The organism is Streptococcus sp. Marseille-P6264 (assembly GCF_902460355.1).
Taxonomy (GTDB): domain Bacteria; phylum Bacillota; class Bacilli; order Lactobacillales; family Streptococcaceae; genus Streptococcus.
In genome coordinates this window covers 518,902-634,244 of record NZ_CABPTO010000001.1, presented here as the reverse complement: position 1 = coordinate 634,244, position 115,343 = coordinate 518,902, and the positions used below count along the sequence as shown (strand labels likewise).

Here is a 115,343-nt window from a genome sequence, read left to right as displayed (position 1 = left end):
TGGGGCATCTGAGCAAGGAAAATAATATCAAGGAATTGGCTCATATGACCATGGTCAATCAACTGGCTCAAGCTGACTTGCCAGTGGGTCATGATTTTCAGGTCTTTGATACTTCTCCTGATACAGCGACGCCTTTGGTAAATATCTAATCATCAGTCGCTCAGAAAGAGGCTGGGATAAAAGTCCTAGCCTCTCAATTGTCTTTGGATTGTCGAGCAAGACGCAATGGTTGAGTGGGGTCTACTACGCTGATTTCATCAGCTTTTACAGCCCTACTCAACTGTGCGGAGGTGGGACGACGAAATCGAATTCTAACGAATTACCGATTTCTGTCCCACTCTCTTTTTAGGATTGACAAGGATTGCTTTTTATGGGAAACTAGTTTTATATTTTTTAGCTTGTTTTTTATACTAGAAAGGAAGCTAAAGAATGACCATGAAAACGTACGTGAGGAAACCAAATGCGCCTGATTTATTTTGTGATCGCCTGTCTATCTTTGTCTTTAGGAGTGCTGGGGATTTTTCTACCCCTTCTTCCTACGACCCCATTTTTGCTTTTATCTATTGCTTGCTTTTCACGCAGCTCCAAGCGGATTGAGAATTGGCTTTATCACACCAAGATGTATCAAATCTATGTCGCAGATTTTCGGGAGACTGGTTCGATTGCCAAAGAGCGTAAGAAAAAGATTATCGTGTCCATCTATATCTTGATGGGAATTTCCATTACTGTCGCGCCCATTATTTGGGTGAAAATTTTCTTGTTCGCCCTGACAATCTTTATTACTTATTACCTTTTCAAGGTCATACCAGATAAATAATAGGCTGGGAATTACGCTAAGAAGACAAGTAAACAAGTGCGTTAGCACTTGTTTTTTGGTATAATGGTAGATAGTTCACAAAGAACATCATTTTAGAAAGGATGGATGGAACTCATGCTCTGCCTTGGCCTAGCATGAAAAAGAAACTATGAAACATTTAAAAGATGCACTGCTGGAGCAGTTTGGGCTGGTGTTTGAAGACAGTAGTCTGCTAGAGACCGCTTTTACTCATACCAGCTATGCAAATGAGCACCGCCTCTTAAAAATTTCACACAATGAACGCCTGGAATTTTTAGGAGACGCTGTTCTGCAGCTGATTATTTCTGAGTATTTATATAAAAAATATCCCCAAAAACCAGAAGGAGATTTATCAAAACTACGCTCCATGATTGTTCGGGAGGAGAGTTTGGCTGGCTTTGCACGGGACTGTCAGTTTGATCAGTTTATCAAGCTGGGTCGCGGTGAGGAGAAGTCAGGAGGCCGCAATCGCGATACCATTCTGGGTGACTTATTTGAGGCCTTTTTGGGTGCCCTCCTTTTGGATAAGGATGTGGAGACTGTCAAGGACTTTATTTATCAAGTCATGATTCCCAAGGTGGAAGCGGGTGACTTTGAGCAGGTGACAGACTATAAGACCAAGTTGCAGGAACTCCTGCAGGTTAATGGCGATGTTGAGATTGTCTATCAGGTTACAGATGAGACGGGACCAGCCCATGCTAAGAACTTTGCTGTGGCTGTGTTGATCAATGGTCAGAAAGCGGGTCAGGGACAAGGTCGTTCTAAGAAACTGGCTGAGCAGGAAGCTGCCAAGGATGCATTTGAAAAGGAAAGTCACTAATGTTTTTAAAGGAAATTGAAATTCAGGGCTTCAAGTCATTTGCAGATAAGACTAAGGTTGTTTTTGACCAAGGGGTGACTGCAGTTGTTGGTCCCAATGGCTCTGGCAAGTCCAACATTACGGAGAGCCTGCGCTGGGCTCTGGGTGAGTCGAGCGTCAAGAGTCTGCGGGGGGGCAAGATGCCCGATGTCATCTTTGCAGGGACGGAGAACCGCAAGCCCCTCAACTATGCTTCGGTCGTTGTGGTTTTGGATAATCAGGACCAGTTTATCAAGCAGGCAGGCAAGGAAATCCGTGTCGAGCGCCATATCTATCGCAGTGGCGATAGCGAGTACAAGATTGACGGTAAAAAGGTTCGGCTGCGGGATGTCCATGACCTTTTCATGGATACAGGGCTAGGACGAGATTCCTTCTCCATCATTTCCCAAGGGAAGGTAGAGGAAATCTTTAACAGCAAGCCAGAGGAGCGTCGGGCTATTTTTGAAGAAGCGGCCGGAGTGCTCAAATATAAGACCCGTCGCAAGGAAACAGAAAGCAAGCTAGCGCAGACTCAAGACAATCTGGATCGATTGGAAGACATTATCTACGAGCTGGATAGTCAAGTCCAGCCACTGGAGAAGCAGGCTGAGACAGCCAAGCGCTTTTTAGAACTGGATCATGAGCGTCAGGAACTCTATTTAGATGTCTTGGTGGCTCAGATTAAGGCGAATAAAACTGATTTGACGGCGGCAGAAGCTGATTTGGAAGCGATCAAGCAGGAGCTGGCGGCCTATTATACGAAACGGGATGAACTGGAACGTGAAAACCAAGAGATTAAGGTTAAACGTCAGGAAGTGAATCAAAAACTGTCTGACGATCAGGCCAGTCTTTTGGAACTGACTCGTTTAATCAGTGATTTGGAGCGCCAGATAGACCTAGCCAAGTTGGAATCGAGTCAGGCAGCTAGCAGCCGTTTGGAAAATGAAGAACGCTTGGCTGGACTGAGAGAAAAAAGCCAGCAGTTGACCGCTGATATTTCCTCCAAGGAAGCTCATCTAGCTGATTTAGCAGTCCAGTTGACAGAAAATCAAGAAGCCATGAGCCAGTTGGAAGCAGAGTTGGCGGACCTTTCAGATGACCCAGATCAGCTGATTGAAAATCTGCGGGATCGTTACGTCAAGCTCATGCAAGAAGAAGCGGACTTGTCCAACGACTTGACCTCGCTAGAAAATCGTCTGGAGAATGAGCGTAGCCAAGCTGCCAGCAAACAGGCAGAGTTTAGCAAACTGCAGGCTGATTTAAAGGCTGGTAGGGCAGAAGAAGCGGCTCGACAGGCAGAATTAGAAGAAGCTCAGACTGCCCTCAGAGCCTTGCTAGATCAGTATCAGAAGCAGCAGGGGCAGGTCGAGAAGTTGGCGACTGCTTATCAAAAGGAGCAAACCAGCATGTTTGCCCTGCTGGATGATTTGAAAAATAAAAAAGCCCGTGCAGCCAGTTTAGAAGCTATCCTTAAAAATCACAGTAATTTTTATGCAGGTGTAAAAAGCGTTCTGCAGGAGGCTGATCGTCTGGGTGGTATTGTCGGGGCGGTCAGCGAAAAATTGAGCTTCGATCCTCATTACCAGACCGCTTTGGAAATTGCACTGGGGGCAAGCAGCCAGCATATCATCGTTGAGGACGAGGGCGCAGCGACCAGAGCCATTGATTTTCTTAAGAAAAATCGAGCTGGTCGGGCTACTTTCCTACCTCTGACGACTATCAAAGCTCGTCAACTTCCCGACCAAAATCAATCCAGAATTGAGGCCAGTCCGGGCTTCCTCGGTATAGCTTCAGAGCTGGTGACCTACGAGCCAGGTTTGGAGAATATTTTCCAAAATCTGCTGGGAACAACCGCTATTTTTGATACGATTGAACATGCGCGTGCGGCTGCCCGTCAGGTTCGTTACCAAGTCAGAATCGTAACGCTGGACGGCACGGAACTGCGCACAGGCGGTTCTTATGCCGGAGGAGCTAATCGCAATAATAACACAATCTTTATCAAGCCTGAATTGGACAGCCTACTTGGAGAAATAGAGCAGCAGTCTCAGAAGCTGAAAGCTCAGGAACAGCAAGTCGAAAGTTTGCAGTCTCAATTATCAGAGGCCAAACAAGCCTTGGAAGTCATCAAGTCTGAGGGTGAGCAAGCCCGTTTGACGGAGCAAAGAGTCAAGCTGGCCTACGAACAGATTGCAGAGCGGGTTGCGGAACTCAGCCAGTTGGAGCAACTGCAGGAGCAAGATTTGGTTAATCAGACTGAAGCAGCGGGCCTTGCTGAAAAGAAAAAAATGGAAGAGCGCCTGTTGGCTATTGAGGCTGCAAAAACAGCCATTACTGCTGAAATCGAGCAAGTCAAGTCGAATAAAAACGCTGTTCAGGATCGTTTCGATCAGCTATCGGCTAACTTGTCAGAACTGAAATTGAAGAGTACGGAGTTGACTTCCAGCCAGCGCTTTGAGAAGAATGATTTGTCACGTTTGCTAGAGGAGAAGGCTGCACTGGACAAGGAAGTTGCTACTTTGCAGCTTTTGATAGAGCAAAAGGAAGAAGCAGTCAGCCAGAAGGTGGATATTTCCGTCTTGGAAGAGCAGCTTAAGACTGCCCAAGAGAAAAAGACAGACTTGGATCAGAGCCTCATCCGACTCAAATTTGAGCTGGACGACTTAGAGGGGCAGTCTGAGGATATTCTAGGGCATTTAGACCAAGCCCGTCAGCAAAACGAAAGTCTGATTCGCCGTCAGGCCAAGGCAGAAGCTGAAAAAGAGAAATTTTCAGATGCCTTGTGTCGTCTGCTGACCAATCTGACGGATAATTACCAAATCAGCTTTGATGAGGCTGCTCAAAGAGCGCGCTCTTTGGAAAATCTTGCAGCTGCAGAAGCTCAAGTCAAAGACTTAGAAAAGGCTATTCGTGCTTTGGGACCAGTCAATCTGGAAGCAGTAGAACAATTTGAAGAAGTCAGCAACCGACTGAATTTCCTCAATAGTCAGCGGGACGATGTCCTCTCGGCTAAAAATCTTCTCTTGGAAACCATTGAAGAGATGAATGATGAAGTCAAGGAACGTTTCCAAACAACCTTTGAAGCTATTCGAGAAAGCTTCAAGCTGACCTTTAGCCAGATGTTTGGCGGCGGTTCAGCTGACCTCATCTTGACAGAAGGCGACCTGCTGACAGCTGGGGTAGAGATTTCAGTTCAGCCTCCAGGCAAGAAAATCCAATCCCTCAATCTCATGAGCGGTGGAGAAAAAGCCCTATCAGCCTTGGCCCTTCTCTTCTCCATCATCCGCGTCAAGACTATTCCTTTTGTCATCTTGGATGAAGTTGAGGCAGCTCTGGATGAGGCCAATGTTAAGCGATTTGGAGATTATCTCAACCGCTTTGACAAAGAAAGCCAATTTATCGTTGTGACCCACCGCAAGGGAACCATGTCTGCAGCAGACTCTATCTATGGAGTAACCATGCAGGAGTCAGGAGTTTCCAAGATTGTGTCGGTCAAGTTAAAAGATTTAGAAAGTTTATAGTATGAGCATAAAATTAGTAGCAACAGATATGGACGGTACTTTTTTAGATGACAAGGGTCAGTTTGATATGGAGCGGCTCAAGCACCTGCTAGCTCAGTTTAGAGAAAAGGGCATCTACTTTGCTGTTGCCAGTGGTCGAGGGATTCTCTCTCTTGAAAAGCTCTTTCATGAAGTTCGAGATGATATTATCTTTATCGCAGAAAATGGCAGCCTAGTAGAGTTTCAAGGAAAAGATTTATACGAAGCAACCATGCCAAGAGAATTTTATCTAAAGGTATTTGACAAGCTTAAGGAGTCTCCTTTTGTCAATATCAATGAGTTGCTTCTGACAGGGAAAAAAGGCTGTTATGTACTAGAGACAGTAGATCCGACTTATCTCTCTTTCAGCGCTAATTATAATGAAAATATCCAAAAGGTAGCTGATTTCAGTGAAATTACAGACGAGATTTTCAAATTCACGACCAATTTCAGTGAAGAAACAGTGGCCGACGGCGAAGCTTGGGTCAATGAAAATGTTGCTGGTGTCAAGGCGATGACAACAGGCTATAAGTCAATTGATATCGTGCTGGACTATGTGGATAAAGGGGTGGCTCTTGTCGAGCTAGCTAAGAAGCTAGGCCTAGAGATGGATCAGGTCATGGCTTTTGGTGATAACCTCAATGACCTACATATGATGCAGGTGGTGGGGCACCCGATTGCACCAGAAAATGCGCGGCCGGAAATTTTGGAACTTGCTAAGGAAGTGATTGGCCACCATGCGGCCCAATCTGTTATGACTTACATGGAGGGCTTGTAATGGCTGATATTAAATTGATCGCTTTGGACTTGGACGGGACGCTTTTGACTACGGATAAAAAGATTTCTCAAGGGAATCTGGCAGCACTCAAAGAGGCTCAGCAGCAGGGTGTCAAAGTTGTATTGACCACAGGTCGTCCGCTGAAAGCTATGGAATTTTTCCTGCATGAATTGGGCACTGATGGTCAGGCAGATGAATACACCATTACCTTTAATGGAGGTCTGATTCAGCGCAATACTGGCGAAATTTTGGATAAAACAGTTTTTGCCTATGATGATGTGGCTAGAATTTATGAAGAGACTGAGAAATTAGGTCTACCTCTGGATGCGATCGATGGTGGCTTAGTTTATCAGATTCAATCAAATCAAGCATCGCTCTATGCGGAGTTTAATCCAGCTCTGAACTTTGAATCCATTGCTTTTGAGGATCTTTCTAGCCAGATTACCTACAATAAGTGCGTCACAGCCTTTGCTCAGGACCCGCTGGACGCAGCCATTCCTCACATTTCTCCAGAACTTTTTGACCAGTATGAAATTTTCAAATCACGGGAAATGCTGCTGGAATGGTCACCGAAAAATGTCCATAAGGCGACTGGTTTGGAGAAACTGATTGCCCACTTGGGAATTGATAAAAGCCAAGTCATGGCCTGCGGTGACGAAGCCAATGATTTGTCAATGATTGCTTGGGCTGGTCTGGGCGTTGCCATGCAAAATGCCGTGCCAGAAGTCAAGGAAGTCGCAGAAGTTGTCACTCCGATGACCAATGATGAAGATGCAGTTGCTTGGGCAATTCGGAAATATGTATTGAAGGAGGATTAAAGAATGGGATTATTTGACCGTCTTTTTGGACGAAAACAGGAAGAAGAACAGGAAGAAAAGCCCCAGTTAGAGGAGCAGGCAGAGGAGAGTTATCAGACTAAAGAGATTGAAGTTTCATCTGAGACAGACTTCCAGCCCCTTGCTGCTTCTAATGAAGAAACAGCGGAAACTCCAGTAGTAGAATCTATGTCAGAAGAGAAAATAGAGTCCGCAGATTCAGCAACTTCTGAGCAGGAATTTTCTCCGACTATTCAGCAAGCTGACTTATCTGAACCAGTGCTTGAAGACGAGGAAAGTCCTGAACAAGTTTTGGCTGAGGCAGAAGAGCAGTCTGAAACTTCAGCAAATCAAGCACTGGACAGCAGTAGCGAATCAGAATCGGCGACTGAAAGCAGAGATTATTACCAAGAATTGCAGGAGCGTTTGGCTGCAGCGAGAGAGCAAATCAGCCATGAACCAGGGCAAGAAGCAAGCACTTCTTCACAAGTAGACTCGACCGAGTATGGAGGAGAGGCAGAGGAAGAACTAACTCAAGCGGAAACAGCTGAGAGTTCTACTGAATACCAAGAAGAGAGCGTCCAAGACAAGTATGACCGCAGTCTCAAAAAGACGCGGACTGGCTTTGGTGCTCGTCTCAATGCCTTCTTTGCAAATTTCCGCTCGGTTGACGAAGAATTCTTTGAAGACTTGGAAGAATTGCTAATTACCAGTGATGTCGGTGTACAGGTAGCTTCCAATCTGACTGAAGATCTGCGCTATGAAGCTCGTCTGGAAAATGCTAAGAAACCAGACGCCTTGCGCCAGCTAATCATTGAAAAATTGGTCGATATCTATGAGAAAGACGGCCGTTTCAACGAAAAAATCAATCTGCAAAAGGATTTGACCGTCATGCTCTTCGTCGGTGTAAATGGAGTAGGGAAGACGACCTCAATCGGTAAATTGGCCTATAAATACAAGCAAGAAGGTAAAAAAGTTATGCTGGTGGCAGCAGACACCTTCCGGGCTGGAGCCGTTGCCCAGCTGGCTGAATGGGGTCGTCGAGTCGATGTGCCTGTCGTGACTGGTCCAGAAAAGAGCGATCCAGCCAGTGTCGTGTTTGACGGTTTAGAAAGAGCCAAGGCTGAAAATGTTGATATTCTCATGATTGATACAGCTGGTCGCTTGCAAAATAAGGACAATCTCATGGCAGAGCTGGAAAAAATCGGTCGCATTATCAAGAGGGTAGATCCAGCAGCGCCACATGAAACCTTCTTGGCTTTGGATGCCTCTACTGGTCAAAATGCACTGGTTCAAGCCAAGGAATTTTCAAAAATTACGCCTGTGACAGGTATTGTCCTGACAAAGATTGATGGAACTGCGCGTGGTGGTGTTGTTCTGGCCATTCGTCAGGAACTGGATATTCCAGTGAAGCTGATTGGTTTCGGCGAGAAAATTGACGACATCGGCGAATTTAATTCTGAGAACTTTATGAGAGGCCTCTTAGAAGGTTTGGTGTAATAGTCTATCAATAAAGCCTAAATTGAAATCAAACTCTTCTATCAAAAAGAGAACCAAAATTGATGAAAAGGTTTGCTTGTTGCAAGCCTTTTTTCTTCTTTTTTGATATAATAAGAAGAATAAATTGAAAGAAGGAAATCCAATCATGGGAAAACTTGAAGTTATCGCTCATCCGCTCATTCAGCATAAATTGTCTATCTTGCGTCGTACAGATACCTCTACTAAAGCTTTTCGTGAATTGGTAGATGAAATCGCAATGCTAATGGGATACGAAGTTTTGCGCGATTTACCACTTGAAGATGTAGAAATTGAAACACCAATTACGAAAACAGTTCAAAAGCAGATTGCAGGGAAAAAATTGGCTATCGTCCCAATCTTGCGGGCTGGTATCGGCATGGTGGATGGTCTCCTGAGCTTGGTTCCTGCCGCTAAAGTCGGCCACATCGGAATGTACCGTGATGAAGAAACCTTGAAGCCAGTTGAATATTTGGTAAAATTGCCAGAAGACATTGATCAACGTCAAATCTTTGTTGTTGATCCAATGTTGGCTACGGGTGGATCTGCTATTTTGGCTGTAGATTCACTTAAAAAACGTGGCGCAAGCAACATCACCTTTGTCTGCTTGGTGTCTGCTCCAGAAGGTGTCAAAGCCTTGCAGGATGCTCATCCTGATGTAGATATTTTCACTGCTGCCCTTGATGATCATCTTAATGAACACGGCTATATCGTTCCAGGTCTCGGAGATGCTGGCGACCGCCTCTTTGGTACAAAATAATAGCTAGAAGTTGCAAAAAGGAAAGTTCTGCCAATCCCGTGGATTTGTGCTTTCCAAACCAAAGATAATCTCAGCGCTGCTTTCTGTCATCCGACAGATAAAGCAAATATTTGACCTTTTTTGACCAAAAAGATATAATAATGAATAGATCGAATGAAGGAGAAAATATTCATGATTCCTGTAGTTATTGAACAAACCAGCCGTGGTGAGCGTTCTTATGACATTTACTCACGCCTTTTAAAAGACCGTATTATCATGCTGACAGGTCCTGTTGAGGACAATATGGCTAATTCTGTTATCGCGCAGTTGCTTTTTCTAGATGCACAAGACAGCACCAAGGACATCTATCTTTATGTCAATACTCCTGGTGGCTCTGTTTCAGCAGGATTGGCGATTGTAGACACCATGAACTTCATCAAGTCTGATGTGCAGACGATCGTCATGGGAATGGCAGCCAGCATGGGAACCATCATTGCCTCTAGCGGTGCTAAGGGCAAACGTTTCATGCTTCCAAATGCAGAGTATATGATTCACCAGCCAATGGGTGGTACTGGTGGCGGTACTCAGCAAACAGATATGGCCATTGCAGCAGAGCATTTGCTTAAGACTCGTAAGACCTTGGAGCAAATTCTTGCCGACAATTCTGGTAAATCGGTTGAGCAAATTCACGCAGATGCCGAACGTGATTACTGGATGAGTGCCCAAGAAACCTTGGAATATGGTTTTATCGATGAAATCATGGCTAATAATAATCTTAGCTAGTCTTCAATTATAACTACGAAAAAATGCCCCATTTGTGGGCTTTTTTTGATATAATCAATAGAGTACAAATGACCAGAGAGGATTGTCATGTTTAAAAAAGAAGAACGAATGGGCTTAATTATTCATCTATACTATAATCGAGATGCAAAGAAGCTGGCCCATGTTGGAGATATTATTTATCATTCTAAGAAGCATCGTTATTTGCAACTTTATGTAGCGAAAGAGCAAGCGGACTCCCTAAAAGAAAGCTTGTCTAAAGAGTCTTATATCAAAAAAATCCAGCTTTGTGAGATTCAAAATCTTGATACAAATTTTGTTGGAAGTTTATTTAGAAACCAAGAAAACGCTATTATTTAAAAAAATGGCTTCTTTGGGTTGACAATTGTCAGATAATTCGGTATATTCTTACTATATCATTTGCAAACATAGCAAAAAACAAAATAGAGGAGATTATTCATGAAGAAAAAATTTGCACTTTCGCTTGTAGCTTTTGCTAGTGCTGCGCTTCTAGCAGCCTGTGGAGAAGTTTCTACAAACAACTCATCTGCTACTGGAACAGAAATCGGTAAAACACTTAAATTCGGTTTCAACTTTGAAGAAACTGGTGCTGTAGCAGCTTACGGTACTGCGGAACAACATGGTGCTCAACTTGCTGTTGATGAAATCAATGCAGCTGGTGGTGTAGACGGCAAGAAAATCGAAGTAACTGATAAAGACAACAAATCAGAAACTGCAGAAGCTGCTACTATTTCTACAAGCTTGGTAACTCAAGACAAAGTTAATACAATCATTGGTCCTGCAACTTCAGGTGCCGTCGCTGCCGCAATTGCAAATGCTGGTAAAGCAGGAGTTCCTTTGGTAACACCAAGTGCAACACAAGATGATTTGACAAATAAACAAGATTATTTGTATCGTGCAACCTTTACTGATAGTTACCAAGGTAAAGTCATCTCTAAATATGTAACAGAAAACTTGAAAGCTAAGAAAGTTGTACTCTATTATGACAACTCAAGCGACTATGCTAAAGGAATGGCCGAAGCCTTCAAGAAAGAATACAAGGGTGAAATCGTTACGACAGAAACCTTTGCTTCTGGTGACTCAGATTTCCAAGCTGCTTTGACAAAGATCAAAGGCAAAGAATTTGATTCACTGGTTGTACTAGGTTACTACACAGAAGCTGGTAAATTGGTGAACCAAGCGCGTGGTTTGGGAATTAACCAAACAATCGTTGGACCTGATGGATTTAGCGATGCCAAATTCGTTGAGCAAGCAACTCCAGCAGCAGCAACTAATGTTTATTATGTATCTGGTTTCTCAACTTCAGGTGACATGACAGATAAAGCGAAGAAATTTGTTGCAGCTTACAAAGCTAAATATAACGAAGAACCTTCAATGTTTGCAGCCCTTTCATATGACGCAGTTTATATGGCAGCAGAAGCATCTAAGGGTGCAAAAACATCTGTAGATATTAAAGATAACCTTGCTAAGTTAAAAGACTTTGAAGGAGTTACTGGATCTATTACTATCGATAAAGATCACAATCCTGTGAAGACAGCCTTGATGATTGGTTTGAAAGATGGTAAAGTAGAAACTGTTGAAACAGTTAAACCTTAATAAAGGGTCTGAGGCTGGGGACAAACCCAGTCTTTGACTTGTTTCTTACTTGCTTATGATGTTTGAGTAGAGACGGCAAGACAAGGCTTCGTCTGAGATTGTTGTTTCTGCTCTTATTTTATATTAGAAAGAGTGGTGTGGAATGCTCGAACAAATTCTTCAGCAGCTAGCCAATGGATTGATTTTGGGGAGTGTCTATGCGCTTCTGGCCTTGGGTTATACCATGGTTTACGGGATTATCAAACTGATCAATTTCGCGCATGGAGACATTTATATGATCGGTGCTTTCATGGGATATTACCTGATTAACACCCTTCACCTGAATTTCTTTGTGGCCCTAATTTTATCTATGATTGGTACAGCAATCCTCGGTGTAGTGATTGAATTCTTAGCCTATCGTCCGCTGCGCAATTCGACACGGATTGCAGCCTTGATTACGGCGATTGGGGTTTCTTTCCTTTTGGAATACGGGATGGTCTTCTTTGTAGGTGCCAATACTCGCTCCTTCCCTCAAGTGATTAAAACAGTACGTTATACGCTTGGGCCAATTTCAATTTCCAATATTCAACTAATGATTTTGGGAATTTCTATTTTACTCATGGTTGGTTTGCAGTTTATTGTGCAAAAAACCAAAATGGGTAAAGCCATGCGGGCTGTTTCCGTGGATAGCGATGCTGCCCAGCTGATGGGGATTAATGTCAATCGTACGATCAGCTTTACTTTTGCTTTGGGTTCAGCCTTGGCAGGAGCAGCAGGGGTGCTGATTGCTCTTTACTACAACTCACTTGAGCCACTGATGGGAATGACCCCAGGTATCAAGTCTTTCGTTGCGGCAGTTTTGGGAGGAATTGGTATCATCCCAGGAGCAGCTTTGGGTGGTTTTGTAATCGGTCTCTTGGAAACTTTTGCAACAGCAGTTGGACTGTCAGATTTCCGTGATGCGATTGTGTATGCGATCTTAATTATCATTCTATTGGTTCGCCCAGCTGGTATTCTAGGTAAAAATGTGAAAGAGAAGGTGTAATGTATGAAAAATAATTTAAAAGTAAATGCGTTATGGCTTGCTCTGATCCTTTTTGGTTACCTATTGCTGACAGTGCTTGCTAGCACAGGTATTCTCAATCCTTTCTATCTGCAAATCTTTGAGCAGATTGGGATTAATATTATCTTGGCTGTTGGCCTCAATCTTATCGTTGGTTTTTCTGGGCAATTCTCGCTTGGGCATGCTGGCTTTATGGCGATTGGTGCCTATGCAGTAGCTATTATGGGCTCTAAATCTCCAAACTATGGTACTTTCTTTATTGCTATGTTGGTTGGCGCTGTGATTGCAGGTGCAGTAGCTCTGCTTGTTGGTATTCCGACCCTGCGCTTAAAGGGAGACTATTTGGCGATTGCGACCCTGGGTGTTTCTGAAATTATCCGGATTCTGATTGTCAATGGAGGTGACCTGACTAATGGTGCGGCAGGTATCTTATCCATTCCTAACTTTACCTCTTGGCAGTTGGTTTATGTCTTTGTTGTAATTACAACTATTTTGACTCTTAACTTCCTCCGCAGTCCTATCGGACGTAGCACCTTGTCTGTTCGCGAGGACGAGATTGCGGCAGAGTCTGTCGGTGTCAATACAACAAAAATTAAAGTCATTGCTTTCGTTTTTGGAGCTATTACGGCTTCTATTGCAGGTTCTTTGCAGGCTGGATTTGTTGGCTCTGTTGTACCAAAAGACTATTCCTTTATCAATACAATCAATGTCTTGATTATCGTCGTTTTTGGCGGCCTTGGATCAATGACTGGAGCAATTGTTGCGGCAGTAGTATTGGGTATCCTCAATATGCTTTTACAAGATATCTCAAGCGTTCGGATGATCGTTTATTCACTTGCCTTAATCTTGGTGATGATTTTCCGTCCAGGCGGCTTGCTTGGTACTTGGGAATTGAGCTTGTCTAAGCTCCTTAAAAAGAATAAGGAGGTCAAAGAATAATGGCGCTTCTTGAAGTAAAAAAATTAACCAAAAATTTCGGAGGACTGACAGCTGTTAGTGATGTAAGTCTGGAATTGAACGAGGGTGAACTGGTCGGTCTTATCGGTCCCAACGGTGCTGGGAAAACAACGCTTTTCAACCTTTTGACAGGGGTCTACGAGCCGAGTGAGGGAACGGTCACTTTGGATGGTCACTTGCTGAATGGCAAGCAACCTTATAAAATTGCGACTCTGGGTCTCAGTCGGACCTTCCAAAATATTCGCCTTTTTAAAGATTTGACTGTGTTGGACAATGTATTGATTGCTTTCGGGAATCACCATAAACCTCACGTGTTGGCTTCTTTCTTCCGCCTTCCAGCATTTTATAAAAATGAAGAAGAATTGAAAGCGAAAGCTTTGGAATTGCTAGCCATCTTTGACTTGGATAAGGAAGCAGAAACCTTGGCTAAAAATTTAGCTTATGGTCAACAGCGTCGTCTGGAGATTGTCCGAGCGCTTGCCACAGAGCCAAAGATTCTCTTCTTGGATGAGCCAGCTGCTGGGATGAATCCACAGGAAACAGCTGAGCTGACTGCCCTGATCCGTCGGATTAAAAATGAATTTAACATTACCATCATGCTGATTGAGCATGATATGAGTCTGGTTATGGAAGTAACTGAGCGCATCTACGTACTAGAGTACGGTCGCTTGATTGCCCACGGCACACCAGATGAGATTAAGAATGACAAACGCGTTATTGAAGCTTATCTAGGAGGTGAAGCCTAATGTCCATGCTCAAAGTTGAAAATCTATCTGTCCACTATGGCATGATTCAGGCTGTCCGTGATGTCAGCTTTGAAGTCAACGAAGGAGAGGTTGTTTCCCTTATCGGTGCCAATGGTGCTGGTAAAACGACTATCCTTCGCACGATCTCTGGTTTGGTTCGCCCAAGTGCTGGGAAGATTGAATTTTTAGGCAATGAAATTCAAAAAGTGCCTGCTCAAAAGATTGTAGCTGCGGGGCTTTCGCAAGTTCCAGAAGGCCGTCATATCTTTCCAGGTTTGACCGTTTTGGAAAATCTTGAAATGGGAGCTTTTCTTAAGAAAAATCGTGAAGAGAACCAAGCCAATCTCAAAAAGGTCTTCTCTCGTTTTCCACGCTTGGAAGAGCGTAAGAACCAAGATGCAGCGACTCTATCTGGTGGTGAGCAGCAGATGCTAGCTATGGGCCGAGCGCTCATGTCTACGCCTAAACTCTTACTCTTGGATGAGCCGTCAATGGGGCTGGCTCCTATCTTCATCCAAGAAATCTTTGACATCATCCAAGATATTCAAAAGCAGGGTACAACTGTGCTTTTGATCGAGCAAAATGCCAACAAGGCACTCTCTATCGCAGACCGTGGTTATGTTCTTGAAACAGGAAAAATTGTTCTATCTGGAACAGGCCAAGAACTTCTCGCTTCTGACGAAGTCCGAAAAGCATATCTAGGTGGCTGAAACAATCCGGTGGATTGTTTCAGGTTGCAGATGGGAGCTCGCGAGAGCGAGTTTTCGTTTATTAATGTCCATTGGACCTTTTTAAGTTGCAGATAAAGAAAACAGAGTTTTCTTCAAAATGTCTGGGAGACATTTTTAGGTTGTTGATAGAAAGTTACGGTAGTAACTTAACATTTAGAAAAGGTCCACTGGACCTTTTTTGTTTTCAAGATAAATTTGTTTATTTGGATGAGCCGATAGCCGTTTTTGGTTACAAGCAAAGAGTTGCAGTGGTAACTGAATGTTTTTAAAAATCCGCTGTTTTTTTAGATTAGACTAGAGTTTCGTGGTATAGTTTTCTTTGATGGAAGTTTCCATTTTTTAAGTGCTGTGGTAGTAAGCAATATAATAGTTTCAAACGGCCTTTTCTCTGAATCGGTTTCTTCATTTTAAGTATCGAGCGAAAATATGGTAAAATATGGGAGAAGAAAAATTGCTCGGGTCGAAATGAAGAATGGAAATTTCGGAAAAAATTGTCAAAGTATAGGATATACGTATTAGCGGTAACTGGTGAGATGGAGAGTCATTTTAGCTTTTGATTTTGAAGTGAAAAAAGATAATGCTTTTTGTTGGCCTCAACACTGTTCTCTTACGCAACTAGAATTCAATAAAGATATGCTTATGAGGGATAGAAAATGGCAGTTAAATTTCTTTGCTTAATGTGCTTGAGCGGGTAATATTGGTTTTTGGAAACATTTAAATGGCTATAGAGGATCAAAGATGAAACTAGTCAGTGACAGGCTTTTGAAAAAGGTTATTATAAATCGATCGCCAGACAGTCATAAAGGTGACTATGGTCGTTTGCTATTGATTGGTGGGACCTATCCTTACGGAGGGGCTATTATCATGGCTGCTTTGGCCGCAGTAAGGAGCGGAGCTGGTTTGGTGACTGTTGCAACTGAACGGGAAAATATTCCCGCCCTCCATGCTCATTTGCCAGAGGCTATGGCCTTTGATTTGTGGGAGCAAGAGCGGCTGATGGAGCAGATCCGCAAGGCTACTGTTATTTTAATCGGACCGGGTTTGGCTGAAAATTCTTTAGGGAAATCGGTGCTGCAGTTGGTTTTACAGCTTGTAAACAAGCAACAAATCTTGATTATGGATGGGGGCGCTACCTCGCTTTTTGCCAAGCAAGCTCTGCCTTTTCCAAACTCCCAGACAATTTTTACCCCTCACCAGAAAGAATGGGAAAGCTTGTCTGGCTTGCCCATCGAGTCACAGGACGAGAAATCTAGTCAAAAGGCTGTTGACCAATTTCCTAAGGGGACTCTAGTTGTACAGAAAAGGAACGGAACGCGAGTTTTTCAGAGTGGGGAAAAGGATGTTTATCAACTGCAGGTTGGTGGCCCCTATCAAGCAACTGGCGGTATGGGAGATACCTTGGCAGGAATGATTGCCGGCTTTGCCGGTCAATTTGAGCAGGTTTCACTTTTTGAAAGAGTAACAGCTGCGACCTACTTGCATTCAGCCATTGCGGATGAGTTAGCCAAAGAAGTTTATGTGGTGTTACCGACAGAATTGAGTCAACAAATTTCAACTTGGATGAAAAATTTTAGTCAATAAATCTTGGGAGGCTTGGAAAAATCCGAGTCTCTTTTTGTGATTTTGGGAATCTTGTCCCGACTGGGAAAAACTAGGATTTTTCTTCTTTTTCACATGATCTATTTTTTAAATATATATTAAAAAAGTTAATACGATAGAAAACTTTTTTGTGCTATAATAAAAACAAAGTATGAGAGTTAAAAGTATAAAAACTAGTAGAAAAGGATAAGTGCGGAAAGTGCCATGTCAGAGCTAAAAGTAGCAATTGGGAAAAAAATTCGAGAACTGCGGGAACAACGTAAAATGACAAGGGAATTGCTGTGTGAAGATGAGACTCGTTTGACGGTCAGACAGCTAGCTCGTATTGAGGCGGGCGATTCGATTCCTAGTTTACTAACCTTAGAATTCATTGCGCAACAGTTGCGCATTGAAATGTATCAAATTATTAAGGAAAGTACAAAATCTTAGTGATTTTTATCATGAAAATTGGGAACTTGGAAGCACTGACTTCCTCCATTTTTTGGTATAATAAAAGTTACGGCAAATACTAGAAAATAGAAAGGGAGCGACATGCCAGATTATTTATCGGTTTCTACTTTGACCCGTTATCTGAAGATGAAGTTTGACCGAGATCCTTATTTGGAGCGGGTTTATCTGACAGGTCAGGTCTCCAATTTTCGCAAGCGCCCCAATCACCAGTATTTTTCCCTTAAGGATGAGAAGGCAGTGATTCAGGCGACTATCTGGTCAGGTGTTTATAAAAAGCTTGGTTTTGAACTAGAAGAGGGCATGAAGGTCAATGTCATTGGTCGCGTGCAGCTCTATGAGCCAAGTGGTTCCTATTCGATTGTCATTGAAAAGGCTGAGCCAGACGGCATTGGCGCCTTGGCTGTTCAGTTCGAGCAGCTCAAAAAAAAGCTGGGAGAAGAAGGTCTTTTCCAAGATAAGTTTAAACAGCCCTTACCTCAATTTCCTAAGAAAATTGGGGTGGTGACCAGTCCTAGCGGGGCTGTCATCCGAGATATCATCACGACAGTCAGCCGCCGTTTTCCAGGCGTGGATATCCTGCTTTATCCGACCAAGGTTCAGGGCGAAGGAGCGGCCACCGAGGTAGCTACTAATATCAGTCGAGCCAATGAGCGAGAAGATTTGGATGTTTTGATTATTGGTCGGGGCGGCGGGTCCATCGAGGATCTTTGGGCTTTTAATGAGGAAGTGGTGGTGCGAGCCATATTTGAGTCTCGGATTCCGATCATTTCCAGCGTGGGGCACGAAACAGACACGACTCTGGCTGACTTTGTGGCAGACCGACGTGCAGCAACCCCCACAGCAGCAGCGGAATTGGCCACGCCAGTCACCAAGCTGGATCTTCTGGGGCATTTGAGCCAGCAGCAGAATCGCCTGTCCAATGCAGTTTCAAATCGACTGGCTTACCAGCGGGAACGATTGCACAAGCTGGCTTCCTCTGTTATTTTTCGGCAGCCAGAGCGACTTTATGATGGCTATCTGCAAAAGATAGACCAGCTTAATCTGCGTTTAAAGCAAAAAATTCGCGAATATTATAGTGAAGAAGTCCAGCAGGTCAAGATTCTCCAGCATCGCTTGGAATCTTTGTCACCTCTGCGGCAGGTGCAGCGCTATCAGGAGCAGGTTCAGCAGCAAGAGCGCTTGTTGCGTAGCAATATGGCAGTGATCTATGATCATAAGGTGGCTGAAGCCAAACGGCTGTCAGATGCGCTACTCATGCTGGATACCAGTCGCATTGTGGCGCGGGGCTATGCTATTATTCAAAAAAATGAAACAGTAATCGAGTCCAGTCAGGATATCAAGGAGAAGGACCAGCTGACCATTCTCATGCGGGATGGTCAAGTCCAAGTTGAGGTAAAAGATGTCAAAAGACAAAAAATTTGAAGAAAACTTAGCTGATTTGGAAGCTATTGTCCAGAAGTTGGAAAATGGAGACGTGGCCTTGGAAGAGGCCATCGCTGAATTCCAGAAGGGCATGCAGCTGTCTAAAGACTTGCAAAAGACGCTAGATCAGGCAGAGAAGACCTTGGTCAAGGTCATGCAGGCGGATGGCACGGAAACGGATATGGAATGACAAGAGAGCATAAAATCAGGCAAATTGGCCTGATGATTCAAGATTTTTATCAGAGCAAGGAAGTGTCATCGGATTTGACTGAGACCATTCTCTATTCTGTCGAGGCTGGTGGCAAGCGGATCCGCCCTCTCTTGCTTTTGGAGTTGCTGGAGGGATTTGGTCTGGAATTAACTCCCGCTCACTTTCAGGTGGCAGCAGCTCTGGAGATGATTCACACTGGTAGCCTGATCCATGATGATTTGCCAGCTATGGATAATGATGACTACCGCCGAGGCCGTCTGACCAGCCACAAGAAATTTGGGGAGGATATGGCCATTTTGGCGGGAGATTCTCTCTTTTTGGATCCTTATGGTTTGGTGGCAATGACAGAGCTCCCTAGTCAGGTCAAGGTGGATCTGATAGCAGAGCTGTCTTTGGCGGCTGGTTCCTTTGGTATGGTGGCTGGGCAGGTTTTGGATATGCAGGGAGAAGGTCGCAAGTTGACCATGGACCAGCTCCAGTCCATCCATGCCAATAAGACAGGCAAGCTCTTGGCCTATCCTTTTGTAGCAGCGGGGATCATTGCTCAGACTGGTCAATCAGTCCTAGGGAAGCTCCGTCAAGCGGGAGAGCTCTTGGGTTTGGCTTTTCAGGTGCGGGATGATATTTTAGATGTGACAGCCAGTTTTGAGCAGATTGGTAAGACACCGCAGAAGGACCTGGCGGCTGAGAAATCAACTTATCCAGCCTTACTAGGTTTGGATGGAGCTAGAGCTTTTTTCGATGAAACGCTGGAACAAGCGAAAAGTCTACTGGGGCAACTAGAAAAAGAAAGTGATTTTTCAGCTAAAGAAATTCAAAAAATAATAGAAAGTTTGAGACTGGATGGCTAAGGAGAGAGTGGATGTACTGGCCTATCGACAAGGACTCTTTGAGACTCGAGAACAGGCCAAGCGTGGAGTGATGGCTGGTCTGGTCGTGTCACTTGCGAATGGAGAGCGCTTTGATAAGCCGGGTGAAAAAATCGATGATGGAACAGAGCTCAAGCTCAAGGGAGAAAAACTTAAGTATGTCAGTCGGGGCGGCCTAAAATTAGAAAAGGCTTTGCAAGTGTTTGGCCTTTCGGTGGCAGACCGAGTGGCCTTGGATATCGGAGCTTCGACCGGTGGCTTTACCGATGTTATGTTGCAGAATGGAGCTAAGCTGGTCTATGCTGTTGATGTTGGGACTAACCAGTTGGCATGGAAACTTCGCCAAGATGAACGGGTTATCAGCATGGAGCAGTTCAATTTTCGCTATGCCGAGCCAGCTGATTTTGACTTTCAGCCCAGCTTTGCCAGCATTGACGTCAGCTTTATCTCGCTCAGCTTGATTTTGCCGGCCCTCTATCAGATTTTAGATGAGGGAGGTCAGGTCGTGGCCTTGATTAAGCCTCAGTTCGAGGCTGGTCGCGAGCAGATTGGCAAGAAGGGGATTATCAAGGACAAGAAAGTTCATTTGGCGGTACTGGAAACCGTGACAGCCTTTATGGTAGAAGCAGGTTTTTCAGTCAAAGGTTTAGATTTTTCTCCGATTCAAGGCGGGCATGGCAATGTTGAATTTCTAGCCTTTCTGGAGAAAAGCGAGCAGCCGAAAAATGACTTGGAGCAAGACTTAGTCGCTGTCGTAGAGGCAGCCCACAAGGAATTTAAAGATGAAGAAGAAGGATAGATTAGAGAAAATCAGACGATTTGTCAGCGAATTTGAGATTGGCACCCAAGAGGAAATTGTGGAACATCTCAGGGAGTCTGGTATTACAGCGACACAGGCAACGGTTTCACGAGACATCAAGGAGCTAGGGATTGTAAAAATCCCTTTTAAAGATAATACCTATATCTATGAGCTTCCTAAAACAGCGACCAATAGTCTGAAGTTAGCAGAAAATAATATTTTGGCCTGTCAGAATCTAGGAAATATGCTCAATCTCAATCTGGTGCCAGGGAGTGCAGCGGTGGTCAAACGCCACCTGAGTAAAGAATTTTCTGAGGAAATTTTCAGCATCATTGCGGATAATGACAGTATCTTAGTCGTTGCAGTGAGTGAAAGTGCAGCCCAAAAAGTCACGGCTGAAATCAATAATTGGTAGGAAAGTCTATGTTATTAGAAATTTCGATTAAAAATTTTGCCATTATTGAGGAGATTTCCCTTAATTTTGAGCAAGGTATGACGGTTTTGACCGGGGAAACCGGAGCCGGTAAGTCTATTATTATTGACGCGATGAACATGATGCTGGGCAGCCGTGCTACGACGGATGTTATTCGTCATGGAGCCCCCAAGGCTGAGATAGAGGGACTTTTTTCGCTGGAAAATAGCCGAGCTTTGCGAGAGATTTTTGAGGAGCAGGGCTGGGAGCTGACCGATGAGCTGATTATCCGTCGGGAAATCCTGCAAAACGGCCGCAGTGTCAGCCGTATCAATGGCCAGATGGTTAATCTGTCTGTTCTAAAGGCTGTCGGCCAGCATTTGGTGGATATCCATGGTCAGCATGATCAGGAAGAACTGATGAGACCTCAGCTTCATATTGCTATGTTAGACGAGTTTGGAACAGCAGACTTTTTAAATCTCAAAGGCTGCTATCAGGAATCCTTTGACCGCTATCGAAGCCTGCGTAAGAAAGTCCTGACTTTGCAGAAAAATCAGCAGGAGCATAAGGCCAGGATTGAGATGCTGGAGTTTCAGATGGCGGAGATTGAGAGCGCAGCCCTCAAAAGCGGTGAAGATACTGCCCTGCATCAGGAGCGGGACCGCTTGCTCAACCACAAATTCATTGCCGATACGCTGACGAACGCCTATACCATGCTGGATAATGAAGATTTTTCCAGTCTGACCAATGTCCGATCAGCTATGAATGACCTTGAGTCTATCGAGGATTACGATCCAGCCTACAAGGAACTGTCTGGCAGCTTGTCAGAGACTTATTATGTCTTGGAAGATGTCAGCAAGCGCCTAGAGGATATTTTGGATGGACTGGATTTTGACGGAGATCGTTTGCTGCAGGTCGAGAGTCGCCTAGACTTGATTAACAGCATCACACGTAAATACGGTGGCCAAGTAGATGATGTGCTGGAATACTTTGCTCAGATTTCCAAAGAATACAGCCTTTTAACTGGAAGTAACTTGTCCTCAGAGGATATGGACCAAGAGCTGAAGGCCTTGGAGAGAGAGCTGGTAGAGCTGGCCCAGGAGCTGAGTCAAGCTCGTCACGGCCTAGCAGCCCAGCTGGAAGCAGAAATCAAGCAGGAGCTGCAGGATCTCTACATGGAAAAGGCACGCTTTAAAGTGCAGTTCAGTAAGGGCAAGTTCAACCGTGAAGGCAATGAGCAAGTAGAATTCTACATCTCGGCAAATCCGGGCGAGGATTTCAAACCTTTGGTGAAGGTTGCGTCTGGTGGGGAGCTCTCCCGTCTCATGTTGGCTATCAAGTCAGCTTTTTCTCGTAAGGAAGGCAAGACCAGCATTGTCTTTGACGAAGTGGATACGGGCGTTTCTGGCCGTGTGGCTCAAGCCATCGCTCAGAAGATTTACAAGATTGGCTCCAACGGTCAAGTCTTGGCAATTTCCCATCTGCCGCAGGTCATTGCGATTGCCGATTATCAATTCTTTATTGAGAAGATTTCGGATGAGAATTCGACCGTCTCAACGGTTCGGCTGCTGACGGCTGACGAGCGTGTTCAGGAAGTTGCTAAGATGCTGGCTGGCGAAGATGTAACGGATGCTGCTTTGACTCAAGCCAGAGAATTATTAAAAAAATAAACAAGCGAGGCTGAGACACTAGTGTTTCGGTCTCCTTTAGAAAGTGACGACTATGACAGAATATTTTGCAATTGGTGATGTCCATGGTAAGGCAGGCATGCTTGATGAGTTGCTCCAACACTGGGATGGTCGCAGCCAACTAGTTTTTCTAGGGGACTTGATCGATCGTGGCGAAGACAGCCGAGCAGTTTTGGAGCGGGTCAAGGATTTAGTGGAGCAGAAAGGAGCTATCTGTCTTTCTGGCAATCATGAGTATATGTTTCTGACCTGGCTGGACAATCCTGAAAAATCTTATGACCATTACCGACGCAATGGCGGAGATACGACGATTAATTCGCTTTTGGGCCGGCCTCTCAATGCTCCTGTAGATGGAGTAGCGGATGCAGAACGTGTCAAGACGGAGACGGCCGATTTAGTAGATTTTATTCGTCAGATGCCTTTCCTATTGGAGACGGAGCAGTACATTTTTGTCCATGCTGGCCTAGATTTGGAACTGAAAGACTGGCGAGAGACCAGTGATTATCAAAAAGTTTGGATTCGTGCGCCTTTTCATGAAGGCAGCAATCAGACTGGCAAAAGGATCGTCTTTGGTCATACGCCGACATTTTACCTCTTGCATGAGGCGCCAGGAACAGATCAACTATGGATGACTGAGGATGGCAAGATTGGCATGGATGGCGGAGCTGTTTATGGCGGAGTCCTCCACGGTATTCTTTTCGGTGAGAATGGCATCATAGAGCACTATGCGATTAGAAATGATGGTTTTGCAGCAGAGGACAAATAGAATATTTGCCTGCTAGCGTCTTGATAGAGAAATCAAGAAGATTGAAGAAGCCCTTTTAGTGTTTTTTCAATCTTTTTTTGTACCTAACAGAAAGTAAATGAAGATAGAAGTATAGTCAATACCTATTTTTACTTATGATGATTATTTATTTCATAGGAAACCAAAAACGTGAAGAATAGGCTCTCCTAATATGCAATTATCGCTATTTATGCTATAATAGTTGCCAAGAAAGTAAAAGAGGAGGAAAGGATGTCTTTTCAGGATAGAAAGATAAAATATTCGATCCGCAAATTATCAGTTGCTACTGTGTCCCTTGCGATTGGATTTTTGTTTGCACCCACTGCGATTGGAGTGGACCAAACAGTTCACGCAGATGAGCTCGAATCTACAGCACAAGTGGGGAATAAGTCAGATAATCAAGCCTCAGAAAGAGCGTCTGAAGCAACAAAAATAGAGAATCAAGTGACAACTTCAGCGATGGCTTCTGCGTCAGTACAAGCAGAGACTAAAGAAGACAATCAAGCCATCATAAAATCTGCTACCCCTACTGTGACAGAGACGAGTCAAGTGACAGATTCAACTGCTCTTAGAAATTCTCAACCAGCTGCTGAAACGGTTCAGCCATCCACAGGAGGAGCTGCACAGTCGCCCTCTGCAAACGTTAGTCTGAAGAAGAGTGCTTTAGAAAACTATCTCAAAGAGTTGCGCAACAAGGATTTTTCAAGGAAAACAGATGAGAGTTTAGAAATCCTTAATGATTTGATGACAGCGGCTGATAGCGTGCTTCAAACTGCGACAAAGCAAGAAGAAATTGATAAAGTTTACCGAAATCTGGTAACCTTCGTTAATTCGGGACTTCGTAGTAAAAATTCAAAAGTCATCTTGGGAAAGGATAAAATTCCTTCAAGAGAAGCAGAGTCTGGAGATACTTCCTCTAAAGGAAAATTGCCTGAGGATTCTGCAAAACAGACTGATACTACCTACAGAGTAGAATATAAATTTAAGAACTCAACTCCGATCTATCCTCTGCCCAATAAAATTCGCTCATTGCTTCCAGCTGCTAGTGAATTTGTAGCTCAAGCGGACGATTACAAAGATGTGATTCAACTTGAGCCAACTACAGTAAGTGTTCCAACTGGTACTTGGACTTTCAATGGTTTTGATACAGCTAAATATGGAAAAGCTATTGCAGGAACGAAAGTCAAAACCATAACTGGAACGTGGAGCTTTGAGCCAAATGGTGTTGACTATGAGTTCCAGTCAACCAATCCTGATATTGCATTACCAGATCATATCGCCAAGCTGACTCCGAAAAATCCAACTGATTATAAGATGGGCGGCCTGTTTCTTACAGAAGTAGATGCTGAGCAACCAAGTGAAACGACTTATGTTGATAGAGCAAATAAGGTAACTTGGAGATTCGAAGGATACGATAAAGAAAAAGTCATTATTGGAGTAGGAAGACGAACTTTTGTTGGAAGATGGGCCCCCACTCCTAATCCAGAATATGTATTCAAATCATCTAAAGCAGGTGTTCCATTGCCACAAAGTATCTTGGACATGCTTCCGAAAGATGAGACCTCTTACAAGGTTGGTGACACAATTGTAGCTAAACAACCGGCTAAAGAATCAGTAGAAGAAGCTGAAAAAGATTACATATGGACCTTCAAGGGATATGATCACAAGAATGCGACTTATGATGGCAAGCGCGTGATATATACTGGTATATGGGAAGTAACGCCTAGACCCCACCATGTAAGCTATCGTTTTGAAAGTGGGACGACTGGACTTTCTTTACCTGACTTTATCCAGAAGAAAACACCAAAAGACACCTCAACTTACTACAATAAACAAAAAGTTCTACCAGAAGAGCTAACTACAACGACGCATACAGATGATGTGAACGACGGTATCTGGACTTTTGTTGGTTACGATGCTAAGAGTAAGACTGTGAAAAAGGCTGATCTAGCTTTCGTTGGTAAGTGGGAGTTTAAGGCGAATCAGTATCAAGTAGCTTACCGATTCGAAAGTGCGACCGCAGGTAAAGATCTCCCAGCAGCTATCACTGCCTTATCTCTAAATGATAGTACAACTTATGTGAATGGCGCAGCAGTTTCAGCTAAACAACCCGCTCAAACGACTTACACAGATACCGTGAATGACGGTACATGGACGTTTAAGGGTTACGGCGCAGATAGCACCGTTGTCAACAAAGCTAATGTGGATTTTGTAGGCAAATGGGAATTTAAGGAAAACCAGTATCGAGCAGGTTACCGCTTCGAAAGTGCGACTGCTGGGAAGAATCTTCCAGTAGCTATTACAGCCTTGACTCCAAGCGACAGTGCGACCTATCTGAATGGTGTTGCAGTTTCTGCTAAGCAGCCAATCCAAACTACCTACATAGACGTAGTGAACGATGGTATCTGGACCTTTAAGAGGTATATTCCAGCTGGCGCAGTGGTCAATAAGGCAGATGTTACCTTTGTTGGTCAGTGGGAATTTAGAGCCAATAAGTACCAAGCAAGTTACCGCTTCGAAGGTGCAACATCAGGCAAAGCTCTTCCGTCAGCCATCACTGTCTTGACTCCAAGCGACAGTGCAACTTATGTGAATGGCGCAGCAGTTTCAGCTAAACAACCCGCTCAAATGACATACACAGACACTGTCAACGACGGTACATGGACGTTTAAGGGTTACAACGCAGACAATGCAGTCGTGAACAAGGCTAATGTTGAGTTTGTAGGTAAATGGACCTTTGAAGCCAATAAGTACCAAGCTACTTATCGCTTCGAGAGCGCAACAGCAGATAAAACTCTTCCGTCAGCCATCTCAGCATTGACCCCAAGCGACAGTGCAACCTATGTGAATGGTGCCTCTGTTTCAGCTCAACAACCATCCCAAACCACATACACAGATACTGTGAACGACGGTACATGGACCTTCAAGGGCTATGACGCAGCCAATGCAGTCGTGAACAAGGCTAATGTTGAGTTTGTAGGTAAGTGGGTCTTTGAAGCTAACAAGTACCAAGCAAGTTACCGCTTCGAGAGTGAGACAGCAGGTAAGGCTCTTCCAGCGGCTATCACATCCTTGATTCCAAGCGACAGTGCAAAATATGTGAATGGTGCTTCTGTTTCAGCTCAACAACCATCCCAAACCACTTACACAGATACAGTGAATGATGGCACCTGGACCTTCAAGGGTTATGACGCAGCTAGCGCCGTTGTCAACAAGGCTGATGTAGAGTTTGTAGGTAAATGGACCTTCGAAGCTAAGAAGTACCAAGCTACTTATCGCTTCGAGAGCGCAACATCAGATAAAGCTCTTCCAGCAGCCATCACCGCATTGACCCCAAGCGACAGTGTAACTTATGTGAATGGCGCCTCTGTTTCAGCTCAACAACCATCCCAAACCACTTACACAGATAGTGTGAACGACGGTACATGGACCTTCAAGGGCTATGACGCAGCCAATGCAGTCGTGAACAAGTCCAACGTAGTCTTCGCCGGTAAGTGGGAATTCAAGGCAAATCCGAAAAATGCTGAAATTTATACGCCTCGGGTAACGGAAGAAATCATCAAGGTTGGAGACAAACCAAACTTGATCGATAATGTGACGAACTTGTCAAGCCTTCCAGCTGGCACTAAGGTAGTTGATATCACACCTGTGGGTCAAATCGATACTACAAAACCAGGAACTTATAGCGGTACAGTTCGTGTTGATTATCCAGATGGTTCTTCTACTGAATTTTCTGTACCAGTTAATGTTCTGCCTGCACCGGTAACTGAAACCTATAAAGTAACCTACCGCTTCGAAGGTGCTACGGCAGACAATAACTTGCCAACAGAAGTATTGAGTCTACTTCCACAAAGTGGAACATATACTACAAGTAGTTCTGCAGCGATTGCTTTTGTTCCAGAAGCACCGATGCCTGTAGAAGTTGCTGTTGCAAGTGGTACTTGGAAATTCGTGGGTTACGAAAAAGTGGAAGAGGAAACAAGTTTAACCTTCATCGGTAAATGGGCCTTTGAAGCTAAGCAAGCTCCTAGTCCGCAACCGCAGCCACAACCGGAACCAGCGCCGCAACCGGTTCCGAAGCCACAACCACAGCCAAGTCCGGTTCCACCAGTGACTCCAGAAGTGAAGCCAGATCAAGAGACTGATTCAGCAGATAAAGCTCAAACGGATCAGCTAGTGAAGCCTGAAAGCAAACCTGTTTCAAATGATAAGCCAGCTGTCCCAACTCCAGCAGGAGATAAGGCTAAACAAGCGACCTTACCAAATACAGGTAGCACTGCTCCAGTTTCAATCGAGGGAGCAACGACAAGTGCTCTTCTTGCGAGTCTAGGATTTATGATTCTTGGTCGCAAGCGCAAAGATGATGAGGCATAAAAGGGCATCTCCTTGATGCAAGTTTTGGCTAGTGCTTCAATCAACTAGTTAAGAGTCTTCTAAGTAGCATTTTACTTAGAAGGCTCTTATTTTTCTGGGATTTATGGATTAAGCTAAGATTGATTCACAAAAATTAGGATTTTTTGGTATAATAGAGTCAATAACAGGATAAAAGTAGGGAAAATATGACAAAAATTAAAATTGTGACAGACTCTTCAATTACGATTGAGCCTGAATTAGCAAAAGATTTGAATATTACAATAGTTCCTTTGACAGTCATGATTGACGGTGTGGTCTACTCGGATGCAAATTTGAAAGAGGGAGAATTCCTTCAGTTGATGAAGTCTAGTAAAAATCTGCCTAAGACCAGCCAGCCACCAGTTGGAGTATTTGCCGAGGTTTTCGAAGATTTGTCAGCAGAAGATGTCCAAATCATCTCTATTCACATGTCTCATGCTTTATCTGGCACCGTAGAGGCAGCTCGTCAGGGTGCTACCTTGGCCAAGGCAGATGTAACAGTTGTAGACAGTTCTTTTACGGACCAAGCTATGAAATTCCAAGTCGTTGAGGCTGCTAAAATGGCAAAAGCTGGAGCGACTTTGGAGGAGATTTTAGAAAAACTTGAGGAAGTCAAAGCCAAGACAGAGCTATACATCGGCGTATCAACTTTAGAAAATTTGGTCAAAGGTGGCCGTATCGGTCGTGTGACAGGTCTGATTAGCTCGCTCTTAAATATTCGTGTCGTCATGCAGATGACAAATCATACCTTGACTCCTGTTGTCAAAGGACGGGGCGCTAAAACCTTTAAGAAATGGCTGGATGACTTGAAAGAGTCTCTGAAAGAAAAGGAAATTGAAGAAATCGGAATTTCCTATGCGGGTGGACCAGAATTTGCTAATCAAATGAAGGAAGAGCTGCAGGAGTTTGTTGAACAACCAATCCCTGTCTTAGAAACAGGTTCCATCATCCAAACTCACACTGGAGAAAATGCATGGGCTGTTCTAGTTCGCTATAAATAAGGTAAATTATTTGTAAAATATCTGCTTAAGACTTGACCTAGACGCTTTTTTTAGATATGATAATATCTGTTAGGGTTATTAACCCAGAAAAAAATTGGAGGATTTGTTAAATGGCTAACAAACAAGATTTGATCGCAAAAGTGGCAGAAGCTACAGAATTGACTAAAAAAGATTCAGCAGCAGCAGTTGACGCTGTATTTGCAGCAGTTACAGAATACCTTTCAAAAGGTGAAAAAGTTCAATTGATCGGTTTTGGTAACTTTGAAGTTCGTGAGCGTGCAGCACGTAAAGGTCGCAACCCACAAACTGGTAAAGAAATCACAATCGCAGCTTCTAAAGTTCCAGCTTTCAAAGCAGGTAAAGCTCTTAAGGACGCTGTTAAATAAGACAAAAATCAAAAGCCTACTGTATCAAGCTTTCTAGCTTGTGCAGTAGGTTTTTTCTTATGTTTTGGCATAACATCAATCATCGTAACTATTTTTCTCAGCTTTCTAGAAGACACAATATTTGTTTGTTAGAGAAAACAGCAAAAATCAGGATGCTCCTCCTGCTCAACTTAAAATATGATATAATGTAGCTAAGAAATGGAGGTACTATGTATTTTAAAAAAGTAATAATCTTTTTAACCATGCTTGCAGCTGTCATGGCTTTGACAGCTTGCTATTATCCAAGGAAAAGGGTTCCTAGGTCTGAAGCCTCTTCTGTCCAAAAGGTGAAAATACCAAAGAAATCAGAATCGACGAAGGCTACAAGCTCTAGTCAGCAAGAAAGATCAAAGAGCAGCCAGACCTCATCATCTAGTGCTCCAGCTTCTGAGAGTAAGGCTACAAGTTCGCTAGATGAAGTAACGGATGGCTTGCCTCAAGATGCACAGTCTGCCAATAAAGACAAGATCTATGCAACAGGTAATGCCAAGGTGTATTATCGTTCTTTTGAAGGAGGATTTAGTGCTCAAACGCCTGATTTCAAAGGCTATACGGAGGAGCAAGTCAAAAAGGTTCTTGGCGAGCCAGAGGCCGTCATAAAGGATCCGAACTACATTAAGGACACTTTTAAAGCTCAGGAGTTAGAAAATATAAAAGAGCTCTATCGAGGTCAGTATGTGACGGAAGAGCAGGCAAAAGCTTTCTATGTAACAGCAGCGGATATTGCTCAGGCAGCTAGCTTGAACCAAGACTATCAGTTGGAGAGTGATTATATTTTATATAGCTACAAGCAACATAAAATTAATCTGATTTTCTCTAAAGGAGAGTTGTATTATATGACTCCCAATCCTGATTATCTTTATTTTAAATAATCTTGGAAAGTTCTTGCGCTAGTTTACTAGGCTTGCTATAATAGCTAAAACGAAATGAGAAGGAGCAAGGATGAAAGCTTATACAAATGTCAATCTGGTGACCTGTGACAGCGCATTTCATGTTCATCGGGAAGGCTTGTTGGTCGTGGAAGATGAACGCATTGCCTACTGTGGTCCCCATGACAAGGCTTGGTTAGAACAATGCAGCGAGCTAGTGGATTATGAAGGAGCTTGGCTCATGCCGGGGCTGGTCAACTGCCATACGCACTCGGCCATGACCTTGCTACGTGGGATTCGTGACGACAGCAATCTGCACGAATGGTTGGAGGACTATATTTGGCCAGCAGAAAGCCAGTTCACAACGGAACTAACGACCCAGGCTGTCCAGCTGGCTTTAGCTGAAATGCTCCAATCGGGAACAACGACTTTTAACGACATGTATAATCCTCAGGGAGTGGAGATTGACCGAATTTATCAGGCTGTGCGGCAGTCTGGTATGCGTTGCTATTTCTCACCAACACTCTTTAGCTCAGTGGCGGAAACAGCCGAAGAGACTCTGGCTCGTACTCGGGCCATTATTGAGAAAATTCGCTCCTATGACGATGAAGATTTTCAGGTCATGGTGGCGCCTCATTCGCCTTATGCCTGTGATAAGGCTCTACTTAAGGGCAGTCTTGAGTTAGCGCGTGAGCTGGATTTGAAGCTTCATATCCACGTGGCAGAGACTCAGGAAGAAAATAAAATTATCCTGGAGCGCTATGGTAAAAGACCTCTCGCTTTTTTAAAAGAATTGGGCTACTTGGAGCAGCCAGCCATTTTTGCACATGGAGTTGAGCTGAATCCGTCAGAGATTGCAGATTTAGCAGCATCTCCAGTCAGCATCGCCCATAATCCTATCAGCAACCTCAAGCTGGCTTCTGGAGTAGCCCCGGTGACAGACTTAGTAGCCGCTGGGGTGACCGTTGGCTTAGCGACGGACTCTGTCGCTTCCAATAATAATCTGGACATGTTTGAAGAAGGTCGGACAGCAGCCCTCCTTCAGAAGATGCGAGCAGGTGATGCAACCCAGTTTACGATCGAGCAGGCCTTGAAAGCTTTGACCATCGAAGGAGCCAAAGCGCTGGGTTTGGAGAAGAAAATCGGCAGTCTGGAAACGGGAAAGCAAGCCGATTTCATTGTCATTCAACCTAAGGGACGACTTCACCTCTATCCGTTGGAAAATATGCTGTCACACCTAGTATACGCAGTCAAAGGCAGCGATGTTCAGGATGTCTACATTGCTGGGCAGCAGGTTGTCCGAGATGGTCAGATACTGACCGTTGATTTAGAATCGTTCCGCTAAACATAAAAGCCGAGTTTGTCTCGGCTTTTATGCTAGTCAGGAGAGCTCTTTTCAATTTTTGCTGGCTAATAGTTTCTTTGTCAAAGAAAAACTCTGGGTTACCCCAGAGTTAGTAATAGTTTTAAGCTTTCTTTGATTTAGAAATATAGAATAATTGTAGAACGATACCAAGGAGTGCCATACCAATAACGATGTAGAAGGCCATTGAATAGTCTCCCTTGTTTGCTTGAGCAAGTCGAGCTCCCAACTGTGGTCCAGCAATAGCTGCAACACCATAGGCTGTGAACATCCAGCCGTAGTTTGTACCGACATTTGCTACGCCCCAATTTTCAGCTGTAATACCTGGGAAAGATCCAAGGAAGCCACCGAAAGACAGGGCGACAAGCATGACGCCTAAGATTGCAAGGATGCTTCCTTCCCCTTTAAAGAGAGCGGTCAGCGCCAAGCCACCAGCTACAGCAGCAAACATAGCGATTACGGTCGGATAGCGGCCGATTTTGTCCGATACAGCTCCCCAGAAGATCCGTCCAAAAGTATTGGCAATAGAAACTAGCATAACGAATAGAGTCGCTTCTCCAACTAGTTTATATTGGTCGGAGATAGACGCTGCTGAACCGATAATCATCATACCACCAGTAGCACCTAAAATGTAGATGAGCCACAGCAACCAGAAGTTGCCTTCGCGTAGCATTTCTTTGTGAGTTTTTCCTGTCGGTGCAGAACTTCCTGCTGCAGGAGCAGCTACAGGAGCTTTTTCCATGACAAGAGAAGAGCAGCAGATAACGACAAGCAGGGCAATACCCAGAACTTTAAATGTAGAATAGACGCCCATTGAAGCGATGAGAGTTTTGGCAAGTGGTCCGATGATTAGTGGCCCAAGTCCAAAGCCCGCTGCGGTTAAACCACCCGCGAGACCTTTTTTATCAGGGAACCATTTGGTAGCGACAGAAGTTGAAGCGCCATAGGCTGATCCGATACCGAGACCAAGGATAACCCCGTAGGTCAAGTAGAGTACAGGAAGAGAAGTTGCAAATCCTGTAGCAAACATACCCGCACCAAAGAGAATTCCTCCTAGAAAGACAAATTTCTTAGGGCCTAATGAATCGACTTTAGGTCCGAAAATAATCATGCCGATTGGCACCATTGCAAAAGAGATACTGAAGGCTAGAGAGGTTTGAGCTTGTACCCATCCTTGGCTAGCATTGGCTTCCAGCAACGCTTTTTGAAAAACAGACCAGGCGTATCCAGCACCTAAAGAAAGGTTGGTTAAGATAGCTGCTGCTAAAATTAACCAGCGATTTGGTGTTTTTTTCATAATGATATCCTCATTTATATAATTTTTTTCTAAAAAGTGATAGAAAACCAGCTGTACCCAAATACTTGTCCTGCATGTTTCCTGCAAGGCAGGTAAAATAGCAGAAGTATGGCTACAGAATTTGTTACTATAAAGCTGACATGTCAAATAATTTAAGCGCTTACATATTTGTTGACATCTCTATCATATCGTGCTTTGAGGCAAAAATCTACTTAATTAAAATGAATAGGTCTATTAGGTGGGTTAATAATTTTCCTTATTTACAATCATTCTTAATAGAAAATCTATGTTTGTCATGATATAATGGAAATAAGCTAGAAATGAATGTAGATGGAGTATAGAGAAGATGAATGAAGAGTATGAAAAGAATTACCAGGAAGTAATTGAACATCTGAGGCTGAAAGGTGTTCGAATCACAGAGACGAGAAAGGCTGTGATTGCTTTTATCATCAGCAGTCATGACCATCCTAGTGCAGAGATGATTTACCAAGCCCTCTTGCCTGAATTTCCCAATATGAGCTTGGCGACTGTTTATAATAATTTAAAAGTATTGATTGATGAAGGCTTTGTCTCAGAGCTCAAGGTTCGTAATGACACGACGACCTATTATGATTTTATGGGGCATCAGCACCTCAATGTCATTTGTGAAAAATGTGGTCGAATTGCAGATATGGACTTGGATTTGCCAGATGTTCAGCAGGAAGCGGCAGAGCAGACTGGCTATCAAATTACCAAGAGTCAGATGGTCGTTTATGGCATTTGTCCAGAGTGCGCCCAGCAAGAACAAGTGGCTAGCTAGAGGTCTTGAATGAGAATTCATTTTCTCAAAAGTCTAATCAAGTGGAAAATTTCACAAATATCTCACTGAGACTAGATTTTTGAGAGAAAATTTTGTAAAATAGAATAGATAAACGGGGCAAACCCCGGAAAATAAAAGGAGAATCCATCTAATGGTAAAATTGGTTTTTGCTCGCCATGGTGAGTCTGAATGGAACAAAGCTAACCTTTTCACTGGTTGGGCTGATGTAGATCTTTCTGAAAAAGGTACACAACAAGCGATTGACGCTGGTAAATTGATCAAAGAAGCAGGTATCGAATTTGACCAAGCTTATACTTCAGTATTGAAACGTGCGATTAAAACAACAAACTTGGCGCTTGAAGCTGCTGACCAACTCTGGGTTCCAGTTGAAAAATCATGGCGCTTGAACGAACGTCACTACGGTGGTTTGACTGGTAAAAACAAGGCTGAAGCAGCTGAGCAATTTGGTGATGAGCAAGTTCACATCTGGCGTCGTTCATACGATGTGTTGCCTCCGGCAATGGACCGTGATGATGAGCACTCAGCTCACACTGACCGTCGTTACGCTTCACTTGACGATTCAGTTATTCCAGATGCTGAAAACTTGAAAGTAACTTTGGAACGTGCCCTTCCATTCTGGGAAGATAAAATTGCTCCAGCACTTAAAGATGGTAAAAATGTATTCGTAGGAGCTCACGGTAACTCAATCCGTGCCCTTGTAAAACACATCAAACAATTGTCAGATGACGAAATCATGGATGTGGAAATCCCTAACTTCCCACCATTGGTATTCGAATTCGACGAAAAATTGAACGTAGTTGCTGAATACTATCTTGGAAAATAATTGGTGATAAAGCTCTGCCTAGCAGGGCTTTTTCTCATTGTTGGAGAAAAATTCTTTTTCGATCCTTTTAGATTTCCATGCTTCATTGCTGGGGAAATGTGGTAAAATAAAAGATAGATTTTTACGAGGATGAGAGAAGAAATGTCTAAGAGAAAATTTGATAGTCATTCTATCACAGGCCGACTCTACCTTCTATTTGGAATTGTCGGAGCCTTATTTTTGGTGCTGATCGCTCGTCTGGGCTACATGCAGGTCGTCAATCAAGAATTTTATACAGATAAATTAGCTAAAGCAAGTAAAACGAAGATTAAATCGAGTTCGGTTCGTGGGCAAATCTATGACGCTTCGGGCAAGCCCCTGGTGGAGAATACAACCAAGCAAGTGGTGACCTTTACGCGAGACAATAAACTGACAGCAGAAGAAATCCGTGAAACAGCACAAAAGTTACTGCAATATGTGTCGGTGTCGGATCTAAAAGTGACCGAGCGCCAAGAAGTTGACTATTATCTGGCGGATAATAGGGTCTACCGAGAAGTGGTTGAAAAATTACCCAAGGAAGATAAATTTGATACAGATGGCAATCGTCTACCTGAATCCAAAATTTATAAAGCGGCGGTAGAGAGTATTGATCCAAGCCAACTAGGCTATACAGATGAGGAAAAGAGGACCATCGCTTTATTTAGCCAGATGAATGCTGTACCAAACTTTTCAACAGGGACGATTCAGACGGATGACTTGACGACGGAGCAAGTCGCTACGATTGCTTCAAATGGCAAAGAACTTCCGGGTATTAGTATTTCAACCAGCTGGAACCGAAAAGTCTTGGAAACATCGTTGGCTTCGATTGTTGGTCATATCTCGACCGAAAAAACGGGTCTGCCAGCCGAGGAAGCAGATGACTATGTCAAGAAGGGCTATTCTCTGAATGACCGAGTGGGAATTTCTTATCTGGAAAAAGAGTATGAGTCTGTTTTGCAAGGAAAACGAGCGGAAAAAGAAATTCGGCTGGACAAAAATGGCAACATGGAGAGCGTTGAGACCATTTCCGAGGGCAGCAAAGGGAACAACCTGAAGCTAACGGTGGATCTGAGCTTTCAGCAGGGAGTTGAGGATATTCTCAGAAATGCCTTTAATCTAGAGCTGGCAAAGGGCAATGCCACCTATTCAGAAGGTGTCTATGCTGTGGCCATGGATCCTAATACGGGGTCAATCTTGGCCCTGGCTGGTGTCAAGCACGACCTGGAAACAGGCGATATCTCGGCGGATGCGCTGGGTACTATTACCAATGTTTTTGTTCCTGGTTCTGTCGTTAAAGCGGCTACCTTGACCGCTGGTTGGCAGTACGGGGCCATTTCAGGAAATCAATCCTTGGTTGATCAGCCGATTCTTTTCGCGGGTTCTGCTCCCATCAATTCTTGGTTTACGGCCTATGGCTCACGCTCTATTACGGCAGTGGAAGCCTTGGAGTATTCGTCTAATACCTATATGGTTCAGGTAGCCCTAAATATGCTTGGGACTCCGTATAGCCCAAATATGGCTTTAGGAACCAACAATGTCGATGCTTCAATGAAAAAACTCCGTTCGACTTTTGCAGAATACGGTCTGGGAACTGGAACAGGTATTGATTTGCCAACAGAATCAACAGGCTACATTCCCAAAAACTTCACAGTTAGTAATTACATTACCAATGCTTTTGGGCAGTTTGATAACTACACTCCACTTCAGTTAGCTCAATATGCGGCGACGGTAGCCAATAACGGCAAACGGGTAGCTCCGCATCTGGTCGAAGGCATTTATGCCAACAATGACCAAGGCGGCCTAGGAGACTTGATTGAGAAGAAGGAAACCAAAGAGCTAAATCAGGTCAATATTTCTGAGGAAGATATGGCTCTTATAAAACAAGGTTCCTATCAGGTGGTCAATGGATGGAGTGGCTTGACAACTGGACGGACGATTGCGCAAGGCGCCATGGTCTCCATCAGCGCAAAAACAGGGACTGCCGAAACTTTTGTCAACGGTGGCACATCTGCTATCAATACCAATGTAGTATCCTATGCACCAAGCGATCGACCTAAAATAGCTGTGGCCGTAGTCTTTCCACACAATACTGACCTCTCTTCAACAGTCAGCCACAGTATCACCCGTGATATTATCAATCTTTATAACCAACAGCACCCTATGAATTAGAAAGGAAAAGCAGTAGAATCGGATCGAGATTTTATTGCTCAACTATTACTATTATGCTTTATCCAACTCCTATCGCCAAATTGATTGATAGCTTTTCCAAGCTGCCGGGTATCGGCATCAAGACAGCTACTCGCCTGGCCTTTTATACCATCGGGATGAGTGACGATGATGTCAATGAATTCGCCAAAAATCTACTAGCTGCCAAGCGTGAGCTGACCTACTGCTCTATCTGTGGCAATCTGACGGACGATGATCCTTGTGCCATCTGTACGGATCAAACGCGCGATCAGACTGTGATCTTGATCGTTGAGGATAGCCGCGACGTGTCTGCCATGGAAAATATCCAAGAATACCACGGCCTTTATCATGTACTTCACGGCCTCATTTCCCCTATGAACGGTGTAGGACCAGATGACATCAACCTCAAGAGCCTCTTGACTCGCTTGATGGACAGCCAAGTAATGGAAGTGATTGTGGCCACCAATGCAACGGCTGACGGAGAAGCAACTTCTATGTATATTTCGCGGGTGCTCAAGCCTGCAGGTATCAAGGTGACTCGACTGGCCCGCGGATTGGCTGTCGGCGCTGATATCGAATATGCAGACGAAGTGACCTTGCTCCGAGCCATTGAAAATCGGACAGAATTGTAAGATGAAAGAAAGATTTCCTGCTGAAAAACAGCTTTGGGAGTCTTTTTTCTATTCAAAAATGCTGGGAAATATGATATACTGAAACAGTCTAAAAAGAAGATGGGACAACCCCAAATGAACTTATAGCTAGAAATGTTAGGATAAGATAATGGTCAAACAAACCTTGATTTTACTATACGGTGGCCGCAGTGCGGAGCGAGAAGTTTCAGTCTTGTCGGCTGAGAGTGTCATGCGAGCTGTCAACTATGACAAATTTTCTGTCAAAACTTATTTCATCACAAAAGCTGGCGATTTTATCAAGACGCAGGAATTTACAGAAAAGCCGGCTGCAGATGAAAAGCTTATGACCAATGCAACGGTTGATATTTCACGGCAAGTCAAACCGAGTGATATTTATGAGGAAAATGCAGTTGTCTTTCCTGTTCTTCATGGACCGATGGGCGAGGATGGCTCTATTCAAGGCTTTCTTGAAGTGCTGCGACTTCCTTATGTGGGCTGTAATATCTTGTCGTCCAGTGTTGCCATGGACAAAATCACTACTAAGCGTATTCTGGAGTCTGCTGGAATTCCGCAGGTGCCTTATGTAGCGGTGATTGAGGGTGAAAATCTTGAAGAAAAAATTGTCGAAATCGAAGAAAAATTGACGTATCCGATTTTTACCAAACCGTCTAATATGGGTTCTAGTGTCGGTATTTCCAAGTCTGAGAATCAAGAGGAGCTGCGGGCGGCATTGGATTTGGCCTTCAAGTACGATAGCCGTGTCTTGGTTGAGCAGGGAGTCAATGCGCGTGAGATTGAGGTTGGTCTCTTAGGAAATTATGACGTTAGGAGCACCTTGCCGGGCGAAGTGGTCAAGGATGTGGCTTTCTACGACTATGAAGCCAAGTATATTGACAATAAGATTACCATGGATATTCCTGCGAAAATCTCAGACGAGGTTATTTCAGTCATGCGTATCAATGCTGAGACAGCCTTTCGTGCCTTGGGAGGACAGGGATTGGCCCGCTGTGATTTCTTCTACACAGAAGAGGGCGATATTTTCCTCAATGAGCTCAATACCATGCCAGGCTTTACTCAATGGTCTATGTATCCCTTGCTTTGGGAAAATATGGGACTGTCTTATTCCGATTTGATTGAGAACTTGGTGAGTCTAGCTGAAGAGGCTTTTGCTAAGAGAGAAGCGCATCTTTTATAAATATGATATAATAGAGGGACTGAGCTGACAGACTGAATGTTCAACATTGAGTTTGGCCTCACTCCCTTCTTTTTTGGGAAAAAGCGGAAAAATGAGTTAAAAATATGAAATTAGATTTATATGAAATAGCAGAAGTCTTGGCTGCCAAAAATGATGTCAGTCAGTTTGAAAATGTGACTTTTAGAAATGCTGAATTTGACAGCCGTTTGATTGAGACGGGGGATCTTTTTATCCCGCTTAAGGGCGCGCGTGACGGACATGACTTTATCGCGACAGCCTTTGCTCAGGGAGCTGCGGCTACCTTGTCTGAGCGTCCGGTAGCAGAAGGACCCTATATTTTGGTCGATGATGTGCTCGCGGCCTTTCAAGCTTTGGCTCAATACTATCTGGAAAAGACAGGCGTAGATGTGCTCGCTGTGACGGGATCCAATGGGAAGACTACAACCAAGGATATGCTGGCTCAGCTACTGGCTACTAGCTACAAAACCTATAAAACCCAGGGCAACTATAATAATGAAATCGGCCTGCCCTACACGGTGCTCCACATGCCAGACGACACAGAAAAGCTAGTTTTGGAAATGGGACAGGATCATTTGGGAGATATCCATCTTCTGTCTGAAATTGCTAAGCCTAAAACGGGCATTGTGACCTTGGTTGGCGAAGCTCACTTAGAATTTTTCGGAAGCCGTACGGAAATTGCCAAAGGAAAGATGCAAATTGCAGATGGCATGAAGAAAGGCGGTCTGCTCTTGGCTCCAGCTGATAAGATCGTTAATGATTTTCTGCCAGACCAGCAAAAAGTGATTCGCTTTGGTCCCGATGCAGATATTTGTCTGACTCGTCTAGAAGAGCGCAAAGACAGCTTGACCTTTGAAGCGAATTTTCTGGAGCAGGCGATTGACTTGCCCGTGACTGGCAAATACAATGCGACCAACGCTATGATCGCCTCTTACGTAGCCTTGCAGGAGGGTGTCAGTGAGTCGGCAATTCGTCAGGCCTTTGCCCAGCTGGAATTGACCCGCAATCGAACCGAGTGGAAGAAGGCGGCTAATGGGGCCGATATCCTGTCAGATGTTTACAATGCCAATCCAACAGCTATGCGCTTGATTCTTGAAACCTTCTCAGCTATTCCAGCTAGTCAGGGCGGCCGCAAGGCTGCAGTCTTGGCTGATATGAAGGAGCTGGGAGCTGACTCCAAGCTGATGCACGGAGCCATGATTACCAGTCTCAATCCAGAGATTATCACCGATCTTTTTCTCTATGGAGAGGATATGGAAGCCCTCTACATCTATGCTCGGGAAATCTACCCATCAAATCGAGTACATTATTTTGTCAAAAATAGTGACAAGGATCAGTTTGAAGATTTGATCAAGACCGTTAAGACTTGGTTGCAATCAGCCGACCAAATCTTGCTCAAGGGCAGTAATTCGATGAAGTTGGATAAACTAGTGGAGGCCTTGGAGCATGGGGACAAGTGATACAGCTTTAATTCTGCAACGACTGCTGGCTATAACGGATACAGGTTTGTCTTTTGCTGCCAGTGACTTTGATCGAGAACGCTATGCGGATATCAGAGAAAATCTGAATCAGTTGCTCAGCGAGACCGGTCATCTGGAACCGGATGAGCTGTCTGACTTGCTCCGACCGACAGATTTTTATGCGACTCCTTTGGTCGATGTCCGAGCTTTTATCGTTCAGCAGGGCAAGATTTGTCTAGTACGAGGACAGCAAGAGGAGACATGGGCTCTGCCGGGTGGTTTCTGCGAAGTAGGCTTATCTCCCAAAGAAAATATTGTAAAAGAAATTCAGGAAGAAACGGGATTTCAAGCTAGCGTAGTACGCTTGCTGGCTGTCTTTGATAGCAATAAATTTCAGCCACAAAGTAAGCAGTACGTCAAGCTCGTGTTTGAATGTCAGCTGAAAGAGGGAGATTTTCAGCCCAATTTAGAAATCGCTGAGTTGAGTTTCTTTGATCAACAGGATTTGCCTCTTCTATCCGAGAAAAGGATAACAAAAGAGCAGATGCAACTTCTCTGGGATATTTATCAGAATCAGCAAGAACAATATATAGACTAGATTGAAGTTGATGCTGATTGGATGCTTATATCCAATAGACCAGATAATCTAGCTCAATCTGTCCAGAGTTATAAGGGCCAGAAGCTATTACCTCTAGAAAGTTGAAAAACTTTTTGAGAAAAATTAAGGACTTTGCTAGGAAGAGCAAGCCCGTGTCCTTAAAAATTATTTATTAGGATGAAAATTTGAAAGATGAATTTACTAGATTTTTTTACTAGTCACAAAACAGAACCGCCTGTGATGACGCCTTTTGCTTATATTCTGCTCTTGATGAGCCTAGTGTCTGTCATCTATGTTGCCAGTCGTTTTTTTGAGCGAAAGAAAGTACAGACTTTTTTTAGAGTTGCCCAAATCGTGCAATTAGTCTCTTTGTATGGCTGGTACTTGGTTATTCAGGAGCCTTTGTCGGAGAGTCTCCCCTTGTACCATTGCCGAGTCGCTATGTTTGCTGTCTTGCTACTGCCAGATAAAGTAGCTTATAAGCAATATTTCGCCTTATTGGGAGTATTTGGACCGATTTGCGCTATTGTCTATCCGATTTTAGATCCCTATTCATTTCCGCATATAACCCTATTTTCGTTTTTCATCGGTCATTTGGCCCTGTTAGGCAATTCGATTATCTACCTGATGAAGCATTATGATAGACTTAATTTGTCCTATCGCCGTATCGTAGAAATTACCTTTGGCTTAGACTTCCTCATCTTGCTTGGAAATATTGCATTCGGGGGCAACTACGGTTTCTTAAAGGATCCGCCTCTGGTAGGAGATCATGGTATGCTTGGGAATTATATGATTGTGTCTGTGGTCTTAGCGACGGCCTTGCTTCTATTTTCTTACTTGTTCAAAGAAATGAAGGAAAGACAGGCAGAGCGATTGATCCAATAAAGATTGGAAGAGGAAATGATTTCTCTGGTAACTAGAAAAATTCTGCCTAGATTTTCAAGCTGACTGCGAGTTTGAACATACAGATTTTAAAAGTAGAAAGGAAACTGGATGCATCATTTTTTGACTACCAACCAAACTGAACCGCCCTTTGTTTCAGCTTTGGCCTACTCTTTGATGATGGCATTGCTTTTGCTGTCTGTCTACGCATCGATAAAATACCATAAGAATCCTAGCTTTGTAAAAAGCATGAAAATTCTTCAGTTGTGCCAACTGGCAGTTCTTTATAGCTGGTATGTGGGTTTTCAGCTCCCTCTGGCAAATAGTCTGCCTTTGTACCATTGCCGCTTGGCCATGTTTGCGGTGGTCTTTCTGCCAGATAAATGGCCCAGCAAGCAGTATTTCGCTCTTTTAGGAGCCAGCGGAGCAGTCTTCGCCCTCGGCTATCCAGTCTTTGATCCTTATGATTTCCCGCATATTACCATCTTCTCTTTCCTGATTGGTCACTATGCCCTCTTGGTTAATTCCCTGATTTATCTGATGAATCACTACGATAAGACCCAGCTCAAGAAATACATGATTGTTCTCTATACTTTTGTGCTCGATGCCTTTCTTGTCGCTGTCAATCAAGTGACGGGTGGGAATTACGGTCTGCTAAAAAGTCCGCCTTTTATCAGTCAGCATAATCTTTTAGTAAAATATTTAGCTGTGTCGATTATTTTGTCCGCTACCTTGCTTCTTTTTGATGAAATATTTAAGAAACGCTGGAAAAAGCAGCTAGAAATTGTTTAATATTGCATTTTATAGCTCCTGTCAAGTTTATTTGGCAGGACTTTTCTTAAATCTGATTTTAATCTTAATCTTTGTAATTTTCCTTTTTAGTAGTGTCATTGTCAGATCTTAAGATAAGTTAGCCAAATATAAAGAATAGAATCGCTGGCAAGGGCGATTTTTATCTTTCTTATATAATTGAAAAAAAGCGCTAAATCCGCTATAATAGGTAGGTTGAAAGGATTAGAATATTCCAATGTAAAAAATAAAAATACTGACATTCACCATTATCCAAAAGGAAAAGAAAGAGAAGAAGATGACTTTACAAGAAGAAATTAAGAAACGACGTACCTTTGCCATTATCTCCCACCCGGACGCGGGGAAAACAACTATTACTGAGCAGTTGCTCTACTTTGGAGGCGAGATTCGTGAGGCTGGTACAGTCAAGGGGAAAAAGACGGGTAACTTTGCTAAGTCTGACTGGATGGATATCGAGAAACAACGTGGGATTTCGGTCACTTCATCTGTTATGCAATTTGACTACGACGGCAAACGCGTCAATATCCTAGACACACCAGGGCACGAGGACTTCTCAGAAGATACCTATCGGACCTTGATGGCGGTGGATGCTGCGGTCATGGTCGTGGACTCTGCCAAGGGTATCGAGGCCCAAACCAAGAAATTGTTTGAAGTTGTGAAACACCGTGGAATCCCTGTCTTTACCTTTATGAACAAGCTAGACCGTGATGGTCGTGAGCCACTGGACCTCTTGCAAGAATTGGAAGAAGTTTTGGGCATTGCCAGCTATCCCATGAACTGGCCAATCGGGATGGGGAAGGCCTTTGAGGGCTTATATGACCTCTATAACCAACGCTTGGAGCTCTATAAAGGGGATGAGCGTTTTGCTAGTCTGGAAGATGGGGACAAACTTTTTGCCAGCAATCCTTTCTATGAGCAAGTCAAGGATGACATTGAGCTCCTGAAGGAAGCAGGAAATGAGTTCTCAGAGGAAGCTATTTTAGCTGGTGAGCTAACTCCGGTCTTCTTTGGTTCAGCTCTTACTAACTTTGGTGTGCAGACCTTCCTTGAAACTTTCTTGAAATTTGCTCCAGAACCACACGGACACAAGAAAACAGATGGTGAAATTGTGGATCCTTATGATAAGGATTTCTCAGGATTCGTCTTTAAAATCCAAGCCAACATGGATCCTCGTCACCGAGACCGTATCGCTTTTGTCCGTATCGTATCGGGTGAATTTGAGCGAGGCATGAGTGTCAACCTGCCTCGTACTGGTAAGGCTGCCAAACTGTCGAATGTTACTCAGTTTATGGCGGAAAGTCGTGAGAATGTAACCAATGCCGTAGCAGGAGATATTATCGGAGTTTACGATACCGGTACTTATCAAGTTGGGGACACCTTGACGGTTGGAAAAAATAAGTTTGAATTTGAACCACTGCCCACCTTTACACCTGAGATTTTCATGAAAGTTTCTGCTAAGAACGTCATGAAGCAAAAATCCTTCCACAAGGGGATTGAGCAGTTGGTTCAAGAGGGAGCCATTCAGCTTTATAAGAATTACCAAACAGGCGAGTACATGCTGGGCGCCGTCGGCCAACTCCAGTTTGAAGTTTTCAAGCACCGTATGGAAGGGGAGTACAACGCTGAAGTTGTCATGACTCCAATGGGTAAAAAGACAGTTCGTTGGATCAAGCCAGAGGACTTGGATGAACGGATGTCCTCAAGCCGCAATATCTTGGCCAAGGACCGTTTCGACCAACCAGTCTTCCTCTTTGAAAATGACTTTGCCCTCCGCTGGTTTGCGGATAAGTATCCAGATGTAGAGTTAGAAGAGAAGATGTAAATCGTTACAAATAACTAGCAACAGAGAGTTGCTGTCATTTGACGGTAACCGCTATGGCGGCTTACCTAAACGCTTCACTAGTAAAGTTATACGAATAGTATCGATTCGTAAAACTTTACGTCGTCGCAGTCAAGCTATCTAACTACATTTGGCAAATGAAATCGATTTGCCAAACTCCGTGTCGTGGTGTAAAAATCGGTAACCGCTATGGCGGTTTACCTAAACACTTCACTAGGAAATAAGCGCAGTGCCTACCTACCTCACTAACTCATCGGTGAACAATAATCGTTTTCGCCTCTTCGTGTCGTAGCTAGTGACTTGATTTAGCTAACTTCCTTACAGCTATATTTAAAAGACGATATTGATTTGCTGGCTTTCTTGCCAGGACATAGGAGTTTTGGCTATGAGGCTAAGTGTGGACATTAGGCGTGAGCTATTAGACAATCATTCTAGATCCCAGAAAGGAGTTCTATGTTTCTGGAAAGAAAACTAAAAGACCAATCTATCTGGATCAACATTGACTCAGATGATGTTAAAAAGAATGGACAGATTTATCAGGATTATAATATCGACCTTGAAACTATCGAGTATGCGCTGGATAAAAACGAGCGAGCTCACATGGACTACAATCGTGAGAATGGAACGGTTCTTTTCATCTATAATGTGCTGAATTTAGCGACAGAGAAGGACTACTATGAGACCATTCCGATGACTTTCGTGGTACAGCAGGACCGTCTCATCACGATCAGCAATCAAGACAATGCCTATGTGGTCGATATAATGAAAGCCTACACGGAGAATCATGAGCCTGTGTCGGTCTATAAGTTTCTTTTTGCCAGTCTGGAGTTGATTTCCAATTCCTACTATCCGGTCATTGAGCAGATGGACAAGCGCAAGGATGAGATTAACCGACTTTTGCGTCAGAAAACGACTAAAAAGCACTTGTTTGCCCTCTCCGACTTGGAAACCTCCATGGTCTATCTGGTGGCGGCATCCAAGCAAAATACTATACTTCTGGAGCACATCAAGAGACATGCTGTTTATCGTGGCTTTGATGAACTAGAAACCGAGCAGTTTGAAGATGCCATGATTGAGGCACGTCAGCTGGTGTCAATGACGGATTTGATTGCTCAGGTTCTTAGCCAGCTTTCGGGCTCCTACAATAATATCCTGAACAACAATCTGAATGATAATTTGACTGTCTTGACCATTATTTCGGTTCTTCTGGCAGTTCTAGCAGTCATCACTGGCTTCTTTGGTATGAATGTCCCCCTGCCTTGGGCAACGGACAAGAATGCTTGGCTTTACATTGTCACCATCAGTATTGTTCTTTGGGTTCTTCTGACCAAGCTCCTCAACTGGGTGGTCAATAAAGAGCGATGAATAAAATACATTAAACGAATGAGGTTTTCGAGCCTCATTTTTTTGTGGTGCTAGCTCGAGTGAGTTTCATATTCTATTTATGAAAAATAGAGAGAAAATTTCTTGTATGGTGAGACAAAAAGATGAAAAACTGCTTTCAAAGTAGTATAATAATCTTAGTATCATAACAGGAGGTTTCATATGCTGCATGTAGAAAAACTAGAAAAAAGTTTTGGGCAAAAGCAAGTGTTGTTCGGTATTGATTTTGAAGCCAAGCCGGGGCATATCCTTGGTTTGATTGGGAAAAACGGTGCTGGGAAAACAACGATTTTTCACAGTATTTTGCGCTTCCTAGACTATAGTGGAGAGATTCGTTTCGAAGGGCAGGCTATCAAGCAGGAGACCTATAATAGGATTGGCTATCTGCCTGAGGAAAGAAGCCTGATGCCCAAGCTGACGGTCTTTGAGCAAGTGCGCTATCTGGCAAATCTAAAGGGTGTGCCGACAGCTGTTGTCAAAGAAAAACTGCCCCAGTGGATGGAAAAGCTCCAGGTCAAGGGGAAATTAACCGACAAAATCAAGAGTTTGTCCAAGGGGAACCAGCAAAAGGTTCAGCTGATTATCACGCTCTTGCATGAGCCAGACTTGATCATCTTAGATGAGCCCTTCAGCGGTCTGGATCCTGTCAATACTGAAATCCTGAAGGAAGTCATTGTTGAGGAGAAAAAGCGCGGAGCGACGATTATCTTCTCGGATCATGTCATGACAAATGTGGAAGAGCTGTGCGATGATGTCCTGATGATTCGTGACGGGCAAGTGGTTCTCAATGGCGATGTACAGGCAGTCCGCAACCAATATGGCAAGACTCGTCTTTTCGTCTCAAGTGACCTGTCTCAGGCTGAATTAGAAGCCCTGCCTCATGTTGTCAAGGCGACGCAGACCAAGCAAGGAATCTGGAAATTGATTTTGGACGACGAAACAGCGGGTCCTGAATTGTTTGATCGCTTGACTCAGGGAAGCTATGTGGCAACTTTTGACCAGCAGGCACCGACAATTGATGAAATTTTCAAATTAGAATCAGGGGTGGTAGTATGAAACAAATGTTAATCGTCATCAAAGAAACCTACCTTCGTCATGTCAAGTCTTGGAGTTTTGTCTTTATGGTCTTGTCTCCTTTCCTCTTTCTTGGGCTGAGCTTGGGGATTGGTTATCTGCAGGGAAGCTCTATGGCTTCCTCTCAAAAGGTAGCAGTTCTGACCCAGCTTGATTCTGTCAGGGAAGTTTTAAGAGCTGAAGATCAGCTGAGTTTTCAGTACAAAGATGAAACTGCAGCCAAGCAGGCTGTAAAAGATAAGAAAATCGCGGGCTATCTGACGATTGAGGAAAGAGATGGACAGCTTTCTGCCACCTACTACGCAGAAACCAGCATGAATGCTGCAACGAAAATGGCTCTGTCCAATTCCCTCATCCAAGTCCAGCAGGCTTTAAACTTGGCTCAGGCCGATTTGTCAGATGAGCAGAGTCAAATTCTTGCACGGACAGTCCAGTTTGAAGAGAAAATTGATGAAAATAAAGAAAGTAAGAAGATGGTTCAGACCTTTGCTGCAATAGGGCTGGGCTTCCTGCTCTATATGATTTTGATTACTTATGCCAGCGTTACTGCCCAAGATGTGGCCAGTGAAAAGGGCACAAAAATCATGGAAGTCATCTTCTCCAGTATTAAGGCGACCGATTATTTCTATGCCCGTATGATTGGAATTTTTGCAGTGATTCTTAGCCATCTGGGTATTTATGTGCTTGGTGGACTGGCAGCCTTTCTCTTTGCGGACAGCATTCCTCTTGTATCCCAAGTCTTGAAGAGCAATCCAGCCATTCAGCAGTATATCGGAGAAGCTGTGTCTTTGAATACTCTAGCTTTTGTAGCAGTTAGTATCTTTATGTATGTTGTCTTGTCAGCCTTTCTTGGTTCAATGGTGGCACGAGCAGAAGATACAGGAAAAGTCCTTTCGCCAGTTATCATGCTGATTTTAGTCGGCTTTATGGGAGTTTCAGCTTTGGGGGCAGCAGGAGATAATGTGATTTTGAAGGTTGGTTCTTATCTTCCTTTCATCTCAACCTTTTTCATGCCCTTCCGAGCTATCAATGGTTATGCAACCAGCTTGGAAGCTTGGCTTTCTCTAGGAATTACAGCTGCTTTTGCGATTATCATGACAGTCTTCATCGCGCGTATTTACTCCAGCCTTGTCCTGCAGACGGATGATTTGGGAGCTTGGAAGACCTTCAAACGTGCTTTAAAATATAAATAAATCGCAACTTCACTGGAGTCATCTGGTGGAGTTTTCTTTTTGTATTTTAATTTAATATTTTGAATAATAGGGCTAGGTAAAAAGTGGAATTTATGGTAAAATAGTACAGATAAAACAAGGAGTGGAAAAATGGTAGAACCTAAATATAAGCGTATTTTGATTAAACTATCTGGAGAAGCTTTGGCTGGCGAAAAAGGTGTGGGCATCAATATCGCCACTGTTCAAAAAATGGCTGAAGAAATCAAGGAAGTCCATGAACTGGGCATTCAAATTGCCTTGGTTATCGGTGGTGGTAATCTTTGGCGAGGCGAGCCAGCAGCAGAAGCAGGTATGGATCGCGTTCAAGCGGACTATACTGGCATGTTGGGAACAGTCATGAATGCACTTGTAATGGCAGATTCTTTGCAACAAGTGGGCGTTGACACCCGCGTTCAGACAGCAATTGCCATGCAGCAGGTAGCTGAACCTTATATTCGTGGACGTGCTCTTCGTCATTTGGAAAAAGGTCGGATTGTTATTTTCGGTGCTGGTATTGGTTCACCATATTTTTCAACAGATACGACAGCTGCCCTGCGGGCTGCGGAAATTGAGGCAGACGCTATCCTCATGGCTAAAAATGGTGTGGATGGGGTCTACAATGCCGATCCAAACAAGGATAAAACAGCTGTGAAGTTTGATGAATTGACCCACCGCGACGTTATTAACAAAGGCTTGCGTATCATGGACTCGACTGCTTCTACCCTTTCTATGGACAATGACATTGACCTAGTCGTCTTCAATATGAATGAACCTGGCAATATCAAACGAGTGGTCTTTGGTGAGCAAATCGGGACAACTGTCTCAAATAATTTATAAAATCAGGGAGAAAAGAAAATGGCAAATGTAATTGTAGAAAAAGCAAAAGAAAGAATGACCCACTCGCACCAAAGCTTGGCGCGTGAATTTGGTAGCATCCGTGCAGGCCGCGCTAATGCTAGCCTTTTGGATCGTATCCATGTGGAATACTATGGAGTAGAGACACCGCTTAACCAACTCTCTTCTATCACAATTCCAGAAGCGCGTGTGCTTTTGGTGACACCTTTTGACAAGTCTTCTATCAAGGATATCGAGCGTGCGATCAATGCCTCTGACTTAGGTATCACACCATCTAGCGACGGATCTGTCATTCGATTGGTTATTCCAGCTCTGACAGAGGAAACTCGTCGTGAATTGGCTAAAGAAGTGAAAAAAGTCGGTGAAAATGCTAAGATTGCGATTCGTAACATCCGCCGCGACGCGATGGACGAAGCTAAGAAACAGGAAAAGGCTAAAGAAATCACTGAAGATGAATTGAAGGTTCTTGAAAAGGATATCCAAAAAGTCACTGATGATGCAGTGAAGCATATCGATGATATGACAGCGACTAAAGAAAAAGAACTTCTAGAAGTTTAATATTTTAGCAGAATCAAAACTCAGTTGGCCTTGGCTGACTGAGTTGTTTTAACATAAAAATCCTTGCGATTAGAAGAGGCAAGGTAGAAGTAGGACTATATGAACACAAATCTTGCTAGCTTCATCGTGGGGATTATCACAGATGAAAACGATCGTTTTTACTTTGTCCAGAAGGATGGACAAACCTATGCCCTTTCTAAGGAAGAAGGGCAACATGAGCTCGGTCAGTCTGTCAAGGGCTTTGCTTATAGCGATATGAAGCAGAAGCTTCGTCTGACGACTCTTGAAGTCACAGCGACCCAGGAGCAGTTTGGCTGGGGAACAGTGACGGAGGTTCGCAAGGATCTGGGGGTCTTTGTCGATACGGGTCTGCCAGATAAGCAAATCGTGGTGTCACTGGACATTTTGCCAGAAATCAAGGAACTTTGGCCTAAGAAGGGCGACCGTCTCTATATTCGTCTCAGTGTGGACAAGAAAGACCGCATCTGGGGACAGCTGGCCTATCAGGAGGATTTCCAGCGCTTGGCTCGTCCTGCCTACAATAACATGCAGAACCAAAATTGGCCAGCCATCGTTTATCGCCTCAAGCTTTCTGGCACCTTCGTCTATCTGCCAGAGAATAATATGCTGGGCTTTATCCATCCGAGCGAGCGCTATGCAGAGCCACGTCTGGGGCAGGTCTTGGACGCACGGGTGATTGGCTTCCGTGAAGTAGACCGCACCCTTAACCTCTCCCTCAAGCCTCGCTCCTTTGAAATGCTGGAAAACGATGCTCAGATGATCTTGACCTATCTGGAGAGCAATGGCGGCTTCATGACCTTGAACGACAAATCTTCACCAGACGACATCAAGGCCACTTTTGGCATTTCCAAAGGTCAGTTTAAAAAAGCCCTGGGCGGTCTCATGAAAGCTGGTAAAATCAAGCAAGATCCGACTGGAACGGAGTTGATTTAAATGAGAAAATCTTTTTACAGTTGGCTGATGACGGAGCGTAATCCCAAAAGTAATAAGCCAAAGGCTATTTTGGCGGACTTGGCATTTCAGGATACGGTCTTTCCCAAGCACACGGATGATTTTGACGAGGTCAGCCGCTTTCTAGAGGAGCATGCAAATTTTTCCTTTAACTTGGGGGAGTTTGATGCGATATGGGAAGAATATCAGGCCCATTGAGTGGACAGTGGCTAGGGATAGTCATTTTCTGCTTGCTTTGATATAATAAATGTAATACATTCAAAAAATTAAAATAGAGAGGTTCTTTGTTTGCAGGAACATTCAGTAGAATTAAAACTGGGTCATCCAGATGATGCCTTTCATCTCTTTGGCTCTAATGAACGTCATCTGCGCTTGATGGAGCAGGAATTAAAGGTAACCATTCATGCCCGAACCGAGATTGTGCAGATTTTGGGTACGGAGGCTGCCTGCGAGGAGAGTCGACAGGTCATTCAGGCTCTCTTGGTCTTGGTCAATCGTGGCATGACAGTCGGTACGCCCGATGTGGTGACAGCCATTACCATGGTCAAAAATGATGAAATTGATAAGTTTGTAGCTCTTTACGAAGAAGAGATTATCAAGGATAGCTATGGCAAGCCAATTCGGGTCAAGACACTTGGTCAAAAAATCTATGTGGACAGTGTTAAAAATCATGATATTGTCTTTGGGATCGGACCAGCTGGAACAGGGAAGACCTTTCTAGCGGTGACCTTAGCGGTGACGGCTCTCAAGCGTGGGCAAGTCAAACGAATCATCTTGACGCGACCAGCAGTAGAAGCTGGTGAGAGTCTAGGCTTTCTGCCTGGTGACCTTAAGGAAAAGGTGGATCCTTATCTGCGTCCAGTCTATGATGCCTTGTATCAGATTTTGGGTAAGGACCAGACGACGCGTCTGATGGAGCGAGAAATCATTGAGATTGCTCCCCTAGCCTATATGCGGGGGCGGACGCTGGATGATGCTTTTGTCATTCTGGATGAAGCGCAGAATACCACCATCATGCAGATGAAGATGTTTCTGACACGTCTGGGTTTCCAGTCCAAGATGATTGTCAATGGTGACATCAGTCAGATTGATCTGCCTCGCAATGTCAAATCTGGTCTCATCGACGCTCAAGAGAAATTGAAAAATATCTCCCAGATTGATTTTGTGCATTTCTCAGCCAAGGATGTGGTTCGCCATCCAGTAGTGGCACAGATTATCCGTGCCTATGAACCGCCAGCTCCTAAGAAAGAGGATAGCGAAATAGCTGATGACGAAAGCGCTAGCTGATAAAAAACGACTAACTTGATGAGCAAGTTAGTCGTTTTCTAGTGTCTGCAAATTATTTGCTTAAACCGTAGTTGTAGTCATCATCTTGCATGGCTTCAACTTCACCAAGAAGGTAACCATTTCCGACTTGAGAGAAGAAGTCGTGGTTGGATGTTCCTGTTGAGATTCCGTTCATGACGATAGGATTGACATCATCCGCTGAATCCGGGAAGAGTGGATCTTGTCCTAGGTTCATAAGGGCCTTATTGGCATTGTAGCGAAGGAAGGTTTTAACTTCTTCGGTCCAACCAACACCGTCATAGAGACTTTCTGTATAGCCCTCTTCGTTCTCATAGAGGGTATAGAGCAGGTCGTACATCCATTCTTTAAGTTTTTCTTGCTCTTCTTCAGGCAATTCGTTGAAACCGAGTTGGAATTTGTAACCAATGTAAGTTCCGTGAACAGATTCATCACGGATGATCAGTTTGATGATTTCCGCAACGTTAGCCAGTTTGTTGTTACCGAGATAGTAGAGTGGCGTAAAGAAACCAGAGTAGAAGAGGAAGGTTTCAAGGAAGACGCTAGCAACTTTCTTTTCAAGTGGGCTACCATTGAGGTAGATTTCATTGATAATTTCAGCTTTTCTTTGTAGGTAGGGGTTAGTGTTAGTCCATTCAAAGATTTCTTCGATTTCAGCCTTGGTATTCAAGGTAGAAAAGATAGAAGAATAAGATTTTGCGTGGACAGATTCCATAAATTGGATGTTATTGAAAACAGCTTCCTCATGCGGTGTACGGATGTCTGAACGAAGAGCTTGTACACCAGTTTCAGATTGCATGGTATCAAGAAGGGTCAACCCACCAAAGACTTTTCCTACCAAGTCTTTTTCTTTGTTTGAAAGTTTTCTCCAGTCGTCTAGGTCATTTGACAGAGGGATACGAGTATCGAGCCAGAATTGCTCCGTCAGCTTTTCCCAAGTTGATTTGTCGATGACATCTTCGATGGCATTCCAGTTTATGGCTTTATAGTAAGTTTCCATGATAATCTCGCTTTTAATTTTTAATACTTGCTTATGCCGTGAAGGAAACGATTTCCTTCAGCAACATTGCGATAGGCTTTTTCAAAAATTGCTTATTTGCTTGAACTAAGTGACCTAGTTTGGCAATTCGGTGCTTACTAGATCACACAGCTTTCACATTGGTTAGCGCCTACTTCGCCGCCATCATCAGTGAAGGTGCGGACGTAGTAGATGGACTTGATTCCCTTGTTGAAGGCATAGTTACGCAGGATAGAAAGGTCGCGGGTTGTCTGCTTGCTTTCTTTTTTCCACTCGTAGAGGCCTTTAGGAATATCGCTGCGCATGAAGAGTGTCAGTGAAAGTCCTTGGTCCACGTGCTCGGTTGCAGCTGCGTAGACATCGATCACCTTGCGCATGTCCATGTCGTAGGCAGAAGTATAGTAAGGAATGGTTTCAGTTGACAAACCTGCCGCAGGATAGTAAATCTTACCGATTTTCTTTTCCTGACGTTCTTCGATCCGCTGGGTAATTGGGTGAATTGAAGCAGAAACATCGTTGATGTAGCTGATAGAGCCATTTGGCGCAACAGCTAGGCGGTTTTGGTGGTAGAGGCCATCAGCCTTGACCTTGTCGCGCAACTCTGCCCAATCTTCTGCAGACGGGATAAAGATGCCTGCGAAGAGTTCTTTCACACGGTCAGACTTAGGTACAAATTCACCTGTCAGGTATTTGTCAAAGTAAGTGCCGTTGGCATAGTCAGATTTTTCAAAATTATGGAAGGTCACGCCACGCTCGCGAGCGATATTGTTAGACTCAACCAAGGTCCAGTAGTTCATGAGCATGAAGTAGATGCTGGTAAACTCGACAGCCTCCGCTGATCCATAGTCAATCAACTGCTGAGCCAAATAGCTGTGCAAGCCCATAGCTCCCAGACCAAAGGTATGGGCCAAACTGTTACCATGGTCAATCGAAGGAACAGCTGTGATGTGCGAGCTGTCTGTAACAAAGGTCAGGGCGCGTGTCATAGTCCGGATGGATTTTCCAAAGTCAGGCGAAGTCATCATGTTGACAACGTTGGTAGAGCCCAAGTTACATGATACATCTGTTCCCAAGTGGAGATACTCTTGAGCATCATTCAAGAGGCTAGGCTCTTGCACCTGCAGGATTTCAGAGCAAAGGTTACTCATGATGATTTTGCCATCGATTGGATTAGAACGGTTGGCAGTATCGATATTCACGACATAAGGGTAGCCAGATTCTTGTTGCAATTTAGAAATCTCTGTTTCCAAATCACGGGCCTTGATCTTAGTCTTGGTGATCTTAGGATTGGCAACTAGCTCATCGTATTTTTCAGTGATGTCAAGGTAGGCAAATGGTACGCTGTATTCACGTTCGATTGAGTAGGGGCTGAAGAGGTACATATCTTCATTCTTACGTGCCAATTCGTAGAACTTATCCGGAATCACAACACCGAGCGAGAGGGTTTTAACCCGAACTTTTTCGTCGGCATTTTCTTTTTTAGTAGAAAGGAAAGCGATGATATCTGGGTGGAAGACGTTGAGGTAGACGACCCCTGCTCCCTGACGTTGCCCAAGTTGGTTTGAGTAAGAGAAGCTGTCTTCAAAGAGCTTCATAACAGGCACAACGCCAGACGCAGCTCCTTCATAACCCTTGATAGGGGCGCCAGCTTCCCGCAGATTGCTGAGGGAAATACCGACCCCGCCTCCGATACGAGACAATTGCAGGGCAGAGTTGATGGAGCGACCAATAGAGTTCATATCATCTGTTACTTGGATGAGGAAGCAGGAAACCAATTCGCCACGACGAGCCCGACCTGCGTTGAGGAAGCTTGGTGTCGCTGGTTGGTAGCGTTGGTGGATGATTTCATTGGCAATATCCTTGGCAATAGCTTCGTCTCCGTTGGCAAAGTAGAGGGCGTTGAAGAGTACCCGATCTTCCATGCTTTCCAGATAGTATTCACCATCATTTGTCTTCAGCGCATACTGGTTGTAGAATTTGTAGGCTGCCATGAAAGATTTGAACTTGAAATCTTGAGCATGGATAAAAGCAGCTAACTCTTCAATATATTCAGGAGAATAGAGTTGGATAAATTCTTTTTCCAAGTAGTTTTCTTCAATTAAATACTGAATTTTTTCCGTAATAGAAGCAAACTTCATCGTGTTTGGTTCAACATTTTCTTTAAAGAAGGCATCCAAGGCTTCTTTGTCTTTGTGAAGCATGATTTGCCCATTGACTGGACGGTTGATTTCGTTATTTAGACGGAAGTAAGTCACATCTTCTAAGTGTTTGAGTCCCATAATTTTCCTTTTTCTAAAATGTCTTTTGCTTTTACAAAATAAACGGCTCCTACGAATGATAGGAGCGGCAACAAAGCTCTAAATACTGGTGAGATTATGATAATTTTTTAAGTTTACCAGGCTGGAAACCAGAGAATGCTTCAGTTGGCGTTTGAATAACAGGCGCTGCATTGAAACCGAGGCTTTTAACATGGTCGATGTATTCTGGTTGCTCATCAAGGTTGATTTCGCGATATTCCACATTGTTGGTATCAAGAAAACGTTTGGTCATCTTGCATTGAACACAATCGTTTTTAGAGTAAATAGTTACCATTAGATGATTCCTCTATACTTTCATTTTCTTAAATTTAAATCTGAAACTAGTATATCTAAAAGCGAATTCGATGTCAACAGTTTTGAACTAAATATTGTATGATATTTTCTTATAGCAACTATTGAGATACAATATATAGTGTGTAAAACATCAAAACAAAGAGAAATAACCACAAGGAGTCACAGCGCTTACTGTACTTTAAGCGAAGCTAGACCAAGAAGAATTCATTATAGGGAAGAAAGCCTTGAAACTATTTCGGAAAGAGAGGGAGTTGACTATCTAATCTACTATATTTAAAACAGAATTCATTTTCAAAGTCTAACGAAATATTTTGTAAGCGGGCTATAAAATTCTTGAAAAAGATTTCAAAAAGTGATATAATATCAACTTGTAAGGGTTATCACTTTAACTCAAAAAGAATTATTTTAAAGGAGAGTCTAACTATGGCTTCTAAAGATTTCCACATTGTGGCAGAAACAGGTATTCACGCGCGTCCAGCAACATTGTTGGTACAAACAGCTAGCAAATTTGCTTCAGATATCACTCTTGAGTACAAAGGTAAATCAGTAAACCTTAAATCAATCATGGGTGTTATGAGTCTTGGTGTTGGCCAAGGTGCTGACGTTACAATCTCAGCTGAAGGTGCAGACGCGGATGATGCTATCGCTGCTATCTCAGAAACAATGGAAAAAGAAGGATTGGCATAAGAAAATGACAGAAATGCTTAAAGGAATTGCAGCATCTGACGGTGTTGCCGTTGCTAAGGCATATCTATTAGTTCAACCGGATTTGTCATTTGAGACTGTTTCAGTCGATGATACGAATGCAGAAGAGGCTCGTTTGGATGCAGCTCTTGAAGCTTCACAGAACGAGCTTTCTGTTATCCGTGAGAAAGCAGTAGATAGCCTTGGTGAGGAAGCGGCTCAAGTATTTGACGCTCACTTAATGGTACTCGCTGACCCTGAAATGGTTGGTCAAATCAAAGAAACGATCCGTACTAAGAAAGTAAATGCGGAAGCTGGTCTGAAAGAAGTTACAGACATGTTTATCGCTATTTTTGAAGGTATGGAAGACAATCCATACATGCAAGAACGCGCGGCAGATATTCGTGACGTAACGAAGCGTGTTTTGGCAAACCTTTTGGGCAAGAAATTACCAAATCCAGCTTCTATCAATGAAGAATCAGTTGTCATTGCACATGACTTGACTCCTTCTGATACAGCTCAATTAGACAAGAAATTTGTTAAAGCGTTTGTAACCAATATCGGTGGACGAACAAGCCACTCTGCGATTATGGCGCGTACGCTTGAAATCGCAGCCGTATTGGGGACCAATAATATTACTGAACTCGTTAAAGACGGCGATATCATTGCAGCAAATGGTATCACTGGTGAAGTTATCATTAACCCAACTGAAGAGCAGGCAGCAGCATTCAAGGCAGCTGGTGAAGCTTATGCGAAGCAAAAAGCTGAATGGGCTCTCTTGAAAGATGCTCAAACAGTGACTGCTGATGGCAAACACTTTGAACTCGCTGCTAATATCGGTACACCAAAAGACGTTGAAGGTGTCAATGCGAATGGTGCTGAAGCCGTAGGTCTTTACCGTACAGAATTCCTTTATATGGATTCACAAGACTTCCCAACAGAAGATGAGCAATACGAAGCTTACAAGGCTGTCTTGGAAGGCATGAATGGAAAACCAGTGGTTGTCCGTACGATGGACATCGGTGGAGATAAGGAGCTTCCTTACTTCGATATGCCGCATGAAATGAACCCGTTCCTTGGTTTCCGTGCATTGCGTATCTCTATCTCTGAAACTGGTGACGCTATGTTCCGTACACAAATCCGCGCTCTCTTGCGTGCTTCTGTACATGGACAATTGCGTATCATGTTCCCAATGGTTGCTCTCTTGACAGAATTCCGCAAGGCTAAAGCAGTTTACGAAGAAGAAAAAGCGAAATTGCAAGCGGAAGGAGTTGCTGTAGCGGATAATATCCAAGTGGGTATCATGATTGAAATTCCAGCAGCAGCAATGCTAGCTGATCAATTTGCCAAAGAAGTTGATTTCTTCTCTATCGGTACTAACGACTTGATCCAATATACAATGGCTGCCGACCGCATGAACGAACAAGTTTCATACCTCTACCAACCATACAACCCATCAATCCTTCGCTTGATCAACAACGTTATCAAGGCTGCTCACGCTGAAGGCAAATGGGCAGGTATGTGTGGGGAAATGGCCGGTGACCAAACAGCTGTGCCGCTTCTTGTCGGAATGGGCTTGGATGAATTCTCTATGAGTGCCACTTCTGTCCTTCGGACTCGTAGCCTTATGAAGAAATTGGATACGAAGAAGATGGAAGAACTTGCACAACGCGCATTGACTGAATGTGCAACGATGGAAGAAGTTCTTGAACTTGAAAAAGAATATCTTGACTTTGATTAATCTGAAAATTAAGATCAGGAAATTTTCCTGGTCTTTTTTTGTTTTCTTCAGCGCCATAGTAGACCTAGTGTAGAAAGTGAGACTCGATGAAAAATCGAGAAATATGGAGAGTTCATATAAACAAAAGAAAATGATTTGTGAAATTTGTGAAAAATTTCTTTAAATTTATAAAATTTAGTTGAAATTTTCAGAAAATTTGATAAAATGATACTTAATAAGATTTTGGAGGGGACACGTGACACAATATAAGAACTATATAAATGGAGAGTGGAGAGCTTCTGAAAATGAAATCACCATCTCATCTCCTATCAATAATGAGATTTTAGGAACTGTTCCTGCGATGAGTCAGTCAGAGGTTGATTATGCGATGGCGAGCGCTCGTGCGGCTTTGCCAGCTTGGCGCGACCTTTCAGCAGTCGAACGTGCAGCTTATCTGCATAAGGCTGCGGATATTTTGGAGCGCGATCAGGAGAAGATTGGTGAAATCCTTGCAAAGGAAGTTGCCAAGGGTATCAAAGCGGCAGTCGGAGAGGTAGTCCGGACAGCAGACTTGATTCGCTATGCAGCTGAAGAGGGCATCCGTATTCATGGCCAGGTTATGGAAGGTGGAGGCTTTGAAGCAGCCAGCAAGAAAAAACTGGCTGTGGTCCGTCGTGAGCCTGTAGGAGTTGTACTGGCCATTGCGCCATTTAACTACCCAGTTAATCTGTCAGCTTCGAAAATTGCTCCTGCCCTTATCGGCGGAAATGTTGTGATGTTTAAGCCACCTACTCAAGGTTCAATCTCTGGTTTGCTCTTGGCTCAGGCTTTTTCTGAGGCTGGTCTGCCTGCTGGTGTTTTCAATACTATCACTGGCCGCGGTTCAGAAATCGGGGACTACATCATTGAGCATAAGGAAGTGAACTACATTAACTTTACCGGCTCTACTCCAATCGGTGAACGCATCGGTAAGTTGGCTGGTATGCGTCCCATTATGTTAGAATTGGGTGGTAAGGATGCTGCAGTTGTGCTGGAAGATGCCGACTTGGAGCATGCAGCTAAGCAGATTGTTGGCGGGGCATACAGTTATTCAGGCCAGCGCTGTACGGCTATTAAACGTGTCATTGTCATGGAGAGCGTAGCAGATAAATTAGCGGCGCTGATTAAGGCAGAGGTAGAGAAACTGACGGTTGGTGATCCCTTTGATAATGCGGATATCACACCAGTCATTGATCATGCATCAGCAGATTTCATCTGGGGCTTGATTGAAGATGCTCAAGAAAAGGGAGCGTCAGCCCTGACAGAAATCAAACGTGAAGCAAATCTCATCTGGCCTGCCTTGTTTGACCATGTGACACTGGATATGAAATTAGCTTGGGAAGAGCCATTTGGTCCTGTTCTTCCGATTATTCGTGTGACTTCCGTTGAAGAGGCTATTCAGATCTGTAACCAGTCAGAGTTTGGTCTTCAATCTTCAGTCTTTACAAATGATTTCCCTAAAGCATTTGAAATTGCTGAGAAACTGGAAGTAGGTACTGTACACATCAATAATAAGACCCAACGTGGTCCAGATAACTTCCCATTCCTTGGTGTTAAGGGATCTGGAGCCGGAGTGCAAGGGATTCGTTACAGTATCGAAGCGATGACACAAGTGAAATCCATCGTGTTTGATGTGAAATAATGAGAAAGGCGGCTTTGTGCGGCCTTTTTTCTTACCTTTATGAACTTGTAATTCTAACAAGTGTTCGAATAATATAAAAATAAGCAGGCGTTGATATTTTTGATTGCTTATCATTTTAAAATGTAAATTTACATATTGGTCTAGATAAATTATTTTAGGAATCCTAGTACAGGGATTGATTTTTAAGTACAGATATTAGCCTCAAACTCTTTGAAATCAGTATTTTATCAGATATTTTCCACAAAAACCTTGATATAGCAACTCATTCTTGTAAAGAAATTGGGCTTTTGAAATTTTTGAGATAGTTTTTGGAAATTTACTTGAAAAATATAAGAAAATGGGGTAAAATAGAAACATAGAAAACGCTTACAAATAGAAAGGTGACTAAATGGATAAAAAAGAAGCATTAAGAACCTTTACAACAGGTGAAAACTTTCATTTGCAGCATTATTTGGGAGTGCATCAGGATGTGGTGGATGGCAAGGTTGGCTACACCTTTAGAGTTTGGGCCCCAAATGCGCAGAATGTGCATCTGATTGGAGATTTCACCAATTGGTATGGAGAGCAGATTCCTATGACTCGCAATGAAGGCGGTGTCTGGGAAGTCTTCACGGATTTGCCTAAGGAAGGAGATATTTACAAGTACAATATCAAACGCAGTAGTGGTCAGGAAATCTTGAAAATTGATCCGCTGGCTATCTATTTGGAAGAGCGCCCAGGTACGGGAGCCATTGTTCGGACTATTCCAGAGAAGAAGTGGCAAGATGGACTTTGGCTGGCTCGGAGAAAGCGTTGGGGCTTTTTCTCAAGACCGGTCAATATCTATGAAGTACACGCTGGATCTTGGAAACGTAATCCTGACGGCAGTCCATATTCTATGGCTCAGCTTAAGGAGGAATTGATTCCTTATCTGGTAGAAATGAACTATACACACGTTGAGTTCATGCCACTCATGGCGCATCCTTTGGGACTCAGCTGGGGCTACCAGCTCATGGGTTATTTTGCCTTTGAGCATACTTACGGAACGCCAGAGGAATTTCAGGACTTCGTCGAAGAATGTCACTTGAATAATATTGGTGTCATTGTGGACTGGGTTCCAGGTCACTTTACCATCAATGATGATGCCTTGGCCTACTATGATGGAACACCAACCTTTGAGTACCAGGATCATGACCGAGCTCATAACTATGGCTGGGGTGCCTTGAATTTTGACCTAGGAAAAAATGAAGTGCAATCCTTCTTGATTTCTAGCATCAAGTTCTGGATTGATTTCTACCATCTAGATGGGGTTCGTGTGGATGCGGTTAGCAACATGCTCTATCTAGACTACGATAGTGGTCCTTGGCAGCCAAACAGGGACGGCGGTAATCGTAACTATGAAGGCTATTATTTCTTGCAACGCTTGAACACAGTTATCAAGCTATTTCATCCAGATGTTATGATGATTGCCGAAGAAAGTTCGTCCGAAACCAAGATTACGGGTATGAGAGAGATGGGCGGTTTGGGCTTTGACTTCAAGTGGAATATGGGTTGGATGAACGATATTCTCCGTTTCTACGAAGAAGACCCGATTTACCGTAAGTACGATTTCAATCTGGTGACCTTCAGCTTTATGTATGCATTTTCTGAAAACTTCCTCTTGCCTTTCTCTCACGACGAAGTCGTTCACGGTAAGAAGAGCATGATGCATAAGATGTGGGGTGACCGCTATAATCAATTTGCTGGTCTACGAAACCTCTTGACCTATCAAATCTGCCATCCAGGCAAGAAATTGCTCTTTATGGGTTCAGAATTTGGTCAATTCCTAGAGTGGAAGTCAGAAGAGCAGTTGGAATGGTCAAATCTGGACGATCATATGAATAAGAAGATGCAAACCTTCACTTCTGAGCTCAATGCCTTCTATAAAGACAATCGTCCGCTTTGGGAGATTGATTTGAGCTATGATGGCATCGAAATCATTGATGCCGACAATACCGATCAGAGCGTCCTTTCCTTTATCCGTAAGACGGAAAAAGGGGATATGCTAGTCTGTGTATTCAATATGGTGCCAGTAGAGCGCAAAAACTTTACCATTGGTGTGCCAGTGGCAGCCGTTTATGAAGAAGTATGGAATACTGAATTAGAGAAATGGGGAGGTGTTTGGAAAGAACACAACGAAACAGTTCAGTCTCAAGAGGGACTATGGAAAGATTATCCGCAGACCTTGACCTTTACGCTACCAGCTTTGGGAGCAAGTATTTGGAAAATCAAGCGTCGTGTGAATGTTCGTAAAAATGCTAAAAAAGATTCCACAAAGGAGTAGGATATGAAGAATGAAATGCTAGCTTTGATTCTTGCCGGTGGGCAAGGAACTCGTCTTGGAAAGCTCACACAAAGTATTGCGAAACCAGCAGTACAGTTTGGTGGTCGTTATCGCATTATTGATTTCGCGCTGTCAAACTGTGCCAACTCTGGGATTAACAATGTCGGTGTGATTACACAGTACCAACCACTTGCTTTGAACAGCCACATCGGGAACGGTTCAAGCTGGGGCTTGGATGGTATCAATACAGGTGTATCCATTCTTCAGCCATACTCCGCCAGTGAAGGAAATCGTTGGTTTGAGGGTACTAGCCACGCTATTTTCCAAAATATTGACTATATCGATAGTATCAATCCTGAATATGTTTTAATCTTATCTGGAGACCATATCTACAAGATGGACTATGATGACATGCTCCAATCCCACAAGGATAATAGCGCTAGTTTGACGGTTGCTGTCTTGGATGTACCTCTCAAGGAAGCTAGCCGTTTTGGTATCATGAATACCGATGCTAACAATCGGATCGTTGAATTTGAAGAAAAACCAGAAAATCCTAAATCTACCAAGGCTTCTATGGGAATCTATATCTTTGACTGGCAACGTCTCCGCAATATGCTGATTGCTGCTGAAAAGAGCAATGTAGATATGTCCGACTTTGGTAAAAATGTTATCCCTAACTATCTTGAATCTGGCGAAAGCGTTTATGCTTATGAATTTAGTGGCTACTGGAAAGACGTTGGTACGATTGAGTCACTTTGGGAAGCTAACATGGAATACATTAGTCCAGAAAATGCTTTAGACAGTCGTGATCGTCAGTGGAAAATTTACTCACGCAACTTGATTTCACCACCAAACTACCTTGGTGCGAATGCTCATGTTGAAGATTCTTTGGTAGTTGATGGCTGTTTCGTAGATGGAACTGTTAAGCATTCTATCCTCTCAACAGGTGCTCAAGTTCGTGAAGGCGCGGAAGTCACTGATTCTGTCATTATGAGTGGCGCTATTATCGGGCAGGGAGCTAAGATTAAACGTGCAATCATTGGTGAGGGCGCTGTTATTTCTGATGGTGTAGAGATTGACGGAACAGATGAAGTGCAAGTAGTCGGATATAATGAAAAAGTGGGGGTACCAACAGATGAAGATTGATAAATATTCAGCGATTTTAGGAAATACGGTCGGTTTCCACGACATGTCAACCTTAACAGAGCATCGTCCAGTTGCCAGTTTGCCATTTGGTGGGAAATACCGTTTGATTGACTTCCCCCTTTCTAGCCTTGCTAATGCTGGTGTTCGTAGCGTCTTTGGTATCTTTCAGCAAGACAATATCAGCTCTGTATTTGACCATATTCGTTCAGGTCGTGAGTGGGGCTTGTCCACACTTTTGAGCCACTACTATCTAGGCATTTACAATACTCGTGTAGAAAGCAGCACAGTTGGTAAGGAATATTATGAACAGTTATTGACTTACTTGAAGCGTTCAGGCTCTAACCAAACTGTAGCCCTCAACTGTGATGTGTTGATCAACATTGACCTTAATCAAGTCTTCCACTTGCATAATACAACCAAACAACCGATGACGGTGGTTTACAAGAAATTGCCATCTAAAGATATTTCAGATGTCAATGCAGTTCTGCAAGTCAGTGAAACAGACCATGTCCTAGGACATAAGCTGCATAGTGATAGAGACGAGGGCGAGCTTTTCAATATGTCTACAGATATTTTTGTAGTAGATACGCCGTGGTTAATTGAAAAATTGGAAGAAGAAGCCCAAAAAGAATTCCCACAAAAGCTACGCTATGTTCTTCGGGACTTGGCAGCTGAAGTTGGAGCTTTTGCTTACGAGTACACAGGCTATCTGGCAAATATCCACTCTGTTGGTTCCTACTATAAAGCTAACATAGACATGCTTGAACGGCAGAAATTCTATTCTCTCTTCTCACCAAATCAAAAGGTTTATACCAAGGTGAAAAACGAAGAGCCGACTTACTATGCTACAGGATCAAAAGTAAATCGCTCTCAGTTTGCATCAGGTAGTATCGTAGAAGGTGAAGTTGAAAACTCTGTTATTTCGCGGAATACAAGAATTTTAGCAGGCAGCAGTGTCAAAGACAGTCTCCTCTTCCCACGTGTTGTCGTTGGAAAAAATGCAGTGCTAGAATATGCAATTGCGGACAAGGGCGTTGAGATTGCTGAAGGAGTAGTCGTTCGAGGTACAGCTGAACATCCAGTTGTACTGAAGAAAGGTCAAAAAGTTACAGAGGACATCGTTTCATGAAAATTTTATTTGTAGCAGCAGAAGGGGCACCTTTTTCCAAGACGGGTGGTTTGGGGGACGTTATCGGCGCCCTCCCCAAATCCTTGGTCAAAGCTGGCCATGAAGTTGGAGTCATTCTGCCATACTATGACATGACGGATGCTAAATTTGGTGATCAAGTTGAAGACCTCTTCTTCTTTGAAGTTAGTGTCGGCTGGCGTCGGGAGTATGTCGGTGTCAAAAAGATTGAGTTAGAAGGTGTGAACTTCTACTTTATTGACAATCAGCATTATTTCTTCCGTGGGCATGTCTATGGCGATTTTGATGACGGCGAACGTTTTGCTTACTTCCAATTAGCAGCAATCGAACTGATGGAGCGCATTGACTTTATTCCAGATGTTCTCCATGCGCACGACTACCATACGGCCATGATTCCTTTCTTGGTCAAGGAAAAATATCGCTGGATTCAGGCCTATAATAATATCAAGACAGTGCTGACGATTCACAACTTAGAGTTTCAGGGACAGTTTTCGGACAGCATGCTCTGGGAACTCTTTGGTGTCGGCTATGAACGTTATGCGGACGGAACTCTCCGCTGGAACGACTGCCTCAACTGGATGAAGGCGGGCATTCTCTATGCGGATCGCGTGACGACTGTTTCACCAAGCTATGCCAACGAAATTCGGACGGCTGAGTTTGGTTGTGGTCTGGATCAGATTCTTCGGATGGAGTCAGGTAAGCTAGTCGGTATTGTCAATGGTATCGATACAGATATCTACAATCCAGAAACCGATAAATTGCTGGCTTACCACTTTAATAAAGATGATTTGACTGGAAAATTAGAAAACAAACGGGCTCTCCAAGCGAAAGTAGGCTTGCCAGTTCGGGATGATGTTCCTGTTGTTGGTATCGTCTCTCGTTTGACACGTCAAAAAGGCTTTGATTTGGTGGTGGAAGAGTTGCATAATCTGCTTCAGGAAGATGTGCAAATTGTGCTACTTGGAACAGGTGACCCAGCATTTGAACGTGCCTTCGCTTGGTTTGGCCAGGCTTATCCTGAAAAACTATCCGCTAATATCCTTTTTGATGTTACTTTGGCTCAGGAAATCTATGCGGCTAGTGATATTTTCCTCATGCCGAGTCGCTTTGAACCTTGCGGTCTGTCTCAGATGATGTCCATGCGTTACGGTACACTGCCATTGGTTCACGAGGTTGGTGGCCTGCGTGATACGGTTGAACCTTACAACGTTTATAGCGGACAGGGAACAGGTTTTAGCTTCAACAACTTCTCTGGTTATTGGCTAACATGGACTTTCAAAGAAGCCCTCAATCTTTACTGGCATGACCGAGAAGCTTGGCATAGTCTGCAAATACAGGCGATGGAAAGAGATTTCTCTTGGGATACAGCTAGTCGAGCATACAGTGATTTATATGAGTCACTACTCTAGTATGTTGCATTAGAACAACAATCCTCTCTTGTTTCTGACAAGAGAGGATTTGTCGGGTAAGTGGTCTTTCTCATGTTGACATCTTATCCAGGCGGATGCTTTTCCCCAAAAGAAAGGAAGTTGATTCGTAAGAATGGAAATCTGAAACTTGGAGAAATAATACTCTTCAGAAAACATGAACAATAAGAGATTGGGGCTTGGGTCTCAGTCTCTTTTGCTATCTATCTACCATCTTGTCTAGAAATATGCTATAGTAGAGAAAGTATGAGAATTCGACTTTTTGAAAAACAGGGAAAGCAAGTATGAAAGACTACAAGATTTTTTACCAACAATTAACAGCTCCTTTTCGCAGTTGCCCTAGGCTAGTGAAAGGGATGGGCTATTTTAATAGGGGGATGACTGTTTTTATGCCTCTGGTGTATGGATTGGTCTTGATTGATGCCCTTCTGACAGAGGGTTGGAAAGGGCTGCTTGCTTTTTTTCTCCTTCCAACTATCGGATTTGGTCTCTTGTCAGCGATTCGTAAACGGCTGAATCAAGCACGCCCCTACGAGAAATGGGCTATTCAACCCTTGCTGGCCAAGAATACATCAGGCAAGTCCATGCCCAGCCGCCATGTTTTTTCGGCGACAGTGATTTCTATGTGCCTGCTCTACTTTTTCTGGCTGCCGGGGTTTATCTGCCTCTTGCTTTCTGCAGGGCTGGCTCTAGTGCGCGTGATTGGCGGAGTGCACTATCCAAAGGATGTAGTGATAGGATACCTTTGCGGCATTTGCTGGGGAAGTCTTCTCTTTTTATTATAAAGGTCTGGCCAGAGCCAGATTTTTCTTTGTAAAGTAAGTTGAGGAGTAGACAAAGTGCCCGAGTCTATATTATAATGTAAGCAGTACCAAACTTTTATCATCAAGGAATGCCTGATTTTGGAAGATGAAAAATATGTAAGGAGACTATTATGTCAGAACCGTTATTTCTAGAGTCTGTGATGCAGGAGAAAATTTGGGGTGGCACCAAGCTGCATGATGTCTTTGGCTATGAAATTCCCAGCGACCATGTGGGCGAGTGTTGGGCGATTTCGGCTCATCCCAACGGTGTCTCAACCGTCAAGAATGGCCGTTTTGCAGGTCAGAAGCTAGATGCGCTCTATGCCGAGCACCGTGAGCTCTTTGGCAATCGTTCTGAGCCTGTCTTTCCGCTTTTGACCAAGATTTTAGATGCCAATGACTGGCTCAGTGTTCAGGTCCATCCAGATGATGCCTATGGACTAGAGCACGAAGGCGAACTTGGCAAGACTGAGTGCTGGTATGTTATCGCTGCAGACGAAGGAGCAGAGATTATCTACGGTCACAATGCCCAGAGCAAGGAAGAGCTACGCCAGCAAATCGAGAGCAAGGACTGGGATCATCTTTTGACCAAAATTCCGGTCAAGGCTGGAGACTTCTTCTATGTGCCAAGTGGCACTATGCATGCTATTGGCTCAGGGATTCTGATTTTGGAGACTCAGCAATCTAGCGATACCACTTATCGGGTCTATGACTTTGATCGTAAGGACGATGCTGGCAATCTTCGTGAGCTACATCTGGAGCAGTCTATTGATGTTCTGACTATCGGTGAGCCAGCCAATAGCCGTCCCGTTACCATTCAGGCAGATGATTTGACTTCTACTCTTTTGGTAGCCAATGACTTCTTTGCTGTTTACAAGTGGGACATTGCTGGTTCTGTTGAATTTAAAAAGACAGCAGACTACAGTCTGTTTAGCGTTTTGGAAGGTAGTGGCGAGTTGACGGTGGATGGACTAGTTTATCCAATCGAAAAAGGCTCTCATTTCATCCTGCTGAGCGATGTCACAGAGTGGACCTTGTCTGGAGACTTACAGCTGATTGTCAGTCATCCATAGTGAGAAAAATAAATGAGAGTGGGACAGAAATCGGTAATTCGTTAGAATTCGATTTCGTCGTCCCACCTCCGCACAGTTGAGTAGGGTTGTAAAAGCTGATGAAATCAGCGTAGTAAAGCTCACTCAACCACTGCGTCTTGCTCGACAATCCAGAGACAATTGAGAGGCTGGGACAAAAGTCCCAGCCTCATTTTTCTTTATTTCAGCAGAATGGATAGAGAAAACAGGACCTTAACTGCAGTCGGTGAAAAAGTCCAATAAATAAGGCATTTCATCATGGTTGCTTGAAGATATTTTTTCTGAAAAATGTTACAATGAAATGGAATATCCAAAGGAGTCGAATATGGAACACAAAGAAAAAGATTTTAGTTTATCCTGGTTTTTTAGATGGTTCTTGGATAACAAGGCTATTACCGTATTTTTGGTGACCTTGCTCATCGGTTTGAACATTTTTATTCTTAGCAAAATTAGCTTTATTTTTACACCGGTGATTGAGTTTATTGGTGTCATTATGTTGCCAGTGATTTTGGCTGGGCTGCTTTACTATCTGCTCAATCCCATTGTAGACTGGATGGAAAAGCGCAAGATTAACCGTGTGGCTGGGATTACAATTGTCTTTGTCTTGATTGGTGTTTTGATTGTGTGGGGCTTGGCGGTTGCAATTCCTAACTTGCAGCATCAGATAGTGAGTTTTTCAAAAAATGTTCCCGCCTATCTCAAGCAAGCCAATAAAATGATTGATGATGTTTTGACCAATCATATTTCAGATGATTTGAAGCCACAAATTGAGCAAGTTACGAATAAGCTTTCGACTCAGATCACTTCATGGGCCAGCAATTTTTCATCTAAGGCAGTCAATTGGGCCAGCAATTTGATTAGTACGGCTTCACAAATCATTGTGGCTATTATCATCATGCCTTTTATTCTTTTCTATTTGCTGCGCGACGGGAAAAATCTCAAAGGATATGTGGTTCAGTTCTTGCCAACGAAATTCCGCGAGTCATTTGGTCAGGTCATGACAGATGTGAATACCCAGTTGGCCAATTATGTTCGTGGTCAGGTGACTGTAGCGATTATTGTGGCCTTTATGTTTATGATTCTTTTCAAGATTATCGGCTTGCGGTACGGTGTGACTCTAGCCGTTGTGGCAGGAGTTTTGAACTTGGTGCCTTATCTGGGAAGCTTCCTTGCGATGTTGCCGGCTTTGGTTCTTGGATTGATTGCTGGTCCGATCATGCTGTTGAAAGTCATTATCGTCTTTATCGTGGAGCAGACCATTGAGGGGCGCTTCGTGTCTCCATTGATCTTGGGAAGCCAATTAAGCATCCATCCGATTACGATTTTATTTGTTTTGCTGACTTCAGGAACCATGTTTGGTATCTGGGGCGTCTTGCTGGGAATTCCAGCTTATGCATCAGCTAAGGTTGCTATCACAGCGCTCTTTAAGTGGTACAAGAAGGTTAGCGGTTTGTATGAAGAAAGTGTTCAAGAATTAGGAGAAGGCAGTGAATAAGAGTGAACAAATGTTAACAGCCCTGCAAAATCAAGATTTAGGGCAGGCTGAAAAGTATTTTGAAGAGGCTTTGAGCCAAGATACCGATCAAGAGTTATTAGAATTAGCCGATTACTTAGAAAGTATCGGCTTTTTCCCTCAAGCCAAGCGAATTTATGAAAAATTGGCTCCGCTTTTCCCTGAATCCTATATCAGTCTGGCAACGATTGCTGCTGACGATGGTGATTTGGAGGAAGCTTTTGCCTATTTAGAGGAAATTAACTCGGAAAGTGAATGGTATGTGGCCGCTCTCCTGGCAAAAGCTGACCTTTATCAGCTAGAGGGATTGCCCGATGTGGCAAGGGAGAAATTGCTGGAAGCTGCCAAACTGTCGGACGAACCTTTGGTGACTTTTGGTTTGGCAGAAATTGAGTTTGAATTGGAAAATTTTGCCCAGGCCATCAAGGAATATGCTCAGCTAGATAATCGCTCTATCTACGAGCAGACAGGAGTGTCCACTTATCAGCGTATTGGCCTTTGCTATGCCAGTCTGGGGAAAATCGAAGCAGCCATTGAATTTTTGGAAAAGGCTGTGGAGCTGGAGTACGACGAAGAGACGGTCTATGAATTAGCAGCTATCTTGTATGAGCAAGAGGAGTACCAAAAAGCTAATTTGTACTTCAAGCAGCTGGATACGATTTCGCCGGATTTTGAAGGCTATGAGTATGCCTATGCGCAGTCTCTCCACGCGGAGCATAAGACGGAGGAAGCCTTGGAAATGGCTGAGCAAGGCTTGACCAAGAATCCTTTCGAGACTCGCCTTCTGCTCCTTGCTTCCCAACTATCTTATGAACTGCATGATGTGGAAAAATCTGAAAACTACTTGCTAGCAGCTCAGGAAAATGCAGATGATTTAGAGGAGATTGCTCTGCGCCTGACCAATCTCTATCTGGAGCAGGAACGCTACGATGAGGTCTTAGCTTTTGAGGAACAAGAGCTAGACAATGTCTTAACTCGCTGGAATCTGGCGCGTGCTTATCAGGCCTTGGAAAATCTGGAGAAAGCTGGGGAGCTTTATCAGGAACTGGCAGTTGACTTGCAGGAAAATCCTGAATTTCTGGAAGAATACGTTTATCTCTTGCGCGAATTAGGGTGTGTGGAAGAAGCGAAAATACAGGCTGGTAAGTACCTGCGTTTGGTTCCAGATGATACTGCTATGGCAGATTTGTACGAAAGTTTGTAGAATTTTATTGAGAAAGCTCTTTTGTACTGTCTTTCGGGTATATTAGGAAGAAGATTTTCTTGCTGACACGATAGTTTGATTAGAGAAGGAGTAGAGATATTGTCCCAATTGAAACGAATCCAAGAAATGGAAGAGTATTTAAATAAATACGCTCAGACGCTGGCTGCAGCTCAATCAGCTTTGGCTGAGCTGGAGGCCAGCCAGAAGAATTATATCCAGCTCCGAGATTATTACACCAGCCAAGTTTTCTTTGATGATTTGGAATTTTCCAATCGACCAGACTTTCCTGAGGATGTGGCCTGTGGCGTTCTGAGCGAAGATGCTGTTTATGACCTGATGGGGGAACACTTTGAGACAGCGCTGCAGCTGCTAGACCTATCCAGTGCCATGCTGAAAGAAAGGTAAAGGCCTAGGAGGATTTTTGAAATAAAATGGCTTCTGTCGAAAAGATAAAGCATGGATAACGTCAACGAAAGGATAGGAAATGTGGGAAATCTAAAACAAAGGCCGACCAATCATTGACATTATTAAAGGAACACAAGATTTGCAGAAAGGCGGACCAGCATGCGCGACAATCATCTTCATACCTATTTTTCCTATGATTCTGAGGCGGATTTTTCTGACTATCTGGACCATTACGAGGGCGAGATTGTCACCACCGAGCACTATGATTTGTCCAATCCCTACCCTTACCAAGCTGCCTCGCCCCATGATGATGTACCTGACTATGCGGCTTATTCAGCAAAAATAGCAGAGCTAAACCAGCAATATGGCAACCGCATCAAAAAGGGGATTGAAATTGGTTACTATGCTCCGCGTAAGGCCGATATTTTAGCTTTCCTAGCCGACAAGGAATACGACCTCAAGCTCCTGTCTGTCCACCACAATGGCAGTTTTGACTATCTGGAAGAGCCTGTCTTGCAGCTGGACAAGATGGAGTTAATTCCCCGCTACCTGAGAGAATTAGAAGAGGCCATCGAGGCTGTTCCGGCGGATGTCCTAGCCCACTTTGACTATGGCTTTCGGAAATTCGACCTTACCGTGGAGGAGTTAAAAACTTTTGAACCGCAGCTGCGACAGCTTTTTCAAAAGATGATTGATCATGATCTGGCCTTTGAACTCAACTGCAAGTCTATGTATCTCTACGGTCATGAAGATCTCTATATCTACGCTCTTGGTCTTGTCAAGGAGCTTGGTGGTCAGCGCTTTTCAGTGGGATCAGACGGCCACAAGCTGGAACATTTTCGCTTGAAGTTTGACCAAGTGGCTCAAATCCTCGCTGATGTCGGTATTGAGGAAAGCCAGCTGATTTAAGGCATCCCGTGCGGATTCTCATTGTCCATTAAACGCTTTTTTTGAATTTTGACCAGAATATGATATACTTAATTATCTTAGAAAATACAGAAATTTGTTGATATAGGAGAAAAAATGGCAGAGCCAGTGAAATTATTTCAGTATAATACCCTAGGAGCTTTGATGGCTGGACTTTATGGTGGGAGCATGACGATTGGGGAGCTCCTGAAATACGGCGATTTAGGGATTGGTACACTGGATTCCATTGATGGGGAATTGATTGTTCTTGATGGTAAGGCCTATCAGGCTAAGGGATCTGGCAATGTGCCTGAAGTTGTAGAAGTTTCGGATGATGTAACAGTGCCTTACGCTGCGGTTGTTCCCCACCAAGCGGAGGTCATTTTCCGCCAACGTTTCGAAATGACAGATGAAGAGCTGGAAAAGCGAATTGAATCCTATTACGATGGGGAAAATCTATTCCGCTCCATCAAGATTCATGGAGAATTTTCCCACATGCATGTGCGAATGATTCCAAAATCAACCTCAGAGAAAAAGTTTGCTGAGGTGGCCGTGAGTCAGCCTGAGTACCATGCGGACAATGTTTCTGGAACTATTGTTGGCTTTTGGACACCCGAAATTTTCCACGGTGTCAGTGTAGCCGGCTATCATCTTCACTTTATTTCAGACGACCATACCTTTGGTGGTCACGTTATGGACTTTGTTATCAAGGAAGGGGTTGTGGAGCTAGGTGCTGTCGATCAGTTGGATCAACGTTTCCCAGTTCAAGACCGTAAGTTCCTCTTTGCAAAATTCAATGTCGATGAAGTAAGATCGGACATGGACAAGGTTGAGTAGCCAATTGCTGTGATAATTGTCTACTTCTGATAAAAAAGAGGCTAGGAATCTGCTGTCCCAACCTCTGAAAGATAACTAGATTTTTAAATTCAGTAAGTTTGAGGAGCCGAGGCTCCTCTTTTGTTTTTTAATATCCGCCAAATCCATATTTTAGAAACTGATTAGTTTACATTTTCATGCTTTTAATCTTTTCTTCATCAGGTGTGACGCGCAGGGTTTTCTGGCCTGTATAGGTGACAAATCCGGGCTTGCCGCCAGTTGGTTTGTTGAGTTTTCTGACTTCAATCATGTCCACTTGGACCAGATTAGAGAGTCTGGCCTTGGAGAAGTAGGCCGCTAGCTCGGCAGCGTCTGTCTTTACCTCATCGCTAGGCTGAAGATTGCCTGTAATGACCACATGGCTACCCGGAATATCCTTGGCGTGGAACCAAAGCTCGTCCTTCTTAGCCATCTTAAAAGTCAGTTCGTCATTTTGTAGGTTGTTACGGCCGACTAGGATAATAGTTTGACCGTCAGTTGCCAAATATTTCTCCGGTTTCTGCCTTTTCTGGATTTTCTCTCTTTGGCGTCGGCGGATAAAGCCAGTTTGGATCAGTTCTTCTCGAATTTCCGCAATTTCAGTTAAGCTGGCCTGAGCAAGGGCGGTTTCCACGCTCTCTAGGTAGAGAATGGTAGCCCGAGTCTCCTCAATCAAACTGGTCAGATGTTTGACGGCTTCCTTGAGCTTCTGGTAGCGTTTAAAATAGCGCTGGGCATTTTGGTTTGGGGTCAGGGCCTTGTCAAGCGAGATGCTAATCTTCTCACCTGTGTAGTAATTGTCCAGCTCTACCTGATCTTGGTCGTTGGGCACCTGATGGAGAAAGGTGGTCAAGAGTTCCCCTTTTTGGCGGAATTCTTCTGCATTCTCCGTTGCTAGGAGCTCTTCCTCTTGCTTACCCAGTTTTTTCCGGTTCTTTTCCAACTCATTTTCTACCCTGCGGATGAGTTCGCTGGCCTGCTGGTTGACCCGATCGCGCTCAGCCTTGTCCTTATAGAAAGTATCTAAAAGCTCGGATAACGTGGACATTTGGGTCTTACTGTCGGAAAATAGCAGAGCAGAGAAGGATTTTTCGGTCAGGCTTGGCTGAGTCGGACTGGCAAAAAATGCTCGGAAAGTTTTGAGCTTGTCAACTGTTAGACGGCAACTGAGCTCAGTTGCCGTATCCCGACCCAAGCCCTGAAAAATCTGCTGCAGGCGTTTGGGCTCGATATCCTCTGTCTGTAGGATTTGGAAGAGCTTTTCATCACCCACAGTGAAAGGGTTGAGACTGCCAGTCTGAGGCGGTGCGACATAGGTTGAGCCCGGCAGGATGGTCCGATAGCTATTCTGAGAAAATCCGACGTGTTTAATGGCTTCAATAATCTTACCGCTAGCCTTGTCCAAGAGAATGATATTGCTGTGCTTGCCCATGATTTCGATGACCAGGGTCACAGCCACGCTATCGCCGATTTCGTTCTTATTGGAGACACTGATTTCCAAAATCCGGTCATTGTCCACCTGCTGGATTGCTTCAATAACAGCGCCCTGCAGGTATTTGCGCATAACCATGATAAAGGTATTGGGAACAGCTGGATTTTCAAACGTGGTATCTGTCAGCTGGACGCGCCCAAAGACCGAGTGGGCTGATAGGAGCAGCTTGTGGCTTTTGCGATTGCTGCGAATCTGTAAAACCAGCTCCTGTTCAAAAGGTTGATTAATCTTTTGGATGCGGCCGCCCAGCAATTCGCGGCGGAGCTCCTCTGTCATGTGGTGTAAAAAAAATCCGTCGAAAGACATGCTTTTCTCCTTGAAAGTTGCTAAAGAAGATTATAACAAAAAACCAAGCCAAAAGCTTCTAAAGTCTCATCAAAAAGAAATTTATTTTTTTTCAATGATTATCGACATAAACAAAAACCGAACATTTTATAAAAATTTTCAAAAAAGCCTTGACATCTATTTAGGAAAAATTTACAATATAGGAAATTAGAAAAGTAGTAGATGCATTTGTTTTTAGCGAGCTTGTGGTTGGTGGAAACGAGCAGCAAATCTTTACGAAATTGGGCTAATTGATAACTATGAATTTGAAACAATAAGAATTCGGTGTGCACACCTTACAGTGCAGCTTGTTTGATGACAAGACAGAGATATGGGGAATATTAGCTATTTTTCCATAATTGAGGTGGCACCGCGATTTACGCCCTCACACAGAATACCTGTGTGAGGTTTTTTGTTGCTTATTATAAAAAAATAAGGAGAATTGCCCATGTTTAAACGATGGCGTCCCTAGGGATTGAATAGAAAAAATGAAATAAAGAAATGGAGAAAAAATATGAAAAATAAACGTTTAATGACTATTTTGGGCCTCTTGGCTATTTTGGTAATCGGTGGGATGGCTTATTCCAGCTTGAGTGGAAAGAGCAACGGATCTAAGACTGGCGACGATAGTAAAACAGTCAAGGTTGGTGTCTTGCAGTATGTCAGCCACCCTTCGCTTGATTTGATTTACAAGGGGATTCAGGACGGTCTAGCTGAGGAAGGCTACAAGGGCGACAAGATTAAGATTGACTTTATGAATGCCGAGGGAGATCAGAGCAAAGTCTCTACCATGAGTAAGCAACTGGTGTCCAATGACAATGATGTGCTGATTGGGATTGCGACTCCGTCTGCGCAAGGCTTGGCTGCGGCTACTAAGGACAAGCCTATCGTCATGGGAGCTATCACAGATCCAGTCGGAGCAAACTTAGTGAAAAATCTGGATAAGCCAGGTAGTAATATCACAGGTGTTTCTGACCACAATCCAGCTAAGCAACAACTAGAGTTGATTAAAAAATTAACGCCAAATGTGAAAACAATCGGTGCCCTTTATTCTAGCAGTGAAGACAACTCTAAAGCTCAGGTAGAAGAGTTTAAAAAATTGGCCGAAGAGGCAGGCTTCAAGGTAGAGGAATACTCTGTTCCTTCAACCAATGAGATTGCTTCAACCATGAATGTCATGACTGGTAAGGTTGATGCTATCTGGATTCCAATTGATAATACCATTGCGTCAGCGTTTGCGACAGTTGTGTCCAGCAATAAAGAAGCTAAGAAACCGATTTATCCAAGTGCGACAGCCATGGTTGAAGAAGGCGGTCTTGCCTCTGTCGTTGTAGACCAGTACGATCTCGGTGTTGCGACAGGTAAAATGGCTGCTAAAGTCCTTAAAGGTGCCAAGCCTGCTGATACTGCAGTAGATATTTTCGATACAGGTAAATCTGTTATCAATACTAAAAATGCCAAAGAACTCGGTATCACTGTACCAGAAGATGTCCTCAAAGAAGCTGGCCAGGTTATCAAATAAAAAGAAAGAAGTCTGTTGCTTGACAGGCTTCTTTTTCTGCTTGTAAAATCTTTAACTGAGCTTGCGAAATGTTTAGAAATTTGTTAGAATGAATTATAATTGAATAGCAATCCGCAAGACCAGTAACCTAGGGGAGGTTTGACAGGGAGGGGAGCCAGCGACTGAGAGCTCTCTAGATGAAAGCTAGGCGAATTCACTTGCTTTAGGATTGGTAATTAAGGTCTGGCTTGCCAGATAAAAAACGGATGGTACCGCGTGTCAACGCTCCGCTTCGGTGTGAGTAAGACCGCGGTTTTTATTTTGGAGGAACTATGTCAACAATTGAAGAACGATTGCAGAGTCTGCGTGAGGAAACTTTAGCCCAATTGCAGACCATTACTCTGGAAAATGCTAAGGATATGCAGGAGCTGAAAGTATCTGTCCTAGGGAAAAAAGGGAGTCTTACTGAGATTCTCAAAGGGATGAAGGATGTTTCTGCTGAGATGCGCCCAATTATCGGGAAGCACGTCAATGAAGCACGAGATGTGCTGAATGCAGCCTTTGAAGAAGCAGCTCAAATCTTGGAAGAACAGAAAGTCGCAGCCCAGCTGGCCAATGACGCCTTGGATGTAACCCTACCAGGACGTAAGATTCCGGCTGGAAATCGCCATATCTTGACCCAAACGAGTGAAGAAATCGAAGATATCTTTATCGGCATGGGCTATCAGGTTGTGGATGGTTTCGAAGTTGAGTCAGACTACTACAACTTTGAGCGGATGAACCTGCCTAAAGACCACCCTGCGCGGGATATGCAGGATACCTTCTACATCACAGAAGAGATCCTCTTGCGTACTCACACATCTCCTGTTCAGGCTCGTGCGATGGATGCCCATGACTTTAGCCAAGGACCGCTCAAGATGATCTCTCCGGGACGTGTTTTCCGTCGTGATACAGACGATGCGACTCACTCACACCAGTTTCACCAGATTGAAGGTCTGGTCGTAGGGGAAAATATCTCTATGGCTGACTTGCAAGGAACCTTGCAGCTGATTATTCAAAAAATGTTTGGTGCGGATCGTAAGATTCGTCTGCGCCCATCTTACTTCCCATTCACAGAGCCATCTGTCGAAGTGGACGTCTCTTGCTTTAAGTGTGGTGGTGCCGGCTGTAATGTCTGCAAGAAGACTGGCTGGATCGAAATCATGGGAGCTGGAATGGTGCATCCAAGTGTCTTGGAAATGAGTGGCATTGATTCAGAGAAATATTCTGGCTTTGCCTTTGGTCTCGGTCAGGAGCGGGTAGCTATGCTTCGCTACGGTATCAACGATATTCGTGGCTTTTACCAAGGCGATGTACGTTTTTCAGAGCAATTTAAGTAAGAAGCTTAGAAATAGGATTTGATTTGAACAATCCCATCACAACAAGACTGATTAACAATGTTTGCGAGTTTGAAATGCGTGGAAATGGTGTTCATCAGTTTAGCTGCCTATAAGATAATTTTAGATGGGAATATCGATCACAGCTGCTTCTGAGAAAGGAGTGCCCTATGTTAGTTAGAGTTCGGCCAGAGGATCTGGATATTTTGCGGGACTTGGAAGTGCAGACCTACCAAGAAACTTTTGGTCCTTTCATCAAGCAGGAAGATTTAGAGCATTATTTTTCCCACGAGCTGGTGCGTGAAAGGCTGGAGCAGGAGCTGGCCAATCCTGAGTCTGAGCATTATTTTGTACTGGACAAGGAGCAAAAAATCGCTGGTTTTCTCAAGTGTAACTGGGGTCAGGCTCAGACAGAGCAGGAGTTGGAAGATTCCTTTGAAATTCAACGAATTTATGTGCTTGCCTCCCATCAGGGCCTCGGATTGGGCAAGGAAATGTTTGAATTTGCCCTAGCAGAAGCTGAGAAACGTGGCTTTAGCTGGGCTTGGCTAGGTGTTTGGGAAAGAAATTTCAAGGCGCAGAACTTTTACTTTAAATATGGCTTTGAAAGGTTTAGCCAGCATGAATATATCACTGGTGATACGGTTGATATTGACTGGCTTTTAAGGAAGAAATTAAACTAAAAAGACGATAACATCGCTGTTTATTGGGCTTTTAGTGAAAACAGAAATTTATAGAGAGGAATCAAATACGACCGAAAAGACGAATGGACTGGCTTTGTCTATGAAGTCAGAGTTAGGTCTGGTCGGTCGTAAAATCATAAATATGTTAGTTAGTTATAAATGGTTAAAAGAACTGGTTGATTTGGATGTGACGAGCGCCGAGCTGGCGGAGAAAATGTCCACAACTGGTATTGAAGTAGAAGGAGTCAGCTCGCCAGCTGAAGGCCTTTCGAAAATTGTTGTCGGAGAAGTTCTGAGCTGTGAGGATGTTCCAGATACCCACCTGCACCTCTGTCAAGTCAATGTTGGTGAAGACGAGCCTCGTCAGATTGTCTGTGGTGCACCGAATGTTCGCGCTGGGATCAAAGTTATGGTGGCTGTACCAGGCGCTCGCATTGCAGATAATTATAAGATTAAAAAAGGAAAAATCCGTGGCTTGGAGTCACTGGGAATGATTTGCTCTCTCGGTGAGCTGGGCATTTCTGATTCTGTCGTGCCAAAGGAATTTGCGGATGGCATTCAAATTTTGCCAGATAGTGCTGTACCAGGAGATGAGGTTTTTCCTTATCTGGACTTGGATGATGAAATTATCGAGCTTTCTATCACGCCAAACCGGGCTGACGCTTTGTCTATGCGCGGAGTGGCACACGAAGTAGCAGCTATCTACGATAAGCCTGTTCATTTCAAAGAATTTCTTTTGACTGAAGGGGATAAAGAGGCTGCGGCTAGCTTGTCTGTTGTCATTGATAGCGAAAAAGTACCGTTTTATGCAGCTCGTATTTTGGACAATGTTACTATTGCTCCGAGTCCTCAGTGGCTGCAAAATCTCCTCATGAACGAAGGAATCCGTCCGATTAACAACGTAGTGGACGTGACTAACTACATCTTGCTCTACTTTGGTCAGCCCATGCATGCCTTTGATCTGGACACATTTGAGGGGGATCAGATTGTCGTCCGGGAAGCGCGTGCTGGTGAGAAATTAGTGACGCTGGACGGCGAAGAGCGTGAGCTGGAAGTCGGTGATTTAGTTATCACTGTGGCAGATAAGCCAGTGGCTTTGGCTGGTGTCATGGGCGGAGCAGCCACCGAAATCTCTGACAAGTCGACTCGTGTCGTTCTGGAAGCAGCTGTCTTTGATGGCAAGTCAATCCGTAAGACAAGCAGTCGTCTGGGCTTACGTTCGGAGTCTTCTTCACGCTTTGAAAAAGGGATTAACCTTGCAACAGTAACCGAAGCTCTAGATGCTGCTGCTAGCATGATTGCTGACTTAGCAGGTGCAACTGTTCATGCTGGTATTGTCCAAGCAGGACAGTTAGATACGACTGACAAGCAGGTTTCGACTAGCCTTTCTGATGTCAACCGAGTTCTGGGAACAGATTTGACTTATGCGGATATTGAAGATATTTTCCGTCGTCTAGGCTTTGGTCTTAGCGGATCTGCGGACTTCTTCACAGTCAGCGTACCTGCTCGTCGTTGGGATATTAGTATTCCAGCAGATCTTTACGAGGAAATTGCTCGTATTTATGGCTATGACCGCTTGCCAGTTTCCCTACCTCAAGATGCTGGAACAGCTGGTGAATTGACGGCCACTCAGAAGCTACGTCGCAAGGTTCGGACGGTGGCTGAAGGAGCAGGGCTGACAGAGATTATTTCCTATGCCTTGACTACGCCAGAAAAAGCTGTCGAATTTACGCTTAATCCTACAAATCTAACGGAGCTTATGTGGCCTATGACAAGGGAGCGCAGTGTTCTCCGCCAAAATATGCTCTCAGGCATGTTGGATACTGTCAGCTACAATGTTGCTCGTAAAAATAAGGATTTGGCCCTTTATGAAATTGGGAAAATCTTTGAACAAACGGGTAATCCGAAGGAAGAATTACCTAATGAAATCAATAGCTTTGCCTTTGCCCTAACTGGCTTGGTAAGTGAGAAAGATTTCCAAACGCCAGCGACTCCTGTGGACTTCTTCTATGCTAAGGGTGTGGTTGAAGCGCTCTTTGACCGCCTAGGATTAGCAGCTGATTATCAAGCAACTGACCAGCTCAAGAGCCTGCACCCGGGTCGGACAGCGCTGATTTCGATCAAGGGTCAACCAGTGGGCTATGTTGGGCAGGTTCATCCAGTGACGGCCAAGGCTTATGATATCCCAGAAACCTATGTGGCAGAGCTTAATCTGACGGCTATTGAGGCGAGTCTTGAGCCAGAACAGCCTTTTGTAGAAATCACCAAATTCCCAGCTGTTACCCGCGATGTGGCCTTGTTGCTCAAAGCAGAGATCAGCCACAGACAGGTTGTTGAAGCGATTCAAGCTGCCGGAGTGAAACGTTTGACGGATATCAAGCTCTTTGATATCTTCTCGGGTGAAAAGCTGGGTGTTGGTCTCAAGTCTATGGCCTACACACTGACCTTCCAAAATCCAGAAGACAGCCTAACCGATGATGAAGTGGCTAAATACATGGAAAAAATCCAAAAATCCTTGGAAGAAAATGTCGGCGCAGAAGTGCGCTAGTATATACAAAGAGAAGCAGTCCTTGAGGGCTGCTTTTATCTAATAGTAGGACTTTATAAAAAACTTGATTTATGGTATCCTAGTCCCAATAAAGATTTTACAGAAAGAATATTTTAATGGGATATAAAAGAAGTTATGTAGCTGAAATTGTAGCTATTATTATTGTTATTATTGGAACCTTCATATTCATTGGGGTAATGCAATCACCAAATAGTAGTGGTGGGAACAACAGTGATAGCTTAGAACAGCTAGAATCTAAACGAAAAGAAGCAAGGTTGAATGAAAGCCCAATGACTATTGAAAAAGCCAAAACCTTAGTTAATTCGGATTTTGCACCTGAGAATGAAACACCAGAAGAAGAGCAAAAAAGACTGCAAGCTTTTGTAGAGACCTATAATAAACAATTAGAGTCCGAACAAGCTTCTATCCAAAGAGAAAAGGATGCTGAACAAGAAATTATCAATCAAAATAATGAATATGCGGGTCCAATTCTAATTGGTGCAGGTATTATAGTTACTATTTTAGGTGTTTCGGCTTATAAGAAAGCTCATGAGCCTGCAGCTTTTACTATTTCTGATGATAAGATTGATGTTAAACCCTCTGTTTTCCAAGATATAAATCACATTAATTTAACAAATATTAAGCAAATCGAGTATGAAATTAGACGTGCTTATTCTAAAAATTCGAGATCAACTTATCGCATACTTTATTTTAAAGACGAAGAAGGAAAAACACTGGAAGAGATTGACTTGAATGATCTTGTTGATGCTGATTTCAATACCATTTATAAAGAAATCAGTAAACGCGCTCCGCATATTGAATGGATTTTTCCGGAATAAAAGGAAAGATTATAGGAAAAGTAATCATGGAAAATTCAAACCAAATATCCCAATGTCAGACTCTTTGGGCTAGAAATAAATATCTGGTTCTCAGTCATTCCAGTAAGATTTATCTGGAAATCCGCCAATATCTGAAAAGTGACTCGGTGGAAGCAGCACATGTTCAAGACTTAATTGACCAGGCGATATCCCTGCCAGAAAACCGAGGTCAGGTCTGTAATGCTTTTCAGCATGTTTGGGGCTATTTTAAGAAAAAAGCCCTCCCAGCTGAAAAAGAAAACTTTATGCTGCTTTTAGAACGATACCAAGTAGGTCAGGTGGAGCAGGAGGTTTTGGGAGAAGCTGTGAAAGATTTGCTTAGAAAGTACCCCAATCCCTATCTGCAACAGTCAACCTTGATATTTGGGGATGATGCAGAAGGCTCGTCCATTAAGGATGACTAGCTTTGATCCTCTAGAAGAAGCAATAGATTTTACATCTCCAGTCAAGTTAGGCTGGAGAATTTTCTATTTTTAGATAAAAAAATGCTATATGATTGACAAACAAAACAGACAATTGTAGAATATAATTATAAACTACAAATGTAGAAAAAGGAGAAAGCAATATGACTATTTTAAAAAAGGCTTTTATCGGCATTCTATCTCTGACAGCAGCAGTTTCACTGGCTGCTTGTTCAAGCAATGCTAATCAGAGAGGAAATGCTAACTCATCACAAAATACCCAAAGCCAAACATCACAGCCTGCGCAAGAACAGACTTCTTCATCCAATGCAGGTCAGACCAGCAATCTAAACGGACGCTACCAAGCAACTGACCATGATGGAGACCAGCATGTCCTAGAAATCAACGGTAGCTCTGGTACTTGGACTGAGACTGAGGTCGATGGCAGTAAGGAAATCAAACAGGTACAAGTAGATGCAGCGAGCCAAAGACTAATTGTCGGTGACGATGTCAAAAGCTATCGTCAAAATGGTAATCAGCTGATTGTGGACGAACTAGATGATGATCCAGACACTCTGACCTTTACCAAGCAATAAGCCGATTTTCAATCTGCTCAGAAAATGAGTGTGCGAAGCGTAAAGAAAAAGAAACAAGAACGGTTTCAGTATATGAACTGAAGCCCTTTTTTCTTTTTATTCTATGAATTTCTTTCAAGGAATGTTTCTGACTTAGGGAATCGCTATACGACTTGGTGATTTTCGTGTGAATCTGGTTACCATTAGTCTCATATGTTTTTCTAGCTTGCTTCTTTATGATATAATGATCTTTAATAACTCAAAGGAGGACAGCTTTGTTTTTAGCTTTTAAAGAGATTATCTACAGCCGTGGACGCTATCGTTTAGTGGTTGCTGTGGTCTTTCTCATTACCTATATGGTTTTCTTTTTGTCTAGTCTTTCTGTCGGTTTGGCTAGGCTCAATCGCTTGGCTCTGGACCAATGGCAGGCTGAGTCAATCGTCTTGTCAGAGTATGCCAATAAGAATCTGGTTGCTTCGACTCTCAAGGAAGAGGAGTATAATAGCCTGCTTCAAGGGGACTCAATTGCGGCTTTGGGACAGACGGCAGCAGTGGCCAATTATGAAGATGGGACGGATAAACTCAACGCTCAGGTTTTCGGTCTCTCTTGGGATAGTTTTCTAGCGCCTGACATTATTGAGGGGCGTCCTGCCGAGAATGCTTATGAAGTTATTGCGGATAAGCGTCTCCAGCAAAAAGGTGTCAAACTAGGCGACCAGCTTCAGCTCAATGGCAGTGAGCGCCTCTATCAGGTTGTTGGTTTCACAGAGGATAATAGCTTCTTTACGCAACCTGTAATTTTTATGGATCTAGATGATTTCAGGGAATTAAAGTACGGCTCTAGTCAGGTTAAGAATATCAGCGCACTTGTGGTCAAAGATAGTCAAAAGATTGAAGAAACTGGGCTTAGTCAGCTCTCTATGAGTGATTTTATAGAAAATATCCCTGGTTATCAGCCTCAGGTTCTGACTTTTTCCTTTATGATTGGGGCCATGGTTCTGATTACATTTTTAGTATTGGGGATTTTCATGTACATTATCACCATTCAGAAGACCCAACTTTACGGTATTATGCGTGCCCAAGGGATTGCCAGCGGGAAGATTATTGCTTCTATTTTCTGGCAGATTTTCATCCTATCCACTCTGGGAATCAGCTTAGCTGTCTTGGCTCTTTTGGGAACCCAGCTAGTCTTGCCGGCCTCTATGCCGTTTTACAGTGATTGGAGGGCTTATGCTGGCTTGATTGTCCTGATTGTTTTCATGTCGCTGGCTGGTGGCCTCTTGTCCATTCACCGGGTTCTGAAAATTGACCCTATCACAGCGATCGGAGGTGAGTAAATGTCAATAATAGAACTAAAAGGAGTTACAAAAGAATATGGCCAGGGGCATACGCTGGTCCAAGCCCTGAAACCAACTGATTTCCGATTGGAAGCGGGGCAGTTTGTAGCTATTATTGGGCCATCAGGCTCGGGTAAAACAACCTTTCTGACCCTGCTGGGCCATTTGCAAACTCCCTCAAAAGGACAGATTCTGCTGCATGGGAAGGATACTTCCCAGCTCAAGGAAAAGGAAAGGGCTGCTCTACGCTTCAATGATTTCGGCTTTATTTTGCAGGCTTCCAATCTCATTCCTTTTTTGAAAATCGAAGACCAGTTCCAGCTGATTGACCGCTTATCTAAAAAGGAAAGGACGGATCTAGACAGTCTGATTGAGTTGCTAGATTTAAAAGGAACTCTCAAGCAGTATCCGAAAGAATTGTCCGGCGGAGAACGGCAGCGGGCTGCTATCGCCAGAGCGCTTTACAATAGCCCAGATATTATCTTGGCTGATGAGCCGACAGCTAGTCTGGATACGGAGCGGGCTAGGCGCGTGGTCCATCTGCTCAAAGAAGTGACTCAAAAATTCAACAAGAGCGTAGTCATGATTACCCATGATACTCGCCTACTGGACGAGGTTGACAAGGTCTATGAAATGCAAGACGGAGTGCTGACTCAAGTCCGATGAAGATGTAGCCAAACAAAAAATAGTTTGGGACAAGGAGAATGCCGCAATTCATGATCAGGCAAAGCATCAGCTTGATTGAATAGACAAACACGGTTCTATTTTTCAAGAACCGTGTTTCGTTTTCTTCATTTTTTGGTGATTTTCAGGATTTATTTTGGTGGTGCGGGCTTTGTGGAGGAGAACCTCCAGCCAGCTACGTTTTTGGATGCGCTCTCTGACTTGTCCATTCGTTCGACTTTCTAGGTATTCGCCTAGATTTTTTGCTTTGATAAACTCTGTGATTCCCATATTATTTTCCTAGGCAGAATTGGCTGAAGAGCTGGGTGATGAGCTCGTCTGGTGCAGCGTCACCAGTGATTTCGCCAAGGATTTCCCAAGTACGAGTCAGATCGACTTGGAGGAGATCCACAGGCATGCCTAGTTCCAGTCCCTGATTGACGGCTTGCAGGCTTTCGACAGCCTTTTCGATGAGAGAGATGTGACGGGCATTGGACAGATAGGTGGCGTCTTGCTCGACAATTCCAGCATTCTCAAAGAAGAGCTGATTGATGCGATCCTCGATTTTATCAATATTTTGATTGTGAAGGACAGAAATCTTGATAGCATCTGACGGAAGCTGGTCTAGTTCAATCTTCTCTTCAAGATCAGTTTTGTTAAGCAGGACGATGCGATTGCTGTCTTGACTGATTTCAAGTAATTGGCGGTCTTGCTCTGTCAGAGGCTCGCTGGCATTGAGAACCAAGAGAACCAAGTCGGCTTCCTGCAAGGCTTTTTTAGAGCGCTCAACGCCAATCTGCTCCACAAGATCATCCGTTTCTCGAATCCCTGCGGTATCGATGAGCTTGAGCGGTACGCCGTTGATATTGACATACTCCTCGATCACATCACGAGTCGTCCCCTCGATATCGGTCACAATGGCCTTGTCCTCACGCAAAAGATTGTTGAGGAGGCTGGATTTGCCAACATTAGGTCGACCGATGATAGCGGTAGAAATACCTTCTCGCAGAATCTTGCCGCGTCGAGCAGTTTTGAGAAGATGGGTCAGAAGTTGCTCAAATTCAAGTGTTTTTTCACGAATGATTTCCGTCGTTGCTTCCTCAACATCGTCGTACTCAGGATAGTCGATGTTGACCTCGACCTGAGCCAGTGTGTTGAGGATTTCCTGACGGGTGCTATTGATAAGGTCGGAAAGAGAGCCGCCCAACTGCTTGACAGCATTGTTCATGGCTTTATCGGTCTTGGCCCGGATGATGTCCATGACAGCCTCAGCCTGAGTCAAATCCACGCGCCCATTGAGAAAGGCCCGCTTGGTAAACTCACCAGGTTCTGCCAGTCTAGCCCCCTCGCGGATAGCCAGCTGCAGGATTTCATTGGTGACCGCAATTCCGCCGTGGGTGTTGATTTCGATGATGTCCTCACGGGTGAAAGTCTTAGGAGAGCGCATAGCGCCGACCATGACCTCATCCAGAATCTCCTGATTTTGAGGGTCGATGATATGACCGTAGTTGAGTGTGTGGCTGGCAACTTTGTCTAGGTCCTTGCCTTTAAAGATTTTTTTGGCAATAGCAAAGCTGTCAGTCCCGCTTAGTCTGACGATACCGATGGCTCCTTCCCCAAGAGGGGTCGAAGTGGCAGCGATGGTATCAAATTCTCGTGTTATCATGTATATCCTTTCTGAAAATCTATTTTGCAAGCCTCTGCCCAAAATCATTCAAGACTTTTTGAGACTTTTACATTAATTGATAGGTATAGTGGGAAAGTGGTAGTTAAATCCTTGTGCCTTAGTAAAATGCGATTGATGGCTAGAGTTTCTTCCTTGATTTTACCAATATTCATAAAAGAAAAACAGCTGTCGGGTAGGGAATTTAGTTTATTCTAAACCTGTTCCTATCTTGCTAGTCAGTAGGAAAGAACCGTCTTCGTTTTTTGAAAAAGTTAGGATGACGGCTTGATATTTGCTTCCTCCTGGTAAGTAGGTGATGGTTTTTAATTCAGAGCCGCTGACAGTGGAAGTGGTTTCGTCAGTTGGTTTGCCGTGGTCGCGAATGACGTCGTCGTATTTTGTTCCGCCTGCACCTTTTTTCAAAATATCGCCCTCTTTGAGTGCATCAAATTCTGCTTTTGTCCATGTAAACTTGGTCTTTTCCTCTTTTTCCTTTTCCTTTTCTTCTTCTCTTTCAGAAGAATCAATATAGGAACGATAAGAGCTCGAAAGGGTATCAAACCTTTTTCCCATTTCATTGAACATACGGGAATAGAATGATAGAGTGACCAGTGCTATAATTAAGGAGAAAAAGGAAATGACAGAGCCAATAATGGCCAAAGTTTTCTGTTTCTTTTGGTTAATAATGAGACCGATAATAGCAAGGATAAGAGCAATAGTACCGATAAAAAAAGATAGATAGTTGATGATTGGAATCCAGGAGCCAAGTAAAGCGATTGCTCCAAAGACAATGGCTAAAATACCTAAAACTTTATTTTCTTGCTGCATCATAACAACCTCCTCAGATTTTCTATAGCTTACTACTTGAAATATGTATTTCTTTTAGTAATTTGCCTATTTTCATTGTAGCGTAAAATAGAACTAGGAGCAAGATTTTAAGGAGATTTTCGTAAAATGAAGCACTGTTAAAATGCGATGAACCGTTTAAAGAGCTGAAAACACTTTCAAATTTCAAAGAATTGTGATATACTAAACATAGTTGATTTGAGGAGGTGCTATGGAAACTCTAAAGAAACTAGCAGGCATCAAGGCTGCTGAATTTGTCGAAGACGGGATGGTGGTCGGTCTGGGAACAGGTTCGACTGCTTACTATTTTGTCGAGGAAATTGGTCGACGTATCAAAGAGGAAGGCCTGCAGATTACTGCAGTCACGACCTCTAGCGTGACTAGCAAGCAAGCAGAAGGCTTGGGAATTCCGCTGAAATCCATTGATGAAGTGGATCAGGTCGATGTGACCGTTGATGGAGCTGATGAAGTGGATCCTCAGTTCAACGGCATCAAAGGCGGAGGCGGAGCCCTGCTCATGGAGAAAGTTGTCGCGACACCTACCAAGGACTATATCTGGGTGGTTGATGAAAGCAAATTGGTTCAAAAGCTAGGTGCTTTCAAGCTGCCAGTCGAAGTGGTGCAATATGGTGCGGACCAAGTTTTCCGTCGCTTTGCTGAGGCAGGCTACAAGCCAAGTTTCCGTGAAAAAAATGGCCAACGTTTTATCACGGATATGCAGAACTTCATTATTGATCTAGATTTAGGTGTAATCGAAAATCCAGTCGAATTTGGCCGAGAATTAGATCATATCGTGGGCGTTGTTGAGCACGGCCTTTTCACCCAAATGGTCAACAAGGTGATCGTCGCTGGTCAAGGTGGCGTAAACATTTTAGAAACAGACAACTAGAAAAGAGGTTTTCATGTCAAAATTTAATCGTATTCACTTAGTCGTTATGGACTCAGTCGGCATTGGGGCAGCACCAGATGCTAACAATTTTGTTAATGCAGGGGTGCCAGATGGAGCTTCTGATACGCTGGGACACATTTCCAAAGCAGTCGGTCTAGATGTGCCAAATATGGCCAAGCTAGGTCTGGGTAATATCGAGCGTGAGCAAGCGCTAAAAACTGTACCAGCTGAGGAAAATCCAAGTGGTTACTATACTAAATTAGAAGAAGTTTCTTTAGGTAAAGACACGATGACAGGCCACTGGGAAATCATGGGTCTGAACATTACTGAGCCTTTTGATACTTTCTGGAACGGCTTCCCAGAGGAAATCTTGACTAAAATTGAAGAATTTTCTGGCCGCAAAGTTATTCGTGAGGCGAACAAACCTTATTCTGGCACGGCAGTTATTGACGACTTCGGGCCTCGTCAGATGGAAACTGGCGAATTGATTATCTATACTTCTGCAGATCCAGTATTGCAAATTGCGGCACACGAAGAAGTGATTCCTTTGGACGAGCTCTATCGGATTTGTGAATACGCTCGCTCAATTACCTTGGAACGCCCTGCACTTCTAGGCCGTATCATCGCTCGCCCTTATGTGGGGGAGCCAGGCAACTTCACTCGCACAGCCAACCGTCACGACTATGCAGTTTCTCCATTTGAGCCAACTGTTTTGGATAAGCTCAATGAAGCTGGTATTGATACATATTCAGTTGGTAAGATTAACGACATCTTCAACGGTGCAGGTATCAACCACGACATGGGGCATAACCAGTCCAATAATCATGGTGTAGATAATTTGGTTAAGGCTATCCAGTCTGAGGACTTCAAGTATGGCTTCTCATTTACCAACTTGGTAGACTTCGATGCTCTTTATGGTCACCGTCGTGACCCGCATGGCTACCGTGATTGTCTGCAGGAATTTGACGCTCGCTTGCCAGAAATCCTTGAAAACATGCGGGAAGACGATTTGCTCATGATTACCGCTGACCACGGTAACGATCCAACCTATGCTGGAACTGACCACACGCGTGAGTACATTCCACTCTTGGTTTTTGGTAAATCCCTCAAGGGGAATGGTCACTTGCCTGTCGGACATTTTGCGGACATTTCAGCAACCATTGCTGAAAACTTCGGTGTCGACAAGGCCATGATTGGTGAAAGCTTCTTGGACAAATTGGTATAAGCGTGATAAGAGAGTGAGGAAAATACTTTATGACAACATTATCTGAGAAAATCAAAGCAACGGCAGCCTTTCTGAAAGAAAAAGGCATGGCAGAACCTGAGTTTGGCTTGATCCTGGGATCTGGTTTGGGAGAATTGGCTTCTGAAATTGAAAATGCTGTTAGTCTTGACTATGCGGATATTCCAAACTGGGGCCGCTCAACTGTCGTTGGTCACGCTGGAAAATTAGTCTATGGAGACTTGGCAGGCCGCAAAGTCTTGGCACTGCAAGGCCGTTTCCACTTCTACGAGGGAAATCCTCTGGAAGTCGTTACTTTCCCAGTGCGTGTGATGAAGGCTCTCGGTGCGACAGGTGTTATTGTGACCAATGCTGCCGGTGGTATCGGCTATGGTCCTGGTACACTGATGGCCATCACTGACCATATCAATATGACTGGTCAAAATCCTTTGATCGGTGAAAACTTGGATGAATTTGGTCCACGTTTCCCTGATATGTCTAAATCTTATACACCAGAATACCGTGCAACTGCTCATCAAGTCGCTGATAAGCTTGGCATTAAGCTGGATGACGGTGTCTATATCGGTGTTACCGGTCCAACTTACGAAACGCCAGCAGAAATCCGTGCTTATAAGACGCTCGGAGCGGATGCGGTCGGCATGTCTACTGTTCCCGAAGTGATCGTGGCTGCCCATTCAGGATTGAAAGTCCTTGGAATTTCATGCATTACAAACTTTGCTGCTGGTTTCCAAGAAGAGCTTAATCACGAGGAAGTGGTTGAAGTAACAGAGCGTGTCAAAGGTGATTTCAAACGACTACTTAAAGCCATTCTTGCTGAATTGTAAGAAAATAAAATATTAAACGAAGGAAAGGTAGAGCGCGTGTTTTGATTTGAACACGAGCGGAAAACTATCTTTCAAAAAAATACAGAAAGGAAGGGCGTCCGAGGTTAAATTGAACTCGGGCTAGAGGCGGTGCAAAAAAGATAAATCTACCTAGATGCAGTCGCATCTTCGTTCGATTTCCTATTTTTGCTTTGCCTCTTTTAAGCCCTTAGTATCTTATATTATGTCTATCCATATTGCTGCTAAGCAGGGCGAAATTGCTGATAAAATTCTTCTTCCGGGGGATCCTCTTCGTGCTAAGTTTATTGCGGAGAATTTCCTAGAAGATGCCGTTTGCTTTAACGAAGTGCGGAACATGTTTGGTTACACTGGTACTTACAAGGGTCAGCGGGTTTCTGTCATGGGAACGGGCATGGGAATGCCGTCTATTTCCATCTATGCGCGTGAGCTGATTGTGGACTACGGAGTAAAAAAGCTGATTCGTGTGGGAACGGCTGGTTCTTTGAATGCGGATGTGCACGTTCGTGAATTGGTTTTGGCTCAAGCGGCTGCGACCAACTCAAATATTATCCGCAATGACTGGCCTCAGTATGATTTTCCGCAGATTGCTAGCTTTGACTTGCTGGACAAGGCTTATCATATTTCCAAAGACTTGGGCATGACGACCCATGTCGGAAATGTTTTGTCGTCAGATGTTTTCTATTCGAACTATTTTGAGAAAAATATCGAGCTAGGCAAATGGGGTGTGAAAGCGGTCGAAATGGAAGCTGCAGCCCTTTACTATCTGGCTGCCCAGCACCAAGTAGATGCGCTTGCCATCATGACTATTTCTGATAGCTTGGTCAATCCAGACGAGGATACGACGGCTGAGGAACGGCAAAATACCTTCACCGATATGATGAAGGTTGGTTTGGAAACCTTGATTGATTAAGCATGAATCTAGATTTAAAAGAGGAGATTCTCTTTGCGATTTCCCGTTATGACTATGCTTATGCCTATAAACTGGCGCAGAAGTTGATGGGAAGTTCCTCGATTGTAACTAGCCTGTTGCATATTCTGGTAGAGTGCAGAGAGCTCAATATTCTGCCAGCCATGGATGAAGAGTTGAAGACTGCCTTGCAGACGCAAAGCGGTTTTCAGCTTTTTTGTCATACCGATTTGGCTGACGAGCAACTGGCCAACTATCTCTATGATTTGGAAGCCAAGCTGCGCAATGAGCAGATTATTGATTTCGTTCGAGCGGTCAGTCCAGCGATTTATCGGATTTTTATGCGCTTGATCAAGCTGGAAATCCCTGATATTGACCACTTTATCCATAATTCTCGTGAGGCCAGCTATGACCGCTGGAAGTTTGAGCGGATGCGGGAGTCGGATTATGCTTCCTTACAAGTCTTTCATGCGGAAAGCACGGTCAATTCGTCCAGTCTGACAGAGCTGATTTTGCATTTGGATCTGCCTGAGTCTGTCAAGGAAGAGGTCAGACAGCTGCGGGAGTTGGAGAAATCAGTCCGAAATCCGCTGGCTCATTTGATTAAGCCCTTTGATGAGGCGGAATTGTATCGGACAACGGGCTTTTCATCCCAGCATTTTATGGAGATTTTAGTGGATTTGGCGCGCTTTACAGGGATTGTCTACGATCGGGACCATTTTTATTTTGATCAGGCAAACCGCTTGGTTAGAGCTTTATTGATAGGAGAGGAAAATGGATAAAATACAGCAGTTGCAAGACATGATTGACCAAAGTCAGAATATCGTCTTTTTCGGTGGGGCGGGTGTCTCGACCGAGTCTAATATCCCTGACTTTCGTAGTTCGGATGGGATTTACAGTGTCAAGCTGGGGCGGCATTTCACGGCAGAGCAGCTGGTGTCTCACACCATGTTTGAGCGCTATCCACAGGAGTTTTTCGACTTTTACAAGAAGTACCTGCTCTATCCAGATGCCAAGCCCAATGCGGCTCATGCCTATCTGGCTCATCTGGAGAAGACCGGCAAGCTCAAGGCTGTGGTGACGCAAAATATTGACAGCCTGCACGAAATGGCTGGTTCAAAAAATGTTCTCAAGTTGCACGGCAGTGCGGATAGGAATTTCTGTCTAAACTGTCAGCGATTTTACGATTTGGAGGCTTTTCTTGCTCTGCCTGGGACGGTGCCTTACTGCCCTGACTGTGGCGACATGATCAAACCCGATGTGACCCTCTATGAAGAGCCCTTAGATATGGAGACTTTCCAGCAAGCTGCGCAGGCCATTCATCAAGCCGATCTGCTGATCATCGGAGGTACCTCCTTGGTCGTCTATCCCGCAGCCAGTCTCATCCAATACTTTGCTGGCAAGCATCTAGTCGTTATCAACAAGACCAGCATTCCGCAGGACAAGCAAGCTGACCTCGTCATCGAAGGCAAGATTGGGGAAATTTTGGGCAAATTACGACAATAAAAGAACACCTGATGTGAGCATTGGATGCTTGTTTCAGGTGTTTTACTTTACTTATCAAACTGCACTTCCTCAATCAGATACTCGATAAAGCGCTCGCCCATCTTGGATAGGCTGGCTTTTTCGTGCTGGATATAGACCAGTTCGATCGGATCATCGATATCCAGAGGGATGGAGACGATATTATCACCGTTGAGGTTGCTGTTGAGAATACCGGTCGCAATCGTGTAGCCATCCAGACCGATCAAAAGGTTAAACAGTGTTGCACGATCGCTGACGACGATGGACTTTTTGTGGTGCTCTTGAGAGAGAATTTCCTCAGAAAAGTAGAAGGAGTTGTGAGTACCTTGGTCATAGCTGAGATAAGGGAAATCTTCCAAGTCTGACAGTTGTACCAGCTTTTTCTTGGCCAGCGGATTGGACTTGCTGACAAAGATATGTGGCTGAGCTGTGAAGAGGTGGGTCGCAATCAGATGGCTATCATCCAGCATTTTAGAAAGAACATCGCGGTTGTAGCTATTGAGAAAGAGGACGCCAATCTCGCTGCGGAAGTTCTTCACATCATCAATGATTTCCCAAGTCCGAGTTTCCCGCAGAAAGAGCTCGTATTTCTCCATGTCGCTTTTTTTAAGCAGGGAGACGAAGGCATTGACCACAAAGGCATAGTGCTGGGCAGAGACGCTAAAAAGCTCGCGGTGGGCGACAGGATTTTTGTATCGCTCTTCTAAAAGCTGAGTCTGCTCCACCACTTGGCGGGCATAGGAAAGAAACTCCATGCCGTCTTTGGTCAAGGTAATTCCTTTGGGATTGCGAATGAAAATCTCGATGCCCATTTCATTTTCCAAATCCCGCACGGCGTTGGATAGACTAGGCTGGGTGATAAAAAGTTGCTTGGCAGCCTCATTCATGCTTCCGGTCTCGACGATTTTGATAATGTAGTGTAATTGTTGAATTCTCATAGGTCTATTTTATCACAAATTGGGGATTTTTTCTTGATAAATCAGAAGTTTAGAAAATGTTTGCTTGCTAAAGTTTCCTATGCTAAAATGAAGGAAATAAGGAGGGCGATATGGCCAAAGAGGATGACTATAAAAATCGTTCGGTAGTTGGACCAATTACTATTTTTATAGTCTTTATGACAGTTTGTATCATGCTTCCACTTGGGAAACTAATGCTTATGTGGGGAGCTCACGCTGTTTATAAGGATTTGGAGCGAAAGAGTATGTCCTCGTCTATTTATCAAAAGTCACTAGAGGAGCTTAAGCTAGAAGAGAAAGTTTTAGAGAGAGGAAAGTCTCGTTTTAAATGGACAACGGATGACATCATCAATCTGCAAATAAAGGACGCCGCTGCTGGTCAAAACGGAGCTTCTCTGGACCAAGTCCTTGAAAAACACGGCAAGGCTTCAAGCTTTTTTTATACTGAGAGCAATGGGAATATTGAATTAAGCTATGTCAGTGAGGGTATTCAAGGCCGTCATAGTCATTTAAGGTTGACATTTGAAAAAGATGGAGCAGGCTATCATCTAATTAGAAAGAGCGCGAATATTCTTGATGAGGCCTATCCAACTTTGCCTCAGGGAGATAGTCCCCATCTCTGGACCAAGGCTGATATTGCTGCTTTACAAGTTCGTGACGAGAGCACAGGCAATCCTGGTATGTCCTACGAAGAAATCATTCAATTATTTGGCCTACCTAGAGAATCAGAAGTGTTTATTTCGCGCTTGGACGCAGCAGATAGCCAGCATATTGGCTTGGAACTCCAATACTTAACTTCAGATGAAAGATATAATAATGAATGGGTTCATTTAATCTTTCATCGTCAAGAAGATGGCGTCTTTCGGTTGACGACAGTTACTAGTCATATCGATAGAAGAGAAAGATAGGAGGACTTATTGCCTCCTTAGGCAGCCAAAGCAAGCAGAAAAGACGGGGAATTGTGCTTTCTTCTGTATAAACAGACTGAAGTACATTTTGCAATCTCGATCTATTCGTGATATGATGAGTTTTTAGACTGATAAGGAGCAGTGATGAAGAGACAAGAAGATTCGTTTGAAGATATTGCTTTTGAATTAGAAAAGCAAACCTATAAGTCCAAGTTTTTACCAGTCATGGTAGTAGCTATTGTTGTATTTTCTCTCATTGGAACAGCTTTTTTAACACTTTCTCTGTCAGGAAAAAGCAAAGTTAAGCAGGCGCCAATTTCGTCTAGCCAGATTAGTTCATCATCAAATAGTTTGGAAGATGAGAAAGCTGAAGCAGAACAATTGGCTAAAAGTCTTATCGTTTCTCCAGAAAAAAGCGGTCCCTTTCTTTGGACAGTTGAAAAGGCAGTCGCGCTTCCCATAAACAGATACAAGGGCGGAGCCGTCTTGGAAGATGTTTTAAAGGAATTTGGGAAACCAGTTCAAGGTGGGGCCTGGATTGATTTTTTGCCAAATCATAAAGTTCAAAAACATATTCGCCTTATCTGGAAATCGAAAAATGGTAGTACGGGCTATATAGCCTTAACCTTTGCTGAATTTGATGGTGTCTATAAGGTTATTTCAAAATACCACTTTAGCCTTTCAAGTGATAAAATTCATGTGGATAACAATCCTAAAAGATCCTTTTTATGGACGCAAGCATACATCGATAGTCTTGTTATTGGTGCTAGAGAAGGAACAGCTAAAGGTACACCATATGATGAGATTGTTTTAAAAGTCGGCTTACCTCTATATCAGACGATTTCTGGAGACGACAATCAACTGAAGATGCGGGTTGATTATGTTAATCCAGATTCTTGGCAAAATCCAGAACAATTGAAAAGAGTTCATTTAGAATTCTACAAGCAAGAAGATGGTAGATGGCGTTTGGTGTCTAAAGAAAGTGAGTAAACTAAATCGATAAGAAAGAGGAGGAAAATGAGGAGAAGTAGCAAGAAAAAACGTGATCTTCATTCGTTTAGAGAGATCAAAAGAGACCTTTATCGGCAACAAAAGCTAAAACGAGAAGAGCTCAGAATGATGACGATGAAGGAGGAGAAAAAAAGAATTAGCTTGGCTTTTACCCTTCTTTGTTTGGCAATCTCTTTTGCTTTGTTCTTTGGCTTCTATTATTTATCGCAACAAGTTCCTAATAAAGCTGAACTGAAGTACAAATATGACGATAAATCCTCGTCAGTTAGTGGAGACAGCTCGGCTAGTCAGCAAAATGATGATGAATCAAAATTGACCCAAGAACAAAAGGACTGAAAAAGAAAATTGTTGAGGAAGATGAAGAGAAGTTTGCTTTTAATTGGACATTGGATAATTTTGTAGAGCTCAAGGTGGAAAATGGGGGGACTAATAGCCCAACTTTAGAAGAAGTCATTGCGAAATATGGTAAGGGTTCAGCTGTGAGTTTTGCTACAAAAGGATTGACACTAACTTATAAGACAAGAATTATAGATGTTCCTAGATATGGCTCATCGGGACATCCTCAGGAGATTCGTTTGAGCTTTTATGATCCTGATTCAAATGGAAAGACCTACTATTTGATAAATAAAAGTGCAGTATATTTAGATGACAGTAGATATCCTTCAGCGACGAAAGATGAATTTGTCTTTAAGTGGAAGCAAGAAGATATGGATACATTAAAAATAGGTGATAGCCAGCATGGCAAAGGCGGGATGACTTATCAAGAGGTTGTTGAGCGTTTTGGACTTCCTTCAGAACTTAATATTTATGGAAGTGGCATGAGCGATAGCCCCTTATCACTACAGGCCAATTATAGAAACTTTCGAAATATAGAACGAAAATATGATTCAGTAACCTTGACTTTCAAGAGGCAGGAAGATGGCCGTTTTTATCTGGCAAATGCAAATAGTGAATTTGACAAGAGCTGGTAAGACTGTGATTCCTTGGAGAAAATTTGAAAGTTCTAATGTTTTTTCTATCTTGACAATCCTTATCGCTAACGATATAATGTTTACAATTTAACCTTTAATCAAGTCCAGTGAGGCTGCAAGGTAGGAAAAACGGTATAAGGGGCAATTTGACTGCCTTGTTTTTTGCGAAACCTTGCTGCGGCGAGGTTTTTTCTTGTAGAAAGTGAGGATGTCATGGTTAGTGACAGTTGTAAAAAGAGATTTGGCAAGATTATGCTGGAGCAGATGGAGCTGCTGGAGCAAGTAGAAATTGCGCCTCAGATTTTTTCGATGCGCCTGAAAGGCCAGATGGTGAGCCAGATGCAGGTCGGGCAATTCCTGCATATTCGAGTGCCAGATGATAGCAAGCTGCTGCGGCGTCCGATTTCTATATCGGAGATTGACCGAGAGCAACGTATCTGCCGGATTATCTATCGGGTCGAAGGTGGCGGGACGGCTATTTTTTCTCAACTTCCAGTTGGGTCTTTTCTTGATGTTATGGGGCCTCAGGGAAATGGCTTTGATTTGTCTCCGGTAGCAAAGGGCGACAAGGTCTTGATTATTGGTGGTGGTATCGGTGTACCTCCTCTCTTGCAAACGGCGAAAGAACTCCATGCTAAGGGTGCCCACGTTACAGCAGTATTAGGCTTTGCCAATCAATCTGCGGTTATTTTGGAAGAAGAATTTCGTGAGTGTAGTCAGTTGTTTATCACTACAGATGATGGCAGTTACGGACGAAAAGGCTATGTATCAACCATTGTCGATGAGCTGACTGAGGATTTTGCTGCGGTCTATTCTTGTGGCGCACCCGGTATGCTCCAGTATGTGGATCGGAAATTTCATGATCATCCCCATGCCTATCTATCAATGGAGTCTCGGATGGCTTGTGGCATGGGCGCCTGCTATGCCTGCGTCGTTCATGTAGCAGGTCAGGATGAAGCGGTTAATAAGCGGGTCTGCGAAGACGGACCAGTTTTTGAGACTGGAAGCATCGTGCTGTAGGAGGATAAAGAAATGACTGAAAATCGTTTAAAAATTTCTCTGCCAGGATTAGAGCTGAAAAATCCAATCATTCCAGCTTCAGGTTGTTTTGGTTTTGGTCAGGAGTATGCCAAATACTATGACTTGGATCTATTGGGCTCTATCATGATCAAGGCGACGACGCAACATCCCCGCTTTGGCAATCCAACGCCCCGTGTGGCCGAAACGCCAGCTGGTATGCTCAATGCTATCGGCCTCCAAAATCCAGGTGTAGATGCAGTTTTGGCCGGAAAACTTCCTTGGCTGGCTCAGCACTATCCAGACTTGCCTATTATTGCCAATGTGGCCGGTTTTTCCAATGAAGAATATGCTTATGTATCTGGAAAAATCTCCCAAGCTCCCAATGTCAAAGCGATTGAGCTCAATATTTCCTGCCCCAATGTAGACCACGGCAATGCGGGGCTTTTAATCGGGCAAGTCCCTGAGCTAGCCTATGAAGCAGTAAAGGCAGCAGTTGCTGTCTCCCAAGTCCCAGTCTATGTCAAATTGACCCCCAGCGTGGCAGATATTACCCAAGTGGCCAAAGCAGCAGAAGAGGCGGGCGCGAGTGGCCTGACCATGATCAATACCTTGGTAGGAATGCGTTTCGATTTGAAAACGAAGCGGCCAATCATTGCCAATGGAACGGGTGGTATGTCTGGTCCTGCTGTCTTTCCTGTGGCGCTCAAGCTGATTCGTCAGGTTGCTCAGTTCACCAAACTGCCAATCATTGGCATGGGCGGAGTTGACTCAGCAGAGGCGGCGCTGGAGATGTTTATCGCCGGTGCGTCAGCTATCGGCGTTGGAACGGCGAATTTTACCGATCCGTATGCCTGCCCCAACATTATAGAAAAGCTTCCGCAAGTTATGGATAAATATGGCATTGAAAGCCTAGAAAGCTTGAGAAAAGAAGTCAGAGAAAATTTACTTTAAGCTCGATTTTCTCTTGACAAACTTCCCAGTAAATTATAGAATGTTTAAGATAAAACCTTTAAAGAAGTCCAGAGAGGCTCTAAGGCGCATACGTTTAAAATGGCAGATTCTGCCACATTTTCGTGTAACCTTGCTCTCGGGCAAGGTTTTTTCTATGGTTGTAATCATTTTTATAGTAAGTAAAAAGCAAGGAGAAGAACTGCATGCGTGAAGAACGTCCTATTATCGCCCTAGACTTTCCATCTTTTGACGATGTCAAGAACTTTCTGGAGCATTTCCCTGAAGATGAAAAACTGTATGTCAAAATCGGCATGGAATTCTTTTATGCCATTGGTCCAGAAATTGTGCATTATCTGAAAGGCTTGGGACATAGTATTTTCCTCGATTTGAAATTGCACGACATCCCTAATACCGTGCGTTCAGCTATGTCTGTTTTGGGAACATTCGGCATTGATATGGTGACAGTTCATGCGGCTGGTGGCGTTGAGATGATGCGAGAGGCCAAGAAAGTTCTCGGCGACAATGCTAAGCTGGTAGCGGTGACCCAGTTGACTTCGACCAGTGAAGAAGATATGCGCGACTGCCAAAATATCCAAACAACCGTGCAAGAATCCGTTGTCAATTATGCCCGCAAGGCCAAGGAAGCTGGGCTGGATGGGGTTGTTTGTTCAGCCTTGGAAGTTGAGCTCATCAAGGAAGCTACGGCGGACGATTTTCTTTGCGTGACGCCAGGTATCCGGCCAGCAGGTGCTGAAATCGGTGACCAAAAACGGGTCATGACGCCGCAGGAAGCTCATCAGATTGGCAGCAATTATATTGTAGTTGGTCGCCCGATCATTCAGGCTGAGAATCCTTGGGATGCCTATCACGAGATTAAGAAACAGTGGAATAGCTAAATAAGAATTTTAAATGAAACGAATAACAGATTTATAAGGAGTGAAAAATGACTTTAGCCAACGATATTGCACGCGACTTGTTGAAAATCAAAGCGGTTTACTTGAAACCAGAGGAGCCTTTTACTTGGGCTTCTGGGATTAAATCACCGATTTATACGGATAACCGAGTGACTTTGGCCTACCCAGAGACTCGGACTTTGATTGAAAATGGCTTTGTTGAAAAAATTCGCGCGGAATTTCCTGATGTGGAAGTGATCGCGGGTACAGCAACGGCAGGTATTCCTCACGGTGCTATCATTGCCGACAAGATGAATCTTCCTTTTGCTTATATCCGCAGCAAACCAAAAGATCACGGGGCGGGTAATCAGATTGAAGGTCGAGTGGCTCCTGGTCAAAAGATGGTTGTGATTGAAGATTTGATTTCCACTGGCGGCTCTGTTTTGGATGCTATTGCGGCAGCCAAGCGTGAAGGAGCAGATGTGATTGGTGCTGCAGCTATCTTCACCTACGAATTACCAAAAGCAGATAAGAACTTTGCGGATGCAGGTGTGAAATTGGTGACCTTGTCTAACTACACAGAGCTTATCCACCTGGCTGAGCAAGAAGGCTACATCAATGCAGAAGGATTGGCTTTGCTGAAGAAGTTCAAAGACGATCAAGAAAACTGGCAAAATTAAGAAGTTACGAGGAGGCGGGATGAGGAGAATCCTGTCTCCTTTTTAGGATTTACGTGGCCTCTGCTCACTTTTTAAAATAGCAAAAAGTGCCTGATTTTGTTATAATAAAGCCATGTCTAAGATTTATCATATCACTTTTTTGATTCTGCAAAAAATCATGCTGGTATTGAGTCTTCATTGGCTGTTTACAGCTATTTTTCATGTGTCTCAGTTGAGTAGTTTGGCTCTGATTTTGTTTGGAGTCTTGGCCTTTCTAGCGGATCGCTATCGGCTTCAGCTCAAGGAGTCTTATCATTTTCTAATGAGGCATAAGTTGGCGATTGTCTTGGCAGCTCTTATTTTTCAGCTCATCATGCTCTTATCGGCTGAGCTTTTGATTCGACGGGACGCAGCGGTGGTTTTCACAGGAGCTTTCAAGTACCTGAAGGAGTTATCCATTTCTAGCTACTTGACGCGCAATCCCAATAATCTGCCCCTCTTTCTCTATGAGCGTTTCTTCTTTAACCTTTTTGGTGAAGCAGCTCTTTGGATTATGCAGGGACTCAATCTTTTTTACGTCAATATTGCGTCTTGGATCCTCTACAAAGGCTGTCAGCGATACTTTTCGCAGGCTACAGCAGATGCAGTTTTTAGCCTTTATATGGCCTTGGTCGGATTTTCGCCTTACTACATGTCCATGTACACGGACATTCCCCCCTTACCTTTGATTAGTCTACAGATTTTTCTAGCTCTGAGCTTGTTGGAAAATAAGGGAGATAGGCGCCAAATCATTTCTAGAAGCCTTATATTAGGGCTTCTGACTAGTCTTGCCTTTCTGATTCGTCCGACAGTGATGATTTTGCTGGTTGCTGTTTTTGGAGTTCTGTTCTTGAGACAAAACTGGAAAAAGTTTTTCTTAACTGCGGCGATCTTTGGTCTAAGCTTTTCAGCAGGTTATCTTCCGCTTCATTATGGCTTAGCCCACCAGACAGAAGTGCCGATCATCCAAGGCCAAGGACTGGCCAAAGGGCCACTTCTTTTCATCAATCTGGGGCTAACCAATATCGGTCACGATCAGGAGGACATGAAGGAAGGACTGTTGCAATACGTTGAGCCTGACAAGCGAGCTGACTACAATAACGGCATGTTTGCCAGGGAAAATGTCATCAAAGAAATCAAACGCCGCTTGAAAGAATACACTCCGCTGACCTTTCTACAGCACCTGTATTATAAACACTCTTTGACAGTTGCTGAAGGAAATTTGGGTTGGCTCTATCGCAGTGTTGAAAATGAAAAGACGCCTTATATTTCACCACTTTATGAGTTTACAAAGGACAATGCATTCGCCCAGTTTATCCGAGATTTCTTCCTCAATTCTGATAAGGATAGTTTTCGATTTTATTCGCTGATCAAGCAAGCGGTTTGGATTGTCATGGCTTTGGGGCTGGTCTTTGCCCTTTGGAAATATCGACCAAACGATTCCTTGAATTTCTTAAGCTTGGCAGTCTTTGGTGGCCTGCTCTTTCTGCAGATTTTCGAGGGAGGCAAGACCCGTTATCTGATTCAGTTTTTGCCCCAGATTTTGATTTTATCTGCTGTGGGTCTAGCTCAGTATCCTCAAGGTTTAGACAACATTCGCTTTTGGAGTAGAAAGAAGGAGTCTTTAGAATGAAAAGACCTGTACCTATCTACGAACCGCTTTATAGCTTGAAACCTATCGCTGAGAATATCTGGATTGTCGACGGTGATTTGATTGAGATGGATGCAGTGGTGACAAAGTTGCCTTTTTCAACCCGCATGACTGTCATCAAGTTAGCAAATGGTCATCTCTGGTGTCATTCACCAATCCAGCCAAATCAAGCCTTGTTTGACCAGTTGGACTCTTTGGGACCAGTTTCGCATCTTGTTTCTCCAAATAAGATTCACTATGCATATATAGCTGACTGGAAGAAGCGCTATCCTGAGGCAATTGCTTGGTCTAGCCCAGGAGTTGAGGAGAGAGCGGCCAAGCAGAAAATTCTAGTCACTTTTGATGAAAAACTGACGAATGAAGCTCCAGAAACTTGGGGAGGTCAGATAGATCAGTTGGTTTTCAAAGGAAGTGCTTATATTGAGGAAGCTATTTTTTTCACAAGGACAGTCAAACCTTGATTTTGACGGATTTAATTGAGAATTTTGAAACAGAGCATTTTCCAAATCCGTTTCGCAGCAAGGTTTATAAGTTAGTTCGTGTTGCAGCTCCGGATGGCCAGACGCCTATTGACTACCGTATGACCTTTATCGGTCATCAAAAAGAAGCTAAGGAGTGTTTGAAGCGAATGCTGGCTTGGCAACCGGAGAAAATCATCCTAGCTCACGGTTCTTGTTTTCTGGAAAATGGCAGAGCAGAACTCAAAAGAGCACTTAGGTGGATAAGATAGGAAAGGAAAATACTTGTTGCCTTGTTCCAAGGAGGCTATCTCTAAAATATTATGATAAAGAGAAGTTTATTTTTAAATTTTATATATAAAACTGTCTTTCTTCTACTTCTGATTTTGCTGACCGTTTTTGCTTTTTCCTATTTGAATTATACAGGAAGTGGATTTGTATGGGAAGAAGCAAGTAAGATCGATAGAAAAATCGCTTATATGGGACTTGTTGGTGGAATTTTTATTTCTGGTTACGCTTTTGCTCGCTTTCTTGAATTAACTGAGCATATCAGCAGGCATAGAAAATATCTTAAAAGAATGACGGAGGAATTATCTCCAACTCCTGATTTTGAAACAATAGAAGAAGAGGCTGACTTTCATGACAAAGAATTAAAGCTTTTGATTTATAAGAATTGCCTCATCACTTATCATAACTATTTCTGTTTTAGGAAGATGGATTCTCAAATTTGGCAGATTTTCGTGAATAAATATCAGAAATATAATCGAAACAAGGGCAAGAAAACCAAGTCTCTTTTGCCGCCGAAGTTCTTCCTTATTGTCAGAAATCAAGACTATAGAGAACAGTTTATGCCACTTAGGTACAAAGAGAAAAATTGGAGTCGCTTTAGTTCTTATCTAGCCGACCATTATCCGGCCATAGAGCTAGATGAACAAGTTCGTGAAATTGAGACGACGTAAGGAGACATATATGCAGCATTCAGCTTGGCACGCTTTGATTAAGGAGCAGCTGCCGGAAGGTTATTTTGCAAAAATCAATCATTTTTTAGACGAAGTGTACGCTTCTGGGACCATTTACCCACCTCGGGACAAGGTTTTTAATGCGATTCAGACGACAGATTTAGCAGATGTTAAGGTGGTTATTTTAGGGCAGGATCCCTACCACGGACCGAGACAGGCACAAGGCTTAAGTTTTTCGGTACCTGATGATATTCCAGCTCCGCCTTCTTTGCAGAATATTCTCAAAGAACTGGCTGATGATATCGGAGTGAAAGAGTCGCATGATTTGACTTCCTGGGCTCAGCAAGGGGTTCTTTTGCTCAATGCTGGGCTGACAGTGCCTGCTGGTCAGGCCAATGCGCATGCCGGCTTAATCTGGGAGCCTTTTACAGATGCTATTATTAAGGTCGTTAATGCAAAGTCAGATCCAGTTGTCTTTATACTATGGGGTTCTTACGCCCGCAAGAAAAAAGCCTTGATTAGCAATTCCCAGCATTTGATTATCGAGTCAGCTCACCCAAGTCCGCTGTCCGCCTACCGTGGCTTCTTTGGCAGCAAACCTTTTTCACGTACCAATGATTTCTTAGTGGCTAAGGGCTTGGAGCCAATTGATTGGTTAGCATAGGAGGTAGTATGGTTCAGTTAGCAACGATTTGTTATATCGATAATGGTCGGGAGTTTCTCATGCTGCACCGCAACAAAAAGCCCAACGATGTTCATGCTGGGAAATGGATTGGTGTCGGTGGTAAGCTAGAGCGAGGAGAAACCCCGCAGGAATGCGCAGCACGTGAGATTCTAGAGGAAACAGGTCTAAAGGCCAAGCCTGTCCTCAAAGGCATCATCACTTTTCCAGAATTCACTCCCGACTTGGACTGGTACACCTATGTTTTCAAGGTGACGGAGTTTGAGGGAGAGTTGATTGATTGCAATGAAGGGACTCTGGAATGGGTGCCTTACGATCAGGTGCTTTCAAAGCCGACTTGGGAAGGAGATCATACCTTTGTTGAATGGCTGCTGGAGGATAAGCCCTTCTTTTCGGCTAAATTTGTTTATGATGGTGATAAACTACTCGACACGCAGGTCGATTTTTACGAATAAAGGAGATACAAAATGCTACTAATCAAGAATGGCCGTGTAATGGATCCTAAGTCTGGTCTGGATCAAGTGTGCGATGTGCTGGTGGAGGGCAAGAAAATTGTCAAAATCGGCCAAAATCTGGAAGCGACTGATGCCCAGGTCTTAGATGCCAGTGGTTTGGTTGTGGCTCCTGGTTTGGTGGATATACATGTTCATTTTAGAGAGCCGGGCCAGACTCATAAGGAAGATATTCATACGGGGGCCTTGGCAGCAGCAGCAGGTGGTTTTACGACCGTTGTAATGATGGCCAATACCAATCCGACCATTTCTACAGTTGAAACTCTGAAGGAAGTGCTGGACTCGGCTAGTCGTGAAAATATCCATATCAAGTCGGTCGCGACAATCACAGAGAATTTTGATGGACAGCATCTGACAGATTTCCAAGGTCTCTTGGCAGCTGGTGCAGTAGGTTTTTCTGATGACGGTATTCCACTGACCAACGCTGGCATTGTCCGTCAAGCCCTCGTAGAAGCACGCAAAAACAATACTTTTATCAGCTTGCATGAGGAAGATCCCAACCTCAACGGCATCCTCGGTTTCAATGAGCATATCGCTAAAGAGCATTTTCATATCTGTGGCGCGACAGGTGTGGCCGAATACAGTATGATTGCCCGCGATGTTATGATTGCCCACGATGCTAAAGCTCATGTGCATATCCAGCATTTGTCCAAGGCTGAGAGTGTCAAGGTTGTCGAGTTTGCCCAAAAGCTAGGAGCACAGGTAACAGCTGAAGCAGCACCTCAGCACTTCTCGAAGACAGAAGCTCTGCTATTGACCAAGGGCAGCAATGCTAAGATGAATCCGCCTCTGCGCTTAGAATCGGACCGTCTGGCCGTTATCGAAGGGCTCAAGTCTGGTGTTATTTCTGTCATTGCAACGGACCATGCTCCACATCACGCTGATGAGAAAAATGTTGAAGACATCACTAAAGCACCTTCTGGCATGACTGGCCTTGAGACTTCGCTTTCTCTGGGGCTGACCTACTTGGTAGAGGCAGGGCATCTTAGCCTCATGGAGCTCTTGGAGAAAATGACAGTCAATCCAGCTAGTCTCTACGATTTTAATGCTGGTTTTCTAGCCGAAGAAGGCCCAGCTGACATCACTATTTTCGATCCTAAGGCTGACCGTTTGGTCTCCGATCATTTTGCCTCCAAGGCAGCCAATTCACCTTTTGTTGGCGAAGAGCTGAAAGGCCAAGTCAAATATACCATCTGCGATGGAGAAATCGTCTTCCAAGACTAGTAGATATTCATAGAAAGTCAACGTTCCATGTCATTTTGGAACGTTTTTCGTATTAAGAAGAAGGATTCTTTGAAAAGGCATTCCCTTTTTACAATAAAAACAGTATAATAGTAGAAAAAACATAGACTGGAGCTTTTATTTATGAAAAAGAAGCATCTTATTTTACCTGTTTTGTCCACGGTTCTGTTGGCGCCTGCCTTTTTGGACCATCAAGTTGTTGCGGATGAGGTTCAGCCAGCAACTGCTGTGGCAAATGTGAACGAACCAGCTCAAAAACCGGCTGAAACGGATTTGGCGCAAGCAGGTGGAGTTTCTGCCGATGAAGCTAGTGTTAATGCGGCCATCGCAGCTAATGCTCAAGATGTATCAGGAGCGTCTGATGCAAGCTTGCCTGAAGCTACCATTCTTCATACAAACGATGTGCATGGTCGTATCGTCGAAGAAAAAGGTGTTATCGGAGATGCCAAACTTGCAACGGTTATCAAGGAAGAACGTGCGAAAAATCCTCAAACGTTGGTCGTAGATGCAGGAGATGCTTTCCAAGGCCTACCAATTTCTAATAGCTCCAAAGGGGAAGAACGCGCGAAGATCCTCAATGAAATCGGCTATGATGCTATGGCGGTCGGCAACCATGAATTTGACTTTGGTTTGGATGAGGCTAAAAAATATAAAGAAATCCTTAATTTCCCACTTCTCAGTGCTAATACCTATGCCAACAATGCCCGTGTGTTCCAAGCATCAACCATTGTGGACAAGGATAAGAATGTAGAAGGTGATGAGTTTGTCGTGATCGGGGTGACCACTCCTGAGACAGCTACAAAAACTCACCCAAAAAATATTCAAGGTGTGACTTTCGCGGATCCAATCACAGAGGTTAACCGCGTGATTGACGAAGTTGAAGCACGTGCAGCAGCTGAAGGCAAGACTTACAAAAACTATGTCGTTCTGGCTCACTTGGGTGTGGATACTACGACCCCAGTTGAATGGCGCGGTTCTACCTTGGCTGAAGCCCTTTCTAAAAATGCCAAGCTGAAGGGCAAGCGCGTTACAGTGATTGACGGCCATTCTCACACAGTAGAGTCCACTACTTACGGTGAAAATGTGACCTACAACCAGACTGGTAGTTATTTGCACAATATCGGTAAAGTTACTTTTAAGGCCAACCAACTTCTGGGCGATCCTCAGCAAATCCCAGCTGCAACAGCTAAAAAAGCTAGTCCAGATCCAGTTGTAGCAGAGATGGTTAAGAAAATTAAGGAAAAATACGATGCAGAAAATGCCAAGGTAATTGTAGCCAAGAGTCCTGTGGAGCTTAACGGGGACCGTGAAAATGTCCGCGTTCGAGAAACTAATCTGGGGAATGTGGTAGCCGATGCCCTCTACAAATATGGCCAAACAGGCTTTGCCAACAAAACAGACTTGGCTGTGACCAACGGTGGCGGCCTACGGGAAACCATTGCCAAAGACAAGCCCATCACAAAGGGAAGTGTCATCGCTGTATTGCCTTTTGGAAATACCATTTCACAAATCAAGGTAACTGGTCAGAATATCGCAGATATGTTTGCCAAATCTTTGGGTTCCATTCTGCAAGAAAAAGATGGGAAACCTGTCTTGGATGAAAACGGCCAACCATTGCTAGAGCCAAGCGGCGGTTTCTTGCAAGTCTCTGGTGCCAAAGTTTACTATGACACAACTCTGCCAGCAGAGAAACGGATTCTTCGCATTGAAATCAAAAACAAAGAAACAGGTACTTATGAAGCCCTTGACTTGGCTAAGACCTATTACCTGACAACCAATGACTTCCTAGCAGCAGGTGGTGATGGTTATACCATGCTAGGTGGTGCGCGTGAGGAAGGTCCATCTATGGACGTGGCCTTTGCAGAATATCTGGAAAGTGCAGATTTGACAGCCTATGCAGCAATTAATCCAAATTCTCGCACGATTTCTATGTCTGCTAGCAAGGATACAGATGGAGATGGTTACACAGATATCGAGGAAATCCAGCAGGGTACTGATCCAAAAGATGCCGCTTCTAAGCCTGGACAAAGCAACCCAGCAAATCCTACCAATCCAACAAACCCAACTAATCCAACAAATCCAATCAATCCAACAGTTCCAACAAGACCAAGCAATCCAGTGGTTCCAAGCCAACCTAATCATCCAGTTGTGCCTGAGACAAAACCACAAGAACAACCTTCTGTTGAGAAGCCAAATACAGCTCAGCCAGCAGCAAATAAGGCAACTTATCAAGCTCCAGCACAGGTTCGTCCGGCAGAACTAGCAAGCAAACAAGGTACTCTTCCGAAAACAGGAAACAAGAATCCTGTTCTTCTTTCCCTCTTCGGACTGGTTCTGGGAACCTTAGGCGTATCAAGCCTGAAAAAAACTCAAAAAGATTAAAAAAATGAGGCTGGGACAAAAGTCCTAGCCTCTCAATTGTTTTTTTTTGATTGTCGAGCAAGACGCAGTGGTTGAGTGGGCTCTACTACGCTGATTTCATCAGCATTTACAGCCCTACTCAACTGTGCGGAAGTGGGACGACGAAATCGAATTCTAACGAATTACCGATTTCCGTCCCACTCTCATTTTTTTGGATTTTGCTTGGTCAGGTTGATGCCCCAAGGGATTAGGTTTTCAGTTTTATTTCGAATCCGCTGGATATTGTCGCGATGACGAAGGATGATAATAGTCGCTAAGAGAATGATAATCAGGGTAAAGAGGAAATCATAGCTAGGTAGGATAAAGCCTAAAGCAGGAAAAATCAAGACAGACAGGATAGCCACGCTTGCAGAAACCACGCTGGCTAGAGAAATCATACTTCCCAGATAGAGAGTCGTCACAAAGACCAATATCAGATAGATAAAGAAAGCTGGTGAGAAGCCCAGAACGGCTCCAGCACTAGTCGCCACGGCTTTGCCGCCCTTGAAGCCAGCAAAGATTGGGAAGGTATGGCCAATCACGGCCAAGAGACCAAAAATCAGTGGTGAAATCCCTTCAATATGCAGGAAAAGCGGCAGCAGCGTCGCTAGTGTACCTTTGAAAAAGTCAATGGCAAAGGTGGCAGTGCCGGCCGTCTTTCCTAGGATACGAAAAGTATTGGTCGTGCCAGTATTGCCACTGCCGTATTCTCGCAGGTTCTTTTTAAAGAAAATCTGTCCAATCCACAAACCTGTCGGAATGGAGCCCAGTAAATATGCTAGTAATAATCCAATTATCGTGTTCATCATGATTTTATTATACCATGATTTGGAACTTGGACAAAGGACTATGATAAGAATATTTTAAGTGAATTGTCTAGTCTGATGCTTGCAGCTAGGCTGCCTTTCTCCAAAATCACTTGAAATCCAGATTCTATCAGCCTTTAAGGGGTATTTTGTAGAAAAAAACTTTGCAAAATTTATCAAAAACTTGTAAGATAATAAGGATGACTATCATGCAGGAGGTTCCTTGTGGCAAAAAAGGAAATCAATATTAACAATTACAATGACGATGCCATTCAGGTATTAGAAGGGTTGGATGCGGTCCGCAAACGTCCAGGGATGTATATCGGATCGACCGACGGAGCGGGACTTCACCATCTGGTCTGGGAGATTGTGGACAATGCAGTCGATGAAGCCTTGTCAGGCTTCGGTGACCGAATCGAGGTCACCATCAATAAAGACGGCAGTCTGACCGTCGCAGACCACGGACGCGGGATGCCAGTCGGCAAGCACGCTATGGGGATTCCCACAGTTGAGGTCATCTTCACCGTTCTTCACGCTGGTGGTAAGTTCGGTCAAGGAGGATATAAGACCTCAGGCGGTCTCCACGGTGTAGGCTCCTCTGTCGTCAATGCCCTGTCCAGCTGGCTGGAAGTTGAAATCACGCGGGATGGGACTGTTTATAAGCAGCGCTTTGAAAATGGCGGAAAACCAGTTACTACGCTCAAGAAAATCGGTACTGCACCTAAGTCCAAGTCTGGGACCAAAGTGACCTTCATGCCGGACGATACGATTTTTTCAACGACAGACTTCAAGTACAACACTATTGCGGAGCGGCTGAAGGAATCAGCCTTCCTGCTCAAGAATGTCCGCCTGTCGCTGACCGATGCTCGCACTGGCGAAGAAGTGGAATTTCACTATGAAAACGGGGTTGAAGACTTTGTCAGCTACCTCAATGAAGATAAGGAAACCCTGACTCCTGTCCTCTATTTCGAGGGCGAGGAGAGCGGCTTCCAAGTTCAGGTGGCCCTTCAGTACAACGACGGCTACTCGGATAATATCCTGTCCTTTGTCAATAACGTTCGCACCAAGGACGGTGGGACCCATGAGACGGGGCTCAAGTCTGCCATTACCAAGGCCATGAACGACTATGCCAGAAAGACAGGCCTGCTCAAGGAAAAGGACAAGAATCTAGAAGGCTCGGACTACCGCGAGGGTCTAGCTGCTGTCCTGTCCATCCTGGTTCCAGAAGAACACCTCCAGTTTGAAGGCCAGACCAAGGACAAGCTGGGCAGTCCTTTGGCTCGTCCTGCCGTGGACTCCATCGTCTCTGACAAGCTGACTTTCTTCCTCTTGGAAAATGGCGAGCTGGCGTCCAATCTCATCCGCAAGGCTATCAAGGCCAGAGATGCCAGGGAAGCGGCTCGCAAGGCGCGTGACGAAAGCCGGAACGGCAAGAAAAATAAAAAAGACAAGGGCTTGCTCTCTGGTAAGCTAACCCCAGCCCAGTCCAAGAACCCAGCCAAGAACGAACTCTATCTGGTCGAGGGAGATTCTGCCGGCGGCTCTGCCAAGCAAGGCCGTGACCGTAAGTTCCAAGCCATCCTGCCCCTGCGCGGTAAGGTTATCAATACTGCCAAGGCTAAGATGGCCGACATTCTCAAGAACGAAGAAATCAACACCATGATTTACACGATAGGAGCTGGTGTCGGGACAGACTTCACCCTTGAGGATGCCAACTATGACAAGATTATCATCATGACTGATGCGGACACCGACGGTGCCCATATCCAGACCTTGCTGCTGACCTTTTTCTATCGCTATATGCGACCGCTGGTCGAGGCTGGCCGTGTCTATATTGCCCTGCCGCCTCTCTACAAGATGTCCAAGGGCAAGGGCAAGAGCGAAGTTGTCGAGTATGCCTGGACCGATGGTGAGCTGGATGACTTGCGCCGCAAGTTTGGCAAGGGTGCCATGCTTCAGCGCTACAAGGGGCTCGGTGAAATGAACGCCGACCAACTCTGGGAGACCACCATGAATCCCGAAACCCGCACCCTCATCCGTGTCACCATCGAAGACCTGGCCCGCGCCGAACGCCGCGTTAATGTCCTTATGGGCGACAAGGTCGAACCACGCCGCAAGTGGATTGAGGATAATGTCAAGTTTACGCTTGAGGAGAGTGGAGTGTTTTAGAGTATGAGAGAATTTAAATAGTTTAAAGGAGAAATAGACAAATGGAAGGTATTATTAAAAATTATAATGAACAACGTGGTTTTGGTTTTATAAAAACTAATCAAGGGAAGGATGTTTTTTTCCACATAACGAATTGGCAAAGCGAGGAGTTACCACAGTCAAATATGCTGGTTTCATATTCAGTAGAGGAATCCGAAGGAAAAACGTTTGCAGTTAATGTTAAACTTATGCGTAAAAAGCAAGGCGTAATTGTCCTAGGAAACAATAGAATTAAAATTTCTAATATTAAGTCTTACGGTATAGATTATGAACCAATTCTTCATCAACGGATCCATAAAAGTTTTGATGAAATATGTGAGGATAATGAGAATGCAGATTGGGTAGTAATTTCAGATCAAGGAAATTATATAGATTCAACTCAGCGACTTCTTAAGTCTAGAGAATATTTCAACGATCCAGATTTAATATATAAAAGTGGTGTGAAATATTATGATGATAAAGGGAATATCTGTAAATATATACCCTCATTAATTGAAATAATTTTTAATTCAGTAAAAAATAAAAATTTGATTAATTACAATATAAAAAAAGATTTTCAATTTTTAGAAGTTCCATGTTTATATATAACCACATATCAAGGGGATAACTATCGTTATAATCAGTTAGATTGTAATTTTGATGTGTTTGAGAAGGTTAAAGAAATTGATTCAAATATGTAATCAATGTGTCCGCTTTACAGACATGTCCTCTACAGAATCTAAAGTTTTCACTGAAAAGGCAGGTATTCCCATGAGAACTGAACCCGAAATGCTAGATTTAATTTTGCAAACCGCAAAAGCGCTACAGGTCGAGGCTGTTGCTATGTCCGGCTCGCGGACAAACCCAAATGCTACCAAGGACGAGTTCCAAGACTATGATGTGGTCTATATTGTGGAGAATTTTGATAGTCTGATAGCTGACCTTGCTTGGTTGGAAAGGTTTGGCAAGCGCATGATCGAGCAGCATGTCCTACTAGGCCATCGCCGCCTCTATCTCATGCTCTTTGAAGATGGCAATAGGATAGATTTGACCCTCTGTCCCAAGGAGCACATCAAAGAGTGGGTAGATAGCGAAGCGGATTTCACAGTGCTGGATGACCCGCAGGGGCTGTTTGCTCCTTATGCACCGACACCCAAGCGCTATTGGACGGCACCAGCCAGTGAGACTGATTTTGATAAATCCTGCAATGAATTTTGGTGGGTGTCAGCCTATGTGGTCAAGGGCATTCATCGAAATCACCTGATATATGCGACGGATCATCTGTATGGAATCTGCCAACAAGAATTGCTCAAGCTTTTAGCTTGGCAAGTAGCGGCAGAAAAGGGGGCGGTCGATGTTGGCAAGAACTACAAGTACCTCTTTCAGTATTTGCCTGCTGAGAAAGAGAAGGAATTTACAGCCTTGCTTGACTTTTCCGACCAGAAAAAAATTACCCAGTCTCTCTTAGATACCATGGACTTTTTCCACAAAGAAGCACAAGCTTTCTCTCGCAAAACCGGCTTCCACTATGACAAAGCAACCGCAGAAAAGATGATTAAGTATGCTGAGGAGAAGTTGAAATAGCTTTAGAGACACTTACAAGATGAAAAAAATCTTTGGTTTATAATAGTTATTGAGGTGAAATAGTATGTTGGATTTTATGTTTGGAATATTTGCTATGTTATTCCCATTTCTTCCGATTGTGTCCATAATCTTATCAATATATATTGCCTTACAAAATAATAAACTTGGCAAAAGATTTTATGGTTTATTTTTTCCTGTAATTATCACCATTTGTAATATTTGGTTGTTTCCTATAGATCGGACAGATATGTTTCAGGATGCTTTAAGGTTTTATTTTTTTCTAATTGATTTTTGTTTACCTATGCTTATTTCTTCCACAATCTATCAATCAATACGCTTATATTATTTATACAAATCAATCAAGTGGAGAGTCTTCCCTATAAGTATCTGTTATTTATTTGGTTTAATTTTTCATTATCTTAATACAATGCATTGGGAGGAGCTATTTCGAGGGCAAAAGTTTGTATTTGATATCTTGCTGATATCGACTGCTATAATTTCTTATTTACCTTGTCTATATTTGTACATGCTTCAAAGAAGAAAGAACAATCCATAGGGAATAGTTGCTTTTGGTTAATCTAAATAAGTGTTTGTGAATGATTCAAATAGTATCTAAAAATATTTTTCTTAACTACCAATATTAATGTAAAAATCTACTCTACATTCTTTGAAAGGAGTTGAACACGCCCTAAATACTGTGTGAAAAAGATAAATTCTCTTGTGAGTATCGCTCGCTTTAAGAATTCCCTATTTTCACTTTGCATTTTACGGGCTTAGTATCCTATGTCCAATATTCAAAACATGTCCCTTGAGGACATCATGGGAGAGCGCTTTGGTCGCTACTCCAAATACATCATTCAAGAGCGGGCCCTGCCAGACATTCGAGATGGCTTGAAGCCTGTTCAGCGCCGTATTCTTTATTCCATGAACAAGGACGGCAATACCTTTGACAAGGGCTACCGCAAGTCTGCCAAGTCTGTCGGGAACATCATGGGGAATTTCCATCCTCACGGTGACAGTTCTATCTACGATGCCATGGTCCGTATGTCTCAGGACTGGAAAAATCGCGAGATTCTCGTTGAGATGCACGGAAACAACGGTTCCATGGACGGTGATCCACCGGCGGCTATGCGTTATACTGAGGCGCGTCTGTCTGAAATGGCTGGCTATCTTTTGCAGGATATTGAGAAAGATACCGTTCCTTTTGCTTGGAACTTTGACGATACCGAGAAAGAGCCGACTGTTTTGCCGGCAGCCTTTCCTAATCTTTTGGTCAATGGAGCAACTGGGATTTCTGCTGGTTATGCGACTGATATTCCGCCCCATAATCTAGCCGAAGTCATTGACGCGGTTATCTATATGATTGATCATCCGTCTGCCAAGGTGGACAAACTCATGGAGTTTCTGCCTGGTCCAGACTTCCCGACAGGAGCTATTGTCCAAGGTCGAGATGAGATTAAGAAAGCCTACGAGACTGGCAAAGGTCGCGTCGTGGTGCGCTCCAGAACTGAGATTGAAAAGCTGAAGGGCGGAAAAGAGCAAATCGTCATCACCGAGATTCCTTACGAGATTAATAAGGCTGTCTTGGTCAAAAAGATTGACGATGTGCGGGTCAATAACAAGGTGGCCGGTATTGCCGAGGTGCGGGACGAATCCGACCGGGATGGTCTTCGCATTGCCATCGAGCTCAAGAAAGACGCCAATACTGAGCTGATTCTCAACTACCTCTTTAAGTACACCGACTTACAAGTTAATTACAACTTCAACATGGTGGCGATTGACAATTTCACGCCGCGTTTGGTAGGGATTGTGCCAATCTTAACCAGCTACATTGCCCACCGCAAGGAGATCATTTTGGCTCGCAGCCGTTTTGACAAGGCCAAGGCTGAGAAACGACTGCATATCGTGGAAGGACTGATTCGGGTGCTTTCCATCTTGGACGAAGTGATTGCCCTGATTCGTGCTTCAGAAAATAAAGCAGACGCCAAGGAAAATCTTAAAGTCAGCTATGATTTCACTGAGGAGCAAGCTGAGGCTATCGTCACTCTCCAACTCTACCGTTTGACAAATACGGACGTAGTGGTTCTGGAAGAGGAAGAAGCAGAGCTGCGCGAGAAGATTGCCATGCTGGCAGCCATTATCGGCGATGAGCGCACCATGTATAATCTTATGAAGCGTGAGCTCCGCGAAGTCAAGAAGAAGTTTGGCAATCCGCGTCTCAGCGAGCTGCAGGATACAGCAAACGCCATCGAGATTGATACAGCTAGTCTCATCGTTGAGGAAGAAACCTATGTCAGCGTGACTCGTTCTGGTTATATCAAGCGGACCAGTCCGCGTTCTTTCTCGGCGTCGACCTTAGAAGAGATAGGCAAGCGTGATGATGACCGACTGATTTTCCTCAGTCCGGCCAAGACGACTCAGCACTTGCTGATTTTTACGAGTCTAGGAAATGTCATTTACCGGCCTGTTCATGAGCTGTCAGACATCCGCTGGAAAGAAATCGGAGAACACCTCAGCCAGACCATCAGCAACTTTGATACCAAGGAAGAGGTTATCTATACAGAATTGCTGGATAGTTTTGAGGAAGGCACTTACTTTGCAGTGACCAAGCTGGGTCAAATCAAGCGTGTAGAGCGCAAGGAATTTAGTCCTTGGCGGACCTACAAGTCCAAGTCACTCAAGTTTGCCAAGCTGAAAAATGAAGACGACCAGGTTATTGCTCTGGCGCCGATTAAGCTGGATGATGTTATGCTCGTAACCAAGAATGGCTATGCCCTGCGCTTTAATATTGAGGAAGTGCCGGTTATCGGAGCTAAGGCGGCTGGGGTTAAAGCCATCAACCTCAAGAAGGACGATGTCTTAGCAGCAGCCTTTATCGCCAACACAGACTCGCTTTACATCCTGACTCAGCGCGGTTCACTGAAGCGTATGGCAGTTGCAGATATTCCTGTTACTAGTCGGGCAAATCGCGGTCTTCAAGTTCTGAGAGAGCTTAAGACCAAGCCGCATCGTGTCTTCGCAGCTGGTCCAGTCTATGGCGAAGCAGCAGACTTTGACCTCTTTACAACAGAAGCAGAAGCCAGTGAGGAGCAGATTTTGCAGGTGCTTTCCAATAAAGGAACGGCCTATGAAATCAATCTGACTGACCTCAGCCTGTCTGAGCGCACCAGCAATGGCAGCTTCATCTCTGATACCATTTCAGACGAAGAAGTTTTCTCAGCTTATATCAAGTAATCAACAAGCCAGTTCATACGAACTGGCTTGTTTAAAAAATAAATTTTCAGAAAATTGAAAATAATGATTGAATTTTTCAGAAAAAGGTGTACAATAGGGAGTATCTATAAATTGAAAGATAAGGAAAAGAGGAAAAGACTATGACAGTAAATCTTGATTGGGAAAATCTTGGCTTTTCATATATGAAATTGCCCTATCGCTATATCGCTTATTATCGGAATGGTCAGTGGGAGGAAGGCAAGCTGACAGAAGATGCGACCCTGCATATTTCTGAGTCTTCACCAAGTCTTCACTATGGCCAGCAGGCTTTTGAGGGACTTAAGGCCTATCGTACCAAGGATGGCAGTGTTCAGCTTTTCCGTCCAGATGAGAATGCTAAGCGCCTGCAACGCACATGCGATCGTCTCTTGATGCCGCAAGTTTCAACTGAAATGTTTGTGGAAGCGTGTAAGGCTGTTGTTCGGGCCAATGAAGAATATGTACCGCCATATGGAACAGGGGGAACTCTCTACCTTCGTCCCCTTTTGATTGGTATAGGAGATATCATCGGGGTAAAACCAGCAGAGGAGTATATTTTTACGATTTTTGCTATGCCAGTCGGAAACTACTTCAAGGGTGGTTTGGTTCCAACTAACTTCTTGATCCAGGATGAATATGACCGTGCAGCTCCACATGGTACGGGTGCAGCTAAGGTAGGTGGGAACTATGCTGCTAGTCTCCTTCCAGGTAAAATGGCCAAGTCTCGCAACTTTTCTGATGTTATCTACCTAGATCCGTCAACTCATACCAAAATTGAAGAAGTTGGATCAGCCAATTTCTTTGGAATCACCAAGGACAATGAATTTGTGACTCCGCTT

103 protein-coding genes and 2 pseudogenes (2 of these 105 only partly in view) are annotated in these 115,343 nt (G+C 43.8%); 95 read left to right on the top strand and 10 right to left on the bottom strand.

The window, feature by feature from the left end:
* The 29 genes from FZ941_RS03200 to FZ941_RS03050 all read left to right on the top strand — a co-directional run.
* A protein-coding gene (locus FZ941_RS03200; protein WP_148886820.1) for an MBL fold metallo-hydrolase crosses the window boundary here: on the top strand, window positions 1-149 show its final stretch. 652 nt of this gene lie to the left of the window's left edge; the window shows 149 of its 801 coding nt (coding positions 653-801); its start codon lies off the left edge, out of view; its stop codon occupies window positions 147-149.
* A gap of 311 nt (window positions 150-460) precedes the next feature.
* Window positions 461-817, top strand: a complete 357-nt coding sequence (locus tag FZ941_RS03190) for a YbaN family protein (RefSeq protein ID WP_148886819.1) — start codon at window positions 461-463, stop codon at window positions 815-817.
* 148 nt (window positions 818-965) lie between these two features.
* Window positions 966-1,655, top strand: a complete 690-nt coding sequence (gene rnc / locus FZ941_RS03185) for a ribonuclease III (RefSeq protein ID WP_148886818.1) — start codon at window positions 966-968, stop codon at window positions 1,653-1,655.
* Window positions 1,655-5,191 carry a chromosome segregation protein SMC gene (smc, locus tag FZ941_RS03180; RefSeq protein ID WP_148886817.1) on the top strand — a complete coding sequence of 1,179 codons (3,537 nt, stop codon included), beginning with the start codon at window positions 1,655-1,657 and terminating at the stop codon, window positions 5,189-5,191. The genes rnc and smc overlap by 1 nt, the downstream gene beginning before the upstream one ends.
* 1 nt (window position 5,192) lies before the next feature.
* Window positions 5,193-5,987, top strand: a complete 795-nt coding sequence (locus tag FZ941_RS03175; protein ID WP_148886816.1) for a Cof-type HAD-IIB family hydrolase — start codon at window positions 5,193-5,195, stop codon at window positions 5,985-5,987.
* Window positions 5,987-6,805 carry a Cof-type HAD-IIB family hydrolase gene (locus FZ941_RS03170; RefSeq protein WP_148886815.1) on the top strand — a complete coding sequence of 273 codons (819 nt, stop codon included), beginning with the start codon at window positions 5,987-5,989 and terminating at the stop codon, window positions 6,803-6,805. Before FZ941_RS03175 ends, FZ941_RS03170 begins: the two co-directional genes overlap by 1 nt.
* A 3-nt stretch (window positions 6,806-6,808) precedes the next feature.
* A complete protein-coding gene (gene ftsY, locus FZ941_RS03165) occupies window positions 6,809-8,302 on the top strand; it encodes a signal recognition particle-docking protein FtsY (RefSeq protein WP_148886814.1) in 1,494 nt (497 codons plus the stop codon).
* A 145-nt stretch (window positions 8,303-8,447) separates the two neighbouring features.
* The gene (gene upp / locus FZ941_RS03155) at window positions 8,448-9,077 is read left to right on the top strand and encodes a uracil phosphoribosyltransferase (RefSeq protein WP_015605186.1); all 630 of its coding nucleotides are present in this window, start codon (window positions 8,448-8,450) and stop codon (window positions 9,075-9,077) included.
* A gap of 171 nt (window positions 9,078-9,248) precedes the next feature.
* The gene (locus tag FZ941_RS03150; protein WP_015605185.1) at window positions 9,249-9,839 is read left to right on the top strand and encodes an ATP-dependent Clp protease proteolytic subunit; all 591 of its coding nucleotides are present in this window, start codon (window positions 9,249-9,251) and stop codon (window positions 9,837-9,839) included.
* Between the two features lie 87 nt (window positions 9,840-9,926).
* A complete protein-coding gene (locus FZ941_RS03145; RefSeq protein ID WP_148886813.1) occupies window positions 9,927-10,196 on the top strand; it encodes a DUF2129 domain-containing protein in 270 nt (89 codons plus the stop codon).
* A gap of 99 nt (window positions 10,197-10,295) precedes the next feature.
* Window positions 10,296-11,453 (top strand): ABC transporter substrate-binding protein, encoded by a 1,158-nt coding sequence (locus tag FZ941_RS03140; protein ID WP_148886812.1) that lies wholly within the window; start codon window positions 10,296-10,298, stop codon window positions 11,451-11,453.
* A gap of 154 nt (window positions 11,454-11,607) precedes the next feature.
* Entirely contained in the window at window positions 11,608-12,477 is an 870-nt protein-coding gene (locus FZ941_RS03135) for a branched-chain amino acid ABC transporter permease (RefSeq protein ID WP_187418374.1), read from the top strand.
* Between the two features lie 3 nt (window positions 12,478-12,480).
* Entirely contained in the window at window positions 12,481-13,434 is a 954-nt protein-coding gene (locus FZ941_RS03130; protein WP_148886810.1) for a branched-chain amino acid ABC transporter permease, read from the top strand.
* The gene (locus FZ941_RS03125) at window positions 13,434-14,198 is read left to right on the top strand and encodes an ABC transporter ATP-binding protein (RefSeq protein ID WP_148886809.1); all 765 of its coding nucleotides are present in this window, start codon (window positions 13,434-13,436) and stop codon (window positions 14,196-14,198) included. The genes FZ941_RS03130 and FZ941_RS03125 overlap by 1 nt, the downstream gene beginning before the upstream one ends.
* Window positions 14,198-14,908, top strand: a complete 711-nt coding sequence (locus FZ941_RS03120) for an ABC transporter ATP-binding protein (RefSeq protein ID WP_005589511.1) — start codon at window positions 14,198-14,200, stop codon at window positions 14,906-14,908. The genes FZ941_RS03125 and FZ941_RS03120 overlap by 1 nt, the downstream gene beginning before the upstream one ends.
* Before the next feature lie 759 nt (window positions 14,909-15,667).
* On the top strand, window positions 15,668-16,510 hold the full coding sequence (locus tag FZ941_RS03115) for an NAD(P)H-hydrate dehydratase (RefSeq protein WP_148886808.1): 843 nt from the start codon (window positions 15,668-15,670) through the stop codon (window positions 16,508-16,510).
* 222 nt (window positions 16,511-16,732) lie between these two features.
* Entirely contained in the window at window positions 16,733-16,957 is a 225-nt protein-coding gene (locus FZ941_RS03110; protein WP_005589514.1) for a helix-turn-helix domain-containing protein, read from the top strand.
* A 102-nt stretch (window positions 16,958-17,059) separates the two neighbouring features.
* Complete coding sequence (xseA, locus tag FZ941_RS03105) at window positions 17,060-18,400, top strand: exodeoxyribonuclease VII large subunit (RefSeq protein WP_148886807.1); 1,341 nt, start codon at window positions 17,060-17,062, stop codon at window positions 18,398-18,400.
* The gene (locus FZ941_RS03100) at window positions 18,378-18,590 is read left to right on the top strand and encodes an exodeoxyribonuclease VII small subunit (protein WP_005589516.1); all 213 of its coding nucleotides are present in this window, start codon (window positions 18,378-18,380) and stop codon (window positions 18,588-18,590) included. The genes xseA and FZ941_RS03100 overlap by 23 nt, the downstream gene beginning before the upstream one ends.
* Complete coding sequence (locus FZ941_RS03095; protein ID WP_148886806.1) at window positions 18,587-19,462, top strand: polyprenyl synthetase family protein; 876 nt, start codon at window positions 18,587-18,589, stop codon at window positions 19,460-19,462. The genes FZ941_RS03100 and FZ941_RS03095 overlap by 4 nt, the downstream gene beginning before the upstream one ends.
* Window positions 19,455-20,279 carry a TlyA family RNA methyltransferase gene (locus FZ941_RS03090; protein WP_148886805.1) on the top strand — a complete coding sequence of 275 codons (825 nt, stop codon included), beginning with the start codon at window positions 19,455-19,457 and terminating at the stop codon, window positions 20,277-20,279. Before FZ941_RS03095 ends, FZ941_RS03090 begins: the two co-directional genes overlap by 8 nt.
* Complete coding sequence (locus tag FZ941_RS03085) at window positions 20,263-20,694, top strand: arginine repressor (RefSeq protein ID WP_148886804.1); 432 nt, start codon at window positions 20,263-20,265, stop codon at window positions 20,692-20,694. The genes FZ941_RS03090 and FZ941_RS03085 overlap by 17 nt, the downstream gene beginning before the upstream one ends.
* Before the next feature lie 8 nt (window positions 20,695-20,702).
* Window positions 20,703-22,361 carry a DNA repair protein RecN gene (gene recN, locus FZ941_RS03080; RefSeq protein WP_148886803.1) on the top strand — a complete coding sequence of 553 codons (1,659 nt, stop codon included), beginning with the start codon at window positions 20,703-20,705 and terminating at the stop codon, window positions 22,359-22,361.
* 52 nt (window positions 22,362-22,413) lie between these two features.
* Window positions 22,414-23,145, top strand: coding sequence for a metallophosphoesterase (locus FZ941_RS03075; RefSeq protein ID WP_148886802.1), 732 nt, complete (start codon window positions 22,414-22,416; stop codon window positions 23,143-23,145).
* 249 nt (window positions 23,146-23,394) lie between these two features.
* Entirely contained in the window at window positions 23,395-27,537 is a 4,143-nt protein-coding gene (locus FZ941_RS03070) for an SHIRT domain-containing protein (RefSeq protein ID WP_148886801.1), read from the top strand.
* A 185-nt stretch (window positions 27,538-27,722) separates the two neighbouring features.
* Window positions 27,723-28,556 carry a DegV family protein gene (locus tag FZ941_RS03065; protein WP_148886800.1) on the top strand — a complete coding sequence of 278 codons (834 nt, stop codon included), beginning with the start codon at window positions 27,723-27,725 and terminating at the stop codon, window positions 28,554-28,556.
* Between the two features lie 110 nt (window positions 28,557-28,666).
* Window positions 28,667-28,942: an HU family DNA-binding protein gene (locus FZ941_RS03060; protein ID WP_005589527.1), complete on the top strand. Its 276-nt coding sequence runs from the start codon at window positions 28,667-28,669 to the stop codon at window positions 28,940-28,942.
* 209 nt (window positions 28,943-29,151) lie between these two features.
* Entirely contained in the window at window positions 29,152-29,853 is a 702-nt protein-coding gene (locus FZ941_RS03055; protein WP_148886799.1) for a DUF4947 domain-containing protein, read from the top strand.
* A gap of 70 nt (window positions 29,854-29,923) precedes the next feature.
* The gene (locus FZ941_RS03050) at window positions 29,924-31,195 is read left to right on the top strand and encodes a TRZ/ATZ family protein (RefSeq protein WP_148886798.1); all 1,272 of its coding nucleotides are present in this window, start codon (window positions 29,924-29,926) and stop codon (window positions 31,193-31,195) included.
* A gap of 121 nt (window positions 31,196-31,316) precedes the next feature.
* Here the strand turns inward: FZ941_RS03050 and FZ941_RS03045 are convergent, their stop codons facing one another.
* Window positions 31,317-32,510 carry an OFA family MFS transporter gene (locus tag FZ941_RS03045; RefSeq protein ID WP_148886797.1) on the bottom strand — a complete coding sequence of 398 codons (1,194 nt, stop codon included), beginning with the start codon at window positions 32,508-32,510 and terminating at the stop codon, window positions 31,317-31,319.
* Window positions 32,511-32,856: 346 nt separating this feature from the next.
* On the opposite strand from FZ941_RS03045, the gene FZ941_RS03040 reads away from it, so the two are divergent.
* The 18 genes from FZ941_RS03040 to FZ941_RS02955 all read left to right on the top strand — a co-directional run bounded on the left by FZ941_RS03040 (window position 32,857) and on the right by FZ941_RS02955 (window position 51,133).
* Window positions 32,857-33,309, top strand: coding sequence for a Fur family transcriptional regulator (locus FZ941_RS03040; protein WP_045498448.1), 453 nt, complete (start codon window positions 32,857-32,859; stop codon window positions 33,307-33,309).
* A 151-nt stretch (window positions 33,310-33,460) separates the two neighbouring features.
* Window positions 33,461-34,153, top strand: a complete 693-nt coding sequence (locus FZ941_RS03035) for a phosphoglycerate mutase (RefSeq protein WP_061910762.1) — start codon at window positions 33,461-33,463, stop codon at window positions 34,151-34,153.
* Between the two features lie 129 nt (window positions 34,154-34,282).
* The gene (pbp2b, locus tag FZ941_RS03030) at window positions 34,283-36,340 is read left to right on the top strand and encodes a penicillin-binding protein PBP2B (protein WP_148886796.1); all 2,058 of its coding nucleotides are present in this window, start codon (window positions 34,283-34,285) and stop codon (window positions 36,338-36,340) included.
* A gap of 53 nt (window positions 36,341-36,393) precedes the next feature.
* On the top strand, window positions 36,394-36,990 hold the full coding sequence (gene recR, locus FZ941_RS03025) for a recombination mediator RecR (protein WP_005589561.1): 597 nt from the start codon (window positions 36,394-36,396) through the stop codon (window positions 36,988-36,990).
* A gap of 148 nt (window positions 36,991-37,138) precedes the next feature.
* The gene (locus tag FZ941_RS03020; RefSeq protein ID WP_148886795.1) at window positions 37,139-38,185 is read left to right on the top strand and encodes a D-alanine--D-alanine ligase; all 1,047 of its coding nucleotides are present in this window, start codon (window positions 37,139-37,141) and stop codon (window positions 38,183-38,185) included.
* Between the two features lie 104 nt (window positions 38,186-38,289).
* Window positions 38,290-39,663, top strand: coding sequence for a UDP-N-acetylmuramoyl-tripeptide--D-alanyl-D-alanine ligase (gene murF / locus FZ941_RS03015; RefSeq protein ID WP_148886794.1), 1,374 nt, complete (start codon window positions 38,290-38,292; stop codon window positions 39,661-39,663).
* Entirely contained in the window at window positions 39,650-40,261 is a 612-nt protein-coding gene (locus FZ941_RS03010; RefSeq protein ID WP_148886793.1) for an NUDIX hydrolase N-terminal domain-containing protein, read from the top strand. The genes murF and FZ941_RS03010 overlap by 14 nt, the downstream gene beginning before the upstream one ends.
* 192 nt (window positions 40,262-40,453) lie before the next feature.
* Window positions 40,454-41,146, top strand: coding sequence for a TIGR02206 family membrane protein (locus FZ941_RS03005; RefSeq protein ID WP_148886792.1), 693 nt, complete (start codon window positions 40,454-40,456; stop codon window positions 41,144-41,146).
* A 108-nt stretch (window positions 41,147-41,254) separates the two neighbouring features.
* The gene (locus tag FZ941_RS03000; protein WP_148886791.1) at window positions 41,255-41,935 is read left to right on the top strand and encodes a TIGR02206 family membrane protein; all 681 of its coding nucleotides are present in this window, start codon (window positions 41,255-41,257) and stop codon (window positions 41,933-41,935) included.
* A gap of 295 nt (window positions 41,936-42,230) precedes the next feature.
* Window positions 42,231-43,775 (top strand): peptide chain release factor 3, encoded by a 1,545-nt coding sequence (locus FZ941_RS02995; protein ID WP_148886790.1) that lies wholly within the window; start codon window positions 42,231-42,233, stop codon window positions 43,773-43,775.
* 471 nt (window positions 43,776-44,246) lie between these two features.
* A complete protein-coding gene (locus tag FZ941_RS02990; protein ID WP_148886789.1) occupies window positions 44,247-45,158 on the top strand; it encodes a magnesium transporter CorA family protein in 912 nt (303 codons plus the stop codon).
* 180 nt (window positions 45,159-45,338) lie between these two features.
* Window positions 45,339-46,232: an ABC transporter ATP-binding protein gene (locus FZ941_RS02985; RefSeq protein ID WP_148886788.1), complete on the top strand. Its 894-nt coding sequence runs from the start codon at window positions 45,339-45,341 to the stop codon at window positions 46,230-46,232.
* Window positions 46,229-47,443: an ABC transporter permease gene (locus FZ941_RS02980; protein WP_148886787.1), complete on the top strand. Its 1,215-nt coding sequence runs from the start codon at window positions 46,229-46,231 to the stop codon at window positions 47,441-47,443. The genes FZ941_RS02985 and FZ941_RS02980 overlap by 4 nt, the downstream gene beginning before the upstream one ends.
* A gap of 129 nt (window positions 47,444-47,572) precedes the next feature.
* Window positions 47,573-48,298: a UMP kinase gene (pyrH, locus tag FZ941_RS02975; RefSeq protein ID WP_005589574.1), complete on the top strand. Its 726-nt coding sequence runs from the start codon at window positions 47,573-47,575 to the stop codon at window positions 48,296-48,298.
* 18 nt (window positions 48,299-48,316) lie between these two features.
* Window positions 48,317-48,874, top strand: coding sequence for a ribosome recycling factor (gene frr, locus FZ941_RS02970; protein ID WP_148886786.1), 558 nt, complete (start codon window positions 48,317-48,319; stop codon window positions 48,872-48,874).
* A gap of 99 nt (window positions 48,875-48,973) precedes the next feature.
* A complete protein-coding gene (gene cvfB / locus FZ941_RS02965) occupies window positions 48,974-49,828 on the top strand; it encodes an RNA-binding virulence regulatory protein CvfB (protein WP_061423148.1) in 855 nt (284 codons plus the stop codon).
* A complete protein-coding gene (locus tag FZ941_RS02960; protein WP_148886785.1) occupies window positions 49,829-50,044 on the top strand; it encodes a YozE family protein in 216 nt (71 codons plus the stop codon).
* Window positions 50,045-50,134: 90 nt separating this feature from the next.
* Entirely contained in the window at window positions 50,135-51,133 is a 999-nt protein-coding gene (locus tag FZ941_RS02955) for a PhoH family protein (protein ID WP_148886784.1), read from the top strand.
* 52 nt (window positions 51,134-51,185) lie between these two features.
* On the opposite strand, the gene nrdF is transcribed toward FZ941_RS02955, so the two are convergent.
* From nrdF to nrdH, 3 genes are all read right to left on the bottom strand, one after another.
* The gene (nrdF, locus tag FZ941_RS02950; protein WP_148886783.1) at window positions 51,186-52,151 is read right to left on the bottom strand and encodes a class 1b ribonucleoside-diphosphate reductase subunit beta; all 966 of its coding nucleotides are present in this window, start codon (window positions 52,149-52,151) and stop codon (window positions 51,186-51,188) included.
* A 137-nt stretch (window positions 52,152-52,288) separates the two neighbouring features.
* A complete protein-coding gene (gene nrdE / locus FZ941_RS02945; RefSeq protein ID WP_148886782.1) occupies window positions 52,289-54,448 on the bottom strand; it encodes a class 1b ribonucleoside-diphosphate reductase subunit alpha in 2,160 nt (719 codons plus the stop codon).
* A gap of 94 nt (window positions 54,449-54,542) precedes the next feature.
* The gene (gene nrdH / locus FZ941_RS02940) at window positions 54,543-54,761 is read right to left on the bottom strand and encodes a glutaredoxin-like protein NrdH (RefSeq protein WP_005589588.1); all 219 of its coding nucleotides are present in this window, start codon (window positions 54,759-54,761) and stop codon (window positions 54,543-54,545) included.
* A gap of 443 nt (window positions 54,762-55,204) precedes the next feature.
* Here nrdH and FZ941_RS02935 point away from each other — a divergent pair, with 443 nt between their 5' ends.
* The 14 genes from FZ941_RS02935 to budA all read left to right on the top strand — a co-directional run bounded on the left by FZ941_RS02935 (window position 55,205) and on the right by budA (window position 71,647).
* Window positions 55,205-55,468, top strand: a complete 264-nt coding sequence (locus FZ941_RS02935) for a phosphocarrier protein HPr (protein WP_005589589.1) — start codon at window positions 55,205-55,207, stop codon at window positions 55,466-55,468.
* Between the two features lie 4 nt (window positions 55,469-55,472).
* Window positions 55,473-57,206, top strand: a complete 1,734-nt coding sequence (gene ptsP, locus FZ941_RS02930) for a phosphoenolpyruvate--protein phosphotransferase (protein WP_061910896.1) — start codon at window positions 55,473-55,475, stop codon at window positions 57,204-57,206.
* A 235-nt stretch (window positions 57,207-57,441) separates the two neighbouring features.
* A complete protein-coding gene (locus FZ941_RS02925; protein ID WP_148886781.1) occupies window positions 57,442-58,866 on the top strand; it encodes an NADP-dependent glyceraldehyde-3-phosphate dehydrogenase in 1,425 nt (474 codons plus the stop codon).
* Window positions 58,867-59,254: 388 nt separating this feature from the next.
* Window positions 59,255-61,168 carry a 1,4-alpha-glucan branching protein GlgB gene (gene glgB, locus FZ941_RS02920; protein WP_148886780.1) on the top strand — a complete coding sequence of 638 codons (1,914 nt, stop codon included), beginning with the start codon at window positions 59,255-59,257 and terminating at the stop codon, window positions 61,166-61,168.
* Between the two features lie 3 nt (window positions 61,169-61,171).
* Window positions 61,172-62,314: a glucose-1-phosphate adenylyltransferase gene (locus FZ941_RS02915; protein WP_148886779.1), complete on the top strand. Its 1,143-nt coding sequence runs from the start codon at window positions 61,172-61,174 to the stop codon at window positions 62,312-62,314.
* A complete protein-coding gene (gene glgD, locus FZ941_RS02910) occupies window positions 62,304-63,443 on the top strand; it encodes a glucose-1-phosphate adenylyltransferase subunit GlgD (RefSeq protein WP_148886778.1) in 1,140 nt (379 codons plus the stop codon). Before FZ941_RS02915 ends, glgD begins: the two co-directional genes overlap by 11 nt.
* A complete protein-coding gene (gene glgA, locus FZ941_RS02905) occupies window positions 63,440-64,870 on the top strand; it encodes a glycogen synthase GlgA (RefSeq protein ID WP_148886777.1) in 1,431 nt (476 codons plus the stop codon). Before glgD ends, glgA begins: the two co-directional genes overlap by 4 nt.
* A 302-nt stretch (window positions 64,871-65,172) precedes the next feature.
* Complete coding sequence (locus FZ941_RS02900; protein ID WP_148886776.1) at window positions 65,173-65,673, top strand: phosphatase PAP2 family protein; 501 nt, start codon at window positions 65,173-65,175, stop codon at window positions 65,671-65,673.
* 149 nt (window positions 65,674-65,822) lie between these two features.
* Window positions 65,823-66,764 carry a mannose-6-phosphate isomerase, class I gene (gene manA, locus FZ941_RS02895; protein WP_148886775.1) on the top strand — a complete coding sequence of 314 codons (942 nt, stop codon included), beginning with the start codon at window positions 65,823-65,825 and terminating at the stop codon, window positions 66,762-66,764.
* A gap of 343 nt (window positions 66,765-67,107) precedes the next feature.
* The gene (locus FZ941_RS02890) at window positions 67,108-68,277 is read left to right on the top strand and encodes an AI-2E family transporter (protein WP_062004205.1); all 1,170 of its coding nucleotides are present in this window, start codon (window positions 67,108-67,110) and stop codon (window positions 68,275-68,277) included.
* Window positions 68,270-69,499, top strand: coding sequence for a tetratricopeptide repeat protein (locus tag FZ941_RS02885; protein WP_148886774.1), 1,230 nt, complete (start codon window positions 68,270-68,272; stop codon window positions 69,497-69,499). Before FZ941_RS02890 ends, FZ941_RS02885 begins: the two co-directional genes overlap by 8 nt.
* A 99-nt stretch (window positions 69,500-69,598) precedes the next feature.
* Window positions 69,599-69,904 carry a DUF4298 domain-containing protein gene (locus FZ941_RS02880; protein ID WP_148886773.1) on the top strand — a complete coding sequence of 102 codons (306 nt, stop codon included), beginning with the start codon at window positions 69,599-69,601 and terminating at the stop codon, window positions 69,902-69,904.
* A gap of 159 nt (window positions 69,905-70,063) precedes the next feature.
* Window positions 70,064-70,813 carry a PHP domain-containing protein gene (locus tag FZ941_RS02875; RefSeq protein WP_148886772.1) on the top strand — a complete coding sequence of 250 codons (750 nt, stop codon included), beginning with the start codon at window positions 70,064-70,066 and terminating at the stop codon, window positions 70,811-70,813.
* A gap of 114 nt (window positions 70,814-70,927) precedes the next feature.
* On the top strand, window positions 70,928-71,647 hold the full coding sequence (gene budA, locus FZ941_RS02870) for an acetolactate decarboxylase (RefSeq protein WP_148886771.1): 720 nt from the start codon (window positions 70,928-70,930) through the stop codon (window positions 71,645-71,647).
* Window positions 71,648-71,813: 166 nt separating this feature from the next.
* Here the strand turns inward: budA and fbpA are convergent, their stop codons facing one another.
* Window positions 71,814-73,463 carry an Rqc2 family fibronectin-binding protein FbpA gene (fbpA, locus tag FZ941_RS02865; protein ID WP_148886770.1) on the bottom strand — a complete coding sequence of 550 codons (1,650 nt, stop codon included), beginning with the start codon at window positions 73,461-73,463 and terminating at the stop codon, window positions 71,814-71,816.
* Window positions 73,464-73,995: 532 nt separating this feature from the next.
* On the opposite strand from fbpA, the gene trpX reads away from it, so the two are divergent.
* The 9 genes from trpX (at window position 73,996) to FZ941_RS02820 (ending at window position 83,446) form a co-directional block, all read left to right on the top strand.
* On the top strand, window positions 73,996-75,003 hold the full coding sequence (trpX, locus tag FZ941_RS02860) for a tryptophan ABC transporter substrate-binding protein (RefSeq protein WP_148886769.1): 1,008 nt from the start codon (window positions 73,996-73,998) through the stop codon (window positions 75,001-75,003).
* Between the two features lie 311 nt (window positions 75,004-75,314).
* The gene (gene pheS, locus FZ941_RS02855) at window positions 75,315-76,361 is read left to right on the top strand and encodes a phenylalanine--tRNA ligase subunit alpha (RefSeq protein ID WP_005589611.1); all 1,047 of its coding nucleotides are present in this window, start codon (window positions 75,315-75,317) and stop codon (window positions 76,359-76,361) included.
* A gap of 167 nt (window positions 76,362-76,528) precedes the next feature.
* Window positions 76,529-77,041, top strand: a complete 513-nt coding sequence (locus FZ941_RS02850; RefSeq protein WP_148886768.1) for a GNAT family N-acetyltransferase — start codon at window positions 76,529-76,531, stop codon at window positions 77,039-77,041.
* A gap of 94 nt (window positions 77,042-77,135) precedes the next feature.
* Window positions 77,136-79,589 carry a phenylalanine--tRNA ligase subunit beta gene (pheT, locus tag FZ941_RS02845; RefSeq protein ID WP_398587556.1) on the top strand — a complete coding sequence of 818 codons (2,454 nt, stop codon included), beginning with the start codon at window positions 77,136-77,138 and terminating at the stop codon, window positions 79,587-79,589.
* Between the two features lie 116 nt (window positions 79,590-79,705).
* Window positions 79,706-80,428, top strand: coding sequence for a hypothetical protein (locus tag FZ941_RS02840; RefSeq protein WP_148886767.1), 723 nt, complete (start codon window positions 79,706-79,708; stop codon window positions 80,426-80,428).
* Window positions 80,429-80,454: 26 nt separating this feature from the next.
* Window positions 80,455-80,871, top strand: a complete 417-nt coding sequence (locus FZ941_RS02835; protein ID WP_148886766.1) for a YbgA family protein — start codon at window positions 80,455-80,457, stop codon at window positions 80,869-80,871.
* 161 nt (window positions 80,872-81,032) lie between these two features.
* Entirely contained in the window at window positions 81,033-81,464 is a 432-nt protein-coding gene (locus FZ941_RS02830; protein ID WP_148886765.1) for an SP_0198 family lipoprotein, read from the top strand.
* Between the two features lie 254 nt (window positions 81,465-81,718).
* Window positions 81,719-82,780: an ABC transporter permease gene (locus FZ941_RS02825; protein WP_187418373.1), complete on the top strand. Its 1,062-nt coding sequence runs from the start codon at window positions 81,719-81,721 to the stop codon at window positions 82,778-82,780.
* On the top strand, window positions 82,781-83,446 hold the full coding sequence (locus tag FZ941_RS02820) for an ABC transporter ATP-binding protein (protein ID WP_148886764.1): 666 nt from the start codon (window positions 82,781-82,783) through the stop codon (window positions 83,444-83,446).
* 102 nt (window positions 83,447-83,548) lie between these two features.
* On the opposite strand, the gene FZ941_RS02815 is transcribed toward FZ941_RS02820, so the two are convergent.
* From FZ941_RS02815 to FZ941_RS02805, 3 genes are all read right to left on the bottom strand, one after another.
* Complete coding sequence (locus FZ941_RS02815) at window positions 83,549-83,734, bottom strand: hypothetical protein (RefSeq protein ID WP_148886763.1); 186 nt, start codon at window positions 83,732-83,734, stop codon at window positions 83,549-83,551.
* Between the two features lies 1 nt (window position 83,735).
* On the bottom strand, window positions 83,736-85,109 hold the full coding sequence (mnmE, locus tag FZ941_RS02810) for a tRNA uridine-5-carboxymethylaminomethyl(34) synthesis GTPase MnmE (RefSeq protein WP_148886762.1): 1,374 nt from the start codon (window positions 85,107-85,109) through the stop codon (window positions 83,736-83,738).
* A 207-nt stretch (window positions 85,110-85,316) separates the two neighbouring features.
* Window positions 85,317-85,940, bottom strand: a complete 624-nt coding sequence (locus FZ941_RS02805) for a CD20-like domain-containing protein (RefSeq protein ID WP_187418372.1) — start codon at window positions 85,938-85,940, stop codon at window positions 85,317-85,319.
* A gap of 226 nt (window positions 85,941-86,166) precedes the next feature.
* Here FZ941_RS02805 and rpiA point away from each other — a divergent pair, with 226 nt between their 5' ends.
* From rpiA to FZ941_RS02775, 6 genes are all read left to right on the top strand, one after another.
* Window positions 86,167-86,844: a ribose-5-phosphate isomerase RpiA gene (gene rpiA / locus FZ941_RS02800; RefSeq protein ID WP_148886761.1), complete on the top strand. Its 678-nt coding sequence runs from the start codon at window positions 86,167-86,169 to the stop codon at window positions 86,842-86,844.
* 13 nt (window positions 86,845-86,857) lie between these two features.
* Complete coding sequence (locus FZ941_RS02795) at window positions 86,858-88,069, top strand: phosphopentomutase (protein WP_148886760.1); 1,212 nt, start codon at window positions 86,858-86,860, stop codon at window positions 88,067-88,069.
* A gap of 29 nt (window positions 88,070-88,098) precedes the next feature.
* Window positions 88,099-88,911 (top strand): purine-nucleoside phosphorylase, encoded by an 813-nt coding sequence (locus FZ941_RS02790; RefSeq protein WP_148886759.1) that lies wholly within the window; start codon window positions 88,099-88,101, stop codon window positions 88,909-88,911.
* 223 nt (window positions 88,912-89,134) lie between these two features.
* A complete protein-coding gene (deoD, locus tag FZ941_RS02785; protein ID WP_125373506.1) occupies window positions 89,135-89,842 on the top strand; it encodes a purine-nucleoside phosphorylase in 708 nt (235 codons plus the stop codon).
* A 2-nt stretch (window positions 89,843-89,844) separates the two neighbouring features.
* Window positions 89,845-90,621: a hypothetical protein gene (locus FZ941_RS02780; protein WP_148886758.1), complete on the top strand. Its 777-nt coding sequence runs from the start codon at window positions 89,845-89,847 to the stop codon at window positions 90,619-90,621.
* On the top strand, window positions 90,614-91,345 hold the full coding sequence (locus tag FZ941_RS02775) for an NAD-dependent protein deacylase (protein ID WP_148886757.1): 732 nt from the start codon (window positions 90,614-90,616) through the stop codon (window positions 91,343-91,345). Before FZ941_RS02780 ends, FZ941_RS02775 begins: the two co-directional genes overlap by 8 nt.
* Window positions 91,346-91,392: 47 nt before the next feature.
* Here the strand turns inward: FZ941_RS02775 and FZ941_RS02770 are convergent, their stop codons facing one another.
* Window positions 91,393-92,301 carry a LysR family transcriptional regulator gene (locus tag FZ941_RS02770; RefSeq protein ID WP_005589634.1) on the bottom strand — a complete coding sequence of 303 codons (909 nt, stop codon included), beginning with the start codon at window positions 92,299-92,301 and terminating at the stop codon, window positions 91,393-91,395.
* A 110-nt stretch (window positions 92,302-92,411) separates the two neighbouring features.
* Here FZ941_RS02770 and FZ941_RS02765 point away from each other — a divergent pair, with 110 nt between their 5' ends.
* The 14 genes and pseudogenes from FZ941_RS02765 (at window position 92,412) to nt5e (ending at window position 106,657) form a co-directional block, all read left to right on the top strand.
* Entirely contained in the window at window positions 92,412-93,227 is an 816-nt protein-coding gene (locus tag FZ941_RS02765; RefSeq protein ID WP_148886756.1) for a hypothetical protein, read from the top strand.
* 144 nt (window positions 93,228-93,371) lie between these two features.
* Complete coding sequence (locus FZ941_RS02760) at window positions 93,372-94,217, top strand: hypothetical protein (RefSeq protein ID WP_148886755.1); 846 nt, start codon at window positions 93,372-93,374, stop codon at window positions 94,215-94,217.
* Between the two features lie 27 nt (window positions 94,218-94,244).
* A pseudogene (locus FZ941_RS10855) lies at window positions 94,245-95,209 on the top strand (hypothetical protein).
* Window positions 95,210-95,422: 213 nt separating this feature from the next.
* Complete coding sequence (locus tag FZ941_RS02750; RefSeq protein WP_148886754.1) at window positions 95,423-96,229, top strand: dihydroorotate dehydrogenase electron transfer subunit; 807 nt, start codon at window positions 95,423-95,425, stop codon at window positions 96,227-96,229.
* A gap of 12 nt (window positions 96,230-96,241) precedes the next feature.
* Window positions 96,242-97,180, top strand: coding sequence for a dihydroorotate dehydrogenase (locus FZ941_RS02745; RefSeq protein ID WP_148886753.1), 939 nt, complete (start codon window positions 96,242-96,244; stop codon window positions 97,178-97,180).
* Between the two features lie 203 nt (window positions 97,181-97,383).
* Window positions 97,384-98,076, top strand: a complete 693-nt coding sequence (gene pyrF, locus FZ941_RS02740; RefSeq protein WP_015604612.1) for an orotidine-5'-phosphate decarboxylase — start codon at window positions 97,384-97,386, stop codon at window positions 98,074-98,076.
* A gap of 47 nt (window positions 98,077-98,123) precedes the next feature.
* Window positions 98,124-98,753 (top strand): orotate phosphoribosyltransferase, encoded by a 630-nt coding sequence (gene pyrE / locus FZ941_RS02735; protein ID WP_125373497.1) that lies wholly within the window; start codon window positions 98,124-98,126, stop codon window positions 98,751-98,753.
* A 112-nt stretch (window positions 98,754-98,865) separates the two neighbouring features.
* Complete coding sequence (locus tag FZ941_RS02730) at window positions 98,866-100,404, top strand: glycosyltransferase family 39 protein (RefSeq protein ID WP_148886752.1); 1,539 nt, start codon at window positions 98,866-98,868, stop codon at window positions 100,402-100,404.
* Window positions 100,401-101,152, top strand: a pseudogene (locus tag FZ941_RS02725) (DUF4336 domain-containing protein). Before FZ941_RS02730 ends, FZ941_RS02725 begins: the two are co-directional and overlap by 4 nt.
* A gap of 51 nt (window positions 101,153-101,203) precedes the next feature.
* On the top strand, window positions 101,204-101,839 hold the full coding sequence (locus tag FZ941_RS02720) for a hypothetical protein (RefSeq protein ID WP_148886751.1): 636 nt from the start codon (window positions 101,204-101,206) through the stop codon (window positions 101,837-101,839).
* 10 nt (window positions 101,840-101,849) lie between these two features.
* Window positions 101,850-102,503, top strand: coding sequence for a uracil-DNA glycosylase (locus FZ941_RS02715; protein WP_037618097.1), 654 nt, complete (start codon window positions 101,850-101,852; stop codon window positions 102,501-102,503).
* A gap of 8 nt (window positions 102,504-102,511) precedes the next feature.
* A complete protein-coding gene (locus FZ941_RS02710; protein ID WP_005589656.1) occupies window positions 102,512-102,976 on the top strand; it encodes an 8-oxo-dGTP diphosphatase in 465 nt (154 codons plus the stop codon).
* Window positions 102,977-102,988: 12 nt separating this feature from the next.
* Window positions 102,989-104,257 carry a dihydroorotase gene (locus FZ941_RS02705; protein WP_148886750.1) on the top strand — a complete coding sequence of 423 codons (1,269 nt, stop codon included), beginning with the start codon at window positions 102,989-102,991 and terminating at the stop codon, window positions 104,255-104,257.
* 141 nt (window positions 104,258-104,398) lie between these two features.
* Window positions 104,399-106,657: a cell surface ecto-5'-nucleotidase Nt5e gene (gene nt5e / locus FZ941_RS02700; RefSeq protein WP_148886749.1), complete on the top strand. Its 2,259-nt coding sequence runs from the start codon at window positions 104,399-104,401 to the stop codon at window positions 106,655-106,657.
* A gap of 182 nt (window positions 106,658-106,839) precedes the next feature.
* Here the strand turns inward: nt5e and plsY are convergent, their stop codons facing one another.
* The gene (gene plsY / locus FZ941_RS02690; RefSeq protein WP_148886748.1) at window positions 106,840-107,484 is read right to left on the bottom strand and encodes a glycerol-3-phosphate 1-O-acyltransferase PlsY; all 645 of its coding nucleotides are present in this window, start codon (window positions 107,482-107,484) and stop codon (window positions 106,840-106,842) included.
* A gap of 222 nt (window positions 107,485-107,706) precedes the next feature.
* Between plsY and parE the strand changes: the two genes are divergently transcribed.
* From parE to FZ941_RS02660, 5 genes are all read left to right on the top strand, one after another.
* A complete protein-coding gene (gene parE / locus FZ941_RS02685) occupies window positions 107,707-109,650 on the top strand; it encodes a DNA topoisomerase IV subunit B (protein ID WP_148886747.1) in 1,944 nt (647 codons plus the stop codon).
* 41 nt (window positions 109,651-109,691) lie between these two features.
* Window positions 109,692-110,369, top strand: coding sequence for a cold shock domain-containing protein (locus tag FZ941_RS02680; RefSeq protein WP_148886746.1), 678 nt, complete (start codon window positions 109,692-109,694; stop codon window positions 110,367-110,369).
* 70 nt (window positions 110,370-110,439) lie between these two features.
* Window positions 110,440-111,252 (top strand): aminoglycoside 6-adenylyltransferase, encoded by an 813-nt coding sequence (locus tag FZ941_RS02675; protein WP_148886745.1) that lies wholly within the window; start codon window positions 110,440-110,442, stop codon window positions 111,250-111,252.
* A gap of 783 nt (window positions 111,253-112,035) precedes the next feature.
* Window positions 112,036-114,486: a DNA topoisomerase IV subunit A gene (gene parC / locus FZ941_RS02665; protein ID WP_148886743.1), complete on the top strand. Its 2,451-nt coding sequence runs from the start codon at window positions 112,036-112,038 to the stop codon at window positions 114,484-114,486.
* A 140-nt stretch (window positions 114,487-114,626) separates the two neighbouring features.
* Window positions 114,627-115,343: the 5' portion of a branched-chain amino acid aminotransferase gene (locus tag FZ941_RS02660; RefSeq protein WP_148886742.1), read on the top strand. Its footprint extends 309 nt past the window's final position; only the first 717 of its 1,026 coding nucleotides appear in the window; it begins with the start codon at window positions 114,627-114,629; its stop codon lies off the right edge, out of view.

Bases quoted from the DNA above. Each gene is read 5' to 3' on its own strand.
- FZ941_RS02795 (WP_148886760.1), top strand. From the start codon at position 86,858: ATGTCAAAATTTAATCGTATTCACTTAGTCGTTATGGACTCAGTCGGC.
- FZ941_RS02770 (WP_005589634.1), bottom strand. From the start codon at position 92,301: ATGAGAATTCAACAATTACACTACATTATCAAAATCGTCGAGACCGGA.
- FZ941_RS02730 (WP_148886752.1), top strand. From the start codon at position 98,866: ATGTCTAAGATTTATCATATCACTTTTTTGATTCTGCAAAAAATCATG.
- FZ941_RS03050 (WP_148886798.1), top strand. From the start codon at position 29,924: ATGAAAGCTTATACAAATGTCAATCTGGTGACCTGTGACAGCGCATTT.
- FZ941_RS03150 (WP_015605185.1), top strand. From the start codon at position 9,249: ATGATTCCTGTAGTTATTGAACAAACCAGCCGTGGTGAGCGTTCTTAT.
- FZ941_RS03085 (WP_148886804.1), top strand. From the start codon at position 20,263: ATGAAGAAGAAGGATAGATTAGAGAAAATCAGACGATTTGTCAGCGAA.
- plsY (WP_148886748.1), bottom strand. From the start codon at position 107,484: ATGATGAACACGATAATTGGATTATTACTAGCATATTTACTGGGCTCC.
- FZ941_RS02875 (WP_148886772.1), top strand. From the start codon at position 70,064: ATGCGCGACAATCATCTTCATACCTATTTTTCCTATGATTCTGAGGCG.
- FZ941_RS02705 (WP_148886750.1), top strand. From the start codon at position 102,989: ATGCTACTAATCAAGAATGGCCGTGTAATGGATCCTAAGTCTGGTCTG.
- FZ941_RS02760 (WP_148886755.1), top strand. From the start codon at position 93,372: ATGAAGAGACAAGAAGATTCGTTTGAAGATATTGCTTTTGAATTAGAA.
- FZ941_RS03035 (WP_061910762.1), top strand. From the start codon at position 33,461: ATGGTAAAATTGGTTTTTGCTCGCCATGGTGAGTCTGAATGGAACAAA.
- FZ941_RS02980 (WP_148886787.1), top strand. From the start codon at position 46,229: ATGAAACAAATGTTAATCGTCATCAAAGAAACCTACCTTCGTCATGTC.
- upp (WP_015605186.1), top strand. From the start codon at position 8,448: ATGGGAAAACTTGAAGTTATCGCTCATCCGCTCATTCAGCATAAATTG.
- FZ941_RS03140 (WP_148886812.1), top strand. From the start codon at position 10,296: ATGAAGAAAAAATTTGCACTTTCGCTTGTAGCTTTTGCTAGTGCTGCG.
- nrdH (WP_005589588.1), bottom strand. From the start codon at position 54,761: ATGGTAACTATTTACTCTAAAAACGATTGTGTTCAATGCAAGATGACC.
- FZ941_RS03000 (WP_148886791.1), top strand. From the start codon at position 41,255: ATGCATCATTTTTTGACTACCAACCAAACTGAACCGCCCTTTGTTTCA.
- nrdF (WP_148886783.1), bottom strand. From the start codon at position 52,151: ATGGAAACTTACTATAAAGCCATAAACTGGAATGCCATCGAAGATGTC.
- FZ941_RS02990 (WP_148886789.1), top strand. From the start codon at position 44,247: ATGTTTCTGGAAAGAAAACTAAAAGACCAATCTATCTGGATCAACATT.
- FZ941_RS02850 (WP_148886768.1), top strand. From the start codon at position 76,529: ATGTTAGTTAGAGTTCGGCCAGAGGATCTGGATATTTTGCGGGACTTG.
- FZ941_RS02820 (WP_148886764.1), top strand. From the start codon at position 82,781: ATGTCAATAATAGAACTAAAAGGAGTTACAAAAGAATATGGCCAGGGG.
- rpiA (WP_148886761.1), top strand. From the start codon at position 86,167: ATGGAAACTCTAAAGAAACTAGCAGGCATCAAGGCTGCTGAATTTGTC.
- FZ941_RS03125 (WP_148886809.1), top strand. From the start codon at position 13,434: ATGGCGCTTCTTGAAGTAAAAAAATTAACCAAAAATTTCGGAGGACTG.
- ftsY (WP_148886814.1), top strand. From the start codon at position 6,809: ATGGGATTATTTGACCGTCTTTTTGGACGAAAACAGGAAGAAGAACAG.
- FZ941_RS02985 (WP_148886788.1), top strand. From the start codon at position 45,339: ATGCTGCATGTAGAAAAACTAGAAAAAAGTTTTGGGCAAAAGCAAGTG.
- FZ941_RS03120 (WP_005589511.1), top strand. From the start codon at position 14,198: ATGTCCATGCTCAAAGTTGAAAATCTATCTGTCCACTATGGCATGATT.
- xseA (WP_148886807.1), top strand. From the start codon at position 17,060: ATGCCAGATTATTTATCGGTTTCTACTTTGACCCGTTATCTGAAGATG.
- FZ941_RS02765 (WP_148886756.1), top strand. From the start codon at position 92,412: ATGGCCAAAGAGGATGACTATAAAAATCGTTCGGTAGTTGGACCAATT.
- pbp2b (WP_148886796.1), top strand. From the start codon at position 34,283: ATGAGAGAAGAAATGTCTAAGAGAAAATTTGATAGTCATTCTATCACA.
- FZ941_RS02720 (WP_148886751.1), top strand. From the start codon at position 101,204: ATGATAAAGAGAAGTTTATTTTTAAATTTTATATATAAAACTGTCTTT.
- FZ941_RS03005 (WP_148886792.1), top strand. From the start codon at position 40,454: ATGAATTTACTAGATTTTTTTACTAGTCACAAAACAGAACCGCCTGTG.
- FZ941_RS02775 (WP_148886757.1), top strand. From the start codon at position 90,614: ATGGATAAAATACAGCAGTTGCAAGACATGATTGACCAAAGTCAGAAT.
- FZ941_RS02750 (WP_148886754.1), top strand. From the start codon at position 95,423: ATGGTTAGTGACAGTTGTAAAAAGAGATTTGGCAAGATTATGCTGGAG.
- pyrF (WP_015604612.1), top strand. From the start codon at position 97,384: ATGCGTGAAGAACGTCCTATTATCGCCCTAGACTTTCCATCTTTTGAC.
- FZ941_RS03170 (WP_148886815.1), top strand. From the start codon at position 5,987: ATGGCTGATATTAAATTGATCGCTTTGGACTTGGACGGGACGCTTTTG.
- FZ941_RS03065 (WP_148886800.1), top strand. From the start codon at position 27,723: ATGACAAAAATTAAAATTGTGACAGACTCTTCAATTACGATTGAGCCT.
- FZ941_RS03095 (WP_148886806.1), top strand. From the start codon at position 18,587: ATGACAAGAGAGCATAAAATCAGGCAAATTGGCCTGATGATTCAAGAT.
- rnc (WP_148886818.1), top strand. From the start codon at position 966: ATGAAACATTTAAAAGATGCACTGCTGGAGCAGTTTGGGCTGGTGTTT.
- recR (WP_005589561.1), top strand. From the start codon at position 36,394: ATGCTTTATCCAACTCCTATCGCCAAATTGATTGATAGCTTTTCCAAG.
- glgD (WP_148886778.1), top strand. From the start codon at position 62,304: ATGAAGATTGATAAATATTCAGCGATTTTAGGAAATACGGTCGGTTTC.
- FZ941_RS03045 (WP_148886797.1), bottom strand. From the start codon at position 32,510: ATGAAAAAAACACCAAATCGCTGGTTAATTTTAGCAGCAGCTATCTTA.
- FZ941_RS02960 (WP_148886785.1), top strand. From the start codon at position 49,829: ATGAGAAAATCTTTTTACAGTTGGCTGATGACGGAGCGTAATCCCAAA.
- FZ941_RS03130 (WP_148886810.1), top strand. From the start codon at position 12,481: ATGAAAAATAATTTAAAAGTAAATGCGTTATGGCTTGCTCTGATCCTT.
- FZ941_RS02790 (WP_148886759.1), top strand. From the start codon at position 88,099: ATGACAACATTATCTGAGAAAATCAAAGCAACGGCAGCCTTTCTGAAA.
- FZ941_RS02680 (WP_148886746.1), top strand. From the start codon at position 109,692: ATGGAAGGTATTATTAAAAATTATAATGAACAACGTGGTTTTGGTTTT.
- FZ941_RS02915 (WP_148886779.1), top strand. From the start codon at position 61,172: ATGAAGAATGAAATGCTAGCTTTGATTCTTGCCGGTGGGCAAGGAACT.
- parC (WP_148886743.1), top strand. From the start codon at position 112,036: ATGTCCAATATTCAAAACATGTCCCTTGAGGACATCATGGGAGAGCGC.
- FZ941_RS02835 (WP_148886766.1), top strand. From the start codon at position 80,455: ATGGAAAATTCAAACCAAATATCCCAATGTCAGACTCTTTGGGCTAGA.
- pyrE (WP_125373497.1), top strand. From the start codon at position 98,124: ATGACTTTAGCCAACGATATTGCACGCGACTTGTTGAAAATCAAAGCG.
- mnmE (WP_148886762.1), bottom strand. From the start codon at position 85,109: ATGATAACACGAGAATTTGATACCATCGCTGCCACTTCGACCCCTCTT.
- FZ941_RS02745 (WP_148886753.1), top strand. From the start codon at position 96,242: ATGACTGAAAATCGTTTAAAAATTTCTCTGCCAGGATTAGAGCTGAAA.
- pheS (WP_005589611.1), top strand. From the start codon at position 75,315: ATGTCAACAATTGAAGAACGATTGCAGAGTCTGCGTGAGGAAACTTTA.
- fbpA (WP_148886770.1), bottom strand. From the start codon at position 73,463: ATGTCTTTCGACGGATTTTTTTTACACCACATGACAGAGGAGCTCCGC.
- FZ941_RS03055 (WP_148886799.1), top strand. From the start codon at position 29,152: ATGTATTTTAAAAAAGTAATAATCTTTTTAACCATGCTTGCAGCTGTC.
- budA (WP_148886771.1), top strand. From the start codon at position 70,928: ATGGCAGAGCCAGTGAAATTATTTCAGTATAATACCCTAGGAGCTTTG.
- FZ941_RS02715 (WP_037618097.1), top strand. From the start codon at position 101,850: ATGCAGCATTCAGCTTGGCACGCTTTGATTAAGGAGCAGCTGCCGGAA.
- FZ941_RS03090 (WP_148886805.1), top strand. From the start codon at position 19,455: ATGGCTAAGGAGAGAGTGGATGTACTGGCCTATCGACAAGGACTCTTT.
- FZ941_RS02900 (WP_148886776.1), top strand. From the start codon at position 65,173: ATGAAAGACTACAAGATTTTTTACCAACAATTAACAGCTCCTTTTCGC.
- nrdE (WP_148886782.1), bottom strand. From the start codon at position 54,448: ATGGGACTCAAACACTTAGAAGATGTGACTTACTTCCGTCTAAATAAC.
- FZ941_RS02675 (WP_148886745.1), top strand. From the start codon at position 110,440: ATGAGAACTGAACCCGAAATGCTAGATTTAATTTTGCAAACCGCAAAA.
- FZ941_RS03115 (WP_148886808.1), top strand. From the start codon at position 15,668: ATGAAACTAGTCAGTGACAGGCTTTTGAAAAAGGTTATTATAAATCGA.
- FZ941_RS03070 (WP_148886801.1), top strand. From the start codon at position 23,395: ATGTCTTTTCAGGATAGAAAGATAAAATATTCGATCCGCAAATTATCA.
- FZ941_RS02840 (WP_148886767.1), top strand. From the start codon at position 79,706: ATGGGATATAAAAGAAGTTATGTAGCTGAAATTGTAGCTATTATTATT.
- recN (WP_148886803.1), top strand. From the start codon at position 20,703: ATGTTATTAGAAATTTCGATTAAAAATTTTGCCATTATTGAGGAGATT.
- smc (WP_148886817.1), top strand. From the start codon at position 1,655: ATGTTTTTAAAGGAAATTGAAATTCAGGGCTTCAAGTCATTTGCAGAT.
- glgA (WP_148886777.1), top strand. From the start codon at position 63,440: ATGAAAATTTTATTTGTAGCAGCAGAAGGGGCACCTTTTTCCAAGACG.
- FZ941_RS02995 (WP_148886790.1), top strand. From the start codon at position 42,231: ATGACTTTACAAGAAGAAATTAAGAAACGACGTACCTTTGCCATTATC.
- FZ941_RS02935 (WP_005589589.1), top strand. From the start codon at position 55,205: ATGGCTTCTAAAGATTTCCACATTGTGGCAGAAACAGGTATTCACGCG.
- FZ941_RS03040 (WP_045498448.1), top strand. From the start codon at position 32,857: ATGAATGAAGAGTATGAAAAGAATTACCAGGAAGTAATTGAACATCTG.
- trpX (WP_148886769.1), top strand. From the start codon at position 73,996: ATGAAAAATAAACGTTTAATGACTATTTTGGGCCTCTTGGCTATTTTG.
- FZ941_RS03020 (WP_148886795.1), top strand. From the start codon at position 37,139: ATGGTCAAACAAACCTTGATTTTACTATACGGTGGCCGCAGTGCGGAG.
- frr (WP_148886786.1), top strand. From the start codon at position 48,317: ATGGCAAATGTAATTGTAGAAAAAGCAAAAGAAAGAATGACCCACTCG.
- deoD (WP_125373506.1), top strand. From the start codon at position 89,135: ATGTCTATCCATATTGCTGCTAAGCAGGGCGAAATTGCTGATAAAATT.
- pyrH (WP_005589574.1), top strand. From the start codon at position 47,573: ATGGTAGAACCTAAATATAAGCGTATTTTGATTAAACTATCTGGAGAA.
- cvfB (WP_061423148.1), top strand. From the start codon at position 48,974: ATGAACACAAATCTTGCTAGCTTCATCGTGGGGATTATCACAGATGAA.
- murF (WP_148886794.1), top strand. From the start codon at position 38,290: ATGAAATTAGATTTATATGAAATAGCAGAAGTCTTGGCTGCCAAAAAT.
- FZ941_RS02710 (WP_005589656.1), top strand. From the start codon at position 102,512: ATGGTTCAGTTAGCAACGATTTGTTATATCGATAATGGTCGGGAGTTT.
- FZ941_RS02780 (WP_148886758.1), top strand. From the start codon at position 89,845: ATGAATCTAGATTTAAAAGAGGAGATTCTCTTTGCGATTTCCCGTTAT.
- FZ941_RS03175 (WP_148886816.1), top strand. From the start codon at position 5,193: ATGAGCATAAAATTAGTAGCAACAGATATGGACGGTACTTTTTTAGAT.
- FZ941_RS02830 (WP_148886765.1), top strand. From the start codon at position 81,033: ATGACTATTTTAAAAAAGGCTTTTATCGGCATTCTATCTCTGACAGCA.
- nt5e (WP_148886749.1), top strand. From the start codon at position 104,399: ATGAAAAAGAAGCATCTTATTTTACCTGTTTTGTCCACGGTTCTGTTG.
- FZ941_RS03190 (WP_148886819.1), top strand. From the start codon at position 461: ATGCGCCTGATTTATTTTGTGATCGCCTGTCTATCTTTGTCTTTAGGA.
- FZ941_RS02890 (WP_062004205.1), top strand. From the start codon at position 67,108: ATGGAACACAAAGAAAAAGATTTTAGTTTATCCTGGTTTTTTAGATGG.
- FZ941_RS03145 (WP_148886813.1), top strand. From the start codon at position 9,927: ATGTTTAAAAAAGAAGAACGAATGGGCTTAATTATTCATCTATACTAT.
- glgB (WP_148886780.1), top strand. From the start codon at position 59,255: ATGGATAAAAAAGAAGCATTAAGAACCTTTACAACAGGTGAAAACTTT.
- FZ941_RS02805 (WP_187418372.1), bottom strand. From the start codon at position 85,940: ATGATGCAGCAAGAAAATAAAGTTTTAGGTATTTTAGCCATTGTCTTT.
- FZ941_RS03100 (WP_005589516.1), top strand. From the start codon at position 18,378: ATGTCAAAAGACAAAAAATTTGAAGAAAACTTAGCTGATTTGGAAGCT.
- FZ941_RS03060 (WP_005589527.1), top strand. From the start codon at position 28,667: ATGGCTAACAAACAAGATTTGATCGCAAAAGTGGCAGAAGCTACAGAA.
- FZ941_RS03010 (WP_148886793.1), top strand. From the start codon at position 39,650: ATGGGGACAAGTGATACAGCTTTAATTCTGCAACGACTGCTGGCTATA.
- manA (WP_148886775.1), top strand. From the start codon at position 65,823: ATGTCAGAACCGTTATTTCTAGAGTCTGTGATGCAGGAGAAAATTTGG.
- FZ941_RS03075 (WP_148886802.1), top strand. From the start codon at position 22,414: ATGACAGAATATTTTGCAATTGGTGATGTCCATGGTAAGGCAGGCATG.
- FZ941_RS03110 (WP_005589514.1), top strand. From the start codon at position 16,733: ATGTCAGAGCTAAAAGTAGCAATTGGGAAAAAAATTCGAGAACTGCGG.
- FZ941_RS02815 (WP_148886763.1), bottom strand. From the start codon at position 83,734: ATGGGAATCACAGAGTTTATCAAAGCAAAAAATCTAGGCGAATACCTA.
- ptsP (WP_061910896.1), top strand. From the start codon at position 55,473: ATGACAGAAATGCTTAAAGGAATTGCAGCATCTGACGGTGTTGCCGTT.